The sequence below is a fragment of the Aeromonas sp. sif2433 genome, assembly GCF_019218705.1.
Lineage (GTDB): Bacteria > Pseudomonadota > Gammaproteobacteria > Enterobacterales > Aeromonadaceae > Aeromonas > Aeromonas encheleia.
This window is the reverse complement of sequence record NZ_JAHUXD010000003.1, coordinates 56,592-166,864: the sequence shown is the minus strand read 5'-3', so window position 1 is coordinate 166,864 and position 110,273 is coordinate 56,592. Positions and strand designations below refer to the sequence as shown.

The following is a 110,273-nucleotide window of genomic DNA, read 5'->3' as shown; positions in this document are numbered from 1 at the left end:
TTACCAACTCAGGGTCCTTGGATTTTGACGATTAATCTCCATCTCTATGTAAAACAACAATAAATCATCTTGGCACGGCTCTTGTAATGTCATGGATAGAGATACCCATCCCATGAACGAGGAGCCAGACCATGAGCGTATTTAGCCGCCTGACCGACGTGATCAACGCCAACCTGCACAGCCTGCTCGACAAGAGTGAGGAGCCGGAGAAGATGCTGCGGCTGATGATCGAGGAGATGGAGCAGGTGCAGGTCGAGATGAGAACCCAGGCCGCCCGCGTCATCGCCGAGAAGAAGCAACTGGAGCGCCATCAGCAGGCGCTGCGCCACCAGATCCAGGAGTGGGCGGCCAAGGCCGAGCTCGCCATCCAGAAGGGCCGTGAAGACTTGGCGCGCGCCGCCCTCACCGAGAAGCTGGCGGAGCTCAAGAAATGCGAGCAACTGGAGCAGGACAAGGCCCGGGTGGCCGAGGTGCTGGCCCAGCTGACCGCCGACAGCGAGCGGTTGGCGAGCAAGCTGACCGAGGCGCGGGAGAAGCAGAAGATGCTGACCCTGCGCGAGCAGACGGCGCACAGCCGGATCCGGGCCCGTGCCCAGGTCGACAACCAGCGCATGCATGAGCTGATGGTGCGTTTCGACGGCTTTCAGGGTCGGGTGGATCAGCTGGAAGCCCAGCTGGAGGCGGCAACCCTGGGGCAGAACCCCTCCCTGGAGGCCCAGTTCCGCGAGCTGGAGCTCAATGACGAGATAGAGCGTGAGCTGGCGAAGCTGAAGGGTCAGCAGGTCGGGGTGTGAGCATGAGCCCCTGGCCCAAGGATCTGGCCCATCGCAAGCTGACCGGGGTCTGTGCCGGCCTGGCCAATGGGCTGGGGATCTCGCGGGTGACGGTGCGGGTCCTGGCGTTGCTCAGTCTGATCCTGATGCCGCCCCTGGCCCTGGCCGCCTACCTGCTGGCGGTACTGATCATGCCGCCCCGTCGTGAATTGAAGCGCTGGCTGGATTGATCCCAGGATCAGCCCAGTCGGCAAGACACCCTTGGTGAGGAGCAACCCATGCTGGAATTTATCGTTTTGATGCTGGTGCTGGTGACCATGGCGCTGACCGGATTTACCGTGCTGGCCATGCTGCTGGTGAGCGGGGTCTTCGTGCTGTTTGGCGCCCTGGCTGGCATGTTTGCCCTCATCATCAAGCTGGCGCCCTGGCTGCTGTTACTGCTGGTGGTGTGCTGGTTGCTCAGCAACAGGCGCAAGCAGTCGAACACCTACCGTTAGCCTCCCTGCTGTCGGACCCTGGCCACTGCTCGCAGTGGCCTTTTTTATGGCGCCAGGTGGTTGGTCGTCTTGGGATCGGCGGCGGTGCTTGCCAGCCAGGATTGATGCCAGTCGCTCCACAGTTGAGGCTCGAACAGCAGCCGCTCCTTGAATGCCTTGCTCTGCTGCTTGAGCCGGTATTCGAGGCGCAGCGCGCTCCCCTTGTCCGCGAGCTCTTGCTGCCACACCAGTGCCAGCGGTCCCTTGCCACGCAGGGCGCGCGCGCCCTTGCCGCTCTGGTGCTGGCGCAGGCGCCGCTCGGGATCCGTGCTGATGCCGGTGTAGAGCGCGCCCGCGCCGGTGCGCACCAGATAGATAAACCAGCGTGCCGTCGGCCGATCGACAGTGGTGGGGGCGATCAGGGTTTGTGCCATTCGACTCGGCTCCGCTTGAGCAGATGCAGGGGCAGCAGGCTGATCAGCAGGCCGGCCCAGACGAAGGCGAAGCCCACCGACTTCACCGGATCCGCCGTCTCGCCGAACCAGAAGATGGCGAGCAGGAAGGCGAGGCTCGGCTCTATGTATTGCAGCAGCCCCACTGTGCTCATGCGGGTGCGCGCCACGGCGTAGCAGAACAGGCCCACCGGCAGCAGGGTGGCGGGGGCGCTGCCCATCAGCAGCAGCCTGTCGGCCCAGTCCCCGGCCATAAACTGGCTGGTGCCGTGCAGGCCCAGCCAGCCGATGATCAGCAGGGCGACGGGGAGCTGCACCAGGGACTCGAGATAGAGGCTGACGCCGGCATCATAGTGCACCTTCTTCTTGAGCAGGCCGTAGAAGGCGAAGTTGGCGCCCATGATGAGGGAGAACCAGGGCAACTGGCCGTAGGAGAACAGCATGTAGGCCAACCCCGCCAGGGCCAGGGCGACCGCCAGGTGCTTCTGCGGGCTGAGCCGTTCCCTCAGGAAAATGACGGCAAATACGATGTTGAACAGTGGCGTCATGAAGAAGGCGAGGCTGGTGGCCAGTACCTGGCCGGTGGTCAGGCACCAGGTGAACATGCACCAGCTGACGGACATGACGGGGCCCGCCAGCAGGATGAGGCCGAGCTGGCGCGGCTCGCTGCGCAGCCGTGCCCAGGGCAGCCGATAGCCGAGCAGCAGGAAGAGCCCGCCCAGCAGCACGGCCGACCAGAGCACCCGGTGGGAGAGCAGCTCCCACATGTTGACCTCGGGCATGAACTGGTAATAGAGCGGCAGCATGCCCCACAGCAGGAAGGAGAGGGCCGCACTGCCGGTGCCCATCCAGTTCTTCATCGCTTTCCGTTTATTAAATTAAACAAATGTGGCCGCATGATAAGTAGCTGCCGGCGGTTTCACAAGCAGGATAGAGGGGGAAAGTCTGCTACCATCGGGCCATGAACCGACTCGACATGCTGTTTGAACAGATCCGGGCCTGCCGGCTGTGCGAGGCCCATCTGCCACTGGGGCCGCGGCCGGTGATCCGTGGCGCCGAGAGTGCCCGCCTGCTTATCATCGGTCAGGCGCCGGGCACCCGTGTCCATGCCAGCGGCATCCCCTGGGATGATCCCTCCGGCGATCGGCTGCGCCACTGGCTCGGGGTGGACAAGGCCACCTTCTACGATGAGTCCCGCATTGCCATCATGCCGATGGGGCTCTGCTATCCCGGCAAGGGCAAGTCGGGGGATCTGCCGCCCAGACCCGAGTGTGCGCCGACCTGGCATGACAAGGTGTTGATGCTGCTGCCCCATATAGAGCTGACCCTGCTCATCGGCCAGTACGCCCAGCATTACTATCTGGGTGCGGCGGGCAAGGGCTCGCTCACCGAGACTGTGCACAGCTGGGCCGACTATGGCCCCGCCTGGCTGCCACTGCCGCATCCCTCACCGCGCAATACCTTCTGGCTCAAGAAGAACCCCTGGTTCGAGCAGGAGGTGGTTCCTCAGCTGCGACTCAGGGTCGCCCCCCTGCTGGGGTGACCCTGTAGCCTGCTGCGTCAGACCACCGGCTCGGCCAGGGGTTTTGGCTTGCCGCGGGCCATGGCGACCAGCGGCAGTATGATGCACAGGCAGCCAAGCAGCAGCGGCAGACCCGGCTGCTCGTCAAACAGCCACACCCCGATGGCCACCGCCATCAGCAGGCCGGTGTACTCCGCCGAGGCGATCTTGCTCGCCTCCGCCTTGCGATAGGCCACCACGCAGAGCCCGGCGTAGACCATGATCAGCGCCGACGAGCCGAAGGCGGGCCACCACATCTGCCACTGCCAGGTTCCCCCTTCCCACCAGGCCAGCGCCAGTATGATGGGCATGCTCAGCACGTTGGTGAAGAACAGGGTCTGGGCGATGGGCTGCTTGAGCGGGATCCGCTTGATCAGCAGGTTGTTGACCGCCATGGAGAGCGCCACCCCGAGCGCCGCCAGCGCGGCCCAGTTCACCTCGGTCGGGCGCAGCACGATCAGCACCCCGATGAAGCCCACCAAGGCCGTCAGCACCTTCTGACGCGACAGTGCCTCCCCCGCCAGCCAGACCGCGAGCGGCACCATCAGCAGCGGCGCCGCATAAAACAGGGCATTGGCGGTGGCGAGCGGCAAGCGGGTGAGGGCGACCACCATCAGGCAGACGCCGATCGCCCAGATGTGGGCCCGCAACAGATGCCACTTGAGCGCCACCGGCGGGTTGCGTCGCCAGGACCAGAGCAGCCAGGGGGCCAGCAAGAGGGCGGCGGAGAGTTGGCGAAAGAACACGAACTGGAACACCGGCTGGCTCGGATCCAGTACCTTGACCAGCGCATCGGAAAAGACCGCCACCATGTTGCCCAGCACCAGATAAAGGATGCCGATCCCGACTGCATTCATACCACCTCCCACGTTAGATGAGGGGAGGGTAGCCTGGGGCTAGTTATCCAGTAAAATGATAAAAAATCACCATCTATGAGAATTTTGGATAATGAAGCTGCCCCCCCTGCGCGCCGTCCAGTACTTCGAGGCGGTCGCCCGCTTGCTCAGTTTCTCCCGCGCGGCCCTCGAGCTGAACGTCAGCCAGAGCGCGGTCAGCCACCAGATCCGCCTGCTGGAGGATTTCCTGGGGGAGCGGTTGCTGCTGCGTCAGGGGCGCCTGTTGTCACTGACCACCCAGGGAGAGATCTATTTCGAGGGCATAGCGGCCGGGCTCGGCCAGATATCCCAGAGCAGCGAACAGCTGCGCGGGGGCGGCGAGATGCGGCTGCGGCTCGCGGTCTACAGCTCCTTTGCGGTGAAGTGGCTGATCCCACGCTTGGCCGGGCTGCGTCAGCTCTATCCCGAGCTGGATCTCAGCCTGGAGATGGTGGCGGAAGATCCCGAGCTCTCCGATCGGGTGGCGGACTGCTTCATCACCGTCTCCCCACACGGTCGCGGCTATTGTCACGATCTCATCTATCAGGAGCGGCTGTTCCCGGTCTGCAGCCGCCGCCTGCTGCAGCAGGTCGAGGGTGAGTGGCCACAGGCCATCTGGCAGTTGCCGCTGTTGTCGGTGCAGTCCATCTACAAGGCGCGGGGGGAGGATTGGCAGCGTTGGGCCCAGGCGGGCGGTCTGGTCATACCGGAGCAGGCGCGCATGCACCACTTCAGCCATGTGCTGCTGGCGATGGAGGCGGCGGCCTGGGATCAGGGGGTGGCGTTCGTGAATGACTATATGCTGCGGCCGGATGATCCCCAGCTGGTGGCCTTGCCGGTCCACCAGCTGGTGACGGGGGATGCGTTCTACTTCACCTGCAAGCGCTCACGGGCCCATGAGCCCGCCATCAGCCGGTTGCGCCAATGGCTGATGATGGAGACGCGCCAGAGCATGCCGCTATAGGCCAAGGCGCAGCCCCGACGCGCCGGTGATCAGGCCTTCTTGAACTGGCTCAGGATAAACAGGCTGGTGGCGCAGACTACCACCGAGGGGCCGGCCGGGGTGTCCTGGAACCAGGAGAGGCTGAGCCCCCCCAGCACCGCCAGACAGCCGATCAGCGCCGCAAAGCCGGCCATCTGCTCCGGGGTCTGACTGAAGCGGCGGGCGGTGGCGGCGGGGATGATCAGCAGGGAGGTGATGATCAGCGCGCCGACAAACTTCATGGCCACCGCAATCACCAGCCCGATCAGCAGCATCAGCACGCAGCGCAGCACGTCGACCCGGATCCCTTCCACCCGCGCCAGCTCCTCCGAGATGGTCATGGAGAGCAGGGGATCCCACAGCCGCCACAGGGTGAGCAGCACCAGGGCGCCGCCGCCGTAGATCCAGAGCAGATCCATGGGTTGCACCGAGAGCAGATCGCCGAACAGGTAGGCCATCAGATCCACCCGCACGTTATCCATGAAGCTCAGCGTCACCAGGCCAAGGGACAGGGCGCTGTGGGCCAGGATGCCGAGCAGGGTGTCGGTGGCCACCTGCTGGTTGCGGCTCATGACCACCAGCAGCATGGCCATGGCGAGGCAGCAGACCACCACCGCCAGGGTGAGATCCACCTGCAGCAGTATGCCGAGCGCTATGCCGAACAGGCAGGCGTGGGAGAGGGTGTCGCCGAAGTAGGCCATCTTGCGCCACACCACGAAGCTGCCGAGAGGCCCGGCCAGCAGGGCGATGCCGAGACCTGCCGCGAGGGCATATAACAGAAAGCTGTCCACTTGAATGTCCTTAGCCGTGCTTAACGATTGCGAGAGGGCAGGCGGATGACCGGGGCCTGCGGCTCGTGATGATGGTGTTCACCGTCACAGTGGTGATGGTGGGTATAGACCGCCAGCACCTCCTGCTCCGGGCGCCCGAACAGGCGGGCAAATTCGGGGTGGCGGGCCACGCTTTCCGGCTCGCCGTGGCAGCAGATGTGGCGATTGAGGCAGATCACCTCATGGGTGCTGGCCATTACCAGATGCAGGTCGTGGGAGACCATCAGCACGGCGCAGTTGAGCTCGGCCGCCAGTTGACCGATCAGGGCATAGAGCTCGATCTGGCCGCTGATGTCCACCCCCTGCACCGGCTCGTCCAGCACCAGCAGCTCGGGCTTGACCAGCAGGGCGCGGGCCAGCAGCACCCGTTGCATCTCACCACCGGAGAGTTTCTGCATCCGGTTGTCCAGCAGATCCTGGGCGCCGACCCGATTCAGTGCCTCGTCGATGGAGAGGCGGCCATTCTTGCCAAGCTGCAGGAAGCGGCGCACCGTCAGCGGCAGGGTGGGATCCAGGTAGAGGCGCTGTGGCACATAGCCGACCCGCAGATCGCGGCGCCGGATGATCTTGCCGGAATCCGGGTTGAGCAGGCCCAGCACCAGCTTGCTCAGGGTGCTCTTGCCCGCGCCATTGGGGCCGACCAGGGTGGTGATTTTGCCTTTATTCAGGGTAAAGGAGACCTTGTCGAGCACGGATCGTCCGTCAAACGCGAGACAGACCTCTTTCAGCTCCACCAGTTGGGTCATGACAGCTCCGGGGTTTACAGCCAGTGAGAGTTATAATATAACAATAACGTTGGTTTGTTATATTATCACACACTCACTTCCTGACGAGATCTCTATGCGAATTCTTACCCTGATCACCGCCCTGCTGGCGGTGAGTCTGCCTGTTCGTGCCCTCGAGGTACTGACCACCATCAAACCGCTCGGTTTCATTGCCGCTGCCATCACCGACGGCGTGAGTGAGCCCAAGGTGCTATTGCCGACCGGCGCCTCCCCCCACGACTTCGCCCTGCGCCCTTCCGACATTCGCAGCATCAACGAGGCCGGTCTGGTGGTGTGGGTCGGCCCCGAGCTGGAAGGCTTCATGGCCAAGCCGCTGGCCAAGCATCCCCATGTGCTGACCCTGACCCGGGTCGAGGGCATGCCGCTGTTCGACTACAGCAAGCAGGCCGGGCATGAGGAGCCGGCCGATGAGGAGCATGAAGGCCATGATCATGACGGGCACGAGGGGCACCATCACGAAGGGGTGGATCCCCATATCTGGCTGGGACCAACCCAGGCGCTGGTGATCGCCAGGGCGATGAGCGAGACGCTGAGCGCCCGGGATCCGGGCAATGCGGAGCGCTATCGCGCCAACCTGCTGGCCTTCCAGGCCAAGGTCGATGCCAAGGACAAGGTCATCGCCGGGCAGATGAAGGCGGTGAACCAGAAGGGCTATTTCGTGTTCCACGAAGCCTATGGTTACTGGGAGCGCCACTACGGCATGAGCTCCAAGGGACACTTCACCGTGAGTCCGGAGCGTCGCCCCGGCGCCAAGACCCTGGTGGAGATCCGCAAGGCACTGGAGGAGAAGCAGGCGAGCTGCATCTATGCCGAGCCGCAATTCTCACCGGCGGTGATCGAATCGGTCGCCCGCAACACCGGCGCCAAGGTGTTGCTGCTGGATGAGGTCGGTGAGCAGGTGCCGCTCGGACCGGATGGTTACCCGCAGTTCATGCAGCAGCTGGCCGACGCCTTCGCCCAGTGCCGCTAAAGGTGGCTGCCGCGTCGATGCCCTAGTCAGGCCTGACTATACTGACCTCCAGCGCATGACACGGAGCGTCTCGTATGAAATGGCTCGTCCCCGCCTGCACATTGGCACTGGCATGTGCCCCTGTGCAGGCCTCCCAACTGTCCAATTACGTCGCCAGCCCGGATCTCAAGACCAAGCTGCAGGCGGTCTATGGCGGCAAGGTGTTGCAGCGGGCGGAGGCGTTTTCTCGATTGCTCACCCCCAGGGCCGGCACGACGGATCAGCAGAAGCTGGAGCTGGTGAACAACTACTTCAACAACCTGACCTTCAGCGATGATCCCAGGCTGTGGGGGGAGGAGGATTACTGGGCCAACCCGCTGGAGTTTATCGGGGCCCGGGGTGGGGATTGTGAGGATTACAGCATCTCCAAGTACTATACCCTGATGGAGCTGGGGGTTGACGAGCAGAAGCTGCGGCTGGCCTATGTCAAGGCGGTCCGGTACAACCAGTTTCACATGGTGACGCTCTACTTCTCGACCACCAAGTCCGACCCTCTGGTGCTGGACAACATCAATGGCCGCATCCTGCCCGGTAGCCAGCGCAACGATCTGCAACCCGTCTACAGCTTCGATGCCAAAAGCATCTGGGTCATGAAGTCACGGCGTGAGGGCACCCTGGCGGGGAGCGCCGATCGCCTGACTCAGTGGACCTCGATGCAGAGCCGGTTCTCCAGCGAGCACCTGCGTACCCCCCGCCGCCAGCTATAGCTTGCCGGCCGTTTTCAACTCCTCGAAATACTTTGTCGCCCCCGGATGCTGCTCGATGCTCAGCACCGGGCCTATCTTGTTGCGCGCCTTGTGGAACAGGTTGGCGTAGCCGTAGGTCTGCTCGTTGAAGCTGGTCTGCTGGCTCAGCATGGCCCTGGTCAGGCGATACACGTCGGCATCCGTGGTGCTGGCGTTGGTGACCAGGGTGGCGGCGATGGCGAAAGTGGGGGTGGCCTTCAGGTTGCCAGGATAGATGCGGGCAGGCACCTGGCTACGCTGGTAATACTTCACCCCCTTCAACAGTTGATCCCGCACCGGCCCATCGATGGGCAGAAAGTGGATGGCGCAACGCTTGGCCGTCTCCAGCACGATCCGGTTCGGGTGCCCCATCACCAGCCCATAGGCATCGATCTGCTTGCTGCACAGCGCCTCGGCCAGATTGGCCACGCTCTTCAGATCCAGATCCTGCTCCTTTGCACCCAGAGCAGAAAATAGCGCCAGCGCCGTCTGGCGCGTGCCCGAGTGTTTCAGCCCCATGTCGATGGGGGCCAGCTTGAGCTGGTCCAGCTTGCTGATGTCGCCATCGGCCCGCACCACCAGGGTGAAAGGCTCTGCATGGGTGGCAAACAGAGCCCTCAGTTCAGGCTGGGGGAGTTTGCTGAAGGGGCCGGTGCCGTGGCTGGCCTGATAGAGCCAGTCTGACTGCACTATGGCGTAGGGGATCCCCCCCGCCTGCAACAGGCGAAGATTCTCGATGGAGCCCGAGCTGGCCTGCAGTCTGCATTTCAGATCCGGGTCGCTCTTGCCTGCCAGGCGGCAGAACTCCTTGATGACCTGGTAATAGATGCCTTGTTCCCCCCCGGTCCCTATGGCCACGGTGGTGGCCTGCAAGGAGGGCAGCCACAGCAGGGCGAGTAACGGCAGAGTGGGTCTCATGATGCCTCCTGGCTGGCATAACCATCTATGCCCCAGTTGCGTAGTGTATTGATGTCATTGATTTCGCTGGCTTCTGCTAACAGGGTATAGCCGGACGCATGCAGGCACTGGGAGAGCAGATTCCAGTAGAGCGGGGCCTGGGTCAGCTGACAACTGATGAACACCGGATTGATGGGATCGAGTCTGGTCAGGTTGTCGTTGTTCATGGGCACATTGCTGAACGCCATCTCGATCCCCTGGGCCTGCAGGGCCGTCAGGCGCTCCTCGGCAAGGGGCGGGAAGAGGGCGAGATCCCAACGCCAGTCCAGGGTCTTGCCCTTGCCGCTGGCCAGAGACGAAGAAAACTGTGCCCAGTCAGGATGATTGAGCAGGCTGAGGGGGAGCTGCAGCCCCTCCGCCTTCTGTGCCAGCCAATGGTTGAGCAGGGCCCGGATCTCGTCCGGTGAGCTGTCGACGGTCGGTGGCCGCTGGGGGAGCAGCCGGCTATACAGCCTGATCTCCCCCTGGGTGGAGATGAAGTGTTGCAGATACATGCCGCTTGCTGTCTCTGTCAGGGCCATCAGTTTCTGGCTGATGTGGGGCTCGTGCTGTTTGCCAAGCTGGGTGATCTTGAGCCGCTGCTGGAGCAGATCCCGCTTGCGTTCGGAGACCAGCTGGTTGATCGACACCACGACCTCCTGCAGTTCCTGCAGCCAGGGGGTGGGCAGGTTGCCACTGAAGCGGCGCTGACGAACCTGCATCAGCTGCAGGCTGACCTGTTCGAGGGGGCGCAGCAGGCGGGTGCATACCCACTGGATTATGAGGATCAGGACCACCAGGCCGGACAGCAAGGCCAGCCCGGTGCGGCTGATGGCATTCCACAGGTGTTGGTAGGCATAGCCTTCGTGACCCTCGAGGGTGAGGGTGCCGAGGATGCGCCAGCCATCGGTGAGCTCCTGCTCGATCTTGACCGGCGGCATGTGGACGACGGCCGGCAGCCAGCTGGGAATATTTTGCTGGGCCGTGTGGAAGACTTTCTGGAACAGCAGCTGGCCATCGGGATCCAGCAGCGTGACCGAGCTGACGAAGCCCCCGTCGAACATGGCATTGACTATGGTTTCCGCCAGCACCTTGTCGTCGTTGAGCAGGGTACCTTGCAGCACCAGGCCGAGGGCGGTGATGGCCGTCTCCAGGTTGGCCGACATCTGATCGAGGATGGATTGCCGTACCGTGGTGATCTCCAGCATGAGCAGCAGGATGGCACCCAGGGTGAACAGGATCAGGATGATTACATTTAACAATCTTGCTAATGACATACCCACTCCGTGGCAATTTTTTCGCAACATCTTGTTGCTTAGGGGCAATAACAACCGGGCCCGGGTCTTAAAAATAGAAAAAAATGACTAAAAGCGGCGATGATTTCTGCCCATGACAGGAAGTTATGCATAAAATGTGAGGTTCATGCGTATTGCTATGAACTTTTTGTGAGTAATTAGGTCTAAAACCCAGATATTCGGTTTTCATAAGAAAAAAACATAAAAACAGACCCCTTACTACCACCCTTAGATCTAATGACAGGATAGCGGATGAAACGTCTCCGTCCCTTGGTAGCACAGGCTGCCAACTGGGAACCCCCGGTTCCCCGCAAACATTTTTATGCCATGTTATTGCTCACGGCCATGACGCTGTCAGCGGTAGCGGTATTGCCAGCCCCGGGTGACATCCTGGAGCGGCCATTGCGTCTGGAGTTGCCGATCGCCACTACTGGCACCGCAACCAACGAAGACAACACCGACTTCAACGATATCCCGGATCACGAGCTGGTAGAGGCCGCGACACCGGAGGATGACATTCCGGCCGATGCGACGCCCCAGTGGCAGGATTACCGGGTGCGCAACGGTGAAAACCTGACCACCATCTTCAACAATCTGGGGCTCTCGACCACCACCCTCTACAAGGTGCTGGATGCGGATGCCAAGAACAATCTGGCCCGCCTCAAGCCTGGCCAGACCATAGAGTTGCTGATCGATCAGGACAACATACTGCAGCAGCTGAAGATCCGCTTGAACATCAAGCAGACCCTGGTGCTGGAGCGCACCGACGACAGCTACAGCGCCAACATGCTCAATGAAGAGGTACAGTGGCAGCAGAAGAGCTATGACGGCGTCATCAACGGCAGCTTCTATGTCAGCGCCCGCAATGCGGGGATCCCGGCGAACCATATCCAGAAGATTGCCAACCTGTTCCAGTGGCGGCTGAATTTCGCCAAGGATCTGCAAAAGGGTGACAAGTTCAAGGTGCTGGTCCGTCAGGAGACTGTCGAGGGCAAGAGTACGGGCAACACCCAGCTGCTGGGAGTGGAAGTGTTCAGCCAGGGCAAGGCGGTATCGGCCTGGCTGTCGGAAGATGGCAATTATTATGACGGTCAGGCGAACAGCCTGGAGCGCGGCTTCCGTCGTTATCCGACTCACAGCCGCTACCGGGTCAGCTCCAGCTTCAACCCGAACCGGCGCCACCCGATCACCGGCCAGGTTCGTCCGCATGAGGGCACCGACTTCGCCCTGCCGGTCGGCACGCCCGTCATGGCTACCGGGGATGGCGTGGTGCTCAAGGCGACCCGCCACCCGCTGGCTGGTACCTATGTGGTCATCAAGCACGGTCGCACCCTGATGACGCGCTATCTGCACCTGAGCAAGCTGCTGGTGAAACCCGGTCAGCGGGTGAAGATGGGTGACAAGATCGCGCTCTCCGGCAACACCGGGCGCTCCACCGGTGCTCACCTGCATTATGAGGTGCGGATCAACAACCGCCCGGTCGATGCCATGAAGGTCAAGCTGCCGATGGCAGAACCCCTCAGCGGCAAGGACAAGCGCCAGTTCCTCGCCAAGGTGAAGGGCTATCGCAAGGAGATGGCAGCGGGCTGAGCCCGGTTTCATCCCGGCCATGAAAAAGGCCCCGCCAGTCTGGCGGGGCCTTTTCGTTGGGACCGGCGTCGTACTCAGTAGCCCTTGTCGAAGTCGATCCGTCCATCCAGCTGCTGACCATCGATGAAGCGAATGTAGTTGCGCACGAAGATCTGGGCCACATCCTCCGGGAAGCTGTAGGCGCTGTTGTGCGGGGTGATGATCAGATTGGGCTGGTGCCAGAGCGGGCTGTCGGTGGGCAGGGGTTCCTGCTCGAACACATCCAGTACCGCCATGGCGAGCTTGCCACCGCGCAGCGCCTCCAGCAGATCGCCTTCGTGGATGGCACTGCCCCGGCCGACGTTGAACAGGATGGCGTCCGGCTTGCAGTGCGCGAAGCGGGCCGCGGTGAACAGGTGACGCGTCTCGCGGGTCGAGGGCAGGACGCTGACGATGATGTCGGACTGGGCCAGCATCTTGTTGAGGGCTGGCAGCTGATAAACCTGATCGAAGCCGGCGCGCTCGTGGCCACTGTGGCTGATGCCGAGCACCTTCATGCCGAAGTGCTTGGCGGTGTTGGCGATATGCTGGCCTATGCTGCCGGTGCCCAGGATCAGCATGGTGCGTCCCTTGAGCCCCTGATAGGGATGGCTCTGCCACAGTCGCTGCTGCTGCTGCTCGCGATAGCGCGGCAGCTGGCGCGACAGGCTGAGCAGCTGGCCGAACACGTACTCGCTCATCAGCGGGCCGAAGATGCCGCGCACATTGGTCAGCTGATAGTCGCGGCGGCAGCTGGTGTCCAGCAGTACATCGACCCCGGCATAGGTGGACTGCATCCAGCTCAGCTTGTCGGCCTTGGCCAGCAGCGGCTTGGCCCGCGCCGGTTCGGCCATCAGGATGTGGGCCTCGCCGATCATCTTCTCGGCATCGCTCTGGTTGTCGGCCCGCAGTATGTGCAGATGGGGAAGGCGGGCGGCCTTGAGCAGGCGCTCATAGTGGTTGTTGTCCTGGCTGAGCAGAAGCAGGGTACGTTGGCTCATACTCTTGTTCCTTATCATGTTTACGGCACGGCGGAGGAGGTACTGTCCTCATCTTACCCGAGTTGATCGGGCAAGATAGCCGACCAGGCCGCTTTTTCGTTTTCGCAGGGCCCCTCGTGGGCTACAATCTGCCCCACATTTTGCAAAGGATCCGACTCCAGTGTTTGGTGACAAGTTTTATAAGCGACTGGCCGAGCTACAGCCTTGGCAACAGACCGTCTACACCCTGGCGCTGGCAGAGCGCATGTACCCCAACTATGCGCTGTTCAGCCAGGCCGCCGGTTTCGGTGATGCGAAGGCATTCCGCAACGCGCTGGATCAGATGTGGAACTATCTCACCGTGAAGGGATCCCGCGTCAATCTGGGCGCCATTCTGGAGGCGTTTGAAGTCTATATCCCGGAACCCAGCAAGTTCGAATCCTATGGCGCCTATCCGGCGCTGGATGCCTGTGTGGCACTGGGCTGCGCCTACAACTCGGTGATCTGCCGGGTCGGCGAGGAAGCCGAAGATGCCAGCCATGCCTCGGTGGGCACAGTGGCCGGTTTCATCGAGATGCTGGAAGAGCGCGAGCTGACCGATGAGGAACTCTACGAGCACGAGTACATCGAGGCCGAGCTGGAGTTTCAGGTCGAGCTGCTCAAGCGGGTGGCCCATGAGCGCGACAGCGATCGCATCCTGGCGATCCGCACCTTCGCGGCTCAGGACGGCGTCTCCAACATCGGCATCAGCCTGGAAGAGTGACCCCGCCACGGGTGCTGTAGAAAAAGCCCCATGCAAAAAAGCTCCCGTTCGGGAGCTTTTTTTATGCCTGCTACTCGGTGAGCGGTCTGACGCTTAGCACAGGTGCGGCATCGATCTCGTGGGCATTCATCATCGACGAGATCCGCTGCAGGGAGGAGAGCAGCAGGCTCTGCTCCCAGGTTTCCAGCGCCTGGAAGCGCTGGATGAAACTCTCCTGCAGCGGGGTGGGGGCCTGCGCCAGCAGGGCGCGACCCGCGTCAGTCAGTGTCGCATGCACCTTGCGCTTGTCGGTTTCGCTGCGAATGCGCTGCACCAGCTGGCGGCTCTCGAGCCGATCCATGATGGTGGTCGCGGTGGCCTGACTCATGTTGGTGTGATCGGCCAGTTGGCGCATGGAGATCTGCCCCAGCTCGTTGATCCCCTTGAGCAGCAGGAGCTGCGGCGAGGTCAGCCCGGCTTCCTTGATCAAGCGCTTGGAGTGCATGTCGATGGCACGGATGATCTGGCGCAATGCGACCAGCACTTCATCATGTTTTTCCATGGGGTTTGAGTCATTGCGGAGCAGTTGAGAGGCGCAAAATTCTCCGCCTAATTCGTCACAAGGTCAATATGGTTTTTGGTCTAATGATTTCTGCTCTAATGATTTTTGTGTTAGGTTATCGGGTAATTTCCGAATTATAACCCGATTTTGAGGAACGAAATGATGAGCAACGATCTGGATATCAAGTCGCTGGTTGCCGATCTCCGGGTGGTCAGAGTACGTTATGAACTGCCGGATACCTCGGCTTTCGTGCGTTATCAGCCCGCCTATGATGAAGACCCCAACAACCTGAAAGTGCACCACTATGATGGCGAGCTGCCGCTCTCCTACAGCGACACAGGTGCTTTCAGTCTAAAGGAGTTGGTGAACGAAATACGCTATGCCTATGTGCTGGTGCACCTGTTCCCCGACGAGAGCGCCATGAACTTCTACCTGACCGGCCTCGACACCGGCCTGGCCCAGCTCGAGTTCATCGGTGGCTCCTACGACTTCAACCGGCTCTGGATCACCAGTGGCATCTCCAATCTGGGCGTGCCCATGGCCATCTTCCTCGGCAAACGCCACGCGGTGAACGGCCAGCCTTCGGTCACCCTGGTGGATCACCGTGCCCGGGCGGCGGGCCAGATGGTCTATCGCGCCATCGGTGGTGCGGGCGAGCACGTGGGCGAAGATTTTTTCAACAATGACTAAGGAGGCCCGATGAGAGCAACCAAAGGGCTACTGAAAGGCCTCAACCCCACCATGGCCATGACGGCCCTCACCGTCGTGACCCTGTTTCTGCTGTTTGGCGTGTTCGTTCCCGAGACGGCCGCCGCCTGGTTCGTCGGTGCCAAGGATCAGATCATCGCCGGCTTCAAGTGGTACTACATTCTGGTCGTCGCCCTGTTTCTGTTCTTCGCCGTCTATCTGATGTTCAGCCGTTTCGGCAGCATCCGGCTGGGCGACGACGACCAGGTACCGGAGTTCGGCTACTTCGCCTGGTTCTCCATGCTGTTCAGCGCCGGCATGGGCATAGGTCTGGTGTTCTGGAGCATCGCCGAGCCCATGAATCACCTGCAGGGCAATCCCTTCATCACCGAGGGGATGACGCCGGAGGCGGCCCAGGTCGCGATGCGCCTCACCTTCTTCCACTGGGGTCTGCACCCCTGGGCCATCTATGTGATCGTCGGCCTGTCGCTGGCCTTCTTCAGCTATCGTCGCAAGCTGCCGCTGGCCATCCGTTCGGTGCTCTATCCCATCCTGGGTGAACGGATCTACGGCTTCTGGGGCCATGCCGCCGACGTGCTGGCGGTGTTCGGCACCGTATTCGGGGTGGCGACCTCCCTCGGCCTCGGCGTCTCCCAGATGAACACCGGCCTCAACCAGATGTTCGGCATGGGGGTCTCGCAGAGCAACCAGCTCTGGCTCATCGGCGGCATCAGCCTGATCGCCACCCTGTCGGCGGTCTCCGGGGTGGGGCGCGGGGTCAAGCTGCTCTCCGAGCTCAACATCTGGCTCAGCGTGTTCGTGCTCGCTCTCTTCCTGGTGCTGGGTCCGACCACCTACATCCTCAACGCCTATGTGCAGAACATCGGTGACTACCTGCAGAACATCGTCAAGCTGAGCTTCTGGACCAACACCGAGGCCAACGGCACTTCGGCCTGGCAATCGAGCTGGACCGCCTTCTACTGGGGCTGGTGGATAGCCTGGGCTCCCTTCGTCGGCATGTTCATCGCCCGCATCTCCAAGGGCCGCACCATCCGTGAGTTCGTGCTCGGCGTGCTGCTGGTGCCCTCCCTGCTCGGCATGTTCTGGCTCACCGTGTTTGGCGGTACCGCCATGAACCTGGAGCTGTTCGGTGGCGGCGGCGTGGTGGCGGCGGTCAACCAGGACGTGACCCTGGCGCTCTACCAGACGGTGGAGCTGTTGCACTGGGACACCTTCGGCTGGATCGCCAAGGGGGTGCTGACCCTGCTGATCTGCACCTACTTCATCACCTCCAGTGACTCGGGCACGCTGGTCATCACCACCCTGCTCTCCATCGGCGATCAGGAGCCTCCCGTGCTGCACCGCGCCATCTGGGGGCTGGGTCAGGGGCTGGTAGCCGCCATCCTGCTGGTGTCCGGTGGACTGGCGGCCCTGCAGGCGGCCAGCATCATAGCCGCGCTGCCGTTTTCGTTGATCATGCTGGCCATGTGTTATTCGCTGATGCTGGGCCTCAAGCAGGAGAGCCAGCACCAGTTCGAATACCGGCAGAACCTCAAGCGCCACGACAGCTCCTCCCACATGAGCCTGCTGGATCGCATAGGTCCGGCCTGATGCTCCAGGGCAAGGAGTGCAATGAAAAAGGGGAACCGCGAGGTTCCCCTTTTTTGTCTGTGGCGTCGGCCGGACGGGTTACAGCAGCTGCTTGAGGCGATAGAGCAGATCCAGCGCCTGGCGGGGGCTCAGCTCGTCGGGCCGCACGGCCGCCAGCTCGTCCACCACCGGATGGGGCTGGGTGATCACGGGCATAGGCCGCGCGCCGCTTGAGGCCTGGCTGGCATGGACCGGGGTCGCGCTCTCCAGCTCCGCCAGCTTGTGGCGGGCCTGGCTTATCACCGATTTGGGCACCCCAGCCAGCGCCGCCACCTGCAGGCCGTAGGAGCGGCTGGCCGCCCCCTCCTGCACCGCGTGCATGAAGGCGATGGTATCGCCGTGTTCAACCGCGTCCAGATGGACGTTGGCCAGGCCATCCATCAACTCCGGTAGGCGGGTCAGCTCGAAGTAGTGGGTGGCAAACAGGGTGTAGGCGCCGATCTTGCTCGCCAGCTGTTCGGCGCAGGCCCAGGCCAGCGACAGACCGTCGTAGGTGCTGGTGCCGCGGCCGATCTCGTCCATCAGCACCAGGCTGCGGGCGGTGGCGTTGTTGAGGATGTTGGCGGTCTCGGTCATCTCCACCATGAAGGTGGATCGACCGGAGGCGAGATCATCCGACGCCCCTATGCGGGTGAAGATGCGATCGATGGGGCCGATGCGGGCGCTGTCGGCGGGCACGAAGGCCCCGATATGGGCCAGCAGCACTATGAGGGCGGTCTGGCGCATATAGGTGGACTTACCGCCCATGTTGGGGCCTGTGATGATCAGCATGCGCCGTGCCCGATCGAGCCGGATCGGGTTGGCGATGAAGGGATCGCTCATCACCTGCTCCACCACCGGATGGCGGCCCGCCTCGATCAGGATCTGCTCCTCGTCGATGAGCTGCGGGCAGCGATAGTCCAGGGTCTCGGCCCGCTCCGCCAGGTTGGCGAGCACATCCAGCTCGGCCAGGGCGGCGGCGGATTCCTGCAGATCGCCGAGGTGAGGCAGCAGGTTGTCGAGCAGTTCCTCGTACAGCCGCTTCTCCAGCGCCAGCGCCTGGGCCTGGGCGGTGAGCACCTTGTCCTCGTATTTTTTCAGCTCGTCGATGATGTAGCGTTCGTTGTTCTTCAGGGTCTGGCGACGGATGTAGTGGGCCGGTACCAGCTGGCTGTTGGCGCGGCTCACCTCGATATAGAAGCCGTGTACCCTGTTGTAACCCACCTTGAGGGTGTTGATGCCGGTCAGCAGCCGCTCGCGCTCCTCGATGCGGGCCAGGCTGGCGGTGGCGCCGTTGGCCAGATCCCGCAGCTCGTCCAGCTCCTGGTTGAAGCCGTCGCGGATCACGCCGCCATCGCGGATCAGCACCGGCGGCACCTCCATCACCGACCTTTCCAGCAGATCGAGCAGCTCGGGGAAGGTGCTGGCCCGCTCGGCCAGCTGTTGCACCGCCTCGTGCTGGCTGTCGGCCAGCTGGCGTTGCAGCTCGGGCAATTGCTGGAAGGCCTGGCGCAGACGGGTGAGGTCGCGCGGGCGGGCCGAGCGCAGGGCGAGGCGGGCCAGCACCCGCTCCACGTCGCCGACCTGGCGCAGCAGGCTGCCGAGATCGTCATAGAGGTTCTGTTCGATCAGGCTCTGGATGGTGCTCTGGCGCCCCTTGAGGATCACCCGATCGCGGATCGGCTGGTGGATCCAGCGCTTGAGCAGGCGGCTGCCCATGGGGGTGGCGGTGCGATCCAGCACCTCGGCCAGGGTATTCTCATAGCCTCCCGCCAGGTTCTGGGTCAGCTCCAGGTTGCGGCGGGTGGCGGCATCCATGATGACCGCGTGATCCGGCTGCTCGAGGCGCACGCCGCGAATGTGGGGCAGGGCGGTGCGCTGGGTGTCTTTCACGTACTGCATCAGGCAGCCGGCGGCGCAGAGCGCGGTCTCGCTCTGCTCGACCCCGAAGCCCACCAGATCCTGGGTGCCGAACTGCTGGCACAGCAGCTTGCGGGCGGTGCCGAGCTCGAACTCCCACTCGGGACGACGGCGCAGGCCGCGGCGGCCCTCGACGTGGCGCAGGAACTCGAAGGATTCCGGGTAGAGCAGCTCGGCCGGATTGGTGCGTTGCAGCTCCGCCAGTAACGTCTCTTCCTTGTCGAACTGGTTGATGAAGAAGCGGCCCGAGCCGATGTCCATGGTGCCGTAGCCGAAACGGCGGCCGTCGTGGTAGACGGCGGCGATCAGGTTGTCCTGGCGCTCGGAGAGCAGCGCCTCATCGGAGACGGTGCCCGGGGTAATGATGCGGACGACCCTGCGTTCCACCGGCCCCTTGCTGGTGGCGGGATCCCCCACCTGTTCGCAGATGGCGGCGGACTCGCCGAGCTGCACCAGCTTGGCCAGGTAACCCTCGATGGCGTGATAGGGCACCCCCGCCATGGGGATGGGGCTGCCCGCCGACTGGCCGCGTTTGGTCAGGGAGATGTCGAGCAGTTGGGAGGCCTTGCGGGCATCGTCATAGAAGAGTTCGTAGAAGTCGCCCATCCGGTAGAACAGCAGGATCTCGGGATTCTCGGCCTTGAGGCCAAGGTACTGCTGCATCATGGGAGTATGGGCGCTCAGGTTGGCGCCGGTGGCTTGGTGCTGTGCTGTCATGTTCTATTCCAGAGGGTGCTCTTGCGGGCAAGCGTCTGCCGTAATGGGTCTGAATCTGGCGGCCATTCTACATGCTCAGGGCCGGATGGTGGGGAGTTATCTCTGTCTTTGGGGCGTCTGTGTCGTGCGGGAGGGAGGGGGTAAAGAGGGCTGGAGTTGATGGTGCGGTCCACCGGGAATCAGGGGGCTTGCCTTTATGGGTATCTTGCCGGATCGGCGATTGCGGGTGGAAATGGGGTGGGCAAAATCCCCGCCATCAGCGCGGGGATTGTGGTCAGAGCGTCAGGATGAGCCCTTAGTACATGGCCTCGCCGCCACTCAGCATCTCGTGCAGCTTGGTTTTCTGCTCGGCGGTCAGCACCTTGCTCACTTCGAACAGGTAATGGGCGCGATAGTAGCGGGCTTCGGCCTGCACGCTGCTGATGGTCTGCAGCTGTTTCTTGGCGGCGGCCTCGTCCCACTTGCCGGTCTTGATCATGTTGACGATGACGTCCTGACCGATGGCGTCGAGCTTGACCGAGCTCATGTTCTTGACTGCCTGCTCACGCAGACCCTTGATCTGTTCCACTTGTGCGGAGGAGAGGTTCAGCTCCTGTGCCAGAGTGGTCTCGCTCTGCAGCTCGGGGGCGCTTTCGGCGGCGATGGTATTGGTGGCAAAACAGATCGCCAGGGCAGCCATGGCGACTTTAAATTGATGCTTCATCTATTTTCTCCATTGGAACCGCGCTCATGGCGGTGCTTGCTGATTATAGGAAGCCCCCATGTACTGAAGCTTAAGCGATGACAACTTGTTGATGTGCTAGCCGTTATGCGCAAATCCTGCGACAGCTGCTGTCCCTGGTCTGAACCGGTCGCCACGGGGGAGCTGGTTGGTTGCTCGGGGTCCGGGGCGATCGCATAATGAAGCCGGGTTTGGCCAAAGAGGGCATTGATGATGGGGCTTGAGACAGAGATCGCCCGCTTATCCCGGGAGCTGGGCGAGGCGCTGACGGCGCGGGGCTGGCTGGCCGCCACGGCGGAGTCTTGCACCGGCGGCGGCGTCGCCACCGCCATCACCGACATCGCGGGCAGCTCAGGCTGGTTCGATCGGGGGTTCGTCACCTACACCAATGAGGCCAAGCAGCAGATGCTGGGGGTCAGCATCGACAACCTGCTGCGCCACGGTGCCGTCAGCGAGGCCGTGGTGCTGGAGATGGCCAGGGGCGCGCTGGCGCGCTCCGACGCGGGGATCAGCGTCGCCATCAGCGGCATCGCCGGGCCGGGTGGCGGCAGCGACGACAAGCCGGTTGGCACCATCTGGTTCGCCTGGGCGGACAAGAGCGGGCGTCAGCACTCCTTGCTGGCCCGCTTCGACGGCGACCGGCGCCAGGTTCGCCAGCAGGCGGTCAGGCAGGCATTGTCCGGGCTGTTGGCCCTGCTCAGATAAATTGGGCTTGATACTGTATGAATAGACAGTATACTTAGCCCGACTTCACTTCTTCATCACGATTCCCAGCGGAGATTGGCATGGATCAGAACAAACAGAAGGCACTGGCGGCTGCGCTGGGCCAGATTGAAAAGCAGTTCGGCAAGGGTTCAATCATGCGTCTTGGCGACAGCAAGACCATGGACATCGAAGCCATCTCCACCGGTTCCCTCTCCCTGGACGTGGCGCTGGGCATCGGCGGCCTGCCGTGTGGTCGTATCGTCGAGATCTACGGTCCGGAATCATCTGGTAAGACTACCCTGACTCTGCAGGTGATCGCAGAAGCCCAGAAGAAAGGCAAGGTCTGTGCCTTCATCGATGCGGAACACGCGCTGGATCCCATCTATGCCGCCAAGCTGGGCGTCAACGTCGATGATCTGCTGATCTCCCAGCCGGATACCGGTGAACAGGCGCTGGAGATCTGCGACATGCTGGTGCGCTCCAACGCGGTCGACGTCATCATCGTCGACTCCGTGGCCGCCCTGACGCCGAAGGCGGAAATTGAAGGTGAGATGGGGGATTCCCACGTCGGTCTGCAGGCACGCCTGATGTCCCAGGCGCTGCGCAAGCTGACCGCCAACATCAAGAACGCGAACTGCCTCTGTATCTTCATCAACCAGATCCGGATGAAGATTGGCGTCATGTTCGGCAGCCCCGAGACCACCACGGGTGGTAACGCGCTCAAGTTCTACGCCTCAGTGCGTCTCGACATTCGTCGCATCGGCGCCATCAAGGACGGTGATGAGGTGGTCGGTAACGAGACCCGCGTCAAGGTAGTCAAGAACAAGGTGGCCCCTCCCTTCAAGCAGGCCGAGTTCCAGATCTTCTACGGTGTCGGTATCTCCAAGGAGGGCGAGCTGGTGGATCTGGGCGTCAAGCACAAGCTGATCGACAAGGCCGGTGCCTGGTACAGCTACAACGGCGAGAAGATCGGTCAGGGCAAGGCCAACGTGATGAAGCTCTTCTCCGAGAACAAGGCGATGGCGGCCGAGGTCGAAGCCAGACTGCGTGAGCTGCTGCTCTCCGGTGATGTGCCGGCCGAGAAGCCGGTGGCGGCTGACGCTGACGAGCTCGAAGCCGAAAGCGAACAAGAGTTCGAATAACAGGAAGGCCGGGCTAACCCCCGGCCTTGTCATTTATGGCTGATGAATCGATTCCCGAACCCGTCGAACCCTCGTTTGAGGAGCTGTTCGCCGCGGCCCGTGCCTTTGCCATGCGCAGCCTGGCTCGCCGCGAGAGTGCCGAGTCCGAGCTGGCCGGCCGGCTGCGCAGGCAGGGCTTCAACGAAGAGGTGATAGACGCTGTGCTCGACTATTGCCGCGGCTACCACTGGATCGATGACGAACGCTATGGCGCCATGGCGGTGCGGGCCGGTGCCACCAAGGGGCAGGGCCCCATCAAGATCCGCTTCGATCTGCGCCGCAAGGGGCTCAGCGATGCCCAGATAGAGACCGCATTCGAGCAGCCTGAACTGGACTGGTTCGAATTGGCATCCGAGCTGCTGCAACGTCGGGCCAGGGCGAGCGATCTGGGCGACTTCAAGTTGCGGATGAAGTGGCTAAAGTATCTGCTCGGGCGAGGCTTCAATCAGGGTCAGGCCCGTCATGCCATCTCGGCCATGCAGGAGCAGGGCGAGTAACGACCCGGTTCATACCGGCCACTTATTGCCTGACTGGTCTGAGCGCAATAGGGGCGATCAGTTGGCCGAATGGAGGATGCTCCAAACAAGATCCCCGGCGGTGCCTGCCGATTTAGCCCGGCGCTGGTGGGCCCTAGCGCCACAAACGACACCTTTCCGCCTCTCGTTCTTCTTCCTGCAGAATGTATCCATTCTCCTGCTAATCTGAGAGTCCGTCCGCGATGCGTGCTTTTTCACCCATGGCGGGCCTGCGCGTTTTACTTTACCCCGCAGAAAACTTACATTAATGCGGTTAAAAGTCCGTATTCGAATCAAGCAGGATTTCCCATGTATATGTCCACGTCAGAGTTGCGCTCAGCGTTTCTCGAGTATTTCCGCTCCCAGGGGCACCAGGTTGTCTCCTCCAGCTCGCTGGTGCCGCATAACGACCCGACCCTGCTGTTCACCAACGCAGGTATGAACCAGTTCAAGGATACCTTCCTTGGCGCCGACAAGCGTGCCTATAACCGGGCCACCACGGCCCAGCGTTGCGTGCGGGCCGGCGGTAAGCACAATGACCTGGAAAACGTCGGCTATACCGCTCGTCACCACACCTTCTTCGAGATGCTGGGTAACTTCAGCTTCGGTGACTATTTCAAGCAGGACGCCATCCGTTTTGCCTGGGAATTCCTGACCGGGACCCTCAAGCTGCCCAAAGAGCGCCTGCTGGTCACCGTGTATGAAACGGATGATGAAGCCTTCAACATCTGGGCAAACGAAGTGGGCGTGCCAGTCGAGCGCATCGTACGCATCGGCGACAACAAGGGCGCCCCCTTTGCCTCCGATAACTTCTGGCAGATGGGCGATACCGGTCCGTGCGGCCCCTGCACCGAGATCTTCTATGACCACGGCGATCACCTCTGGGGTGGCCCTCCCGGCTCACCGGAAGAGGACGGCGACCGTTTCATCGAGATCTGGAACGTGGTGTTCATGCAGTTCAACCGTCAGGCCGACGGCACCATGGAACCGCTGCCTCGTCCGTCAGTGGATACCGGCATGGGTCTGGAGCGCATCTCCGCCATCATGCAGGGCGTCCACTCCAACTACGAGATCGACATCTTCCAGGCGCTGATCAAGAAGGCGGCCGAGATCGTCGGCACCACAGATCTGAGCAATCAGTCCCTGCGCGTCATCGCCGACCACATCCGCTCCTGCGCCTTCCTGGTGGCAGACGGTGTCATGCCCTCCAACGAGGGTCGTGGCTATGTGCTGCGCCGTATCATCCGCCGCGCCGTGCGTCACGGCCGCAAGCTGGGTGCCACCGAGGTGTTCTTCTACAAGCTGGCCGCCGAGCTCGCGGTGCAGATGAAGGACGTAGGCCCTGAACTCATCGCCCAGCTGCCGCTGGTCGAGCGCGTGTTGCGCATCGAGGAAGAGCAGTTCGTCCGCACTCTGGATCGCGGCTTGCTGTTGCTGGAGGACGTGCTGGCGAACCTGGGTGATGCCAAGGTCATCCCGGGCGAGGTGGTGTTCAAGTTGTATGACACCTACGGCTTCCCGGCGGACTTGACCGCCGATGTGGTGCGCGAGCGCGAGATCGGCATCGACGAAGAAGGTTTCCGTGTCGAGATGGAGAAGCAGCGCGCCCGTGCGAAAGAGGCCTCCAGCTTCGGTGTGAACTACAACGAGGTGTTGAAACTCGATTTCGAGACCCCATTTACCGGTTACAAGCAGCTGAGCCAAACGACTCAGGTGGTCGGCATCTACAAGGATGCTATTGAAGTGAGCGGCCTGATCGCCGGTGAAGAAGCCGTGATCGTGCTGGCCGAGACCCCCTTCTACGCCGAATCCGGCGGCCAGGTGGGTGACAGCGGCATCCTCAAGGTGGATGACGGCATCTTCGCCGTGACCGACACCCAGAAAGCGGGCAAGGCCATCATTCACAAGGGCTATCTGGAGCTGGGTACCCTGGAGAAGGGGGCCGTGGTGGAAGCCGTGGTCGATGGGGAGCGCCGCCAGGCCGTGGCCCTGAACCACTCGGTCACCCACCTGCTGCACGCAGCCCTGCGCCAGGCGCTGGGTGATCACGTGACCCAGAAGGGCTCGCTGGTCGGGGCCGATCGCATGCGCTTCGACTTCTCCCACTTCGAAGGCCTGACCATGGCGACCATTCGCCGGGTTGAGGAGCTGGTCAACGCCCAGATCCGTGCCAACCACGATGTCGTCACCCAGGTGATGGATCTGGAAGCGGCCAAGTCCGCCGGCGCCATGGCGCTGTTTGGCGAGAAATATGAAGACGATGTGCGGGTCGTGCGCATGGGTGACTACTCCACCGAGCTGTGTGGCGGTACTCACGCCAAGCGTACCGGTGACATCGGCTTCTTCAAGATCATCGCCGAGAGCGGTGTCGCCGCCGGGGTGCGCCGCATCGAGGCGGTGACCGGCAAGGGCGCCATCGACTTCATGCACCAGCTGGCAGAGCAGTTTGAAGAAGCCGCGGCCCTGGTGAAAGGGGATCAGTTCTCCATCGGCAGCAAGGTGCGCCAGCTGCTGGACAAGTCCAGGATGATGGAACGCGAGCTGGAGCAGCTCAAGGCCAAGCTGGCCGCTCAGGCCGGCAGCGACCTGCTGAGCCAGGTGGTCGAGATCAAGGGTCAGAAGGTGCTGATCGCCGCACTGGACGGGGCCGATCCCAAGTCCCTGCGCGGCATGCTGGACGAGCTGAAGAACCGGATGAAGTCCGGTGTCGTGCTGCTGGCGACCAGCAGCGATGACAAGGTCAACCTGATCGCCGGTGTGACCAACGATCTGACCGCCAAGGTGAAGGCCGGCGAGCTGGTCAACCTGGTAGCCCAGCAGGTGGGCGGCAAGGGCGGTGGTCGTCCCGACATGGCCCAGGCGGGGGGAACCCAGCCAGAAGCCGTGCCGGCGGCGCTGCAATCCGTTCACTCCTGGTTGGAAGAGCGCCTGTAAACGGGCGAGGTGATCTGTGGCACTTTATGTACAGAAGTACGGCGGCACCTCGGTCGGCACGCTGGAGCGGATCGAGGCGGTGGCTGAGCGGGTTCAGCTGAGCCGAGCCCAAGGACACGATGTGGTGGTGGTGGTGTCCGCCATGTCGGGCGAAACCAACCGGTTGCTGGGCATGGCCCAGCAACTGGATCCTGATGCCAATCGGCGCGAGATGGATGTGCTGGTCTCCACCGGTGAGCAGGTCACCATAGCGCTGCTGGCAATCGCGTTGAACAAACGGGGTTGTGCTGCGGTCTCAATGACCGGTGATCAGGTGCGTATCCACACCGATTCCGCCTATGGCAAGGCCAGGATCAGCCACATAGATACCGAGCAGGTTCAGTCTGCACTGAGCGCGGGCAAGGTGGTGGTGATCGCCGGTTTCCAGGGCCGCGATGAGCACAACGCCATCACGACCCTGGGGCGTGGCGGTTCGGATACCACGGCGGTGGCGGTCGCGGCGGCCATCAAGGCCGATGAATGCCAGATCTTTACCGATGTGGATGGGGTCTATACCACTGATCCGCGCATCGAGCCCAAGGCCAGGCGCCTTTCCACCATCACCTTCGAGGAGATGCTGGAGATGGCGAGCCTGGGGGCCAAGGTGCTGCAGATCCGTTCGGTGGAGTTCGCGGGCAAGTACCGCGTGCCACTGCGGGTGCTGTCGAGTTTTGTCGACGGAGAGGGAACCTTGATCACATATGGAGATGAGAGGATGGAAGCACCCCTGGTATCCGGCATCGCGTTCAATCGCAATGAGGCCAGCCTGACCATTCTGGGTGTGCCGGACAGGCCCACCGTGGCGGCGCAGATCCTCAATCCGATCAGCGATGCCAACATTGATGTCGACATGATAGTGCAGAACACCCTGGGGGATGGCACCGCCGATTTTACCTTCACGGTGAATCGGGATGACTATCGCCGGGCCCGTGCGCTGCTGGAGGAGACCGCCACCGAGCTGGGGGCCGCCTGCGTGCAGGGCAACGGGGAGATCGCCAAGGTCTCCATCGTTGGGGTCGGCATGTGGAATCACCCCGGCGTCGCTCGCACCATGTTTAAGGTATTGGGCGAGGAGGGGATCAACATGCAGTTGATTTCCACCTCTGAAATCAAGATATCCGTAGTGATTGACGAGAAGTACCTGGAGCTGGCGGTGCGCGCGTTGCACTCCGCTTTCGGGCTGGATAATGAGCCTCATGAGCAGCCCTTGGGGAACAATCCCTGATTGATTTAGTTTCAACCATTTACCATATCGGTATCTTTGTAAGATAATGTCGCATATCGATATAAATACAAAACAGGATACAGGAGCAAGCGAATGCTTATTTTGACTCGTCGTGTAGGGGAAACCCTGATGATTGGTGACGAAGTGACTGTCACCGTACTGGGCGTTAAAGGCAATCAGGTTCGTATCGGTGTGAACGCACCGAAAGAGGTCTCCGTGCACCGCGAAGAGATCTACATGCGGATACAGGCCGAGAAAGTCCCGGGCCAACCGAATTTCTAAGCCGCATCGATAGCTGCTTTTAAGGCGACACTTGCTGTGTCGCCTTTTGTTTTTCTGGCCCGGCAGAATGGGCCCGCAGGGGGCGGAACTACAGGGTAAGTACCGATATTGTTTGAATATTCCACTCTTTGGCCAAATGCTGAGCGAACGCTCTGTTTTCTCCAAAAAAGTGTTTGACTAAAAATCCCTGTGAAGTATTATCAGCCCCGCAAACGGAGAGGTGGCCGAGAGGCTGAAGGCGCTCCCCTGCTAAGGGAGTATGCGGCTTATACCCGCATCGGGGGTTCGAATCCCCCCTTCTCCGCCATTTGCGCCCGTAGCTCAGCTGGATAGAGTACCTGGCTACGAACCAGGTGGTCGGAGGTTCGAATCCTCCCGGGCGCACCATATTACGACTCAAGCAAGAGTCATGTGTTGACCATCAGCAAGTCGACACTTTAGAAAAGGCTTACTGATAAGTAGGCTTTTTTTATCGTTTTAAATCAGGGCGCCCGTAGCTCAGCTGGATAGAGTACCTGGCTACGAACCAGGTGGTCGGAGGTTCGAATCCTCCCGGGCGCACCATTTAAAGTGAAATCAAAGATTTATGAGCGCCCGTAGCTCAGCTGGATAGAGTACCTGGCTACGAACCAGGTGGTCAGAGGTTCGAATCCTCTCGGGCGCACCATTTTGAAAGCAGTGTCAAAAGTTTGTGAGCGCCCGTAGCTCAGCTGGATAGAGTACCTGGCTACGAACCAGGTGGTCGGAGGTTCGAATCCTCCCGGGCGCACCATTTTGAAAGCAGTGTTAACAGTTAATGAGCGCCCGTAGCTCAGCTGGATAGAGTACCTGGCTACGAACCAGGTGGTCGGAGGTTCGAATCCTCCCGGGCGCACCATACAGACAGCCTCGACTTCGGTCGGGGCTGTTTTTTTATGGGCCGCAGCCGGATGACGATATGCCTGCGCCGTGCTCGCACTCGGCGCCGCCTCTGTCAGGGTGCCGGCATGTCCCGTTCTAAGGCCTTATCCCCTGCGCTATCGTCTCATAGCGCCTCCGCCGCCCAGTCATGGTATGGCGTCAGCCAAGTGCCCTGGCTGCGCCCAGAGCGTGCCGGCACGCCTGGCGTCATCGACCCCGTGCCCGTCAGCGGGCAATAAAAAAGGATGCCAAGGCATCCTTTTTTATTTCTGGTGAGGCGATCAGCTCTTGAGCCACTTGCGAATGCGGTTGGCATCCCCGATCGGGGTGCGCTTGCCCACCGAGTTGAGCAGCACTATGGCGAGCTCCTGGCGGTCCGGCTTGGCGCGCATCAGCAGGCAGCGGCCCGCCTCGTCGGTGAAACCGGTCTTGGAGAGGCGTACGTCCCAATCCGGATTCTTCACCAGCGGGTTGGTGTTGTTGAACATCAGGCTGTAGGCCGGGGCCATGAACCGCATCTCCATGTTGCTGTCCTGGGTGAACTGGCGGATCAGCGGCTGGCGATAGGCCGCCGAGATGAGCCTGGCCAGATCCTGGGCGGTGGAGACGTTGCGGGTCGACAGGCCGGTGGAGTCATAGAAGCGGCTGTTGCGCATGCCGAGCTGTTTGGCCTTGTTGTTCATGGCGCGGATGAAGGCCGAGCGGCCACCCGGGTAGTGACGGGCCAGGGCCGAGGCCATGCGGTTCTCTGAGGACATCAGCGCCAGGTGCAGGGCATCGCGGCGGGTCACCTTGGTGCCGAAACGCACCCGGGAATAGGTGTGCTTGATGTTGTCCCTGTCGTTCTGATCGACGGTCAGGGTCTGGCTCAGGCTCTGACGGGCATCCAGCACCACCAGGGCGGTCATCAGCTTGGTGAGGGAGGCGATGGGACGCACCCGGGTGGCATTCTTCTGATAGAGCGTCTTGCCCGTGTTGACGTCCATCACCAGAGCACTGCCCGATTGCAACTTCAGATTGGCCGGGTTGGGCGCCGCCAGGGCCGCAGGCAATCCGAGCAATCCAGCCAACCCACACAGCAGCGCAATTGCGCGAATTCGACACCCCATACAACCGACTCCATCCACAGCGAAAAAAGGCGCTAGATTCACTCATTTTTGCCCTTGCTTTACAAGAGCGGCGGCGAGGAATTCGTCATTATTTCCATAAAAAAGGGCCGCCCCTGGCGACCCTGATGATTTGTCTCAGCCTTTGCCTCAATCCCGGGAGGCGGGGGCCTTGCGTTTGCTCAGCCAGCGCCAGATCAGCGCGATGAGTCCGCCGACCAGCAGCACCAGCGGCAGGCAGAGGATGATGCTGAGGAACTGGGACTCATACTGTGCGGCCAGCTTGGTGTGGCTCAGGTAATAACCCAGCCCGACCAGGGGGCAGATCCACATGATGGAGCTGATCAGGTTGACGATGAGGAAGCGCCCCTGCGGTATCTCGTTGGCGCCGACGATGTAGGGATAGGCGGTGCGCACGAAGGCGATGTAGCGGGCGGTGATGAGGGTGATGATGCCGTACTTGTTGAGCAGGTAGTGCACCTTCTCCTTGTGTTTGTCGTCCAGGTGGGACATCAGCCTGTGGTACATCTGGGTATGGCCGAGAAAGCGCCCCTGCATGTAGCCGCACCAGGTGCCGACGAAGGTAGCCATGATCAGCAGCGGAATGACCGCCAGTGGCAGCACGCCCTGATAGATGAGCACGCCGGTCAGGATCAGCAGGGTGTCGCCGGGCAGGAAGGCGGTCGGGATGAAGCCATTCTCCAACACCAGGAAGGTCAGCAGGACGATATAGACCATGAAGACCATCTTGGGATCGGACAGGGTCGCCAGATCCTGATTAATGAAGGCGTGAGCCAGGTGGTAAAACTGCTCCATACGTGCAAACTCCGCAGATTAGCTGGGTTGGTCGGTCAAGGGCATGGCAAGCACCTTGTCGATGCGCAGGCCGTCCATATCTACAATTTCCAGTTGCCACTGTTCCAGGGTGACCAGGTCTCCGGTCCGGGGAAGGCGACCAAGGAGCAGCATGATAAGCCCTCCAAGGGTGTGATAGTGATGTTTTTCTTCTTCCGGCAAGCGGACCAGCTCCAGACAATCTTTCAGCTCCGGCAGGGGGATGAGGCCATCCAGCAGCCAGCTGCCGTCGGCGCGCTGGAATGCCCAGTTATCCTCACCATCCTCCTGCTGGAAGTCACCGGCCAGGGTCTCCAGCAGATCCTGCTGGGTGACCAGCCCCTGCAGCTCGCCATACTCGTCCACCACCAGCACCATGTGTTCGGAGTGGGCGCGGAAGTGATTGAGCAGCTCGAGGCCGTTGAGGGTCTCCGGCAGCAGGCTGCCATCCTGGGTGAGGGCCGCCAGATCGATGGGCTCCCCCTTGATGTAGGCGTGCAGCACCTTGTTGACGTTGAGGATGCCCACCAGATCCGACAGGCTGCCGTCACAGACCGGGAAGAAGCTGTGGCGATACTCCACCAGTCGCTGCAGGTTGGTCTCCAGTGGCAAGGAGAGATCCAGATAGCGGATGTCGCTGCGTGGCACCATCAGGGAGGCCAGGCTGCGCTCGTCGAGACGAAACACATTCCGTAACATAGTGTGTTCCTGATCCTCGATGATGCCAGCCTCGGAGCCTTCCACCAGCATGGCGTGGATCTCCTCCTGGGTGACGTTGTTGCTGTTGTTCTGATCGACCCGCAGGATGCGCAGGCTGGCATGGGTCGAGGCCGACAGCAACCAGACGAAGGGGCGGGTCAGGGTCGCCAGCCACTGCATGGGGCGGGCCACCAGGCAGGCGATGCGTTCGGCATTGAGCTGGCCGAGGCGCTTGGGGACCAGCTCCCCCACCACTATGGAGAGGTAGGTGACCAGCACCACCACGATGACAGTGGCGAGCAGGCTGCTGCTCTTGGCGGAGAGGCCCCACTCTTGCAGCCATTGTGCGAAGGGTTGTGCCAGCAGGGATTCACCGTAGATACCGTTGAGCAGGCCGATGCTGGTGATGCCTATCTGGACGGCAGAGAGGAAATGGGTCGGATTCTCGCCCAGTTTGAGCGCAATGGCGGCGGAGCGGCTGCCTTCGCTTGCCATCTTGCTGAGGCGGGCCTTGCGCGCGGTGACGATGGCGATTTCCGACATGGCGAAGACGCCATTGAGCAAAATCAATCCGAGCAGGATCAATATTTCCATACTGCGACAGCACTCCAAATAGAAAAGATCGCTGGCAGTGTAATGAATTTACGGGCGATGCGCTTGTGAAAGCGGGTGACTGGGCTCGCTAATTTTTCAATTGCGTGGGGCAGAAAAGCGGCCTTGCCGGGCGCTGGACAACCGAGAGCCGCCATCCTCTGGAGGCTGCGGCCTGGTGGGACCGGCGGTGAGCCAATAAAAAAGCCCCCGATAAACGGGGGCTTGTCGCGAAGCGGGGTCGCTTACAGGGCGGCGATCTCGACCTGCTGGGCTTCCAGCTTGACCAGCTGGAGGCGGTACTCCTCCAGCTTCTCGCGCTCCTTGGCGATGACCGCCTCCGGCGCCTTGGCCACGAAGGCCTCGTTGCCGAGCTTGCCTTCGATACGGGCGCATTCACCGGCCAGCTTGGCCACCTCTTTGGCCAGACGGGCCAGCTCGGCTTCCTTGTCGATGAGGCCGGCCATGGGGATCATCAGCTCGGTGCTGCCGATCAGCTTCTTCACCGACAGCGGGGCGACGTCGCCGTCCGCCAGCACGCGGATGGACTCCAGGCGAGCGAGGGACTTGAGGAAGGCCTCGTTGTCACCGGCGCGCTGGGCATCCTTGGCATCGCACTGGAGCAGCACGTTGAGGCCCACGCTCGGCGCCACGTTCATCTCGGCGCGGATGTTGCGGATGCCGACGATGAACTCCTTCACCCACTCCTGATCCGCCATGGCGGTCTCATCCAGCCTGGCGGCATCGAACTCGGGGAAGGGCTGCAGCATGATGGTGTCGGCATGGACCCCGGTCAGCGGCGCCACCGATTTCCAGATGGTCTCGGTGATGAACGGAATGATGGGGTGCGCCAGGCGCAGCAGGGTTTCCAGCACAGTCACCAGGGTGTGACGGGTGGCACGCTGCTCGGCCTCGGAGCCCTTGCCCAGCACCGGCTTGGTCAGCTCCAGATACCAGTCGCAGAACTGGTTCCAGATAAATTCGTACAGCACGCCGGCGGCCATGTCGAAGCGGTAGGTGTCGAGCGCGGTGCGGAAGTCGCGGATGGCGACCTGCAGCTGGGACTGGATCCAGCGATCCGCCAGGCTGAACTGCATCTCGCCGCCATTCAGACCGCAATCCTGCTGTTCGGTGTTCATCAGCACGTAGCGGGAGGCGTTCCACAGCTTGTTGCAGAAGTTGTTGTAACCGTCCAGGCGCTTCATGTCCCAGTTGATGTCACGACCCGTGCTGGCCAGCGCCGCCAGGGTGAAGCGCAGGGCGTCGGTGCCGTGGGCCTCGATCCCTTCCGGGAACTGCTTGGCGGTGCGCTTGCCGATCTTCTCGGCCATCTGCGGTTGCATCATGTTGCCGGTGCGCTTCTCCAGCAGATTTTCCAGGCTGATACCGTCGATCATGTCGAGCGGGTCCAGCACGTTGCCCTTGGACTTGGACATCTTCTGGCCCTCTTCATCCCGGATCAGGCCGGTGATGTAGACGGTCTTGAAGGGAACCTGCGGGGTGCCATCTTCGTTCTTGATGAAGTGCATGGTCATCATGATCATCCGGGCAATCCAGAAGAAGATGATGTCGAAGCCGCTCATCAGCACGTCGGTCGGGTGGAAGGTCTTGAGCGCGTCTGTGTTGTTCGGCCAGCCCAGGGTGGAGAAGGTCCACAGGGCGGAGCTGAACCAGGTGTCGAGCACGTCTTCGTCCTGACGCAGCACGGTCACGGACGGGATGTTGTGCTTGGCGCGCACCTCGGCCTCGTCGCGACCGACGTAGACCTTGCCGGATTCGTCATACCAGGCCGGGATGCGGTGACCCCACCACAGCTGACGGGAGACGCACCAGTCCTGAATGTCGCGCATCCAGGAGAAGTACATGTTCTCGTACTGTTTGGGCACAAACTGGATGCGACCATCTTCCACCGCCTCGATGGCGGTCTTGGCCATGGGCGCCACGCGCACGTACCACTGGTCGGTCAGCATGGGTTCGATGGGCACGCCGCCGCGATCGCCGTAAGGCTGTTGCAGCACGTGATCCTTGGTTTCGCTCAGCAGGCCCAGCTCGTCCAGCCTGGCCAGGATGGCCTTGCGGGCGGCGAAGCGCTCCATGCCGGCGAATTCGGCCGGCAGGGCGGCGTCGTAGGCGGTGCAGGGGTTGCCGTTGGTGTCGACTACTTCGGCCTCGGCGCGCACGTGGGCGTCCAGGGTGAAGATGTTGATCATCGGCAGGTTGTGGCGCTTGCCCACTTCGTTATCGTTGAAGTCGTGGGCCGGGGTGATCTTCACGCAGCCGGTGCCCTTCTCCATGTCGGCGTGTTCGTCGGCGACGATGGGGATCAGGCGGTTCACCAGCGGCAGCAGTATGTGCTGGCCGATCAACGCCTTGTAACGCGGGTCTTCCGGGTTCACGGCGACGGCGGTATCACCCAGCATGGTCTCGGGACGGGTGGTGGCGACGATCAGGTGATCCTGGCCTTCGGCGGTCTTGGCGCCGTTCGCCAGCGGATAACGCAGGTGCCACATGTGGCCTTTGATCTCGCGGTTTTCCACTTCCAGATCGGAGATGGCGGTGTTGAGCTTGGGATCCCAGTTCACCAGGCGTTTGCCACGGTACATCAGGCCATCTTCGTAGAGACGCACGAACACTTCCTGTACGGCTTCGGAGAGGCCCTCGTCCATGGTGAAGCGCTCGCGCTCCCAGTCCACTGAGTCACCGAGGCGACGCATCTGACGGGTGATGGTGCCGCCGGACTCTTCCTTCCACTGCCAGATCTTGTCGATGAAGGCATCACGGCCGTAGTCGTGACGGGTCTTGCCCTCTTCGGCGGCGATCTTGCGCTCCACCACCATCTGGGTGGCGATACCGGCGTGGTCACAGCCCGCCTGCCACAGGGTGTTCTTGCCCTGCATGCGGTTGTAGCGGATCAGGGTGTCCATCAGTGTCTGCTGGAAGGCATGACCCATGTGCAGGCTGCCGGTGACGTTCGGCGGCGGGATCATGATGCAGAAGGAGTCTTTGCTGGTGTCACCGTGGGGCTTGAAGTAACCCTGGGATTCCCAGTGCTGGTAGAGCGCCTGTTCGATGGCGTTGTGATTAAAAGTCTTTTCCATGGTCTCGCCGTATTCTGGATGAATTCTGGTGTTGATGGGGTCTGGATCGCGGGGGCGGCAGTCAGGGCTGCGCCGGATCCGGTGCGGCAAGGACGGGCTGATCCCTCATCTCGAGGGCATGGCCTGCCTGGCGATAGTGCTTGTAGCGCTCGCGGGCTTGCTGCTTTTGCGTTTCGTCAGTGGGGACAAAATCTACCACTTGAGCGAAGTGTCCTGCAAACAAAGGTGTCTGTTCGGCCAGATTGATGAGGCAGGCATAGCGCCGCTTCGGTGGCTGGCAGCCGATCTCGACCGGGGCCTGACCGGTCTCGCCCTGCAACTGATGCGGTACGAAGCGATCCGGCGGCAGCTGCCACAGCAGCTCGTCCAGGCGCTCGGCCTGAGCCTGATCCACACAATGCAGATAGAGATGGCCCGCGCCCCAGGCATCGGCCGCCAGCTGGCAGGCGAGCCGCTCGACGGCGGAAGCCTGCGCGTCATCCGGCTCACTCATCAGGTAAAAGGTCACTTGGCTCATCAGGTTGGGTCCCGTTTGGCTGTGACGGACAGCGATTGGCCGTCGGTGGGGTGCCATGCCGGGCATGGTTCCCCCAGTTCTCTCAATGAAACAAGGAAGAGGCGGGCCTCTTCCTTGTGATACGGGTTAACACCTCCCCGCCGCGCACAGGGTGCGGCGGGCGTGAGGAATCACTCCTTGTCTTCGACATCCGCCACGCCGGCCCGGTTCAGCAGGAACTGGGTCAGCAGGGGCACCGGACGACCGGTGGAGCCCTTGTCCTTGCCACTCTTCCAGGCGGTACCTGCGATGTCCAGGTGGGCCCAGTTGTACTTCTTGGTGAAGCGTGACAGGAAGGCGGCGGCAGTGATGGTACCGGCCGGGCGGCCGCCGATGTTGGCCATGTCGGCGAACGGGCTCTCCAGCTGTTCTTGGTACTCATCGAACAGCGGCAGGCGCCAGGCGCGATCACCGGCCTGCTCTGAGGCGTTCAGCAGCTCGTGGGCCAGCGGGTTATGGTTGGCCAGCAGACCCGAGGTGTGGTGGCCCAAGGCGATGATGCAGGCCCCGGTCAGGGTCGCCACATCGATGACGGTCTCGGGATCGTAGCGATCGACATAGGTGAGGGCATCGCACAGCACCAGGCGACCTTCGGCGTCGGTGTTGAGCACCTCGACGGTCTGGCCGGACATGGTGGTGAGGATGTCACCTGGCCGGTAGGCGTTGCCACCCGGCATGTTTTCGCAACCGGCCAGCACGCCTATGACGTTGATGGGCAGCTGCAACTGGGCCAGGGCGTGCATGGTGCCGAGCACGGAGGCGGCGCCACCCATGTCGTACTTCATCTCGTCCATGCCCTCGGCCGGCTTGATGGAGATGCCGCCGGAGTCGAAGGTCAGTCCCTTGCCGACCAGCACGACGGGCTTGGCGTCGCCGTTGCCCTTGTACTCGATGATGGCCATCATGGCTTCGTTGTCGGAGCCACGGGCCACCGCCAGGTAGGAGTTCATGCCGAGTTCGGCCATCTCCTGCTCGCCGATCACCTTGGTAGTGATGTTGTCATAGGCATCGGCCAGACGACGGGCCTGGGAGGCCAGGTAAGCCGGGTTGCAGATGTTGGGCGGCATGTTCGCCACGTCGCGACAGACCCGCACCCCTTTCGCCACGGCCAGGCCGTGGGCGATGGCGCGCTCGCCTATGGTCAGTTCCCGACGCGTCGGCACGTTGAACACCAGCTTGCGCAGCGGACGGCGCGGTTCGGCCTTGTTGGTCTTGAACTGATCGAAGCTGTAGAGGCCCGCCTTGGTGGTTTCCACCGCCTGACGCACCTTCCAGTAAGTATCCCGTCCCTTGACGTGCAGCTCGGTCAGGAAGCAGACGGCTTCCATGGACCCGGTCTCGTTGAGGGTGGTGATGGTCTTGTTGATGATCTGCTTGTACTGGCGTTCGTCGAGTTCCCGCTCCTTGCCGCAACCGACCAGCAGTACGCGCTCGCTGAGCACGCCCGGTACTTGATGCAGCAACAGCATCTGGCCTGGTTTGCCTTCCAGATCGCCGCGGCGCAGCAGCGAGCTGATGTAGCCGTCGCTGATCTTGTCCAGCTGTTCGGCGACCGGAGAGAGGCGACGGGGCTCAAACACGCCAACCACGACGCAGGCACTGCGTTGCTTCTCAGGACTGCCACTCTTTACACTGAACTCCATGGAATCTCCTACATCCTAAAGACAAAAGGCACCTTTTATTGAATAATGCGGTGCTTGTTGGGGTATCAGAGGCGGAGCGAACAGCCACAGGCTCCGCAGTTCAAACTGGTAAAAATCCAATATAGGGCCCTATTTTTCAGGCATTCGACTAAAAACACAAGTTTACTTGGGAATGACTGTGATCGTTTTCCGATATTTGTTCAGGGAGACCCTGAAAACCCAGCTGGCGGTGTTATTCGTACTGCTGCTTATCTTCGTCAGCCAGCAATTTATCCAGATCATCGGCGACGCCGCCGATGGCGAGGTGCCGACGCGCCTGGTTTCCACCCTGCTGCTGCTCAACCTGCCCAATATGGCGCTGTTGATGCTGCCTATCAGTCTGTTCCTTGCCATTTTGTTTGCTCATGGTCGTTTGTATGCCGAAAGCGAGATGACGGTGATGCATGCCGTGGGTTTCAGCCACCGCTTCGTGATGCGCAGCGCCATGCTGCTGGCCTTGCTGACGGCGGCGGTAGCGGCGTTCAACACCGGCTGGATCGCGCCCCAGGCCAAGGAGCGCGAGTATCAGGTGATCGACGAATTCAAGGCCGATCCGGGCATCTCCTTCCTGCAGGCCGGCCGCTTCATGGAGCTCGACAAGGGACGGCTGGTTGCCTACATCCAGGACTTGAACGACAAGGGCTCGGAGCTGCAGAAGATCTTCGTGCTGCAGCGCGCCGAAGGCACCTCGCCGCCCTCCGTCGTGGTGGCCAGCGAGGGTCATGTGACCGCAGACAGCAACGGCCTGCAGTGGTTGACCCTGAAGGATGGCTCCCGCTACGAGGGCCAGTTCACCGGCAAGCAGTTCCAGATCTCCAGCTTCGACGAGTACAGCCTGGTGATCCGTCAGCAGGAGATGGAGCGCTCCAACCGCAAGGCGGCGGCCAAGCCGACCGTGGCGTTGCTCGGCACCCAGGACAATCAGCTGATGGCCGAGTTGCAGTGGCGCCTGTCGCTGCCCGTCTCCATCCTGGTGCTCACCTTCCTGGTGGTGCCGCTGGCCAGGGTCAACCCTCGTCAGGGTCGCTACGCCAAGTTGCTGCCCGCCATTTTGCTCTATCTCTCCTATTTCCTGTTGCTCAGTGCCGCCCGCTCGGCCATCGACAGCGGGCGTCTGCCCCACTGGCCCGGCATGTTCCTGGTGCCTATGGTCTATCTGCTGGCAATCGGCCTGCCGCTCAACCTGCATGGCACGACCTGGTGGAACGGGGTGAAGAGCCACTTCTTCAAAATGAAATCGGCATGATGCTGCAACATAGGGATCTCTGCTGATGTTTGACGTTCTTGACAGGCATAACAAGCGGGTCGCCGTCGTGTCGATCCATGTTCCGTGCACCGTATTTCAAGGGAAAATCGGCATGATGCTGCAACCTGGGAGTCTCGGCTGATGTTTGGCATTCTCGATAGATATATCGGCCGGGTCATTTTCATGTCGATCCTGTTGTGTGAACTGACCCTGGTCGGGCTGGCTGCGCTCATCAAGTATGTGGAGCAGCTCAAGGCGGTGGGGGAAGGCAACTACGACATGCTCAACGCGCTCTATTTCGTGCTGCTCTCCATGCCGAAGGAGGCGGTGCTGTTCTTCCCGCTGGCGGCCCTGCTGGGGGGGCTCATCGGGCTCGGTCAGCTGGCGACCACCTCGGAATTGGTGGTGATGCAGGCATCGGGCCGCTCCAAGATCAGCATAGTGATGGCGGCGCTCAAGACCGCGATCCCCCTGATGTTGCTGGTAGGGCTGATGGGGGAATATGTGGCCCCCGCCGCGAAGCGGATGGCGGATGACATCAAGGCGGGCGCCATGTCGGAAGGACGGCTGACCGTCTCGGCCTATGGTGTCTGGGCCCGGGATGGCAACAACTTCGTCAATATCAACGGGGTACGCAACGACGGTGCCCTGACCGGCATCACCCTGTACCGTTTCACTCCGTCCCGTACTCTGATCGACGTCGTACAGGCACAGGAGGGGGTGTTCGAACAGCATCACTGGCTGCTCAAGCGGGTGCATATCACTCGCTTCGACGATCCCAAGCAGATCCAGGACGAGAAGCATGAACAGATGGCGTGGAGCTCGGAGCTGACCCCCAAACAGCTGGGGGTGGTCAGCATAGATCCCGAGAACCTGCCGATCTCCGGCCTGCGCGACTATATCGGCTATCTGGATGCCAACAAGCAGGATGCGGGGCGCTACAAGCTGGAGATGTGGCGCAAGCTGCTGTCGCCGCTCTCTGTGGTGGCCATGATTTTGCTGGCCTCTTCCTTCATCTTCGGCCCGCTGCGTTCGGTGAGCATGGGGGCGCGGATGCTGATGGGGATCATGACCGGCTTTGCGGTCTATGTGAGCGATCGGGTGTTCGGCCCCGTCAGCCTGGTGTATGCGATGCCGCCCATCCTGGCCGCCATCGCCCCCAGCCTGCTGTTCGGCGGTATTTCCTTCTATATCCTGAGTCGCAGGCGATAGCCGGATGGCGAAACGAAAAGGGCCCTCATGGGCCCTTTTTCATGCTGTCCACGGCGATACGAGCCATGGAGACAGGCGGCGAGAAGGGCACCCCGGGGTGCCCTTCTCGTCATTCAAGCGGCCTTATTTGTTCAGCTGCTCCAGATTCTCCTGCTTGCTCAGCACCACCACCTCGCACTCGGACCAGATGTCCTGGAAGGCGCGTGGCCGCTGGCGGTTCATCACGCACAGCAGGTTGCCGAGTCCGAAGGCGGCAGTCCCGAGCCGGATCAGGGCCTGGGTGATGCGGATGTTGCTGCCATCCACATTCTGGATGCGCAGACGCCAGGCGCGCATGCCGATGGTCTGGCCGGCACGGGTCCAGAACCAGGTGTAGAAGCCGCAGATTACCAGGGCCAGCCAGGCGCTGTAGAGCGGGCTGGTCAGCAGCCAGGAGGCATCCTTGCCCTCGGGCACGCTCGCCATGCCGGTGGCCAGCAGTAACTGGGCAACCCCCATGCCGATGAAGCCGGCGATGATCAACAGGGCGATGACCACCAGATAGTCATAGAGCAGGGCGCCCAGGCGGCGCAGCAGACCGGCGGAAGGATATTGATGCTGAGGGGGAGGGGTCGGGGAGGAGACTGTCTTGCGCTTGGCCATGATGCTATTCCATTAATATGATGCGGGCATTCTATGTAACTGACCCCACATCGGCAAGGCGTTGAATAAATGAGCAAACGGGATCCGACGCGAGAAAAACACCTTGCATGCCCAAGCGCCATTCGTATAATCCCTCGCAGTTGCCCGGGTGGCGAAATCGGTAGACGCAGCGGATTCAAAATCCGCCGTTGAAAGACGTGTCGGTTCGAGTCCGACCCCGGGCACCATTTAGAATTCAATGACAAAAGGCCATCCTCACGGATGGCCTTTTGTTTTTCTGCTGCTTGGCGGCCGCCAGCCCATGCTCTGTGCCTCCACCCACTGTCACGCCCAGGATTCTCACTTGCTGCAAGTGGGGGCTCTCCCTTCTCCTCTGCTCACCTCTGCTGGCCGTCTTGGCAAAGGCAGTACCCGCATTCTTCCTGACCCCTGTCACATCTTGGTGCGCCCTCCCGGCTCTGCACAGCGGGAGTGCGATTTCGTTCCTGTTTGTGAACCAGGTGCGCCAACATGGTGCAACCCTTCTTCGGATATCACACAAGATATTGAATATTATGTAATTTATTTTTTGGCCTGCTTTATGCTTTAACACAATCATGTCGCCATGATGATCCCTGCGGGGTCATGCCTAGGGTCGTGACAGGGCAATACCGATTTACCGATGTGGGTTTGAGTGAATAGCCAAGTTAGACATTCATATCAGGAAATGGACCCGGCCAGGTGCCGGGATGACAGGGAAGGAGAGGGCTGTATGTTCAAGAGACTCGTAATGACTGGCCTGCTGGTGCTGACCGCCACCATGGCCGCCCCGGGTTGGGCCGAAGAGGTGGCTGCACAGGCTGATGTGGTGCAGACAGCGGCGACCGTGACCATCAACAAGGGAGACAATACCTGGCTGATGCTGGCGGCCATCCTGGTGATCCTGATGTCCGTCCCGGGCCTGGCCCTGTTCTACGGTGGCCTGGTGCGTGCCAAGAATATGCTGAGCGTGCTGATGCAGGTGTTCACCCTGTTCTGCCTCATCACCGTGCTCTGGGTGGTCTACGGCTATTCGCTGGCCTTCACCGAAGGGGGAGCCTTCTACGGCTCATTCGACAAGGTGCTGCTGGTCGGGGTCACCCCCGAGTCGATCGCCGCCACCTTCAGCAAAGGGGTGGGGATCAGCGAGCTCATCTATGTGGTGTTCCAGGGCGCCTTCGCGGCCATCACCTGCGGGCTCATCGTCGGTGGCTTTGCCGAGCGGATGAAGTTCTCGGCGGTGCTGCTGTTCGCCGTGATCTGGTTCACCTTCGCCTACATTCCGATGGCGCACATGGTGTGGTACTGGGCCGGTCCTGATGCCTACACCTCGGCCGACACGGCGGCCGCGGCGACGGCCACCGCCGGTTACCTGTTCCAGCATGGCGCGCTCGATTTCGCCGGTGGCACAGTGGTGCACATCAACGCGGCGGTTGCCGGTCTGGTCGGCGCCTACATGACCGGCAAGCGAGTGGGTTACGGTCGTGACCCCATGGCACCGCACAGCCTGACCATGACCATGATAGGGGCCGCCCTGCTCTGGTTCGGCTGGTTCGGCTTCAACGCCGGTTCCGCGCTGGAAGCGAACGGCACAGCCGCACTGGCACTGATCAACACCTGGCTGGCTCCGGCTGCGGCCGCCCTCTCCTGGACCTTTGCCGAATGGCTGATGAAGGGACGTCCCTCTTTGCTGGGTGCGGTCTCGGGTGCGGTTGCCGGCCTGGTTGCCATCACTCCTGCTGCCGGTTTCGTCGGTGTCGGTGGAGCCCTCATCATCGGGATCCTGAGCGGGGTGGCCGGGCTGTGGGGTGTGCATGGTCTCAAGCGCCTGCTGAGGGCCGATGACAGCCTGGACGTATTCGGTCTGCACGGAGTGTGCGGGATCCTGGGGGCCGTACTGACCGGGGTCTTCGCCAGCCCGGATCTGGGCGGTACCGGGGTGTGGGATTATGTGACCAACCAGGTCGCCGAGGGCTATTCCATCCTGGCGCAGGTGAAGATCCAGATCATCGGCGTGCTGGTGACGGTGGCATGGACCGCCGTGGTCTCCGCCGTGGCATACAAGGCGGTGGATCTGTTGATCGGCCTGCGGGTGAAGGAAGATGCGGAGCGGGAAGGGCTGGATGTCACCAGTCATGGTGAGAAGGCCTACAGCCTGTAACCGCATCGGGTTCCCGTTAACAAGCTTGCCGCCGGCCCTGTCCGGCGGTTTTTTTATGGCTGCCATGGGTAGCCGGATCGCCATTCAATCCTGCTGGCCTGTTTCAGGCGGAGATTGATGCCTGCAACCTGCAACCGGATCGCCATTCAATCCTGCCGGCCTGTTTTAGGCGGTGATTTATGCCTGCAATTTGGACGGATCTCCGCTAAACTCTGCCACCCTTTATTTGGGGTAGCCGGGTTAGCCCGCTTCCATCCTTTTATCTATGCCTTCGGAGCCGCTCATGCCGTTAGTGGGACACCAACATCAGATCGATATTCTGGAACTGACCGACAAAGGGGACGGCAAGGGTCGCCTGTTCGATCGCCCTCTGTTTGTCGAGGGTCTGCTGCCCGGTGAGCAGGCGCTGGTCGAGCTGACCGAAGTCAAACCGAACTATCTGCACGGCAAGCTGGTCGAGCTGACTCAGGCCTCCGCCGATCGGGTCGCCGATTTCTGCCCGAACACCGAGTGCGGTGGCTGCCAGGTCAGGCCGCTGGCCTATCCGGCCCAGCTCAAGCTGAAGCAGACGCTGGTGCAGAGCGCGTTGGATCAGGCCGGGCTGGCTACCCAGGTCAACCCCATACTCGGCATGGATAGCCCCTTCGCCTATCGCAACAAGGCGCAGTATGCGGTGCGTGGCTGCGAGGCCGGTGCCGAGATCGGTTTCTATCGCAAACACTCCCACGATCTCATCACCGCCGACGACTGCGCGGTGCAGGACTCCCTGCACGTGGAGCTCAATGCCCGGGTACGCAACTGGATGCGCACGCACGAGATCGCGGCCTATGACGAGGTCAACCACAGCGGTTGTGTCCGTAACCTGATGACCCGCAAGGGCTTCAAGAGCGGCGAGCTGATGGTGGTACTGGTGACCCTGGGTGAAGCGCTGCCATTCGAAGCCGAGCTGCTGGCGGCGCTGGCGGGTCTGCCCATCACCACCCTGGTACAGAACGTCAATGACGAGCGCACCAACCGCATCCTGGGCGCGAGCAACCGGGTGCTGCTGGGGGAAGGCGTCATCCGCGACAAGATCCACGAACTCGAATTCGAGATCTCCCCGCTCTCCTTCTTCCAGAACAACCCGAGCCAGACCGATGTGCTCTACTCCAAGGCGCTCGAATACAGCGAGCTGACCGGCAACGAGACTGTGTTCGACATCTACTGCGGCATCGGCACCATCTCCCTGTTCCTGGCGGCCAAGGCTGCCAAGGTGGTTGGCATCGAGTCGGTGGAGAGCGCGATCTCGGATGCCCGCCGCAACGCGGCCCTCAATGGCATAGAGCACACCGAATTCCACGTGGGCAAGGCCGAGCAGTTGATGCCCGAGCTGCACGCCCAGGGCGTGAGCGCCGATGTGGTGGTGATGGATCCCCCCCGCAAGGGTTGTGACAAGGCGGTGCTGCAGACTCTGGTCGCCATGGCACCGCGTCGCCTGGTCTATGTCTCCTGCAACCCGCAGACCCTGGCCCGGGATCTGGCCTACCTGGTCAAGCAGGGCTTCGTGCTGGACGAGGTGCAGCCGGTGGACATGTTCCCCCACTCCATGCACGTTGAAGCCGTTGCCCGTCTGAGCCTGCCAGCCAAGGGCTGATCGGCGAGAGGTTGATAGCCCATCGGTGGACATGTTCCACCCATGCGCCATGCACGTGGAAGCCGTCGCCCGCCTGAGCCTGTCAGACAATGGCTGATCGGCGAGAGGTTGATTGATGTCCTGCCGGGCGCCTCCGTGCCGGGCATGTCCCTCAGGAATAGATGGAATTAGCCAGATGGCTCTGATAAAAACGACTCCAAATGGAGTCGTTTTTTTATGGCCGCCAAGGGGTAGCTGACTGGCAGGGAGCCTGATATGAGCATTCGTTTGGCCGGGGCGGAGGACGTCGCGGCGCTGGATCACTTCTTTCAACAGCTGGATCGGGAGACGCGTTTCATGCTGTTCGAGGCGGGGGAGCGCCCATCCGATCTCGAGGGGCAGCGCCAGCGTCTGGCCGCCATGCAGGCCAGTGTCAATCAGCGCATGTGGCTGTTGACCCTGGCCGATGAGGTGCAGGGGTTCGCGCTGATGATGGGTGGTGGCTTGCGGCGCAACCGCCACTGCGCCCTGATCGTGATGGGGCTGCGCCAGGGCGCACGGGGTCAGGGCTGGGGTGAGCGGTTACTACGCACGCTGATCGCCGCCGCGCCGGGTTGTGGCATCAGCCGGCTGGAGTTGGGAGTGATGGCTCATAACGAGGCGGCTCATGGGCTCTATCGCAAGTGCGGCTTTATCGACGAAGGCATCCGGCGCAACGCCTATCGACTGGATGATCGCGATGTCGACGAGATCGGCATGGGCCTGCTGTTGCCGCAGGGGAAATCATGAGGTGGCGGGCCGCTGATGCCGGGTGACCAGTGTTACCGGTGCTGGCGATGATAAGGCCCTTATCGGAACAAGGAGCGGATCATGAGAGGTGTGTTGCTGCGTTGGCTGGCTCGCTACGATGCCTGGTGTCAGGAGTGGGGGCTGGTGCCTGAGAACCGGCGCTGCTGCGCGCCGGTGCGTCATGATGAGCGGGAACCCGAGGTACCGGAGGAGGACCCCTCGTCGCTCAATCGAAGTTGCGGGCCACGGCCCCGCTGACGCTGTTGTACTCAAATCCCAACCCGTCCGGATAAGCGGGGAAGCGGCCGATGGAGTCGCGCAGGGTGTAGCGGCAGTTGTCGTGGCGCAGCTGCCCGTCGGTCTGTGCATCGGCCGGAACGAGCTGCGAGATGTAGTCGCTGTCGGCGTCGGTATGCAGCTCATCGGCCGCGGTCTGATCGGTATCGAGCAGGCCACCGAACAGGCTCTCGCAATCGTCCCGGCTGCTGACGGAGATCTGATCGCTGTCACCGCCAGGGAAGATGGTGTCGGGACCCTGGCCGCCCTGATCCTCCTTGGTGCCAACCGGCCAGCCATGGGAGTTGATGTCGAGATCCTGCTGCCCCATGCCGCTAAAGTTATAGAGTGCCAGCGGCTCTCCCTTCACCTTGACGGCCCAGCCCGCATGGGCAAGCTGGACGGCGCTGGCAAAGCCACCGGCGGTCGCGGAGACGCTGCTCTTGAGCGCATCGTCCTGGATGTTGATGAAGCGGGGCATGGCGGTCACCGCCAGGACGGCCAGCACTATGATGACCAGCACCAGTTCTATCAGGGTAAAGCCGTGGGAAGCGCGTTTTAGCATTGAATAGACCCATCAGATACGACAAGCAGGTAAGAGTGATATGCAACTGATCGACACCCACTGCCATCTCGACTTTCCGATCTTCGATCCCGATCGGGAGGTACTGCTGGCCCAGTGGCGTCAGCTGGGGGTTGGGGAGTATATCATCCCCGCCGTGGGAGAAGAAAACTGGACTCGGGTGATGGCGCTGGCCGACCGCCACCCAGGCATCCGCTATGGTCTTGGCATCCATCCCTGGTATGTGGGATCCCAGACCGAGGGCGTGCTGGCACGGCTGGAGTGTCTGCTGGCGAGCCGGCCCAAGGGGCTGGTGGCCATCGGCGAGTGCGGGCTGGACTTGCGCAGCCATGTGCCGCAGGAGGGGCAGCTCGAGCTGTTCGAGGCGCAGATCAGGCTGGCCATGAGCTATGAGTTGCCGCTCATAGTCCACTCGGTGCGGGCCAACGACACCGTCGCCAAGACGTTGCGGCGCCTCAAGCCCGCAAGGGGCGGGGTGATCCACGCCTTCGGTGGCTCGCTGCAGCAGGCCAACGCCTTCTGGCAGCTGGGTTTCAGGCTGGGGATCGGGGGCGTCATCAGCTATGAGCGAGCCAACAAGACCCGGGAGGCGATCCGCGATATGCCGCTGGAGGCGTTGCTGCTGGAGACGGACTCCCCCGACATGCCACTGCAGGGACAGGAGGGGCCCAATACCCCCGCCAGCCTGCCGCTGATTGCGCAACTCCTGGCCGAGCTGCGAGGAGAGTCGTTAGAGGATGTTATTTCGGTGTTACATGAATCCTCTTTGCAGACATTCCCATTCACCCCGAACGAATTTAACGCTTAGTTAACTATTGATATCGCTGTGATAAAAAATAGGGCGCATAAAAATCGTTTGCGGTCTAATTAAACGACGTCTAACGCGTTTCACACTTATAAAATGTGACCAGCATTCTACTTTGTCGCACCGTAATTAGTATAATGCGCACCCTTGATTAACGGCTTTAAGATACAAAACGTTAACAAGCTGGAAGGTGCTACTAAAGAGGAAGTGTTAATAATGAATCTAATAATGGGTCTGGTAGGGATGGCGACGCTCATCCTTATCGCGGTGCTGTTTTCCAGCAATCGCAAGGCAATCAAAATCCGCACCGTGGGTGGTGCCTTTGCAATTCAAGCCGGTCTGGGTGCATTCGTGCTGTACGTCCCAGTGGGCCGGGACATTCTGGTAGGTGTATCCGATGCCGTTTCCAGCGTCATCGGCTATGGCCAAAACGGTATCGAATTCCTGTTCGGTGGTCTGGTCAGCAACAAGATGTTTGAAGTGTTCGGCGGCGGCGGCTTTATCTTTGCCTTCCGCGTCCTGCCCGTCATCATCTTCTTCTCTTCCCTGATCGCGGTTCTTTATTACCTCGGCATCATGCAGTGGGTGATCAAGCTGCTGGGTGGTGGCCTGCAAAAAGTACTGGGTACTTCCCGTACCGAATCCCTGTCTGCGACCGCCAACATCTTCGTCGGTCAGACTGAAGCCCCGCTGGTGGTGCGTCCCTTCATCTCCAAGATGACAGATTCCGAGTTGTTCGCCGTCATGTGTGGTGGTCTGGCCTCCGTTGCCGGCTCCGTGCTGGCCGGTTATGCCTCCATGGGCGTCAAGATGGAATACCTGATCGCCGCCTCCTTCATGGCTGCCCCGGGTGGTCTGCTGTTCGCCAAGCTGCTGGTTCCGGAAACCGAGACCCCCAGCTATGACGAGAACTCCGCCGACGGCGATCTGGACGACAAGCCTGCCAACGTGATCGACGCTGCCGCCGCCGGTGCCTCCGCCGGTCTGCAACTGGCCCTGAACGTGGGTGCCATGCTGCTGGCGTTTATCGGCCTCATCGCCATGATCAACGGCATCTTCGCCGGTGTGGGTGGCTGGTTCGGTTACCCGCAACTGTCTCTGGAACTGCTGCTGGGCTGGTTGTTCTCCCCGCTGGCCTTCCTCATCGGTGTGCCCTGGAGCGAAGCCGTGGTGGCCGGTTCCTTCATCGGTCAGAAGCTGGTGGTGAACGAGTTCGTGGCTTACCTGAACTTCGCCCCCTACCTGAAAGATGAAGTGCTGATCAACGGTGTGGCCATGTCAGCTCACACCAAGGCCATCATCTCCTTCGCCCTGTGCGGCTTCGCCAACCTGTCCTCCGTTGCCATCCTGCTGGGTGGTCTGGGCTCCATGGCACCGAACCGTCGCGGCACCATAGCGCGCTTCGGTCTGAAGGCCGTACTGGCCGGCTCTCTGTCCAACCTGATGTCTGCCACCATCGCAGGCTTCTTCCTGGCACTGACAGCCATGTAATATTTGCCTGACACTCAGGTAAAGACGAACGCCACAGCGAAAAGCTGTGGCGTTCGCGTTTGGAGCGGTGACAACCGTTTTCCTTTCTAAACTAATAATAAAATTGAGTCGAATCGGAGGTTATATGAATGAAGTGCTACTGGCGATTGCAGCCGGCTTTATCGTTGGCTTGTTGTTTTCTTTCCTCAAATTGCCGATCCCGGCACCTCCCGTCTTGTCCGGGGTGATGGGGATCGTCGGGGTCTATCTGGGGGGGATTGCCTACTCCTGGATCCTGACCCGTTTCTTCTCTTAAGCGCTTTCCAGTACCGGATTTGTCAGATGTGAGGTACCTCTGAAATTGGCAAATCCGGCTTGCAAACACGGGGTATCTCGGCTGAAATAGGCGATGCCAGCAGGGTGCTGGCATTGACTAATACTCGGACAAGCTGGGTGTTGGCGGTCAAATGGAATTGATTGGGAAGTCGGGTCAGCAGTTGTCGGCCTTTCTCAAGTCTTCATGGAACCAAGTCCGCACTTTTGTAAGAAAGTGACAGGGCTCTTGCCTTATTTGCAGCCGTATTGCCTGTGCATTTGCGCTGTAATTCCATCTCCCGTTTACCCGGGCTCTCTTGCCGATCTCATCTCGAACGGCGAGTGCCAGACTCGGGTATTCAGGACTTATCGAGACTTTGGAGACATAGCATGACTGATCTGAAACTGGCCGCCCAACGCGCCCTGAACCTGATGGACCTGACCACCCTGAACGATGACGACACCGATCAGAAGGTGATCGATCTGTGCCGCAAGGCCAAGTCCCCGGCCGGCCTGACCGCCGCCGTCTGCATCTATCCCCGCTTCATCCCCATCGCGCGCAAGACCCTGCGTGAGATCGGTGCCGCCGATGTGCGCATCGCGACCGTGACCAATTTCCCCCATGGCAACGACGACATCGCGATCGCCGTGGCCGAGACCCGTGCCGCCGTCGCCTATGGTGCCGACGAGGTGGACGTGGTGTTCCCCTACCGTGCCTTCATGGCGGGCAATGAACAGGTCGGCTTCGATCTGGTCAAAGCTTGTAAGGAAGCCTGTGGCGCTGACGTACTGCTGAAGGTGATCATCGAGACCGGCGAGCTGAAGGATGCCGCGCTGATCCGCCGTGCCTCCGAGATCTGCATCGATGCCGGTGCCGACTTCATCAAGACCTCCACCGGCAAGGTGCCGGTCAATGCGACTCCGGAAGCGGCGCGCATCATGATGGAAGTGATCAAGGCCAAGAACCCGAAAGTCGGCTTCAAGCCGGCGGGTGGCGTGAAGGACGCGGCCGTGGCCGGTCAGTACCTCGCCATGGCCGAAGAGATCCTGGGCAAAGACTGGGTTTCCCCGCGCACCTTCCGCTTCGGCGCCTCCAGCCTGCTGGCCAGCCTGCTGGCGACCCTGGGCCACGGCGACAAGCCGGCCAATACCAGCGGTTACTAAGCGGTGTCAGGGGGCGGCGAGCCGTCCCCTTTCAAGGAATCCTGTTCGGCCTGTATGCGTGCATGACGCGCGGAGGGAATGAAAGATGTTTTTGCCTCAAGAAATTATTCGCAAGAAGCGCAACGGTGAAGCGCTCAGTACCCAAGAGATTCAATTCTTCGTCCAGGGCATTACCAACAACAGCATCGGTGAAGGCCAGATCGCGGCACTCGCCATGGCGGTCTACTTCAAAGACATGACCATGGATGAGCGGGTGGCCCTGACCTGTGCCATGCGCGACTCCGGCATGGTGCTGAACTGGGACCACCTCAACCTGGGTGGCCCCATCGTCGACAAGCACTCCACCGGTGGGGTGGGTGATGTCGTCTCCCTGATGCTCGGCCCCATGGTCGCCGCCTGCGGTGGCTTCGTGCCGATGATCTCCGGTCGTGGCCTGGGTCACACCGGCGGCACCCTGGACAAGCTGGACGCCATCCCCGGCTACCAGACCTCGGTCGACAACGATCGCTTCCTGAAAGTGGTGAAGGAAGCCGGCGTGGCCATCATCGGTCAGACCGGCGATCTGGCCCCGGCTGACAAGCGCATCTACGCGGTGCGTGACATCACCGCCACCGTCGAATCCATCGCCATGATCACCGGCTCCATCCTCTCCAAGAAGCTCGCCTCCGGGCTGGAAGCCTTGGTGATGGACGTCAAGGTGGGTTCAGGCGCCTTCATGCCGACGTTTGAGGCATCTGAGGAGCTGGCAAAAAGCATAGTGGCGGTGGCCAACGGTGCCGGTTGCCGCACCTCGGCGCTCCTGACCGACATGAACCAGGTGCTGGCCTCCAGCGCCGGCAATGGGCTGGAAGTACGTGAGGCGGTGCGCTACCTGACCGGTGAGTACCGCAACCCGCGCATCCACGAAGTGACCATGGCGCTCTGTGCCGAGATGCTGATCTCCGCCAACCTGGCTAGCGATGAACAGGACGCCCGTGCCAAGCTGCAGGCGGTGCTGGACAACGGCAAGGCCGCCGAGATCTTCGGTCGCATGGTCACCGGCCTCGGTGGCCCTGCGGACTTCATGGAGCGTTACGACAGCTACCTGCCCAAGGCCGGCATAGTGCGCCCCGTGTATGCGGCGCAGACCGGTTTCGTGACCGCCATGGATACCCGTGAACTGGGCCTGGCCGTGGTCGCCATGGGCGGTGGTCGCCGTGCCGCCGGGGACAAGCTCGATTATGCGGTCGGTCTGACCGACTTTATCCGCCTGGGGCAGAGCGTCGAGGCTGACAAGCCGCTCGCGCTGATCCACGCTCAGACAGAAGCTCAATTTGCCGAGGCCGCCCGCATGGTGCAGGCAGCCGTCAAGATCGGTGACACCCGACCAGAGGCACTGCCCGAGGTTTACCGTCGCATCGGTCTGGCCGATTTGTAACAAGGGGAAGACCCATGAAACGTACCTTTATTCTGATGATGGACTCCTTCGGTATTGGCGCCGCCGCCGATGCCGAGAAGTTCGGAGATGTGGGCGCCAACACCCTTGGCCATATCGCCAAGGCCTGCGCCGCCGGTGAGATCGAAGGCCGTGGCGCCCTCCATCTGCCGAACCTCAACAAGCTGGGTCTGGGCCACGCAGGGGAGCAGGCTTCCGGCTACTTCCCGGCCGGCTTGAAGAAAGATATCGAGGTGGTCGGTGCCTACGGCTTCGCCCAGGAGCTCTCCTCCGGCAAGGACACTCCGTCCGGCCACTGGGAGATCGCCGGCGTACCCGTGCTGTTCGAGTGGGGTTACTTCCACGATCACCACAACAGCTTCCCGCAGGAGCTGTTGGACGCCATCGTCGAGAAGGCGGGCCTGCCGGGCTACCTGGGCAACTGCCACGCCTCCGGCACCCAGGTGCTGGACGATCTGGGCGAGGAGCACATGCGCACCGGCAAGCCGATCCTCTACACCTCTGCCGACTCCGTGTTCCAGATCGCCTGCCACGAAGAGACCTATGGCCTCGAGAAGCTGTACGAGCTGTGCCACATAGTGCGTGAGCTGCTGGAGCCCTACAACATAGGCCGCGTCATCGCCCGTCCGTTCGTGGGCAGCGGCAAGGGCAACTTCAAGCGCACCGGCAACCGTCACGACTACTCGGTACTGCCGCCGGCGCCGACCGTGCTGGACTACATGAAAGAGGCGGGTGGCCAGGTGGTCTCCATCGGCAAGATCGCCGACATCTATGCCAACCAGGGCATCACCAAGCAGGTGAAAGGCACCGGCCTGACCGAGCTGTGGGACAGAACTCTGGAAGAGGTGAAGGCCGCCGGTGACAACACCATCGTCTTCACCAACTTCGTCGACTTCGACTCCTCCTACGGCCACCGTCGTGACGTCAAGGGCTACGCCGATGCGCTGGAGTATTTCGACTCCCGCCTGCCGGAGCTGTTCGAGATACTGCAGGATGGCGACGTTGTGGTGCTGACCGCCGACCACGGCTGTGACCCGACCTGGAACGGTACCGATCACACCCGTGAGTACATTCCGGTGCTGTTCTACGGCAAGCCGGTCAAGGCGGGCAGTGTCGGTCGTCGCGAGACCTTTGCCGACATCGGTCAGAGCATCGCGGCCTACCACGGTCTGCCCAAGTTGCAGTACGGCACCAGCTTCCTGTGATGCCGACCCTGGGCAGCGCATCGTGGATGCAGGGCCTGCCCAGGTTGCACAGCGGTACTCGCTTCTTGTAATTTACCCGCCCGTCGCCAAGGCGACGGGCAACCCAATAAAGACAATAAAACTCAACCTAGTGTGAAGGAATTAAGAGAATGGCAACTCCTCATATCAATGCAAAAGATGGCGCCTTTGCTGACACAGTGCTGATGCCGGGCGACCCCCTGCGTGCCAAGTACATCGCCGAAACCTTCCTGGAGAACGTCGAGCAGGTGTGTGACGTGCGCAGCATGCTCGGCTTCACCGGCACCTACAAGGGTCGTCGCATCTCCGTCATGGGCCACGGCATGGGCATCCCGTCCTGCTCCATCTATGCCAAAGAGCTGATCACCGACTACGGCGTGAAGACCCTGATCCGTGTGGGCTCCTGCGGTGCCGTGCGTGAAGACGTGAAACTGCGTGACGTGGTGATCGGCATGGGTGCCTGCACCGATTCCAAGGTCAACCGTCTGCGCTTCAAGGATCACGACTTCGCCGCCATCGCCGACTTCGACCTGGTTGCCAACGCCGTGCAAGCCGCCAAGAACAAGGGCGTCGCCGTGCGAGTGGGCAACATCTTCTCCGCCGACCTGTTCTACACCCCGGATCCCTCCATGTTCGACGTCATGGAAAAATACGGCATCCTGGGTGTCGAGATGGAAGCCGCCGGCATCTACGGCGTGGCCGCAGAGTACGGTGCCAAGGCACTGACCATCTGCACCGTCTCCGACCATATCCGTACCGGTGAGCAGACTACCTCCGAAGAGCGTCAGCTGACCTTCAACGACATGATCGAAATCGCGCTGGACTCCGTGCTGCTGGGTGACTGATCTCGCAGCTTCGGCTCCAGACAAAACGGCGACCTCGGGTCGCCGTTTTTTTATGGCCGATGGTCGGCCGTTTCCCCGGTTTTTGTCCCCGGCGGGGGCGTTGGCGAGACGATGATCATGTTGATCGACGATGGGAAGAGGAGCGCCAGATCGCCACCTATGCTCTCACCTAACCCCATATAGAGGTTCAGGTTACAAAAAGAGTGAATCTCCTCATTAAGGCAATACTTTCCCTCGTGCTGGCCGTGCTGGCCGTGCTGGCCGTGCTGATGGCCTGGCAGGAGCTGTTGGCGGCGGATGGCAGGAGGGCGCCGCAACAAACAGCATCACAACCTGGGGGTTGTCGTCATAAGATGACAGCCCATAACGGTGCGCAACTAAGCTGCACAATTGCCACAAATGAGGCCGCGTTCTTCGCATACCTCGTGGCAATGCCTCGCCATTGCTTCAGGTGCAGAAAGACATTTTCCACTCTATGCCTTGCCTTATAAACCTCCCTGTCGTGCTCCCGCTGTTCCTTACGATTACGCTTGGACGGGATCACCACCACCATTCTCCGAGACGCTGCCTGCGCTATCAGGGCATTGGTGTCATCACCCCGGTCAGCCAGTAAATACGCGGCTTTCAGACCCTCAATCAAGGCCGACGCCTGGGTGCAATCTGCTGTCGTTCCAGAGGTGACGATGCATCTTGGCATTCCATGCGCATCAGCTGCCAAATGGATCTTGCTGTTCAGCCCCCTTTTTACCCGGCCAAGCAGAGTCCATGCATGGTCGGAGATATAGTGGCGGCGATGAGCAGGAATAGTCATCTGATAGTTGGATGCAGCTGCTAAGAGGGTGGGGTTGTACGCAATTCAACCAGCTAATGACGACAGCCCCTAAGGTGTTCAGGCGTAGCTTGAGACAGAAGCAAATGAATTTTTCACGCCTTTTCAGCCGGTTTTGGGTGTGATCTCGATTAGTGGTTTATGTTTTCGGTATGAGACGCCCGCATTGAATGCAATGAGATACAACATTTGTGGAAATCATCAGGCAAGAGGTGCATCAGCCACTCCAGCAAAAGGAAGCAAGATCATGAAGCAACCCCTATTTCGCCGTAGCGCGTTGGCGGCAGTGCTCGCCCTCAGCACGGTATTGGCTGCCTGCAAAGAGGAGCCGCCTGCCGTCACGCAAAATGTTCAGCCCAGCGTAGCCTCTGCTGCCAGCACAACCAGCGCTGCCAGCCCTGCGGTCGCACCGCAAGCGCAGCCCGTTAACGCACCAGCCTCGAAATATACCCCGGAGGCTCTCGAGACCCTGCTTGCACCCGTAGCGCTTTACCCTGATGCGGTATTGGCTCAGGTGTTGGCCAGCGCCACCAATCCGCAAGAGGTGCTCGATGCCGGCAACTGGCTAGTCGCCCACCCCAATCTCAAAGGGAAAGAGCTGACCGCCGCCATTGCGCCGCTGGGCTTTACGCCGCCAACCATGTCGCTGATGCACTTCCCGACCGTCATGGACATGATGTGCTTGAAGATGGAGTGGACGACCGAGCTGGGCAGTGCCTTCCTGGCCGATGAACCGGGCGTACTGGCAGCCGTTCAGCGCCTGCGCCAACAGGCGATGGAGGTGGGCAACCTGAAAGACTCAGAGCAGATGAAAGTGGCCAAGGATGAACAGAACAATCAGCAGATCGTCACCATTGCACCGGCCAACCCTGACGTCGTTTACGTCCCGCAATACGACCCAACCGCCGTCTATAGCGCGCCAGCTGCCGGGCCAGCCCCAGCAGCGGTGACCACAGGAACCACGACAACGACCGCGCCTGCGACAACGACAGTGGTAGAAAATGATGATAACGACAACGATAACGAGGATGAATACGACCGCGATGATATGGTCTTGACGGGCTTGCTCGCCTTTGGTGCGGGCATGTTGGTCAACGAGGTCTTCAACGACGATGATGATGAGGGCGATTATTATTACCCGCGGTGGGGATCTGATTATCCCGGCGGTTACGCTCCCTATCGTTATAACCCCAACTATGGCAATGGTTTTCGTCCCGCCAATGGGTACAACCGTCCGGCCAACTATCAGCGGGGCTCTAACAACAATATCTATATCAACGCCAAGGGGGATGATTACTTCAATAAGTTTGAGCGCGGCCCCAATAACTACATGCGCCAAGCCGACAGCCCCATCACGGCGGCTCGCCCCCAGCGTGCTGAGCTGGCTAACTTGGAACAACGCTCGCTGAATAACGAGGCAGGGGGGCGCCAACGAGATGCCACACCGAAAGGGAGTTATGCGGGGGCCAATCGCCAACCTAACAGCGAATACGCCGGTGCACCACGCGCTGTCAATGAGGTGAACAGGGAGGCTCGCGCAACCACGCCGAAGGGGAGCTATGCGGGAGCCAACCGCCAACCCAAAAGCGGCAACACCAACGCGACACGCGACGCGAGACAGGTGAGTAGGGAGGCGAATGTGGCCCAACGCACGCCGCGCCAGGGCAACTACGCAGGGGACAAGGTCAAGCGGCAGCAAATCACGCCACAGACCGCTGGAACGCGTGATCGCGGCTATGTCCAACCACGCGCCACTCACAGCAAGAGCGCAGCACAGACTGCAACACGCAGAGCACCTGCTGCCTCAAAGAGTGCCTTCCAAGGGGTACAGAATACGGGCAGAACCGAGCGCGCCGCCAGCCAACGTGGGCGCGAAAGTGTGGCTAGTAGCGCGCGTACCGGGCGCACAACTCAACCCAGACGGAGTACGCGATAATGAAGCGTTTGTTGAAATGGAGTTGGGCCCCCTCATGGGGTTTGGCCCTGCTAGCCCTGACCTGCGCCAGCGACGCAAGCGCCATGGCACAGCGCACCTTCGCCACCCCGGATGAGGCGGTGCAGGCCCTGATCACGGTCTTGGAGCGAAACGATGTCACCGCACTGACGCTGTTACTCGGCGAAAATAGTGAGGAGGCCATCACCTCGGGGGATGAGGTGGCCGATGCCAATGATCGCGCCGCCTTCGTCGCGAGCTTCAAGAGCAAGCACCAACTGGTGGCCGAAGGTAAGGATAAAATGATACTGGTCGTGGGGGAGTCGGATTGGCCACTGCCAATCCCCCTCGTGGCCGCAAATGGCAAGTGGTATCTCGATGGCGCCACAGGTGCCAAAGAGATCGTCTATCGCCGCATCGGTCGGAATGAGTTGGGGGCGATTGCGGTGTGCCGTGGCTTTATCGACGCGCAGATAGAGTACGCCGCCGTGGGGCATGATGGCCAAACAGCGGGACTCTTTGCGGCAAAACTGCGTAGTGATGCAGGACAACAAAATGGACTCTATTGGCCTGTGGGCAAGGGTGAACCAGCAAGCCCGGCCGGAGAGGAGGTCGTCAGTGCCGCGGCAGAGGGCTACAAGGCCGTGGTCGATCAACGCACACCCTATCATGGCTACTACTACCGTATCTTGTATGCCCAAGGAGCCGCTGCCAATGGGGGGAGGAAAGAGTACTTTGTCGAAGGGGAATTAAGAGACGGTGTCGCCCTGATCGCTTGGCCAGCCGATTATGCCAACAGTGGGGTGATGACCTTCATGGTGAATCACGAGGGGCGGGTTTATCAAAAGGATCTAGGGGCCGACACGGCAACTGTCGTTGAGGCGATCCAGCTGTTCGATCCCGATAAGAGCTGGTCGCTGGTGGTTAGCAAAGAGGGTGATTAGGGCTCTTTACCTACCATAGAATCTTGGCAAATAGCATGGGCCGAGAGCGGCGTTATTGAGATCACATGAGGTGATGCGGGGCCGGTCGGCCCCGCGTTGCGCTCTGGCGTTTAGGCCAGCCGGTCCCGTCGTCGGCCAACAGAAAAGTGTCGTGGTCAAGCAACAATGGCCGTTACTGCCGTGAGTTCCAGCAGACCGTTACGGTGAACGGCAAGAAAGGGGATGCGTACGGTGCTGTGTGTCGAGGCTGGGATGGATCCTGTGAAGTCGTCTCGGACTGACGCTATTCGATCCCGGGCGGCGGGGCGTGCTCGTTGGGCGCCGCCGTCTGGGCGCTCTTCTTCTTGTGCTTGCGCACCCGCATGTAGTTGCGGCGCACCCCATAAGAGATGAGCAGACCCGCCAGCAGCATCACCAGCAGCATCAGGCGCTGTTTCTCCTGGCTTATCTTGAGGCGGATATCCTGCTGGGCCAGGAGTTTCTGCTCCTCCAGCGTGATGCGCAGGTAGCCGAGGGTCAGGTTGTCATCCTGGATCTCCTGCACGAACTGGATGCGGCCCTTGCCCTGCTCCGGCAGTGACTTGTTGTCGGCCCCGATGGGCAACAGGCTCTCCAGTGGCACGGCCTGATCCGACTGGGCGAGGGGAATGCCGCGCGCATCATAGAGGGTGACATCGAGGATCTCGGGCTCGGCGGCCAGATCCTGAGCCAGTCGCTCCAGCTCGCTCTCCTTGTCCTCCTTGATCCAGCGTCTCATGTCGCGGGCGGCGTAGGCCACCAGGGCCTGGGCCCGATCGCGGGCCTCGCTGTGCAGCGCAGCTTGGCTCTCCCCCTGCATGTGAATAAGCAGGCCCAGCACCCAGAGGCCGAGCAGGCTCCCGGCCGCTAGGCTGATAACACGTTTGATGGGGAGATGACGCAAAGCGCTGAGCCTCGTGGTGATGAGCAGTGGCCGGATCTTGGCGCTTGCCTGTACAAAAAGCAATACGCTACTCTGGGCCAGCACCCTAAACCCCCTGCTCTCCAAGGAAGGCGTCACCCCTATGTTGTTGTCCCAGCTTCCCCCCGCCCTGTCCGATTGGCCCGCCGCCCTCTGTGGCGCCCCATGCTGGCAGCTGACCGCCGAAGCCCTGCTGCCCGCGACCCGGTCCCATGATGGTGCCTGGATAGTCCTGTTTGGCCAGGATCTCGGGCCCCGCCATCTGAGCCGTCTGGCGACCTTGCTGGCGAACAAGGGGATCGAGACTAGCCTCTACCCCGCCGGGGAACAGGCCGGCATCCCCTTGCTGCTGCTCGGTACGGACCGTTTCTCCCCCGAGCTGGTGCAGGCCCTCAAGGCGCAGGAGTGGGACATCGATCTCTGCCATCTGCCCGCGTTGCCCACCCTGAGCGAGCCGGGTCTGCTAGTGATGGACATGGACTCCACCGCCATCCGGATCGAGTGCATCGACGAGATCGCCCGCCTGGCCGGGGTGGGAGAGCAGGTCTCCGCCGTGACCGCGGCGGCCATGCAGGGCAAGCTGGAGTTTGCCGACAGCCTGCGCAGCCGGGTCGCCCTGCTGGAGGGCGCCCCGGTCGCCATTCTCGATGAGGTGGCCGCGGTTATGCCCTGGATGCCGGGCCTGCAGCTGATGGTCGATACCCTCAAGCAGGCGGGCTGGAAGGTGGCGATCGCCTCCGGTGGTTTCACCCGCTTCGCCGGCGAATTGCAGCAGGCACTGGGACTGGATGCCATCTTCGCCAACGAGCTGGCCACCGAGGACGATCGTCTGACCGGGCGAGTGAGTGGTCGCATAGTGGACGCCGCCGTCAAGGCCGAGGTGCTGCAACGGCTGGCGACAGATCATGGCATCCGGCCGGCCCAGACGGTGGCCGTCGGCGACGGGGCCAACGATCTCAAGATGATGGCCGTCGCCGGACTCGGCATCGCCATCCACGCCAAGCCGCTGGTGCGGGCCCAGGCGGCCGCCACCCTCAATCATCATGATCTGGAAGGGGTGCTCTGCCTGCTCGGGGCCATCGCCTGTCGCGAGCGCCGCTGGAATTGAACCAGGGTCAAGGAGGACCTGACAACAAGATGAAACTGTTACAACAATCCCTGTTTATCCCCTGCGGCGAGCATCGGCTGCATGTGCGCCACATCCGACCGGGTGTGGCGGTGCATGCCGAGCCCATCCTGATGGTGCACGGCGCCATCGAGAACGGCCGCATCTTCTACACCGAATCTGGCAAGGGGCTGGCCTGTTTCCTGGCCCGGCACGGCTATCAGGTCTATGTGGCCGATCTGCGCGGCCGGGGCCTGAGTACCCCGGCCATCGCCGAGCAGGCAGGGCATGGCCAGCATGAATTGATCACCGAGGATCTGCCCGCGCTGCAGCACTGGGTGGCGGCCCGTCATGCCGGTGCCAGGGTGCACTGGATGGCGCACTCCTGGGGCGGGGTCCTCATGGCCTCGACCCTGGCGCGTTTCCCGGCGCTGGCCGATCAGATCGCCAGCCTGGTGTTCTTTGGCACCAAGCGGGGCGTGTCGGTGCAGAACCCGGAGCGCTGGCTGAAGGTGGATCTGATCTGGAACAGGCTGGCTCCCTGGCTGGCGCGTAACACCGGCTTCCTGGCGGCGCGCAAGCTGAAGATGGGGGCGGATGACGAGCCCCTGCGCTACCTGCAGGAGACTATCCCCTGGGTGAAGTGCGGGCCCTGGCAGGATCCCCACGATGGCTTCGCCTATGACGAGGCGGCGAGCCGGGTGCAGTGGCCACCGCTCTGGATGATCTCGGCCCGGGCCGACAAGGTGTTGGGTCACCCGATAGATGTGCGCCGTTTCAGCACCGAGATGGGCTCGGCTACCCGTCACACCCGGCTTGGCCTGGACAATGGCAACCGGCTCGATTATGACCACATCAACATGCTGACGGCCCCCCAGGCACAGGAGGATCACTTCCCGCAGATCCTCGCCTGGCTGAGCAACCCGCAGGCGGCCTGAGATGGGACAGGAACAAAAAGGGCGGCCCTCTGGGGCCGCCCTCTTCTCATCCCGCCGGCGGCGTGATGCCAAGCCGGAACAGGGTGGCCTGACTGGTATCGGTCAGCTCGCCCACCCCCATCACGCTCCACAGCTCCTCTTCCAGCTTCTTGGCCTTGTGAATGGCGAACTTGGCGATGTAGTCCAGTTCGTTGGCGATGAAGCTGGTGTCCGGGCGGCCGGTGCGGGAGATGCCGACCAGCACCGAATAGAACTCCCCCTGCTGCAGCGCCAGCTCGACGAAGCGGCGCTTCTCCTCCGCCGACGGGAAGCTGCTGGCCAGCCGGCTACGAAACAGGGGGGCGCCCCCCTGCGAGCGCAGGCAGGCGATGTAGACTTCCGCCTCCTTTGGCTTGTCTTCCCGCTCGATGGTGCGCAACGGCTCGAGCAGCAGGGTCTTGAGCAGCCCCCCCTGAAACAGGGGATAGAGGTTGGCCTGCTCGTCTTGCTCGGCGCAGGCGTGCAACAGCCTGGACAGGCTGCGTGGCCGGGGTGCCAGGCCCACCGCGGCCGGCCTGGGCGCCCCCTTGAGCTTATTGATATAGACCGGCGTGTCGAAGATGTGGTGGGTGAAGATATTGCGCAGCGCCCGCGCCATGCCGCGGTAGCGCCTGTGCTCCCTGGTGGTCTTGAGTTTGTTCTGGTTGCTCTCGATAAGCAGGCTGAAGAAGTGATGGCCAATGTGGCGCGCCGGCTCCCCTTCGATGCACAGGTGCAGCACGGTGCGGCTCAAATTGAGGCTGACCAGCCGGTAGGGGAGGCGTTGCAGATCCATGCTCTTGGCCAGATCCTGCAGCCGCGGCAGGGCGACCTGGATGATATCCCCCTTCTCCCCGACGAAGGGCGCCTCCAGCTCGACTTGCATGCCATGGGCCGAGATGTCGCGGGTCCAGCCAATCCAGGCACGCTCCTGGTGGCGGATCACGATCGCCGTCTTGTGGACGTAGCGTGCCTCCTTGCGCAGCTGTACGTAGTGCAGCGTCTCTATCTCGAAGGGGGCGGCGCTGACGTCGTGACCGAAGCGCTGCAGATCGTTGGCGTTGTGGGATTGGCTGGCGTCGTAGCGAAACTCTTCGCGCTGCTGGTCGAGCCCGATCTCCTGCAGCAGGCCAACATGGCCGATTTGCTGGAGCCGCTCGCGCAGCAGCAGATCTTGTAACTGATGCGGCTCCCCGGCCTGCTGGTTGTCGAGATCGGCCTCATGCAGGGCGCACGCCTCCAGGCTGAACTTGTAGACGCGCCAGCTCGGGCGACGCGCCCCGACCTGGAAGAACAGGGCGGTCAGGCCGCTTTGCTGCAGCTCCTCCCGGGTGGCCGAGAAGAAGTAGAGGTGGCTGCGGACCGAATGGGTGAAGCTGTAGATCAGGGTCTCGCGCAGTCCCCCTTTGGCCGGCAACAGCGCCTGCATGCGGGTCGCGCCGAACAGGCTGGCGAGCATGTCGCGGTTCTTGGCATCCCGCCAGTACTCCAGCACGTGCTGGTTGTTCTCGGTGCGCAGGGCTATCTCCAGGGCGGGGCTCTGTCCCGTGCCAAAGAAGAGCGGCATGCCGGTCATGCGTGGCAGGTAGAACTGCTCATACCCCTTGATGACGGCTGCCGACAGCAGGTAGTCGACGCTGACCCGGTAACGGCTGCGGTTATGCTCGATGAACTCGCCGAGGAAGCGGTCAAAGGCGGGGTGTTCGCCGCTCTTCACCAGTCGCAGCCAGAACTTGCCCTCCTTGCGCTCCTCCCCCAGGATCTGGTAGCTGATGGGCTGGCGCAGCATGGGGTTGGCATGCTCACGCTCCAGGCCGGTGAAGAGGACCTCGATCTGTTCGCCGGTCTGGTAGCTGGGCAGATAGGGCACCGAGACCCGGATCCCGCCGAGTGAGATATCCGAGCTCTTGGCGAGCAGCTTCTCTCCGTCGGCCAACCTGAGCTGCATGGGGGAGCTGAAATGCATCCGCTCCTCCTGTCGGCCGTAGTGGCTGGCAAAGGGGATGGCGCTGACATCGAAGGGACTGAACGGGCTGGCGGGCAGGGCGAGGCTCTCGCCCTTGCCCTGATGATGCTTGTACCAGTCGTGCAGTGTCTCGTAGACCCCCAGGGTATAGCTGTCGCGGTAGAGGTAGCACTGGGACTGAAACAGCTCGATGGCCTCGGCAGGCATGAAGTGGGTGACCCCCTCGAACTCGTACACCACACAGAGTTCGCTCAGCTCATTGCGCATGTCGATCACCCGCCGGCAGGGGGTGCACTTGCGCTTGATCTCCATCTTGAGCAGGAAACGGCTGTTGGTGTTTTCGTTCTGGGTCAGGCGTGTGAAGAGCTCATCGAAATCCTTTTCTCTGAGCAGGGGGACGAGTTGTTCTATCAGGTGTAGTGGTTGTTCTGAATCCATGTATTCCTGCCGCGGAAAGTCACTTTTCCGATTCTGGGTTTGATCTGTCGGTCGCAAACAAGTATATCAAGCAGGAATTCATCCTGTCCCCGAGTTATCCATGGCCAAAAACAAAACTGCCTATGTTTGTACCGAATGTGGAGCCGACTTCTCTCGCTGGCAAGGTCAGTGTGGCGAGTGCAAGGAGTGGAACACCATCACCGAGGTCCGGCTGGGCGTCACTACCCCTGGCAAGAGTGCCCGCTACACCGGCTATGCCGGCGCCATCGGCAGCCAGGTACAGACCCTGGCCGAGGTCGCGACCACCGAGATCCCCCGCTTCGGTTCGGGCTTCAAGGAGCTGGATCGGGTGCTGGGCGGCGGTGTGGTGCCCGGTTCGGCCATCCTCATCGGCGGCAACCCGGGGGCAGGCAAATCGACGCTGCTGCTGCAGACCATGTGTGGCCTGGCCGAGCGGATGAAGACCCTGTATGTGACCGGGGAGGAATCCCTGCAACAGGTGGCGATGCGTGCCAGCCGGCTGGGGCTGCCCACCGACAAGCTGCGTATGTTGTCCGAGACCAGCGTGGAGCAGATCTGCATCATCGCCCAGCAGGAGCAGCCGCAGATCATGGTCATCGACTCCATCCAGGTGATGCATGTGGCGGATGTGCCGTCATCCCCCGGCTCCGTCTCCCAGGTGCGGGAGTCGGCGGCCCTGCTCACCCGCTATGCCAAGCAGAATCACGTCGCCATCTTCATGGTGGGTCATGTCACCAAGGACGGTACCCTGGCCGGTCCCAAGGTGCTGGAGCACTGCGTCGACTGCTCTGTGCTGCTGGACGGTGCCCACGACTCGCGCTTTCGGACCCTGCGCTCCCACAAGAACCGGTTCGGCGCGGTCAACGAGCTCGGCGTGTTCGCCATGACGGGGCAGGGGATGAAGGAGGTGAGCAACCCCTCCGCCATCTTCCTGAGCCGCGGTGACGAGCAGGCCCCGGGCTCCATCGTGATGGTGATCTGGGAGGGCACCCGCCCGCTGCTGGTGGAGTTGCAGGCGCTGGTGGACTACTCCCAGGTTTCCAACCCGCGGAGGGTGGCGGTGGGGATGGATCACAACCGCCTCGCCATGCTGCTGGCGGTCCTGCACCGTCACGGCGGCCTGCAGATGGCGGATCAGGACGTCTTCATCAACGTGGTCGGCGGGGTCAAGGTCGAGGAGACCAGTGCGGATCTGGCGTTGCTGCTGGCCATGGTCTCCAGTTTCCGGGATCAGGCCCTGCCCAAGGATCTGGTGGTGTTCGGCGAGGTGGGGCTGTCTGGCGAGATCCGGCCGGTACCGTCCGGTCAGGAGCGGCTGCAAGAGGCTGCCAAGCATGGCTTCCGCCGTGCCATAGTCCCCTATGCCAACGCCCCCAAGCATCCCATCGAAGGGATGGAAGTGGTGCCGGTGAAGAAGCTGGCGGATGCGCTGGAAGCCCTCTAAAGAGAGTGCGATCCATAGAATGGCAAGCAGACAACAAAAAGGAGCGCATCGGCGCTCCTTTTTCGTGGCTTATCCTAGGCTAGGGCTGAGCGTGCTCCTGGTGCTCTTCCAGCAGTTGTTCCAGCTCGCGATACAGCAACTGCTCCTCCCCCACGTTCAGCTCGATCATCCGCTTCAGGTGGCTGGCGCTGTCGATGTCGATGTGGTGGCAGTAGAATCCCAGCTTCTTGCTGGCCTCGTGGGTCAGCTCTACCTGCATCCTGATCACTATGTCACTGCCGCTCAGCACGAAGCTGAGCTCATACTCCTTGTCGTCGCTGCCAGACCAGGCTTCGGGTCTGAGCAGCAGGGCGCCTTGCAGGGACACGTCGATCAGCTGGGTCGGCCATTGGCGCTGGCCCTGCACCAGGCTGGCCGCGGTCAAATAGAAGATCCTGGTAAAGTGGCGGCGCTCGGGCATGCTCATCTCCGGTCTGCGTTTGGACGCAGTGCTAACAAATCATGCTCCAAAGTGTAATGCAGCTTGTTCATCAGGACCTTGAGGTGGCTCCGGTATTGAGCATCAGGGTTGCGGGTGGCTGAGGGACTCGACCACTTGCAATGCCTTGACCAGCCGGTCTTCCTGCTTGAACCTGTCCTCCAGCACGGGGCCCAACTGGTTCAGATCCTCATCGAGCAGCAGTAACTGGGCCTCGTCGGCGTTGCTGTATTTATCGTTGAATTCCAGGGCGAACTCGGTGCAGGCCCGGATGTGGGGATAGATGCGCTTGGCCAGTTCCAGTTTGTCGCCGCTGGCCTGCTCGAAGGCGGTGACCACGTGGTTGTAGATCTCGAAGTGACCGGCGCTGACATAGTCGACCAGTTGCTCGCAGAAGCGCTGCAAGTCGACGTGACCGGGGAGGGATCGCTGCTTGGATCTGGCGGGCATGAGCCCGGCCAATCGCATGTACTCGACCAGCAACGCCTGCCTGGCATCCAGCCAGTCATCGATCGCCCTGTGCTTGCCTGCCAACGCGCGCTTGGTTTGTTCCAGTTCAGTTAACATAGTCCCTCCATGGGCATGGACATGCGGCGCTATGGCTGCATGCCTCCGGTCATTCTCATCGACTGACGACACCCCCTATAACTAGGGAAAATACGGTTGACCGTCAATAGGAGTGTGGGGATATTGTTACATCAGATGGGGCTTCGGGTACAAGCCCTCATCACTTGCTCGCCGCTTTCTGGTCATGAATGATGATGAGAGGGCGAGATATGTGACTATTTCCGCAGATCTTGATGAAAACCCCAGCATTCAAGCCAATCCGGCTGATAAAGCCTTTGCCTGAGTGTTTTTTTTTGAATAGAGTGGCCCGGTGCTAAATGCCCGATCATAAAGGAAATGTTATGAACAAAGCTCAACTTGTCGATGCAATTGCCGCCAAAGCAGACCTGAGCAAAGCTCAGGCCAAAGTGGCTCTGGAAGAGATCATCAATGGTATTACCCAGAGTCTGAAAGAGGGCGATGCCGTTCAGTTGGTGGGTTTTGGTACCTTCAAGGTAAACCATCGCGCAGGCCGCACCGGCCGCAACCCGCAAACTGGTAAAGAGATCCAGATTGCAGCCGCCAATGTGCCGTCCTTTGTGGCAGGCAAGGCGCTGAAAGACGCCGTAAAGTAAGGGCGTAAAGTTATCGAATGAAACCCGGCTCCCGCCGGGTTTTTTCTTGCCATCGTCAGCCTAATTTGTTTCGGATACACTCAGAATATGGCATGCGCTGTAGTGAGGTGGATGATGGAACAGAAGAATGCCATTCGGCAGGTGGCCGTGCCTTGGGCACCGTCCCGCCAGCTTCCCCCCGGCCTGGTCGTGGCCGAGCTGCATCAGGATATCTGGAGTGACACCCTGACCGTCATGCTGGGCCGCGCGCGCAGTATCGACCTGCCACCGCAGCCGCTCTGCCGGGTCAGTTTCCGCCACATCTTCGCCGTGCGGGTGATGGAGGATTGCGACCTGGCGGAAGGCCGGGACAGTCATACCATCGAGGAGCAAATCCAGCTGATCATCCCGTCCCGCTTCGCCAGCTGGTTCCATCAGGAGTCCGATGGCCTGCATCTGGACGAGGATCTGCAGCACTATCGCATCTCGACCTGGGACTACTGCGCCGACGTGCTGACCTCGTCGCCCCCCGAGCTGCAGTTTGTGGATCTGAGCGAGTAATCAGGGCGCCGCGATCCCTATAAAATCGATATAAAAAAGCCGGAACATCTCCTGTTCCGGCTTTTTCATGGCTCATCGGCATGAGTGTGGTGGCTGCTAGCCCAGCAGCTGATCCTTGTGCAGTCCCAGCACGAGCACCAGCCCGAGCAGGTAGAAGGCGGTGAGCTTGATGCCGAGGATGGCAAGCAGGCCGGCGCAGAGGCGCACCAGCGCCTTGTGCAGCCAGGAGCCGGTGAAGCGATACATGGCTTACTCCACCGTCAGCGGGCTGGCGAACTCGGGTACCTTGGCCATGGCATCCAGCACCACCTGGATATCAGCGCCCGGTTTGCAGGCGTTCTCGCTCAGGTGGCGACGCCAGGCGCGGGCGCCCTGCATGTTCTGGAACAGGCCGAGCATGTGACGGGTCATGTGGGAGAGGTAGTTGCCCTTGGCCAGCTCCGACTCCATGTAGGGCAGCATCATCCGTACCACCTCGTGGCGGCTCGGCAGCTCACCGCCCAGGCCGAATACCTGGCTGTCCACTTGGGCCAGCAGATAGGGATTCTGATAGGCCTCACGCCCCATCATGACCCCGTCCACATGCTGCAGGTGCTCCAGGGTCTGCTCCAGGCTGGTCACACCCCCGTTGAGGGCTATGGTCAGGTCGGCATAATCCTGCTTGACCCGATAGACACGCGGGTAGTCGAGTGGCGGGATCTCGCGGTTCTCACGCGGGCTCAGGCCGCTCAGCCAGGCCTTGCGGGCGTGGACGATGAAGGTCTCGCAGCCGGCGTCGCGCACCTGCTCGATGAAGGCTTGCAAGAATTCGTAGGAATCCTGCTCGTCGATGCCGATCCGGGTCTTGACCGTCACCGGAATGCTCACCACATCGCGCATCGCCTTGACGCAATCGGCGACCAGGGTCGGTTCACCCATCAGGCAGGCGCCGAAGCGGCCGTTCTGGACCCGATCGGACGGGCAGCCCACGTTGAGGTTGATCTCGTCATAACCGCGCTCCTCCGCCAGCTTGGCGCAGCGGGCCAGATCGGCCGGGTTGCTGCCCCCGAGCTGCAGGGCGATGGGGTGCTCCTGCTCGCTGTAACCCAGATAATCGCCCTTGCCATGGATGATGGCGCCCGTGGTCACCATCTCGGTGTAGAGCAGTGTCTGGCGGGTCATCAGACGGTGGAAATAACGGCAATGCCGATCGGTCCAGTCCAGCATGGGGGCGATGGAAAAGCGCTGCGCCTGCATAAAAATCATCCGGGTTGGCAAAACAAGGGGCCGGATTCTACCACAACGTGAGACGGCCCCAGAAAATGAATTTTGTCGCCGCGCCACCTGGGGCCCTGTGATAGTATCCGGCTAATTGACAGGGTGACTGTGTGATCATGAATCAAGACCAACTTTTACAACGAGCGGAACGCCTCTGCGAGCAACGCGGGATCCGGTTTACCCCGACCCGGCGCCAGGTTTTGCGGCTGCTTGCCGCCCACGGCAACGCCATCAGCGCCTACGATCTGCTGGCCCAGCTGCAGCAGACCGAGGCCCATGCCAAGCCCCCGACCGTCTACCGGGCGCTCGACTTTCTGCTCGAGCAGGGTTTCGCCCACAAGGTCGAGTCCCTCAACGCCTTCATCTTCTGCTGCCATTTCGACCATGCCCATCCCATGCAGTTGCTGATCTGCGATCGCTGCGGGGAGGTGGTCGAGCTGCATGATCCGGCCATCGACGGCGCCTTTTCCGAGCAGGCTCACCTGCATGGTTTTACTATTACCAACAAGACCATAGAGGCTCATGGTCAATGCGCTCGCTGTTCGTCCACCGTAGGAAGTCAAGATGAAGGCTGATTTTGTAAACCCGTTCCTGCTCTCCCTGCTCAACGTGCTCTCCACCATGGCACAGCTGGAACTCAAGCCGGGCGCCCCCAAGCGCAAGACGGATGAGCTGGCACGAGGGGATGTCTCCGGTCTCATCGGCATGGTGGGCCCGCAGACCAGGGGTTCGCTCTCCATCAGCTTCGAGAAGGGGCTGGCGCTCGAGATCATGCGCCGCATGCTGGGGGAGGCACCGGCCACCCTCAATGAGGAGGTGACCGACATGGTGGGCGAGATCACCAACATGGTGACCGGCGGCGCCAAGCGCATGCTGGGGGAGAAGGGCTACGAGTTTGACATGGCGACCCCGATCATCGTCTCGGGTCCCAACCACACCATCACCCACAGGGCAGATGGTGCCAAGATCATGATGCCGTTCGATTCTGACTACGGCCGTGCCACCATCGAAATCTGCTTCGAGTAACCATCATGTGGAAAGCGCTGAAATGGAGTTTCATCGGTGGCGTCCTGCTGCTGATCCTGTCCGATATCCAGATCAACACCTCGATCTACAAGTATGAAGACAACAGCGTGCTGATCAGCTTTCCGCGCTGGCAGGCAGACCGGCCCTGGGGCACCTTCCAGTGGCATGCCGGTCGGGTGGAGCAGCATTGGTATGGACTGGAGGGCAGACCCAAGCCGGCATCCGTGCTCTAGCTCCATGTCCCGTACCAGGGCAGCGCCCCGGTAATCACACAAAAACAGAGAGGCCAGCAGATGCTGGCCTCTCTTGTATCGGTATGACGGACGATCAGGCGGCTTCGGCGGCCAGCTTGTCGCCGGTGCGGACCAGCACGCCGAGGCCACAGGCCAGCAGGGTCGGCAGCAACCAGGCCAGGCCCTTGTCAAACAGCGGCAGGAAGGCGAACGCATCCATCTTCATGCCGGCAGCGCCGAGGCCATCCAGGCAGCCGAACAGGAAAGCGACCAGCAACACGGAGCGGAACACCAGGCGGGGACGACCGAAGTAGCCCTTCAGGAAAGTGACCAGCACCAGCGCCACGGCGACCGGATAGATGGCAACCAGCACCGGAATGGAGAGGCTGATGAGCTGGCTCAGGCCCACGTTGGCGACCACGGCACAGATGCTCCCCAGCAGTACGACCAGCTTCTGGTAGCTGATGCCGGTGAGATTGTGGAAGAAGTCGGAGCAGGCGGAGATCAGGCCCACGGCGGTAGTGAAGCAGGCCAGGGTGATGATGCCCGCCAGGATGAACTGGCCCGGCTGACCGAACAGGCTCAGCACATAGGCGTTCACGATGGCGCCGCCATTGCTGACGTCTGAGGCCACGCCGGCGGCGGTGTTACCCAGCTGGAACAGGGAGACATAGACCACGGACAGACCGATGGCGGAGATGACGCCCGCGATGGCCAGGTACTTGAACTGGCTCTGGTAGTCGTTGATGCCTTTCTTGCGCAGCAGATCGACGATCAGGGCGCCAAACATCAGGGACGCCAGGGTGTCCATGGTGTTGTAGCCTTCCAGGATCCCTTTCACCAGGGGGCTGTGCTGATAGTCGCCGGACGCGGCGGGCATGGTGCCCTGAGGCGCGACGAAGACGCCGACGGCCAGGGTCAGCAGCAGGATCATCAGCACCGGGGTCAGGTACTTGCCGATGGCATCCATCAGCTTGCCCTGGTTGAGGGAGACCAGCATGGCGACCCCGAAGAAGAACAGGGTGTAGACGACCAGACCGGCCTGTCCCATGTCACCGATGAAGGGCTTGAGGCCCATCTCGTAGGCTACCAGGCCGGTACGGGGGGCGGCAAAGGCCGGGCCTATGATGATGTAGATGGCGACGGCCAGGGTGGTGGCCACACCGGCGGGCAGCAGCTTGGTCATGCCGGCCCAGCCGTTGCCGGCCTTGGCGACGGCGAGGATGGTGATGAGCGGCAGGCCCACCGCGGTAACCAGGAAGCCCAGCATGGCCAGGGGAAGGTTCTCGCCTGCCATGTAACCGGCCAGCGGCGGGAAGATGATGTTACCGGCGCCCAAATAGAAGGCAAAGGTCATGAAGCCCAATCCGAGTACGTCGGATAATGTGAGTGATTTCGTCAAGTTCAACCTCGTCTGTCTTGTAAACTATTGCTTGTTATAGTTTTTTATTGGTCGATGACCGGTGTTGTTCAGGGGTAAAAAAAAGGAGCCCCGCTGCTTTTTTCATCGCGACCAGTGGTTTGAGCTGGTCTTGAGCGGGTGCTCGTTTGCCAGTCAGCATAATGATGTGAAAAAATAGTTCAAGGCGAAATTTACATCTTCAAATAGAAGGGGTGGGTTAGTTGGATGTATCTGTCGGAATAGCCTCCAGCAGTAGAATGGATCACAATCTCACCCCTCTCACACCTGCTTAATCCTCTGCCAAGTAGCAATAAAACGCGATTTGCCGCTTTACCTGCTCTGGTGATAACAGCTGTATAACAAAAGCCGTACAAATCATAATCTGCCGAGATGCATAAAATTTCATCCGCCATGGCGGTCGGCAGCACCAGCGCCACCCGCCCGTCGGCGGCCAGCAAACGAGCGCACGCCGCCAGCAGATCCCGGCTGCCGAGGGCGCCGGTGTGGCGGGCCAGCGCCCTGGCCGGATCGCTAAACGACTGACCCGCCACGAAATAGGGGGGGTTGGAGACGATGAGATCGTAGGGCGCTGCCTGATAGTCCTGAATCGCACTCTCGATGATGCCGGCCCGGGTGGGCCAGGGGGAGGCCGCCACGTTCGCTCTGGCCTGGGCGACTGCATCCTTATCCAGCTCCACCCCGTCGATGTGACAGTCGGCATGGCTGCGCTGGGCCAGCATCAGCGCGATGAGGCCGCTGCCGGTGCCTATGTCCAGCACCCGACGCGCCGCGGCGATGGGCGCCCAGGCTCCCAGCAGTATGCCGTCGGTGCCGACTTTCATAGCGCAGCGATCGTGATCGATGTGAAATTGTTTGAAGGTAAAACCGCTGTTTCGTCCCATCTGACCCCCGCCATCTCTCTGCCATACCCAAAATGGTCGGCGATTATAGCGGCTAAGCCATAGTCGCCATAGGAGCCGGCGGCATAATCGCCTATAATCTGCCGTTTCCTTAATGACCGAGTATTGCCATGAGCCAGTCCTTTGATGATTTCGACCTGAATCCAGCCCTCAACCGGGCCCTGGCCGAGATGGGATTCACCCGCCCCACTACCATTCAGCAGATGGTGCTGGAGCCAGCCCTGGACGGCCGCGATATTCTGGCATCCGCTCCGACCGGTACCGGCAAGACGGCCGCCTTCCTGCTGCCCGCCATGCAACACCTGCTGGATTTCCCGCGCCGCAAGCCGGGCCCGTGCCGCATGCTGATCCTGACCCCGACCCGCGAGCTGGCGCTGCAGGTCAGTGCCCACGCCAAGGCGCTGGCGGTGCACACCCACCTCAGCATCGAGACCATCATCGGCGGTGTCAGCCACGAAGAGCAGCTGCCGGCCTTGACCAAGACCACCGACATCGTGGTGGCGACCCCGGGCCGCTTGCTGGAATACATCGACAAAGAAGAGTTCGAGAGCCACGACATCGAGGTACTGGTGTTGGATGAAGCCGACCGCATGCTGGACATGGGCTTCGTCAAGGACGTGAACCGCATCGTGGCCGAGGCGCGTTACCGCAAGCACACCATGCTGTTCTCCGCGACCCTGGAAGGGGCCGGGCTGGAGAAGTTCGCCAACGAGATCCTCAAGGAGCCGGTCGAGCTGCACGCCGAGCCCCCCCGCAGCGAGCGTCGCCCTATCACCCAGTGGGTGCACCTGGCCGATGATGCCGCCCACAAGCTGGCGCTGCTGATCCACATCCTGAAGGATCCGGAAACCCAGAAGGCCATCGTCTTCGTCAAGACCCGTGAGCGGCTGGCTGAGCTCTCCGGCCAGTTGCAGGCGGCCGGTGTCTCCTGCGCCTGGATCCGTGGCGAGATGGAGCAGAGCAAGCGCATCGAGTCGATCCGCAAGTTCCACGCCGGTGAAGTGCCCTTCCTCATCGCCACCGACGTGGCCGCCCGTGGCATCGACTTGCCCAACGTCAGCCATGTCATCAACTACGACATGCCCTACGGCACCGACGTCTATGTGCACCGCATCGGCCGCACCGGTCGAGCCGGCAACCGTGGCTGCGCCATCAGCCTGGTGGAGGCCCACGATATGGCCATGGTCTCCAAGATCGAGCGTTACACCGAAGAGCGCCTCAAGCGCCGGGTGATCGACGTGCTGCGTCCCAAGCATAAAGAAGCGCGGGTGCCGGTGAAGAAGAAGAAACCTAAGGATGGCAAGAAGAAGTCGGCCAAGAAAAAGAAGTAATACCCGATGCAAAACGGCCATCCTCGGATGGCCGTTTTGTTTGCTGCCACCGGCGCCCTGCCGGCGGGTGGAAAGACGCGCAGAAAAAAGCCGACGCATAAACGTCGGCTAACAAAAAGTGCTTACAACAGAGGATTCACGTATTCAGACCCGGGGATCCTCTGTTGGTTCCTTTTTTTCGTAATTAATTTTCAGCACGCTTGAACATCAGGGTGTGCGCATCAGACTCTTCTGGCACGAAATAGTAGCCACCGGCATTGAAACCGATCAGCTGCTCCACCTCGGTCAACCTGTGCTTGATGATGTGGCGCGCCATCATGCCGCGAGCCTTCTTGGCGTAGAAGCTGATGATCTTGAACTGACCGTTCTTCTCGTCCTTGAACACAGGCGTCACTATCCGGCCCTTCAGTACCCGCGGGCGTACCGACTTGAAGTATTCGTCGGACGCCAGATTGACCAGTACCTCGCTCCCCTGTGCGGCCAGCGCCTGGTTGAGGTGTTCGGTGATGATGTCGCCCCAGAACTGATACAGATCCTTGCCGCGCTCGTTGTCGAGACGGATCCCCATCTCCAGCCGGTAGGGCATCATCAGGTCGAGCGGGCGCAGCACGCCATAGAGGCCGGACAGCATGCGCAGGTGTGCCTGGGCAAAGTCGAGGTCCGCCTCGCTGAAATCTTCCACGGCAAGGCCCGTGTAGACATCGCCCTTGAAGGCCAGCAGCGCCTGGCGGGCGTTGCTCGGGGTGAAGTCCGGTTGCCACTGCGCGAAGCGTGCCGCGTTCAGTCCCGCCAGCTTGTCGCTGATCTTCATCAGGCTGGCGATCTGATCAGGGGCCAGTTGTCGGGCCCGGGTGATCAGCCGGGCGGAGTGATCCAGCAACGCGGGCAGGGTGAAACGGGAAGTCACCAGCGGCGACTCGTAGTCCAGCGTCTTGGCCGGGGAAACCACAATCAGCATAACTATCCTTTCTAGCGGTGACGCACGCCCCTCATTCGTCCAGGGTGACGTTGTCCAATGAACCTGCGCCCAGCTGCTCACGACCGGACAGCTTGATCAGCAGCCGCAGGTCGTTGGCGGAGTCAGCGTGGGCAAGGGCCTCACTGTAGCCAATTTGGCCGGCGCAGAACAGGGCGAACAGCGCCTGATCGAAGGTCTGCATGCCGAGCTCGCTGGATTTGGTCATCACCTCCTTGAGCCGATGCATCTCGCCCTTGCGGATGATGTCGGTGATGAGCGGGGTGTTGAGCAGGATCTCGAAGGCGGCGACCCGGCGGCTGCCATCGGTGCAGGGCAGCAACTGCTGCGCGACGATGGCGCGCAGGTTGAAGGAGAGATCGAACAGGAACTGGCGGTGTTTCGCCTCTGGCACCAGATGGAGGATGCGATCCAGCGCCTGGTTGGCGTTGTTGGCGTGCAGGGTGGCGAGACAGAGGTGGCCCGTCTCGGCAAACTGGATGGCCAGCTCCATGGTCTCCTGGTTGCGGATCTCGCCGATGAGGATGACATCCGGCGCCTGGCGCATGGAGTTCTTGAGCGCCACATCGAAGGATTCGGTATCGATCCCCACCTCCCGCTGGGTGATCAGGCAGCGGCCGTGCTGATGCACGAACTCCACCGGATCTTCCACCGTCAGGATGTGACCGTCCCCGTGCTGGTTGCGATAACCAATCATGGCCGCCTGGGTGGTGGACTTGCCGGCGCCGGTGGCGCCGACGAACAGCACCAGCCCGCGCTTGGCCATGGCCACCTCTTGCAAGATGGGGGGCAGCACCAGCTCGCCGAAGCTGGGGATATGGGTCTCGATGCGGCGCAGCACCATGCCCGGCATATCCTGCTGCCAGAAGGCGCTGACCCGGAACCGTCCCAGCGCCTCGCGATGGATGGCGTAGTTTGCCTCCCGGCTATGCAGGTAGCGCTCGAAGTGCTCAGCGTCCAGGCTCTCCCTGACCAGGGCCAGCGCAGCCGGCCTGTCCAGCGGTTTATCGCCGAGCGATACCAGGCGCCCATTGACCTTGAGGGTGGGCGGGGCATCGACCGTGATGAACAGATCCGAGCCCTTTTGGGCAACCAGTTCAGCCAGCAGAACATCCATGTTCATAGTGTCTCCTTGGAGTGAGCTTGTCCTAGATACTGTTGGGATCGGCCGCCTTGGCCTTGGCGTCGAGGGCGGCGACTATGCCCCGGTTGACCAACTGCTTGAGGCTCTGATCCATGGTTTGCATGCCGTGGGTCATCCCGGTCTGGATGACGGAGTAGAGCTGGGCAATCTTGTCTTCCCGGATGAGGTTTCGCACCGCGGGGATGCCCATCATGATCTCGTGGGCCGCCACCCGGCCCCCGCCGATCCGCTTGAGCAGGGTCTGGGAGATGACGGCGCGCAGGGACTCGGACAGCATGGAGCGCACCATGTCCTTCTCCGAGCCGGGGAAGACGTCGATGATCCTGTCTATGGTCTTGGCGGCCGAGGAGGTGTGCAGGGTGCCAAACACCAGATGGCCGGTCTCGGCGGCGGTCATGGCGAGACGTATGGTCTCCAGATCGCGCATCTCCCCCACCAGTATGATGTCCGGATCCTCCCGCAGCGCCGAGCGCAGGGCGTTGGCGAAACTCCTGGTGTCGCGGTGCACCTCGCGCTGGTTGACCAGGCAGCGCTTGTTTTCGTGCACGAATTCGATGGGATCCTCGATGGTGAGGATGTGGTGGTGGAAGTTGTCATTGATGTAATCGACCATGGCCGCCAGGGTGGTGGACTTGCCCGAGCCGGTCGGGCCGGTGACCAGCACCAGGCCGCGGGGGAATTCGGCGATCTTGCGAAACATCTCCGGGGCCCCCAGATCCTCCAGGCTCAGCACTGTGCTGGGGATGGTGCGGAACACTGCGCCCGAGCCGCGCGCCTGCTGGAAGGCGTTGACCCGGAAGCGGGCCAGATTGGGCACCTCGAAGGAGAAATCCACCTCGAAGTTCTCTTCCAGCTCCTTGCGCTGGTGGTCGTTCATGATGTCGTAGATGAGGGCGTGCACTTCCCGGTGTTCCAGGGCGGGCAAATTGATCTTGCGAACCTCCCCATCAACCCTGATCATCGGGGGAACCCCAGCCGAGAGGTGTAGATCCGAGGCCTTATGCTTTACACTGAAAGCCAATAACTCTGTGATATCCATAGACTTGTTATTCTCCCATCACAAGATCACGAACGAAATATGAACCAGATTGCCCAGCACCTGCTTCAGGTAAAGGAACGTATTGTACAGGCTGCCCGGCGGGTTGGCCGCGGAGCCGAACATATCCAGCTGCTCGCGGTCAGCAAGACCAAGCCGCTGGAAGACATCCAGGCCGCCTATGCCGCGGGTCAGCGCCGATTCGGCGAATCCTATGCCCAGGAGGCGGCGGCCAAGATCGACACCCTGCGCGCCCAGGCCGACTGCGCAGACATAGAGTGGCACTTTATCGGCCCGCTGCAATCAAACAAATCCAGACTGGTGGCGGAGCGATTCGACTGGGTACAAAGTGTCGATCGTGACAAGCTGATCGAGCGCCTCAACAGCCAGCGTCCGGCCGGGCTGACTCCGCTAAATGTCTGTCTGCAAATCAATATTAGCGGAGAGAGCAGCAAATCCGGTACGTCGGAGCAAGAGATTTTCCGTCTGGCCGCGCTGGTCGCCCGGAGTGAACGGCTGGTGCTGCGTGGCCTGATGGCCATTCCCGAGCATACCAGTGACGAGGCGGTATTGGCCGCACAGATGCGGCGTATGCAGGCTCTGTTCACCGAGCTTGCGCAACAATACCCGAGTGTCGATACCCTCTCGATGGGCATGACCGAGGATCTCGAGCCGGCGATCGCCCATGGCAGCACCATGGTACGAGTCGGAACAGCCATCTTCGGTGCCCGCGATTATTCATAAACAGCAGCACGGGGTGCCGCCTGTCCCCGCCTTCGTCGGCGCAGGCGAACCGCCGTGTTGGCAGCCAATAACAGGAGTGTTTGATGCAACATAGAACCCTCGCCTTCATCGGGGCGGGCACGCAGGGCTCCGCAGTCATTTCATCAGCAGGAGTGCAAGATGCAGCATAAGATCCTCGCCTTCATCGGGGCGGGCAACATGAGCCGCAGCATCATTGCCGGCCTGATCCAGGCGGGTTATCCGGCCGAGCGCATCATCGCCGCCAACCCCAGCCGTCCCAAACTGGATGCGCTGGCGAGCGACTATGGCATTCGCATCACCCAGGACAACGCCGAGGCGGCCCGGGCGGCCGAGGTCATAGTGCTGGCGGTCAAGCCGCAGCTGATGGCCGCCATGCTGGGCGCACTGGTCGCCGAGCTGGGGTCGCTGACCGGCAAGCTGCTCGTCTCCATCGCCGCCGGTATCAAGGTGGCGCGCCTTGGCGAGATGGCGGGGGGTCACACTCGCATCATCCGCACCATGCCCAATACTCCCTCCCTGCTGGGACTGGGGATGACGGGTCTCTATGCCCCGGCGGGCATTGAGCAGGGGGATCGCGACTTTGCCGAACAGATGATGCAGGCCGTGGGCAAGACCCTCTGGGTGGAGCAGGAGAGCGGCATCAACGGCGTCATCGCGGCGGCGGGCAGTGCGCCTGCCTACTTCTTCCTGTTTATGCAGGCGATCGCCGAGCAGGCGGAGGCGATGGGCTTCTCGCCCGAGCAGGCCCGCCTACTGGTGCAGCAGACCGCCCTCGGCGCCGCCGCCATGGTGGAGCAGAATCCTCAGCTCTCCTTGCAGACCCTGCGCGAGCAGGTGACCAGCAAGGGCGGCACCACGGCCGAGGCCGTCAAGACATTCCAGGAGCAGGGGCTGATGCCGCTGACCGCTCACGCCATGCAGGCGGCCGTCACCCGGGCCGCCGAGATGGAAACCCTTTTCTGATCACGCTTACGGCTTAACAAGGAGCCCGGATGAACACGGCTTACTTTCTGATTAATACGGTTTTTGATATTTACCTCATGGTGGTGTTGCTGCGCGTCTGGTTGCAGTGGGCCCGCGCCGACTTCTACAACCCCATGAGCCAGACGGTGGTCAAGCTGACCAACCCGCTGGTGGTGCCGCTGCGTCGCATTATCCCCGGCTTTGGCGGCCTGGACATGGCCTCGGTGCTGCTGGCCCTGATCATCGCCTTCGCCAAGCTGGCGCTGCTCAAGAGCATGAACGTGCTGCTGACCGACTGGCTCACCCTCAGCCTGTTCGCCGCCCTCACCGTGCTGAAGAAGGCGGGCGCCATGATCTTCTGGGTGCTGCTGATCCGCGCCATCCTGAGCTGGGTCAGCCAGGGTCGCAACCCTATCGAATACGTGATGCACCAGCTGACCGAACCCTTCCTGGCACCGATCCGCCGCATCCTGCCGGCACTGGGTGGTCTGGATCTCTCGGTGTTGGTCGCCTTTATCGGCTTGCAGGCCATAAACTATCTGTTGGGGGATCTGTTCGGCCAACTGTGGTTGATGATCTGATGCCGGCCGTCCTGCGAGAAGGGGACGGGCTGATACTGCATCTGGTGATCCAGCCCAAGGCGAGCCGGGATCAGATCGTCGGGTTGCACGGCGAGGAGTTGAAAGTGGCCATCACGGCGCCGCCGGTGGATGGCCAGGCCAATGGCCATCTGATCAAGTACCTGGCCAAGCAGTTCAAGGTGGCCAAGGGGCAGGTCCGTATAGTGCGGGGGGAGCTGGGACGACACAAGACGGTCGCCATCGAGGCGCCAAGGCAGATCCCCGCCGAGATCAGTGCCCTGCTGGAGTCGTAAACACGAGAAGGATGACATCATGAAAACAGCCTGGATTAGCTGCCTGCTGGCACTGTTGATGACGCTGCCACTGCGGGCCGAACAGATGAAGGAGCTGGGTCCCTGGCAGGTGCATTACAACGCCTTCAACTCCAGCTTCCTCACCCCCGAGGTGGCCAAGGCCTATGGTCTGGAGCGCAGCCGCTACAACGGCATCGTCAACATAGCGGTGCAAAACAAGCAGGGGGTGGCTCAGGCGGTGGGCATCAGCGGGGAGGCCAAGAACCTCACCGGCACCATCCGTACCTTGACCTTCCAGGAGGTGAAGGAGGGAGACTCCATCTACTATCTGGCGGTGCTGCCCTACCGCAACGAGGATACCTATCAGTTCACCCTGAAGATCATGGGCGAGGGGCAGCAGCAGACGCTGACCTTCCAGCAGACCTTCTACGTCGACTGAGCCGGGTCGATGAAAAATGCCCCGAACCTGTGTTCGGGGCATTTTTTTGCCCGTCGTTCGCTCAAGAGGAGATGCCAGTGGGGCCTCAGCGGCTGGCCAGCGGGTAGGTGAACAGGGCCAGGTGGGCGAAGTTGAACAAAAAATGCAACAGGATGGCGACGCTCAGCCGTCCGCTGAGCTGGAACGCCAGCCCGTAGCAGGCCCCCGCCAGGGCGGCAAACAGCATCAGCAGCGGGCCACCGGCCAGATGCGCCGCCCCGAACAGCAGGCTGGCGACCAGGAGACCGAACCAGGGCTTGCTTCGGTTCGCCACCCCTTGCTGGATCAGGCCCCGAAACAGCGCCTCCTCCGCCACACAGGTGAACAGCAGGTTGTTGAGGGCAAACAGCCACCACCAGTGGGGCAGCCCCGGCTCGGGCCTGAGGGCGCCGAGCTGCCAGGCCGCCAGCAACAGGGCCGCCAGCGGCAGGATGAGCAGGGCCAGTGGTCGCCAGCGGATGGGACCTCCCTGGCCGAGCAGGGTGGGCCAGGCCAGCAGCAGGCCGAAGAAGATCAGCGGCTTGTCCAGATTGAGATACAGGCTGAAGGGCACGCTGGCGGGGCCGGCCTGCACCCGATCCAGTACCCTGAGGTTGTCAAAGCCCGGCACCTGATGCAGCGTCAGGGCGATGGCCCACAGCAGCACCAGCGTCAGTGCGATGCCACGCCAGGGTTGGGGCAGGCTGGGGGTTTGCCAGGCCAGCAACAGGCCGGCGAGGCTGACCAGCGCAGCGAAGGGGCTGAGGCGCCCCAGCCAGAGGGCGGTCAGCAGGGCGATCCCCAGCAGGATCAGGCCGGGTCTCGGCTGGCGGGCCAGGCAGAGCAGCACGGCCAGCGCCAGCACTCCCCAGATCAAGGCATCGGGTAGCGGTAACATTGAGTCTCCTTGCGAGTTAGAAGGGGCGCACCTTAACGATCCCTTCCCCCTGGCACAAGGCTCGATAGACTGGTCGGATCCCTGCCGCGGTCTGTTGTGCCGCCTGTCGGCCTCTGTCAGACCAATAAAAAAGCCGGAGCAGAGGCTCCGGCTTTGGTGAGAGGTTGTGGCGCGCATTCACGCGCCCAAGTCGTATTAACGGCCGGATTCGGCAATCACGCGGGCGATGATATCGGCACGCTTGGTCGCTTCCAGCTCGCCCAGGGCGATCAGGCCGGCCTTGAAGATGACGTTCTTCGGCAGGCTGACGTCGTCCAGGGTGGTGATGGCTTCCACGTGCAGGCCGTTCAGGCGGCTGGCATCGCGCGGGCTCAGGTTGACCTGAGTGTTCATCACCTGCTTGCCCTTCTTCTTGGCGGGCACGGCGGCTTTCTGGCTGGATTCCTGTTCTTCGTCTTCCGGCAGTTCGTCATCAAAATCGTAAATAGACATAGTCAATCCTGTTGGGTTGCAGCGGGCATGCTTGCCCGATAAATAGAGGGTGATCAGCCCATATCCTCATTGCGGATAAAGGCGCGCCAGGAGCCGAGCACCTGGGCAAAGTCTTCCAGTCCGCACATGGCCAGCTGCTCATCATCGTAGTAGGCGAGATCGTCGAGATCCTCATCCTGCTCGATATTGAGGACGTTGGCCTTCACCTCCGCCTCCTCATGGGTGAGCAGCAGCGAATAGTCGCCGCCGAGCAGACGGTATTCGACACGGCTGCGGTTGGACAGCTGGTCGATGATGGAGAACAGCTCGTCGAGCTTCTCCTCATCCTTTCCCACCTCGTCGATCAGCCATTGACCTATGGCTTCATGGCCCATGGAGAACCGGGCGCGATAGCCACCGAACGGGTCGCGGCGAAATTCATAGTCCATAACGGGATCCATATCGAAAGGACGGGGCCATCACCAGGGGACTGGCCTGCGCCAAATCCGTGATCCATGGTGGGCACACCTGGGGTAAAGTGGCCTATTCTAGCGATCCCCCCCTCGCTTGTCTTGATGATGTGGCATCTTTGCGCGGCCACCTCAGCTTTTTGCCCGGAGAGACCATGCAGTTAAATGACCCCCTGGCCCGGCAGATCGTCAGCCGGGCGATGAAGATCCTCTCGTTTTCGGTCAACCTGATGGACGAAGGCGCCGTCTCAGCATCGCCTGCGGCCACCTCAGCTTTTACCCGGAGAGCCCATGCAGCTAAATGATACCCTGGCCCGGCAGATCGTCAGCCGGGCGATGAAGATCCTCTCGTTCTCGGTCAACGTGATGGATGAACGCGGCCTCATCATCGCCTCAGGCAATCCGGAGCGGCTGCACCAGCGCCACGAGGGGGCCGTGCTGGCGCTGACCGAGAACCGGGTGGTGGAGATCAGCGAGGCCACCGCCCAGCAGCTCAAAGGGGTGCGGCCCGGCATCAACCTGCCTATCGCCTATCAGGGGGAGCTGCTCGGGGTCATCGGCATCTCGGGGGATCCGGAGGAAGTGCGCGCTTACGCCGAGCTGGTGCGGATGACCGCCGAGCTGATCCTCGAGCAGGCGGCGCTGACCGAGCAGCTGCAGTGGGACAAGCGCCACAAGGAGGAGCTGGTGCTGCAGCTCATCCGCGGCGAGGGGCGGGTCGATCAGCTGCAGCAGGCGGCCCGCTTCCTCGAGCTGGATCTGGCCCAGCCTCGGGTGGTGGCCGTGCTGACGCTGGAGGAGGCCGATCCCGCCCGGTTGCGGGAGCTGGTGCATCTGCTGGAGTACCCGGAGCGGGACAACCTGGTGGCCATCAACGGCCTGGACGAGATAGTGGTGCTCAAACCGGCCCAGCTCAGCGACGGCGTCTGGCAATCGGCGCAGGAGCGCAGCCGCATCAAGCAGCTGTTGGCCCGCATTCCCCATTTCAAGGTGCGCATCGGGGTGGGTGATTACTTCGCCGGGATCGACGGCCTGGCCCGCTCCTACCAGACCGCCCGCGACACCCTGCGCCGTGGCATGCGCCAGGCACCGCGCAAACAGGTCTACTTCTTCGAGGATTACCGGCTACCGGTGCTGCTCGGCAGTCTGGCGGACTCCTGGCAGGCTGATCAGCTGCGGGCTCCCCTGCTCAGGCTGGCGCAAGAGGATGCAAAGGGAACGCTGCAAAAGACGCTGCGCCAATATTTCTTGCAGGATTGTGATCTGCATCCCTGTGCCGATGCCTTGTTCATTCATCCCAATACCCTGCGTTACCGGCTGACCCGGATAGAGCAGATAACAGGGTTAAATTTCAACAAGTTAGATGACAAGTTCCTGCTCTATCTCGGGCTCAATCTCGACGGTTGATTTGTTCATATGAACAAAAAGTGACGATATGAAAACGAAAGCTTTGGCTTTTCGGCCAAAGCTTTCCGACCCGGGATCACCATAATGGCCACCACTTACTCCCACTCAAGGTGCCCGTCATGATCCCTGTATCCGCGCTCGGTGCTCTCGCTGCGCTCTCCATCGCCATCTTCCTCATCCTGAAGAAGGTGCCGCCCGCTTACGGCATGATCGTCGGTGCCCTGGCCGGTGGCCTGATCGGCGGAGCCGACCTGACCCAGACCGTCGCCCTGATGATCGGCGGCGCCCAGGGGATCACCACCGCCGTGATGCGGATCCTGGCGGCCGGCGTGCTGGCCGGCGTGCTGATCGAATCCGGTGCGGCCACCACCATCGCCGAGACCATCGTCAAGAAGCTCGGTGAGACCCGCGCCCTGCTGGCGCTGGCGCTGGCCACCCTGATCCTGACCGCGGTCGGCGTGTTCGTGGACGTGGCCGTCATCACTGTCGCCCCCATCGCCCTGGCCATCGCTCGCCGTGCCGACCTCTCCAAGGCCGCCATCCTGCTGGCCATGATAGGTGGCGGCAAGGCGGGCAACGTCATGTCCCCCAACCCGAACGCCATCGCCGCGTCCGACGCCTTCCACCTGCCGCTCACCTCGGTGATGGCGGCCGGCATCATCCCTGGCCTGTTCGGTCTGGTGATGGCCTACTGGCTGGCCAAGCGCCTCAACAACAAGGGCAGCAAGGTCGCCGCCGACGAGGTGGTGAGCTTTGACGGTGCCCAGCTGCCCGGCTTCTTGGCCGCCATCAGCGCGCCCCTGGTCGCCATCCTGCTGCTGGCCCTGCGCCCGCTGGCCGGTATAGTCGTGGATCCGCTCATCGCCCTGCCGCTCGGCGGCCTGGTCGGCGCCCTGATGATGGGCAAGTTCAGCAAGGTGAACCAGTTTGCGGTCTCCGGTCTGGCCCGCATGGCGCCGGTGGCCATCATGCTGCTGGGTACCGGTACCCTGGCGGGCATCATCGCCAACTCCGGTCTGAAGGATGTGCTGATCAGCGGCCTGACCGCCTCCGGTCTGCCCTCCTACCTGCTGGCCCCCATCTCCGGCGCCCTGATGTCGCTGGCGACCGCCTCGACCACAGCCGGGACCGTGGTGGCCTCCAACGTGTTCAGCTCCACCCTGATCGAACTCGGCATCACCAGCCTGGCCGGCGCCGCCATGATCCACGCCGGTGCCACCGTATTTGACCACATGCCGCACGGCTCCTTCTTCCATGCCACCGGGGGCAGCGTCCACATGGGCGTGAGCGAGCGTCTGAAGCTCATCCCCTACGAAACTGCCGTCGGTCTGACCATTGCAGCCGTCTCTACCCTGATGTTTGGCGTGTTTGGTCTCGCCTAAGGAACTGATATGAAAATTGTTATCGCACCAGATTCATTCAAGGAGAGCCTGAGCGCCATGGCGGTGGCAGATGCCATCGAGGCCGGTTTCAAGCAGATATTGCCCGACGCCACCTACATCAAGCTGCCCATGGCCGATGGCGGTGAGGGCACGGTACAGTCGCTGATCGACGCCACTGGCGGTCGCATTCTGCCGGTCGAAGTGACGGCACCGCTCGGCAACAAGGTACAGGGCTTCGTCGGCCTGCTGGGGGATGGCGAGCGGGCCATCATCGAGATGGCGGCGGCCTCCGGCCTGCACCTGGTGGCACCGGAGCGGCGCAACCCGCTGCTCACCTCCAGCTGGGGCACGGGTGAGCTGATCCTGGCGGCGCTGGAGATGGGGGTGACCCACCTCATCCTCGGCATCGGTGGCAGCGCCACCAATGACGGCGGTGCCGGCATGATCCAGGCGCTCGGTGGCCAGCTGCTCAAGGCCGATGGCAGCCCCATCGCCCTGGGCGGCGGGGCCTTGAGTGAGTTGGCGCGCATCGATCTGAGCGGGCTGGATCCTCGCCTGACCGGGCTCACCATAGAGGTGGCTTGTGACGTGGACAACCCGTTGTGCGGCCCGAAAGGCGCCTCCGCCGTGTTCGGCCCACAGAAGGGGGCGACCCCGGAGATGGTGGCCCAGCTGGACGCCAATCTGGCGCACTACGCGGACTGCATCGAGCAGGCCCTCGGCAAACAGGTGAAGGCCATTCCGGGGGCGGGCGCCGCCGGTGGCATGGGCGCCGCCCTGGTGGGGCTGCTGGGCGCCGAGCTCAAGCCCGGCATCCAGATCGTCATCGAGGCGTTGAAGCTGGCCGAGGCGGTGGCCGATGCGGATCTCGTCATCACCGGCGAGGGGCGGATCGACAGCCAGACCATCCACGGCAAGACCCCCATCGGGGTGGCGCGTTGCGCCAAGCAGTTCGGCAAGCCGGTGATCGGCATCTCCGGCTGTATCACCGACGATTACGGCGTGGTGCATGAGCACGGCCTGGACGCGGTGTTTGCCGTGGTCAACCGCGCCATGTCCCTGCCGGAGGCGCTGGCGACCGCCACCACCAACCTGCAGCTCACGGCCCGCAACGTCGCGGCCCTCTATATGCTGCGCAACTAGTCCCTCTTCTGGCCGGTGCAGGGCACCGGCCACCCTCTGCCCCGTGTAGCGGATGTGGTTGCTTGCCTGCTGGCAGACCCTCTGACGCACCTTGCCGATCCCTGGATCGGCTTTTTTCATTTTCATTATCTCGCTGTCTTTTATATGGTTTTTGTATTCTGCCCGTCTGCTTTGCGGCATAGTGATCCCCCCCATACTGAGGGGCAACGTGCGAGGAGCAACCCATGATCTTGCTGACCCTGGGGGTAGTGCTATTTACCCTGATCCACCTCTATCCCTGCTTCGCCGTGACCCACCGTGCCCGCCTGCGCGACCGGCTGGGAGTGCAGCGCTACAAGGGACTCTTCTCGCTGCTGGTGTTCGTCGCCATCGCCTGCATCCTCGCCGGCTGGCGCAGCGCCAGCCCCATGCCACTCTATTTTCTGCCCACCTGGGGCCCGGCCCTGGCGATGGGGCTGATGCCCGTCGCGCTGATCCTGCTCTGTGCCGGGCAGGGGGCCAACCACTTCCGGCGCTGGCTGGTGCACCCCCAGCTCATCGGTGCCCTGCTGTGGGCGGGGGCTCATTTGACTGTGAACAGCGAGGCGCGCTCCCTGGTGCTGTTCGGAGGCCTGGGAATATGGGCCCTGGTCAGCATCGTCTGGATTTCGGTGCGGGACTGGCAGCAGAAACCGCGCCCGGCGGCGAGCTGGCAGGGCACGGGGATCTGCGTGGGGGCGGGGCTGGCGCTCACGGCGCTGCTCATCTTCTGGGGCCATGGCTGGCTGACGGGCATAGCGCTGCACTGAGCATGAAATGAACCGGAGCCGCGGCGGATACGTATGCTATTCATCTGTTCAAAAGGAGTTGCCCGATGAAATGGTTCACTCTGTTGTTATTGTTCGGCGCAGGCCAGGCGCTGGCCGCCTGCCCCGACTACTTCAATGTGGAGCAACGGGAGCTCAACAGCACCCGGCGCCATAACCTCTGCCAACTGACCGAGGGCAAGGTGGTGCTGGTGGTCAACACCGCCTCCTACTGCGGCTATCGCGGCCAGTTCCGGGAGCTGGAATCGCTCTACCAGAGCTACAAGGATAAGGGGCTGATCGTCCTGGGTTTTCCGTCCAATGACTTCTGGCAGGAGGCGGGGGATGAGGGCAAGACCGCCACCGTCTGCCGCCGTGACTACGGCGTGACCTTTCCCATGTTCAACCGGATCGCCGTGCGCGGATCCGATGCCAGCCCCCTGTATAAGGGGCTTGCGGCCGCCGCCGGTGGCGACGCTCCCGGCTGGAACTTCCACAAGTACCTGATCGGGCGTGATGGCAAGCTGATCGCGAGCTATGGCGCCAGCCAGAATCCGGGTGCGGATCCCCTGCTGGCCGCGGTGAAGCAGGCGCTCGGCCGCTAGGCCTCACCGGACTACTCTGGAATAATGGCGGCAGGCTCCTCTATCTGGTAACCCCGTGCTGCAACGCCTCCCTCAAATGCTGATCTTCGATGCCCTGGTCCGTGAACAGGGCATCTCCGCCGCCGCGCGCCGGCTCGGCGTTTCCAAGTCCCACATCAGCAAGCAACTGGCGCTGCTGGAGGCCGCGCTCGGTGCCCAGCTGGTGCAGCGCACCACCCGCCGCTTCTCCCTGACCGAACTCGGCCAGGAGTATGCCCGCCACTGCCGCGCCCTGGTGGCGGTGGCGCAGGAGGCGGATTCCATGGTGGCGGAGCGGCGTGGCAAGGTGAGTGGCGTCCTGCACCTGGGGGTCGGTCAGTCCTTTGGCCGGCTGCACGTGATACCGCGCCTCAAGGCGTTCCAGGATCGCTACCCCGAGCTGGAGCTGGAGGTCTCCCTATTCGATCACCGCACCAACCTGGTGGATGAGGGGCTGGATCTCTGGATCACCACCTACGAGGACAAGCCGGAGGCGCTGGTGGGGCAGCGGCTGGCAGACATCGGCTTCGTGCTGGTGGCCTCGCCGGACTATCTGCTGAGCCACGGCACCCCGCTGCACCCGAAGGATCTGGCCCAGCACAACTGCATCACCTACCAGAGCCGGGAGCGGCGCTACCACGAATGGTCGTTCCGCCAGGGCAAGGAGCGCCAGACGGTGCAGGTGGCGGGCAACTACCGGGTGGATCTGGCGGAGGCGGTGCGGGATGCGGCCCTGGCCGGGCTTGGCATCGCCTATGTCGCCAACTACCTGCTGGACAAGGAGTTGCAGTCCGGCCAGCTCATCCCCCTGCTGCCCCAATGGCGGCCGAACCAGAAGATGGCGGTGCACGCCGTCTATGTCAGGCGCGAGCATCTGGATCCGAAGATCCGGCTGTTCATCGACTTTCTCAAGGAGAGCTTCGGCCCAGACCCCTATTGGGAGCAGCGGCTTGCTCCCTGGCTCGGCGGTAAATTGTCCGGCACAGGGGAATGATCGTTTCTGTATAAAAACACTGGCTTTCCGCTGATACTAAAATCTAGCCAAATCAGCCAGTTGCCGCAACCGGTGTCGTGCAAACGTTTTTGCTAACAGGATCGTAACCAAGTGGGCTTGCAGTGACGGGGCAGGGAGCGCAGAATCCGCGCCCATCTTCTGCCTCACCTGATGGAATCCCCATGATCGCCCTGCTCGGCATCCTCTGTATCCTGGCTCTGGCCGCACTCTGTTCTGATAATCGTCGTCGTATCCCGTTGCGAACAGTGGGTTTCGCCCTCTGCCTGCAAGTGCTCTTCGCCGGCCTGGTACTCTGGTTGCCCGCCGGCCAGCATGTGCTGAACGGGGTCAGCGAGAGCGTCAGCAGCGTGATCGGCTACGGTCAGGAGGGGATCGCCTTCCTGTTCGGCGATCTGGCCAAGTTCAAGCTGGGCTTCATCTTCGCCTTCAACGTGCTGCCGGTCATCATCTTCTTCTCCGCCCTCATCGCCATCCTTTACCACATCGGCCTGATGCCGAGGGTCATCGCCCTGCTCGGTGGCGGCCTGCAGAAGCTGCTGGGCACCGGCCGGGCCGAGAGCCTCTCCGCCACCGCCAACATCTTCGTCGGCATGGTGGAGGCGCCGCTGGTGGTCAAACCCTACCTCTCCAAGATGTCTGACTCCCAGTTCTTCGCGGTGATGAGCTGTGGCCTCGCCTCGGTGGCCGGTGGCACCCTGGTGGGTTATGCCAGCATCGGGGTCGAGCTGAAATACCTGATCGCGGCGGCCTTCATGTCGGCCCCCGCCGGTCTGGCCATGGCCAAGATCCTGGTACCGCCTGCCGCAGATGAGGTGGACAACCATCAGGACGTGGAGATCCCGCGCGCGACCAACGTCATCGAGGCGGCGGCCGACGGTGCCATGGCGGGGCTGAACATTGCTGTGGCCGTCGGCGCCACCCTGCTGGCCTTCGTCGGGGTGATCGCCCTGCTCAACGGTCTGCTGGGCTGGGTGGGTGATCTGGCCGGACTGGAGCTGAGCTTCCAGATAATCCTGGGCTGGCTGTTCGCCCCCGTCTCCTGGCTGATCGGGGTACCCTGGGATCAGGCCCAGGCCGCCGGTGCCCTGATCGGGACCAAGATCGTCATCAACGAGTTCGTCGCCTTCATCGCCCTGGTGCAGGATCAGACCCTGAACGAGTCGAGCAAGGCCATAGTCACCTTCGCCCTGTGCGGTTTCGCCAACATCTCCTCAATGGCGATCCTCATCGGTGGCCTGGGCTCCATGGTGCCGGAGCGCAAGGCTTTCATCGCCCGTTACGGCATGCGTGCCATCCTGGCGGGGGTGCTGGCGAACCTGATGAGCGCCTCGCTGGCGGGCCTATTCCTCGCCCTCTGATGAGCCCCGAGTCAGCCACTTTCGGTCAAGGCCCGCTTCGGCGGGCCTTTTCGTGGCCGTTTTCGGGCACAAAAAAAGCGCCTCAGAGGAGGCGCGGGGAAAAGACAGATTGGAAGCGTCACATGGGTGCCACTTGAATGAGGGATGAGCCATACCATCCAAGTGTCAGGTCATCATGCCAGCCCCTGTCTGAAGCCCTTCTGAGGCGATTCTTCATACTATGTTCATTTTGCTAAACGCCGGGCGGGGTCAGTTCAAAGCCGCTGCCCTCCTGCTCCAGCGCCAAGAGCCAGCGCTTGATGGGAATGCCGCCACCGTAGCCGGTCAGCTCGCCGTTGCGGCCTATGACCCTGTGGCAGGGCACTATGATGCTCAAGGGGTTCTGGCCGTTGGCGGCCCCCACCGCGCGCACCGCCTTGGGATTGCCGATGGCCCGGGCGATGTCGAGGTAGCTGACGGTCTCGCCATAGGGGATGTCGCACAGGGCGTGCCACACAGATTGCTGGAAGGGGGTGCCCCTGGCGGCGAGCGGCAGCGTGAAGCGCCGCAAGCGGCCGGCGAAGTAGGCCTCGAATTGTTCGACGAAGGGGGCGAGCGCGACATCGTCCCGCAGCCACTCGGGGGCCGGCATCACGGGCCGCTCACCCCGCACAAACTCCACATAACGCAGTCCGTCCTTGTCGATGGCGACGAGCAGGGGACCCTGGGCGCTGTCGCAGAAGCTGTATCTCATCTGTGTTGATTCCTTGGCGTGGGCAGTCGAGGTCATTCCAGCACGGGTTTGCCGCGGGCCGACTTGATGTCCCCCTTGCGCTTCTTGGCGTCGACCCGCTTGCGCTGGGAGCTGCGGGTCGGCTTGGTGGCGTGGCGGGCCTTGGGGCGCCACGCGGCCTTCTTCAGCAGCTCGGTCAGCCGGCTCATGGCCTCCTTGCGGTTCATGTCCTGGCTGCGATGGGTCTCGACCCTGATCTGGATGAAGCCGTCATGGACCCGGCTGTCGCTCAGCTTCTCCAGCCCCTCCTTGTAGAGGTCCGGCAGGCTGGGGGAGTCGCGGTAATCGAAGCGCAACCAGACGGCGGAGTCCGTCTTGTTGACATGCTGACCGCCGGCGCCCTGGGCGCGCATGGTCTGGAACTGCAGCTCGTGCCAGGGAATGATCACGCTGTTGGAGATGACTAACATGGGGTGATGCTCTCATTTGGTGCATCAAGGGAGTCTGGTGCAGCTTGGTGCCTCATTATGGGGCGAGATGCGCTTCCTTGGTGATCTTGGGTCTTAGCAGCCCAAGGGTTAAAGCCTATCTTTATGAAAATAAACAATAAAAATACTTGGCACAAGAATTGATGACCAATCCATGACATACCATGGATTGGGAGCAACCAGATGAAGCTGATTACTGCGATTATCAAACCCTTCAAGTTGGACGACGTGCGCGAGGCCATCGCCAACCTGGGGGTCGAAGGCCTGACCGTGTCCGAGGTCAAGGGATTTGGCCGCCAGAAGGGGCACACCGAATTATACCGGGGAGCCGAGTATCAGGTCGACTTCCTGCCCAAGGTGAAGCTGGAAATCGCCACCGCCGACGACAACGTGGAGGGGGTGATAGAGGCTATCTGCAAGGCGGCCTACACCGGCAAGATCGGCGACGGCAAGATCTTCGTCTATGACCTGCTGCAGGCGGTGCGGATCCGCACCGGCGAGAGCGACGACGAGGCGCTCTAATCCCGCATCCTCTTCCCGGAGCAGGCATGGGCCCAGGCCGGACATCAGCCAAGGCAGGCTGACGCCATGCCTTGATGGCCAATCAGACCGTGACTCTAAGTCATCGAGAGGCTGGGTGGGATTCCATCCGGTCTTTTTCTTCGGTCAACGGTTAAATATGTGATCCTACCTCTGTAAACCACCTTGATCCCGCTGTCGTGCCTCATGCAGAATGCAAACGCAAATTGTTATCACTCGATGCACAACTCAAGGAACGGATGATGAAAATGAAGATGCTGGCACTGGCTTTCTCTACCCTGGCTGCCCAGTCGGCATTTGCCGCCGCTGAAGTAAACGTCTACTCCAACCGGCAGGATGAGCTGATCAAGCCCATCATCCAGCAGTTCGAGAAAGAATCCGGGATCAAGGTCAACGTGGTGTTCGCCAAAGAGGGGCTGAACGAGCGTCTGGAGCGGGAAGGCAAGCTCTCCCCGGCCGATCTGATGCTGACCGTCGACATCAGCCGCCTGACCGATCTGGTGGACAAGGATCTGGTGCAGTCGGTGGACAGCAAGATACTGCAGGAGAACATCCCGTCCATCTATCGGGATCCGGACAACAAGTGGTTCGCCCTGACCACCCGGGTACGCGCCATCTACTCCAGCAAGGATCGTCTCGGCAAGCTCGACACCATCCGCTACGAAGATCTGGTCAAGCCTGAATACAAAGGGAAAATTTGTACCCGCAGCGGCAAGCATGAGTACAATGTGGCGCTGGTCTCCTCCATGATCGCCCATCACGGCATGGCGGACGCCAAGACCTGGCTGGAAGGGGTCAAGGCCAACCTGGCGCGCAAGCCGCAGGGCAACGATCGGGATCAAGTCAAGGCCATCAAGGACGGCATCTGCGATCTGTCGCTGGGTAACAGCTACTACCTGGGCGCCATGCTCAAGGATCCCGCCCAGAAGTCCTGGGCCGATGCGGTCTACATCAACTTCCCGAATCAGGCCGACCGCGGTGCCCACGTCAACGTGAGTGGCGTGGCCATGACCAAGTATGCCAAGAACAAGGAAGCCGCCCAGAAGCTGATGGAGTTCCTCTCTGGCGACACCGCCCAGCACCTCTATGCGGATGTGAATGCCGAGTATCCGGTCAAGGCCGGGGTCGAGCCTTCCGCCATGGTCAAGTCCTGGGGCAGTTTCAAGTCTGACGCCATGCCGGTCAGCGAATACGCCAAGTACCGCAAGGATGCCTTGCAGTTGCTGGATGAAGTGAAGTTCGACTTGTAATCAGATGGGGCCAAAGGCCCCATCAATCACTGTGGTCCCATGAAAAATTTTGGTTGGATTGCCGGCAGCTGGGCCACCGCCCTGCTGCTGGGTTTGCCCGTTATCGCCCTGATCTTCTCTGCCCTGTCGGCGGACGGGGAGCTGTTTCGCCACCTCGCCGATACTGTGCTGCTCGACTACATCGCCAACACCTCGGCCCTGGTGCTGGGGGTGGTGCTGCTCAGCCTGCTGTTCGGGGTCCCCACCGCCTGGCTGGTGGCCATGTGCCAGGTGCCGGGGCGCCGTGCCCTGCAGTGGGCGCTGATGCTGCCCATGGCCATGCCCTCCTACATAGTGGCCTACGTCTATACCGACCTGCTGGATTACTCGGGTCCGTTGCAGGCGGGGCTGCGCACCCTGTTTGACTGGAACACCCCCACCGATTACTGGTTCCCGGCCATCCGCTCCCTCGGCGGGGCCGCCTGGGTGCTGGCGCTGGTGCTGTTCCCCTATGTCTACCTGCTGGCCCGTGCTTCGTTTTTGGAGCAGTCGGTCAGCCTCATTCACTCCAGCCGATTGCTCGGCTGCACTCCCTGGCAGAGTTTTCGCCGCCTCAGCCTGCCGCTGGCCCGCCCCGCCATCATGGTGGCGGTCTCCCTGGTGGCGATGGAGACCCTGGCGGACTTCGCCACCGTCCACTTCTTCGCCATCAACACGCTCACGACCGCGATTTACGACACCTGGCTCGGTTACGGCAGCCTGGCCACCGCCGCCCGCCTCTCCTGCCTGATGTTGCTGGCGGTGGTGCTGCTGATCGCCGTCGAGCGCCGCTCCCGCCAGCGCCAGCAGGTGTTCCAGAAGTCCATGGGCCATGAGCCGCCGCTGCGCTATCCGCTCAGAGGGCTACCTCGCTTGCTGGCCGGGCTCTGGTGCTGGGGGCTGGTGGTGGCGGGCTTCGCGCTGCCGTTCGCCATCCTGCTCGATTACGGGGTACGCTACTTCGAGCTCTCCTGGACCCCGGAGTTCGTCCGCTTCGCCGGCAACAGCCTGACCATCTCGACGCTGACCGCCCTGCTCGCCATGGGGATAGCCCTGCTGCTCGGCTTCTTCCGGCGCCTCGATGGCGGCATCCGCAGCCTGCTGCCGCTGCGCATCGCCGCCATGGGCTATGCCATGCCGGGCACTGTGCTCGCTATCGGGGTGCTGGTGCCGCTGACGGCGCTCGATTTTGGCATCAACGATCTGGCCGAGTGGCTCGGGATGCAGGGTCCGGGCCTGCTGTTGACCGGCACCCTCACCGCCATCGTGTTCGGCTATCTGGTGCGCTTCGTGGCCATCGCCATCGGCTCGGTGGAGAGCAGCATGGGCAAGATCTCCCCCAGCCTCGACATGGCGGCCCGCTCCCTGGGGCAGGGCTCTGGCGGCATGCTGCGCCGGGTTCATCTGCCACTGGTGCGGCGCGGCCTGTTCGCCGGCGCCATGCTGGTATTCATCGAATCCATGAAGGAGCTGCCCGCCGCCCTGCTGCTGCGGCCGTTCAACTTCGATACCCTGGCGACCCACGTCTATCAGTTCGTCTCGGACGAGATGCTGGAGCGGGGGGCGCTCGGCGCCATCGTCATAGTGCTGGTGGGGCTGCTGCCGCTGATCTGGGTCAACCGCAGCCTGGACAGCCCGGGCCACTAGGCCCGTCACTACAGAATATGAACGCGCCCCGGCCATCGGCGGGGGAGGCCACGAAACGAGAGGAACTGAGTCTTGTCTTGCTTGCAAGTAGAGAAGGTAAGCTGCCGTTATAACGGCCAGAACGTGCTGGAGCAGCTCTCCCTGCAGGTGGCCGACAACGAGATCGTCTGCCTGCTGGGGGCCAGTGGCTGCGGCAAGACCACGCTGCTCAAGGCCATCGCCGGCCTGCTGCCGCTGGCCGAGGGCCGCATCCGGCTCGGCGACAACCTGCTGGACGAACCCGGCCTGAGCGTGCCGCCCGAGGCGCGTAATATCGGCATGATCTTCCAGGATTACGCCCTGTTCCCGCACCTGATGGTGGCCGAGAACGTCGGCTTCGGGCTGGCGAACCAGCGCCGCACGGCGCGCCAGCAGCAGGTGGACGAGGCGCTGGCGCTGGTCAATCTGCAGGGGCTGGGGGATCGCTACCCCCATCAGCTCTCCGGTGGTCAGCAGCAGCGGGTCGCCATCGCCCGCGCCCTGGTGTGCAAGCCGCGGCTGATGCTGCTGGACGAGCCCTTCTCCAACATAGATACCCAGGTGCGGATGAAGCTGATCCTCGAGATCCGCACCCTGCTCAAGCAACAGGGGATAGGGGCCATCTTCGTCAGCCACAGCAAGGAGGAGGCGTTCGCCTTCGCCGATCGGCTGGCGCTGTTTCGCGCCGGCCACATCGAACAGGTCGGTCAGCCGGAGCAGCTCTATCGCCGCCCGCAGAACCGCTTCGTGGCGGAGTTTCTCGGCGGGGTGAACTACCTGGACGCCGAAGTGGTGGACAGCCACTGCGTGCGGACCGCGCTGGGGCTGGTGCGTGGCAGCGAACCCCACGGCCACACCGTGGGCGAGCGGCTGCAGCTGATGCTCAGGCCCCAGCAACTGGTGCTGGCGGCGGTCGAGGATGGCGAGCTGAGGGTGCGGGAGCAGCAGTTCCTCGGCCATCACTGCCGGGTGCAGGTCGAGTGTGCGGGCCAGGTGCTGGAGGCCAGCATAGGCGAGCCCCTCGAGGGCGCGCGGGCGCGGGTCGAGGTCGCGCCCCATGCGCTGGTGCTGTTCTCGTCCTGATAGCGATGTGAAATCAAGGAATTGGACTCGCTCTGGTTTATAATCGCGCCACGCCTTTACCCATGCCTTTGGAGAGAGAAATGAAAGCCCAAGCCGGGATCTGTGCAGAGCCGAATCTGCATGCCCTCTATCTGATGTTCAATCGCACCGGCGATGCAACCGAGCTGGCCGCCCGCCTGGCCAAGCTGCCCACCCTGTGGGATGCGGTGAGTGCCGATTTTCCCGCCGCCGGTTTCTCCGGTCTGGTCGCCGTGGGTGCCGATGGCTGGGATGCGCTCTATCCGGTCGCCCGGCCGCCCCAGTTCCGCGGCTTCATGGCGCAGTCGGCAAACGGCCAGGAGGCGCCCAATACCCCGTTTGATCTGTTCGTGCAGCTGCGCGCCGACCGGGTCGATGTGCTGCACCATGCCGGGCAGCGCGTGATGGCGCTGCTAGCCGGTCTGGTGGAGCTGGCCGAGGAGGTCAATGGCTTCCGCAACCAGGATTGCCGGGATCTGACCGGCTTCGTCGATGGCACCGAGAACCCCCAGGGTGAGCACAGGGCCGAGGTGGCGCTGCTCGAGGGCGGCGAGTTCGCCGGCGGTTCCTACATCCACGTGCAGCGCTGGGTCCATGCCCTGAGCGACTGGGAGAAGCTGGCGCTGAAGGAGCAGGAAGACATCATAGGCCGCACCAAGCTCGACAACATCGAGTACGAGTCGGCCGACAAGCCGCTGACCTCCCACATCAAGCGGGTCAACCTCAAGACCCCCAAGGGCGAGTCCATGGAGATACTGCGCCAGAGCATGCCCTGGGGCACCATGCGCGAGCAGGGGCTCTACTTCATCTCCTGCTGCCGCACCCCGCAGCACTTCAATGCCATGCTGGCCAGCATGTACAAGGGGGAGGGCAGCCACTTCGATCACCTGCTGCGCTTTACCAGGGCGGTGACCGGGGCGGCCTTCTTCGCACCCTCGATAGACTTTCTGGTCGCGCAGGGCAAATAAGCCTGTTGCTACGCCCATAGCAAAAATCCCGGCCTAGGCCGGGATTTTTCGTTCAGGTGGCGCCGCCAGAGGGGGACGGCATTCCTGATTAAGGGGTCTGCTCGAACAGCTCGAGCGCCGAGAGGTAAAGTTCTTCGATGTCGGTATCGCTGGTCGGGGTGATGAAGATGGTATCGTCACCGGCGATGGTGCCGAGGATGCCTTCGGCCTTGCCGAGGGAATCGAGCAGGCGGGCGATCAGCTGGGCCGCCCCCGGGCTGGTGTGGATCACCACCAGGGCGCCGTTGTGGTCGACATCCAGTACCAGGTTCTTGAGCGGGCTGGAGGTGGTGGGGACACCCAGTTCCACCGGCAGGCAGTAGACCATTTCCATCTTGGCGTTGCGGGTGCGAACGGCGCCGAAGCGGCTCAGCATGCGCGAGACCTTGGATTGGTTGATGTTCTCGAAGCCCATCTCTTGCAGGGCAGTGACTATCTCTGCCTGGGAGCCGAATCGCTCTTCTTTCAGCAAGGCTTTAAAGGCCTTGGCCAGTTTTTCTTGCTTGTCGTTATGTTTCATCTTGGACTCACGAATGAGGGGTGTGACCGCCTGTCACGCTCAGGCGGCAGATACGAACAGCGCTGCTATTTTGCATTCATATGCCTATTTTGGCAAGGAAGCGGCGCTTGTTCTGCATATCGATTCAAATTTAGCTTGCATCCACCCATGTTGCAGCTAAAATCGGGACGAAATTTTGAAAACTTATTCAATTAGGTCGTATGGGTATTGAATTAATCGGCATCGAAAAATCCTGGCACAAGGTGCCGGTACTGCAACAGGTCAGCTTTCGGACCGCACCCGGCGAAACCTTGGTATTGCTGGGCCCGAGCGGTGCGGGCAAGAGTTCGCTGCTGCGCATGATGAACCTGCTGGACACCCCGGATGCCGGTGTTCTGCGCATTGGCGACAGTGAATTTTCTTTCCCGTCCTCCCTGTCGACCGCGGAATTCAACCGTCAGGCGCAGGCGCTGCGCCGCAAGGTGGGCATGGTGTTCCAGCAGTACAATCTCTGGCCCCATCTGACCGTGATGGAGAACCTGATCGAGGCCCCCGTCAAGGTGCTCGGCATGAGCCGTGAGGCCGCCATCGAGAAGGGCGCCTACCTGCTGGCCCAGCTGCAGCTGGCCGACAAACGGGACGCCTGGCCCGCCCGGCTCTCCGGTGGTCAGCAGCAGCGGGTCGCCATCGCGCGTACCCTGATGATGGATCCGCAGGTGTTGCTGTTTGACGAGCCGACGGCGGCGCTCGATCCTGAAATAACTAAGGAGGTGGCGGAGATCATCCGTACCCTCAGCCAGACCGGCATCACCCAGGTGGTGGTCACCCACGAGGTGGAGTTTGCCCGCAAGGTCGCCAGTCAGGTCATTTATCTGGAAAAGGGGCGGATCATCGAATCCGGTAGTGCCGCCATCTTCCAGGCCCCGCAAACCAGCCGGTTTGCCGAATTCTTGATGCATTGATACTGAATCGATAAGGAAGCTGTCATGAAAAAGAGTCTGTTGTTGGTTGCGGCCATGGGCCTGCTGAGCACCACGGTGCTGGCCAAAGAGATCAAGTTCGCTACCGAGGCCACCTATGCGCCGTTCGAATACCTGGATGACAAGAACGAGTTCCAGGGCTTCGACATCGATCTGGCCCGCGCCATCTGTACCCAGGTCAAGCTGGAGTGCAGCTTCCACAATCAGGCCTTCGACAGCCTGATCCCGAGCCTCAAGTTCCGTCGCTATGATGCCGCCATCGCCGCCATGGACGTGACCCCGGAGCGGGCCGCCCAGGTTGACTTCTCCGATATCTACTATGTGAACTCCGCGGTGTTCGTGACCAAGAAGGATGCCTTCAAGGGTCCGGAAGAGCTGGTCGATAAGACCGTCGGCGTGCAGAACGGCAGTTCGCACCAGTCCTATCTGGTGGACAAGTGGATCAGTAAGGGCCTGCTCACCGTGCCTTACGCCAGCTACCAGAGCGCCTTCCTCGACATGATGAACGGCCGTACCGACGGGGTGTTCGCCGATACCGCCGTCGCCGCCGACTGGCTCAAGCAGCACAAGGATTATGCCGTCATCGGTACCCCTGTGACCGACGCCAAGTACTTCGGTACCGGCTTTGGCATCGCCGTGGCCAAGGGCAATCAGGAGTTGCTGACCCAGCTGAACAAGGGCCTGGCCGAGATCAAGGCCAACGGTACCTATCAGAAAATCTTCGACAAATACTTCGCGCAGTAAGCCATGTTGAGCCTGTTGTTGGATGCAGCCTGGATGACCCTGGGGCTGGCCTTGGCATCACTGGTCGGGGGCATGGCGCTTGCTCTGGGATTCAGCGCGGCCGAGCTCAGCAAGCGCAGTTGGTTGGTGTGGCCGGTGGCCACGCTGACCACGTTGATCCGTGGCCTGCCCGAGCTGCTGGTGGTGCTGTTCATCTACTTCGGCTCGACCCAGGTGCTGTTCCTCATCACCGGTGAGTACGTGGAGTTCAGCCCCTTCGCCTGCGGCGTGCTGGCGCTCTCCCTGCTGTTTGCCAGCTATGCCACCCAGACCCTGCGGGCGGCGCTCAATGCGGTGCCCGCCGGGCAGCGTCTGGCGGCGCTGGCGCTCGGTCTTGGCAAGGCCCACATCTTCTTTCGCATCGTGCTGCCGCAGGCCTGGCGTTACGCCCTGCCGGGTCTCGGCAACCAGTGGCTGGTGCTGCTCAAGGACACGGCGCTGGTCTCCCTCATCGGGGTGAACGAGATGATGCGTCAGGCCCAGATGGCTTCGGCCAGCACCTATGAACCCTTCACCTGGTATGCCGCCGCGGCCCTCATCTATCTGGCGATCAGCCTGGTGAGCGAGCTCGGGCTCAAGCAGGCTGCCCGTTATACCCGCCGGTACGGAGGCTGATCATGCAGGACTATCTCATGACCCTGTTGGGTGGTCTGGCCATCACCCTGCAGCTCACGGCACTTAGTTTGCTGCTCGGGGTGTTGCTGGCGGCCGCCATGACCTGGGTGCTGGAGCGACGCCTGCCGGTGGCGACCCAGCTGGTACAGCTGTGGGTGTTGCTCTTCACCGGTACCCCGCTGCTCATTCAGATCTTCCTCATCTACTACGGGCCGGGTCAGTTCGAGTGGCTCAAGTCCGGGCCGCTCTGGCCGCTGTTCAAGCAGCCCTGGTTCTGTGCCGTGCTGGCGCTGGGCTTCAACACGGCGGCCTATTCCACCCGACTGTTCAAGGGGGCGCTCGACGCCATCCCCGCCGGTGAGGTGGAAGCCTGTCGGGCGCTTGGTTTCTCGGCCGGGCAGACCCTGTGGATGAAGGTGCGCCATGCCGCCCGCCGGCTGGTCCCCGCCTACTCCAACGAGGTGATCCTGGTGCTCAAGGGCAGTTCCCTCGCCAGCACCATCACCATCATGGATATCATGGGTCTGGCCCAGCGTCTCAACGCCCAGACCTATGACACCCTGGCGGTGTTCACCGTGGCCGGTGCGCTCTATCTGACCATGAATGGATTGTTAACTATTGGTTTCCGCTGGTGTGAGCGCAGAGCACTGGCATTCCAGTCCTGAAGCAGTCGTAATTACCCCTTAATGGAAGGGAAAGCACAGGAAATCTGTGCTTTCCGTCCCATTTATCGCATATTCCTCTCCGTTTTCGTCACCGCTTGCTCCCTGGCTCACAGAACCCGTGATTACAACTGTTATCAGATTGTTTTTTATCGGGGGATCCTTTAAGGTGAGGCGCACAATAAGAAACAGCTTTGACCCCCAACAAGAAACAACCTTAAACCTACGCTTGAACATGGAGTTGATCATGAAAGTTGCCGTTCTGGGTGCCGCCGGTGGCATCGGCCAAGCCCTCGCTCTGCTGTTGAAAAATCGCCTTCCTGCTGGTTCCGAGCTGAGCCTGTATGACATTGCCCCGGTCACTCCGGGTGTCGCGGCCGATCTGAGCCACATCCCGACTGACGTGAAAGTAAAAGGTTTCTGCGGTGAAGATCCGAGCCCGGCTCTGGTCGGCGCCGATGTCGTACTGATCTCCGCTGGTGTGGCGCGCAAGCCCGGCATGGATCGTTCTGACCTGTTCAACATCAACGCCGGTATCGTCAAGAACCTGGTAGAGAAGTGCGCGGCCAGCTGCCCGAAGGCGCTGATCGGCATCATCACCAACCCGGTCAACACCACGGTCGCCATCGCCGCCGAAGTGTTGAAGAAGGCCGGCGTCTATGACAAGCGTCGCCTGTTCGGCGTCACCACCCTGGACGTGATCCGCGGTGAGACCTTCGTGTCCGCTGCCAAAGGCCTGAACATCGACAAGATCCGTGTCAACGTGATCGGCGGCCACAGTGGCGTGACCATTCTGCCGCTGCTGTCCCAGATCGAAGGCGCCAGCTTCACCGCCGAGGAAGCGGCTGCCATGACCAAGCGCATCCAGAACGCCGGTACCGAAGTGGTGGAAGCCAAGGCCGGTGGCGGATCTGCCACCCTCTCCATGGGCCAGGCTGCCTGCCGCTTCGGTCTGTCGCTGATCAAGGGTCTGCAGGGCGAAGCCAACGTGATCGAGTGCGCCTATGTGGAAGGCAATGGCGAGCACGCCACCTTCTTCGCGCAGCCCATCCTGCTCGGCAAGAACGGCGTCGAAGCCGTGCTGGACTACGGCAAGCTGAGTGCCTTCGAGCAAGAGGCGATGGACAGCATGCTGGCCACCCTGAAGGCCGACATCCAGCTGGGCGTCGACTTCGTCAAATAAGCGCCAGCGCGTGCATGAGGGGAGCTTCGGCTCCCCTTTGTCGTTATGGCGATCCGCCGCGGCGGGCTAAGGGGTTGGGGTTTGCTGCCGATAACAGAGGGCAGCAGGAGATCCTCATGATGAAACCCAGTACCCTAATCGGCCTTATCTGTCTCGTCAGCCTCCCCTCGCAGGGGGCCGAGCCGGTCTCGGCCGCCCCAACCCAGACCCCGGCAGCGACCGCTCCGGCGCCTTCTGCCACCCTGTCATCGGCAGCCTCCAGCGCAGCGGGGGCGCCTGCTGTGACCACCGCCTCTATCGCTGCCGCAGCCACCCCGTTACCCTCCACGGCCGCACTGGCTGTACCGCCAGCCGCACCTGTTGTTCCTGTGCCGGCTGCCCCGCTGCCGACGGCGCCCGTCGCGGCGCCCTTGCCCAAGGCGGCCACGCCGGCGCCCCTGACCACGGGGGATCTGCAGGCGGTGCCACTCTATCGACAGGACGAGCTGCTCAACTGGATAGAGCAGGGGCGCCATCTGACCCAGGTGAAGCAGGACAGATGCCAGCTGACCCAGGACATAGAGGCGCGCGCCTCTGTGATGAAGATCCCCGCCTACCAGTTCCTGTGGGGGGACATGCTGGCCTGGGGGGTCTGCATCAAGCCCGACGCCCAGATCGGGGTGCAATACATGTGGGAGGCGGCCAATCAGGGGCTGGCACCGGCGCTGGAGCAGCTGGGGCGCTACTACTGGAAGGGGATCCTGGTCCAGAAGGATCTGGTGCGGGCCGAGACCCTGATGCGGGAGGCCGCCAGCCTGGGGTTCCAGCGGGCACAGATGGAATGGGTCGAGATGCTGCTGCAGGGCATGGGCAGTCCGCTGGATTACGAGGAGGCCTATCACTGGCTGCACGGCGCCGTCATCGGTGACAAGGCCCGCCATCAGAAGGCCGCCAGCCTGCTGAGCCGGCTCGGCAATCGCATGCCCGCCAATGCGATCGCCCGCGCCAAGGCTATGCGCTAAGCCCGACTCGCTGCGACCCCTGCTATGACAAGGCCCACGAACCTGCGTTCGTGGGCCTTGTTGCATCGCATCATGAGCGAGAGTGAGGGCTCACAGATCCTGATGGGGGCCGAAGACCTCGTAGTGCAGCCTCTCTTCGGCGACGCCGAAGGCCAGCAGCTGCCGTTTCACCGCCTGCATGAAGCCGAGGGGGCCGCAGAAGTAGTAATGGGCGTTGGCCGGGATGAGCGCCGCGACCTGCTCCAACTCCATGGTGCCGTCGAAGTCGTAGTCTTCTCCCTGTACGTCCTGCTCGGCGGGTGCGCGATACCAGACCCGGCTCTGCAATCTGGCGTGCTGCCGGCTCTTCTCCCGGATCTCCTCCTTGAAGGCGTGCAAGGCACCCTGTTCGCAGGCGTGCAACCAGCGGATGTCGGCGTCGTGCCCGTTGGCCAGCAGCTGGTTCAGCATGCTCAGCATGGGGGTGAGACCGACCCCGGCGGAGAGCAGCACCACGGGCGTGCCGGCGTCGGCTTGCAGGAAGAAGTTGCCGGTCGGTGGCATCAGCGCCACCTCATCACCGACCCGCAGCTGGTCGTGCAGCAGGTTGGATACCTGGCCATCCGCCTCGCGCTTGACGCTGATGCGGTAGTCACGGCCGTTGGGTGCATCGGAGAGGGAGTACTGGCGGATCTCTTGATATTCCAGCTGCGGGTGGTTGAGCTGGATGCTGAGGTATTGACCCGGCTTGAAGTGCAGCACGGGCTGGCCATCGCTGGGGGCCAGCACGAAGGAGGTGATGAGTTCGCTCTCCACCCGCTTCTCCTTGATGAGGAAGGGGCGAGGGCCTTGCCAGCCACCGGCCTGCGATGCCTTCTCCTGATAGATCTCGCTCTCGCGGCCGATGAAGATGTTGGCCAGCACCCCGTAGGCCTTGCCCCAGGCATCCAGCACCTCGTCGGTGACCGCACTACCGCCCAATTCTTTGAGCGTGGCCAAGAGATGACTACCTACAATGTGATATTGTTCCGGCTGGATCATGAAGCCCGTATGCTTGTGGGCGATGCGCTCCACCGCGCCGGCCAGGGCACCCAGATTGTCGATGTTCTTGGCGTACGCCGCGACGGCGTTGAACAGGGCCAGCGGTTGGCCACCACTGCGCTGGTGCGCCAGGTTGAAGATATCCTTCAGCTCGGGGTTGTGGCTGAACATGCGCTGATAGAAATGCTGGGTGAGGGCAGGCCCCGCCGATTCGAGCAAGGGAATGGTACTTTTGATGACGGCGATGGTGGCTTGATCTAACATAAGAGGTCCTTACTAATTGAGCATTTAAAATGTCACTTAATAAGTTGCATCCTAGATGTTTAATTGATCTGAATCAACAAACAATTTTGCGCTATGCGCCATAGGCACTATGAGACTAACGAGTTATACCGATTTTGGATTGAGAGCCCTGCTCTATCTGGCGACCCTGCCGGAGGGGGAGCTGTCGAGCGTGGCCAAGGTGTCCGCCCTGTACGGCGTGTCCCGCAATCACATGGTGAAGGTGGTGAATCAGCTGGTGAAGCTGGGCTATCTGCAGTCCCAGCGTGGCAAGAATGGCGGGATCCGCATGGCCTGCGCGCCGGACACCGTCAACATCGGCCAGGTGATCCGGGCGCTGGAAGGCAACCTGGACGGGATCGACTGCAACTCCCCCGCCTGCCACATCGTCTCGGTCTGTCTGCTGAAGAATGCCTTGAAGGAGGCGATGAACGCCTTCCTGGCGGTGATGGACAGCTACACGCTGCAAGACTTGCTGGCCAATCGCGACGAGCTGCAGAAGGTGTTTGGTGACTTGATCCCGACCCTGGTGCTGGAGCCGGACGAAGAGAGCGAGTGAGACGAAAAGGCTGCCATCGGCAGCCTTTTTTCAATCCTCGTAACCCGACTCGTCACGGTATAGATGCGGTATGATCCGCGCCATTTTCACCATGTTGTTCTCCACTTCGAGGATCTCGATCGGATAGCCTGCCAGCCTGACGCTGATGTTGGGCTGGGGGATCTCCTCCAGGTACTCCAGGATCACCCCGTTGAGGGTGCGGGGGCCGTCGATGGGCAGGTGCCAGTTCATCTCCTTGTTCAGCTCGCGGATGCTGGCGGAGCCTTCCACCAGGAAAGAGCCGTCCGGCTGGGGGTGGACCTCGTCACTCGGCGTCGGTGTCATGGAGGTGGTGAAGTCGCCGACTATCTCCTCCAGTATGTCGTCCAGGGTGATCAGCCCCTGAATATCGCCGTATTCGTCGACGATCAGTCCAATCCGCTCCTTGTTGCGCTGGAACTTGGCCAGCTGCACGTTGAGTGGCGTCCCCTCCGGAATGAAATAGATGGGATCGACCTCCCGCAGCAGGCTGGACTTGCTGAACTGATCTCTGGCAACCAGCCTGAGGGCGTCACGTGCGTGTAAAAATCCGACAACGTCGTCGATATTGTCGCGATAGAGCAGGATCTTGGTGTGAGCACAGTGAGCCAGCTGGCGCAGTATGGTTTTCCAGTCGTCGTTGATGTCGATGGCGGCGATCTCGCTGCGCGGCACCATGATGTTTTCCACCGTCATCTTGTCCAGATCCAGAATGCTGAGCAGCATCTCCTGGTGGTGCTGGGGGATGAGGCTGCCCGCCTCGTTGACTATGGTGCGCAGCTCCTCGGGGTTGAGGGAGTGCGCATCCTTGGTGTGGTTCAACCGCATCAGCTTGAGCAGCAGCGTGGTGATGCCGTTGATGAGCCAGACGAAGGGGTAGAGCGGCACCATCAACCCCTTGAGCACCCAGGAGGCCGGGTAGGCGATCTTCTCGGGGTACATGGCCGCCAGGGTCTTGGGGGTAACCTCCCCGAACACCAGCACCACCAGGGTCAGGCCGAAGGTGGCGATGGCGACCCCGAGATCCCCGAACAGCCGGATGCAGACGATGGTGGCGATGGCGGACGCCAGTATGTTGACCAGGTTGTTGCCGATGAGGATCAGTCCCAGCAGGCGATCCGGGCGAGCCAGCAGTTTTTCTACCCGACGGGCAGCCTTGTGCTTGGTCTGGGCCAGATGCCGCAACTTGTAGCGGTTGAGGGACATCAGGCCGGTTTCGGAACTTGAGAAGAAAGCAGACAAGAGGATCAAGATAACGAGAACAATCAGTAATGTGCTCGTTGAGATACTGTCCAAGAAGGGGCTCCTGTTGGATGTGTGGGTGAGGGTTGAGCAATCAGCTCAGCAAGACTTCCTTGACGAAACGGCTGCCAAAGTAGGCCAGGGTCAGGATGACGCTGCCGATGAGGCTCAGGGTGATGACCTTGCGACCGCGCCAGCCACGGGTGTGGTGACCCCACAGCAGCAGCACATAGATGCACCAGGCCAGGATCGAGAGGACCGCCTTGTGGGACTTGCCTTGGGCGAACATGTCCTCCAGAAAGAACAGGCCGGAGGCGATGGAGAGCGTCAGCAGGAACAGGCCAGCCGAGATCAGCTGGAACAGCCGCTTCTCCACCGTCATCAGCGGAGGCATGGCTGGCAAGTTGCTAATTTTTCTGGATTTAAGCTGTCTGTCCAGGTAGGCGAGCTGCAGCGCGAACAGGCAGGCGATCATCAGCACCGAGTAGGCCATCAGGGCGAGCCCTATGTGCAGCAGCAGCTGGGGGTGAGCCTCCAGGTGGGTGATGTAGCGACCGGGAATGAGGGCGCTGGCGGCGAGCAGCAAGGCCGAGAAGCTGTAGACCACGGGCAGCAGGATCCAGCCGTTGAAGCGGCGGGTGACGCAGGTCATGAAGCAGCTGATGATGAGGCTGACCAGGGAGGCGACATTCAACATGCTGAGATTCTGGCCGGAGTGAGTGGCCAGCACTTCGCTTCCCACCGCGATGCCATGGGCGGTCAGGGCCAGGCCGACACAGGCGAACAGCGACACTTGCCCGACGGGCTTGGCACTGAGCAGCAGGTGCAGCGAGGCGATGATGGCCAGCAGGTAAAACGCCAGGGCCAGAACAGAGATCACGATCATAACCAGGTCGTTGTTAAGCAAGCTTTATGGATAAGAGGGGCAGTATACCTTGCACAAGATATGCTCGCCAGTTGTGCCAGGGGCTAACTGCCCATATATAAGTAGCAGGTGGTCACCCCGTGCGGCGAATAATCGTCCTCTGGCGTTGACTGGGGTATAATGCCCCCCATTTATTTCACCTGTCCATTCGATGGCAGCTAGCCACCGCAAGCGGTGAGTAATCGTCCTCATAGTGCTGACTGGGGTATAATGCCTCATTTGTTACGCCAAGAACCGGAATGCGTCATGTTTGAGAATTTGACTGAACGACTCTCGCGCACCCTGCGCAATGTCAGTGGCCGTGGTCGGCTGACCGAAGAGAACATCAAGGATACCTTGCGTGAAGTGCGCATGGCGCTGCTCGAGGCGGACGTCGCCCTGCCGGTCGTGCGTGACTTCGTGGCGCGGGTCAAGGAGCGGGCCGTCGGCCAGGAAGTGGCCAAGTCCCTGAGCCCGGGCCAGGCGTTCATCAAGATAGTGCATGGCGAGCTGGTCTCCGTCATGGGCGAGGCGAACGAGCAGCTCAACCTGGCCGCCCAGCCGCCGGCCATCATACTGATGGCGGGTCTGCAAGGTGCCGGTAAGACCACGACAGTGGCCAAGCTGGCCAAGTTGCTGAAGGAGCGCCACAAGAAGAAGGTGCTGGTGGTCAGTGCCGACGTCTATCGCCCGGCGGCGATCAAGCAGCTCGAGACCCTGGCCAGCGACATCGCGGTCGACTTCTTCCCCAGCGACGTGACCCAGAAGCCGGTGGCGATCGCCACCGCCGCCATCGATCAGGCGCGCAAGAAGTTCTATGACGTGGTGATCGTCGATACCGCCGGTCGTCTGCACGTCGACAGCGAGATGATGGCGGAGATCCAGGATCTGCACGCCACCATCAAGCCGGTCGAGACCCTGTTCGTGGTCGATGCCATGACGGGTCAGGATGCGGCCAACACCGCCAAGGCCTTCAACGAGGCGCTGCCGCTCACCGGTGTCATCCTCACCAAGGCGGACGGTGACGCTCGTGGTGGTGCGGCCCTGTCCGTGCGCCACATCACCGGCAAGCCGGTCAAGTTCATCGGGATGGGCGAGAAGACCGAGGCGTTGGAGCCGTTCCACCCGGACCGACTCGCGTCCCGCATCCTCGGCATGGGCGACGTGCTGTCGCTGATCGAGGAAGTGGAGCGCACCGTCGACAAGGAGAAAGCCGCCAAGCTGGCCGACAAGGTCAAGAGTGGCAAGGGCTTCGACCTGGAAGATTTCCGCGAGCAGCTGGCCCAGATGCGCAACATGGGCGGCATGATGGGAATGCTCGACAAGTTGCCCGGCATGTCCGGCCTGCCGGATAACGTGAAAGATCAGATGGATGACAAGCTCACCGTGCGGATGGAGGCCATCATCAGCTCCATGACGCCCAAGGAGCGTGCCCATCCCGATCTGATCAAGGGCTCCCGCAAGCGCCGCATCGCCGCGGGCTCCGGCATGCAGGTGCAGGACGTGAACAAGCTGCTCAAGCAGTTCACCGAGATGCAGCGCATGATGAAGAAGATGTCCGGCAAGGGCGGCATGCGCAAGATGATGGGCCAGATGAAGAACATGCTGCCGCCCGGATTCGGAGGGGGCCGCGGCCCGTTCTGATTTTTCTGCCCACCGGCAAGAAAGGCTCACCGGGGTGAGCCTTTTTCATGAGAATCCCTGTGCAAAAAATGGCTGGCTTGGTTGCAATTATTACGAATCCAAGTAGAATTACGCGGCTTATTTTAAGCTAGGGTCCGCGTATTTGCGGGCCTTGTTCATTAGATGTTTATGAGGACGATATGGTAACCATTCGTTTACAACGTGGTGGCGCGAAAAAGCGTCCGTTTTACCAGGTAGTAGTTTCCGACAGCCGTTGCGCCCGTGATGGTCGTTTCATCGAGCGTGTTGGTTTCTTCAACCCGGTTGCTACCGGCAACGCTGAAAAGCTGAAGCTGGACCTGGCTCGTATCGAGCATTGGGTTGCTACTGGTGCCGCTGTTTCTGACCGCGTTGCCAAGCTGATCAAAGACGCTGCCAAAGCTGCTTAATCAGCCAAACGGTAAGGAGTTAAGGTGGAAAAACCTATAGTTCTGGGCACCCTGGGTACCGTATACGGCATCAAGGGTTGGCTTAAAGTGAACTCCTTCACCGATGTTGCCGAAGCGATTTTCGATTACAACCCCTGGCTGATCAATCAGAACGGGGTATGGAGTGAGCTCAAGGTTTCGGCCTGGAAGCGTCACAACAAGGGTCTGATTTGCAAGATCGATGGTATCGATCTGCGTGAAGATGCCCTGGCATTGACCAATGTCGAGATTGGCGTCCCCGCCGATCTGTTGCCTGCGTTGCCTGAAGGTGAGTTCTACTGGCGTGACCTGATTGGTTGCTCGGTATCGACCACCAAGGGATACGACCTGGGCAAGGTGACCGAATTGATGGAAACCGGCTCCAACGATGTGTTGGTGGTTGAGGCCAATGTAAAAGATGCCTTCGGTGCGAAGGAGCGGTTGATTCCGTTCCTGGAAGAGCAGGTGATCAAGAATATTGATCTGACTGCTCGCACAATCGAAGTTGATTGGGATCCTGGTTTCTAGTTTCCCGCGCTAACACGGGTGCCGGAGGTTTCTTATGTGGATTGGGGTGATTAGCCTCTTCCCGGAAATGTTCCGAGCCATTACCGAGCACGGGGTAACGGGTCGGGCCGTCAAGAGTGGCCTGCTGCAGATTGAGTGCTGGAACCCTCGGGATTTCACCCACGACAAACACCGTACGGTCGATGATCGTCCTTATGGTGGTGGGCCTGGAATGCTGATGATGGTGCAGCCGCTGCGTGATGCAATTCATGCGGCCAAGCAAGCGGCGGGAGACGGGGCGAAAGTCATCTATCTCTCTCCTCAGGGGCGCAAGCTGACTCAAGCGGGCGTAACCGAGTTGGCGACGAGTCAGAAACTGATTCTGGTCGCCGGTCGATACGAAGGTATCGATGAACGCGTGATCCAAACCGAAGTCGACGAAGAGTGGTCTATCGGTGATTACGTGTTAAGTGGTGGCGAGTTGCCTGCCATGACCCTGATCGATGCGGTTTCGCGTCTGGTCCCCGGGGTCTTGGGTGATCAGGCCAGTGCCGAGCAGGACTCCTTTACGGATGGCCTGCTGGATCATCCCCACTACACTCGGCCGGAGTTGTTGGATGGATTGGCGGTGCCCGAGGCGCTGACAAGCGGCAATCACGAAGTGATTCGACGCTGGCGTCTCAAGCAGTCGCTCGGACGAACCTGGCAGAGAAGGCCGGAACTTATTAACAACCTAGCTCTGACTGACGAGCAAGAATCACTTCTTGCCGAGTATGTCCGCGAAGTGCGTGACAGCGTTAAGTAGAGTTTTCAGTTTATCCTAGGTAAGGAAAGACAATGAGCAAGATTATTCAGCAGCTTGAACAAGAGCAACTGCGTACCGACATCCCGGCATTTGCCCAGGGCGACACCGTACGTGTTCAAGTTCGTGTTAAAGAAGGTGGTAAAGAGCGTCTGCAGGCTTTCGAAGGCATCGTCATTGCCAAGCGTAACCGCGGTCTGCACTCTGCTTTCACCGTTCGCAAGATTTCCAACGGCGAAGGTGTTGAGCGTGTATTCCAGACTCACTCTCCGCTGATCCACAGTGTAGAACTGAAGCGTCGTGGTGATGTTCGCCGCGCCAAACTGTACTACCTGCGCAACCTGTCCGGCAAAGCTGCTCGTATCAAAGAGAAGCTCAACTAATTCGATTCGAATTGGTGTCGAAATATCGACAGGTAGTGAAAAGGCTCGCCAATGGCGAGCCTTTTTTGTATCCGGTGCCGGGCGTGCCGGCGCGACTCAGCCTGGCTGGCTGACCCGGATCACCGAGTTGTCCCGTCCGAAGGGGCCGGGCACATAGTCATCGGCCGCCCAGTCATTGTCGTAGTGGCTCTCCCCATCCGGCTGCACCAGCTGGTAACAGTACTCGAAATGGCTGGGGCCATCGGTGGGCAGGTTGAGGGTTGCCCTGAACTCCCCACTCTTCATCCGTTTAAGTTCAATGGGTTGCCACTGGCTGAACTCCCCCAGCAGCAAGACCTGTTCGGCCTCGCCCGCGGCCTCTTTTTCCACTGCAAAGGTCACCTTGACCTCGGGACGCGACTTGAGAAACTGCTTGTTTATCGGCATGAAGCCTCCTTGTCATTAGCTGCGAAGAAAGTGTGTCTGGTTATTTTTATACCACTTTATGGCAAGGATGTTTATAAGCGAGATCAAAGGGGCAGGGCGAAGTGGCGCCGCAGCAGCTGATGGGTGAAATCGATCTTGAGGTAGAAGCCTCGCGGCAGGGTCTGGATCGGCTGGCCGTTGCGGCCGATGGCGCGGGTCAGCGCCTTGCTGTTGGCCGCCTTGGGGCGCAGTTGCATGACCTGGCCGTGGCGGGCGCTGATCTGCTCCACTTCCCCCAGCACTATCATGTCCATCAGTTCCTCCCAATCCTGACGCAGCAGCCGATCTTCTTCCTCGCTCGGGCTCCACAGCAGCGGCATGCCGACCCGGCGTTCGCCGACGGGAATGTCGCGGCTTCCCTCCACCGGGATCCAGAGCACCCGCGACAGCTTGTTGCGCACGTTCGATTCTTCCCAGCGCTGGCCGCTGATCCCGATGAGCGGTGCGACGCAGACGAAGGTGGTCTCCAGCGGTTTACCCTGAGGATCGACCGGGATCGTCTTGAGCTCTATGCCCAGATCCGGGAAGTCCTGCTCCGGCCTGCTGCCCGCACTGGCCCCCAGCTGCCATTCGATCAACTGGCCGATCCAGCCCTTGTCTCGCCTAAGATCGTGCGGCACCGGGATCCCGGCGGTCGCGGCGAGCTGGGCCAGGGTGAGGCCCGCCATGGCGTAGGCGCGAGCCAGCAATTCCTGCTCTGACTGGGGTTTGGCGGGCATGGAGGACTCCTGTTAGAGGGGATGAGTCTAGCAAGTCTGATCCTCGCGGAGGATCGCTGTTTTTATAACCGATCCTTGCTCGGCTGTGCACAGGGTGGACAAGATTGTGGATCATCATCTATGGCAATGATTTTAAAGGAATTTGACTTCTTTCTCCAGTCGTCACGAGCGCAGGATCCCGGTTGCAATAAGTTGTCCAAGGGTTTGGCCTGGCTGTTGCACATAGTTATCCACAGAAATCTTGGATAACTGGCATAAAGTGGTGATGAAGGGCCAGCTATCAGAAATAAATGTGAGAGTGCACCGATTTTTCTCGCCATATCGGTGCAGATAATGCGCCATCCTTGTGGATAAACTAGCCTTGGTGGATCTTTGAGCAGTCGAACTTGTTCACAATTGACAGCCAGGATCCTCGGTGGCAAAAGACATGGATCTTGATCCAGCACTAAAATATTAACTCTATGTATTTAAATGAATATTTTGTTTTTTAACGAATCGGGTATGATACGGCATGACTGGATGTCTTAGTATAAAACTACTGTATATACCCGCTTGATCACAGGCTTATGCACAGTCTGGGTGGGCAACTCGCAGAGCTTGATCTTCAGATTTGTTTATAACTTGGCTTGAAATGCTAAGTTATTCATGAGTGGCCGACTGCAGTCCCTGTTTGCTGCCACGGAGTGAATGTGGAACAATCTCTTTATAGATTCAGCCTTTATAAGGTGATCACGTGATAGATGGTGACGGATTTCGTCCCAATGTCGGGATCGTGATCTGTAACCGTGACGGACAAGTATTGTGGGCTAAGCGCTATGGGCAGCACTCCTGGCAGTTTCCGCAGGGGGGAGTTGATGATGGTGAAACGCCGGAACAGGCCATGTATCGTGAGCTGTACGAGGAGATAGGCCTCAGGCAAGACGATGTGACCATACTGGCGACCAGTCGCAACTGGCTGAAGTACCGCTTACCCAAACGACTCGTTCGCTGGGACAGTTCACCGGTCTGTATTGGCCAAAAGCAGAAATGGTTTTTGTTGCAGCTCGATCCGGGCAAAGAGTCCAGGATCCAATTCGGCTGTCATGGTCACCCGGAATTTGATGATTGGCGTTGGGTCAGCTTCTGGTACCCGGTCCGTCAGGTCGTCTCCTTCAAGCGGGAAGTCTACCGCCGGGTGATGAAGGAGTTTGCCCCGCTGGCCATGCCGGTACCCGTGGTGCAAGTTAATCGAAAGGATGGGCGGCGCAACCGCTCTCGCTAAGGAGCACAGCTAGTTGCTGACGGAACTCAGACGCATCGTCGAGAGCATGGCCGAGGCCAACACCCTCGAGCAGGCCTTGCAGGCATTGGTGAGCCAGACCCGGCTCGCCATGACGGTGGACTGCTGCTCCGTCTACGTCGCCGAACCGGACATGCGCCGTTATCGTCTGGCGGCGACCGATGGTCTGGCCGAGTCGGCGGTGGGCAAGGCCACGCTGCCGTTCGAGCAGGGCATCGTCGGCCTGGTGGGTCAGCGGGAAGAGCTGATCAACCTGGCCGATGCCCCTTCCCACCCCAGTTTCAAGTTCCTGCCCGATGTCGCCGAAGAGGCGTTTCGCTCCTTCCTCGGTGCCCCCATCATGCATCAGCGCCAGGTGGTGGGCATCCTGGTGGTGCAAC

At 61.5% G+C, this 110,273-nt stretch carries 114 protein-coding genes, 7 tRNA genes and 1 pseudogene (1 of these 122 only partly in view); 80 read left to right on the top strand and 42 right to left on the bottom strand.

Features of this window, described 5'->3' with window-relative positions; translation table 11 throughout:
• Positions 1-131 precede the first annotated feature (131 nt).
• The 3 genes from pspA to pspG are packed head-to-tail and all read left to right on the top strand — an operon-like array spanning position 132 to position 1,270.
• A complete protein-coding gene (gene pspA, locus KW825_RS06190) occupies positions 132-794 on the top strand; it encodes a phage shock protein PspA (protein WP_218328640.1) in 663 nt (220 codons plus the stop codon).
• A gap of 2 nt (positions 795-796) precedes the next feature.
• Positions 797-1,003: a PspC domain-containing protein gene (locus tag KW825_RS06185; protein ID WP_218328639.1), complete on the top strand. Its 207-nt coding sequence runs from the start codon at positions 797-799 to the stop codon at positions 1,001-1,003.
• A gap of 48 nt (positions 1,004-1,051) precedes the next feature.
• On the top strand, positions 1,052-1,270 hold the full coding sequence (pspG, locus tag KW825_RS06180; RefSeq protein ID WP_218291113.1) for an envelope stress response protein PspG: 219 nt from the start codon (positions 1,052-1,054) through the stop codon (positions 1,268-1,270).
• A gap of 44 nt (positions 1,271-1,314) precedes the next feature.
• Here the strand turns inward: pspG and KW825_RS06175 are convergent, their stop codons facing one another.
• Together KW825_RS06175 and rarD are read right to left on the bottom strand one after the other, a co-directional pair.
• Positions 1,315-1,683: a GIY-YIG nuclease family protein gene (locus KW825_RS06175; RefSeq protein WP_218291114.1), complete on the bottom strand. Its 369-nt coding sequence runs from the start codon at positions 1,681-1,683 to the stop codon at positions 1,315-1,317.
• Positions 1,668-2,561 (bottom strand): EamA family transporter RarD, encoded by an 894-nt coding sequence (rarD, locus tag KW825_RS06170; RefSeq protein ID WP_218291115.1) that lies wholly within the window; start codon positions 2,559-2,561, stop codon positions 1,668-1,670. Before rarD ends, KW825_RS06175 begins: the two co-directional genes overlap by 16 nt.
• A 101-nt stretch (positions 2,562-2,662) precedes the next feature.
• Between rarD and KW825_RS06165 the strand changes: the two genes are divergently transcribed.
• Positions 2,663-3,244 (top strand): uracil-DNA glycosylase family protein, encoded by a 582-nt coding sequence (locus KW825_RS06165; protein WP_218328638.1) that lies wholly within the window; start codon positions 2,663-2,665, stop codon positions 3,242-3,244.
• Between the two features lie 17 nt (positions 3,245-3,261).
• Here KW825_RS06165 and KW825_RS06160 read toward each other — a convergent pair whose 3' ends face one another.
• Positions 3,262-4,119: a DMT family transporter gene (locus tag KW825_RS06160; RefSeq protein WP_042652032.1), complete on the bottom strand. Its 858-nt coding sequence runs from the start codon at positions 4,117-4,119 to the stop codon at positions 3,262-3,264.
• A gap of 91 nt (positions 4,120-4,210) precedes the next feature.
• On the opposite strand from KW825_RS06160, the gene KW825_RS06155 reads away from it, so the two are divergent.
• On the top strand, positions 4,211-5,101 hold the full coding sequence (locus KW825_RS06155) for a LysR substrate-binding domain-containing protein (RefSeq protein WP_218291116.1): 891 nt from the start codon (positions 4,211-4,213) through the stop codon (positions 5,099-5,101).
• A gap of 29 nt (positions 5,102-5,130) precedes the next feature.
• Here the strand turns inward: KW825_RS06155 and znuB are convergent, their stop codons facing one another.
• Positions 5,131-5,910, bottom strand: a complete 780-nt coding sequence (gene znuB / locus KW825_RS06150; RefSeq protein WP_218291117.1) for a zinc ABC transporter permease subunit ZnuB — start codon at positions 5,908-5,910, stop codon at positions 5,131-5,133.
• Between the two features lie 20 nt (positions 5,911-5,930).
• Entirely contained in the window at positions 5,931-6,695 is a 765-nt protein-coding gene (gene znuC / locus KW825_RS06145; RefSeq protein ID WP_042652035.1) for a zinc ABC transporter ATP-binding protein ZnuC, read from the bottom strand.
• Between the two features lie 94 nt (positions 6,696-6,789).
• Here znuC and znuA point away from each other — a divergent pair, with 94 nt between their 5' ends.
• Positions 6,790-7,704, top strand: a complete 915-nt coding sequence (gene znuA, locus KW825_RS06140; protein ID WP_218328637.1) for a zinc ABC transporter substrate-binding protein ZnuA — start codon at positions 6,790-6,792, stop codon at positions 7,702-7,704.
• A 74-nt stretch (positions 7,705-7,778) separates the two neighbouring features.
• A complete protein-coding gene (locus KW825_RS06135) occupies positions 7,779-8,450 on the top strand; it encodes a transglutaminase-like cysteine peptidase (protein WP_042652037.1) in 672 nt (223 codons plus the stop codon).
• Here KW825_RS06135 and KW825_RS06130 read toward each other — a convergent pair.
• Both KW825_RS06130 and KW825_RS06125 read right to left on the bottom strand, forming a co-directional pair.
• Complete coding sequence (locus KW825_RS06130; protein WP_218328636.1) at positions 8,445-9,386, bottom strand: TAXI family TRAP transporter solute-binding subunit; 942 nt, start codon at positions 9,384-9,386, stop codon at positions 8,445-8,447. The genes KW825_RS06135 and KW825_RS06130 overlap by 6 nt on opposite strands.
• The gene (locus KW825_RS06125; RefSeq protein WP_218328635.1) at positions 9,383-10,681 is read right to left on the bottom strand and encodes a LapD/MoxY N-terminal periplasmic domain-containing protein; all 1,299 of its coding nucleotides are present in this window, start codon (positions 10,679-10,681) and stop codon (positions 9,383-9,385) included. The genes KW825_RS06130 and KW825_RS06125 overlap by 4 nt, the downstream gene beginning before the upstream one ends.
• Before the next feature lie 270 nt (positions 10,682-10,951).
• On the opposite strand from KW825_RS06125, the gene mepM reads away from it, so the two are divergent.
• Positions 10,952-12,289 (top strand): murein DD-endopeptidase MepM, encoded by a 1,338-nt coding sequence (mepM, locus tag KW825_RS06120; RefSeq protein WP_218328634.1) that lies wholly within the window; start codon positions 10,952-10,954, stop codon positions 12,287-12,289.
• A 74-nt stretch (positions 12,290-12,363) separates the two neighbouring features.
• Here mepM and KW825_RS06115 read toward each other — a convergent pair whose 3' ends face one another.
• Entirely contained in the window at positions 12,364-13,308 is a 945-nt protein-coding gene (locus KW825_RS06115; protein ID WP_218328633.1) for a D-2-hydroxyacid dehydrogenase, read from the bottom strand.
• 160 nt (positions 13,309-13,468) lie between these two features.
• On the opposite strand from KW825_RS06115, the gene KW825_RS06110 reads away from it, so the two are divergent.
• Complete coding sequence (locus KW825_RS06110) at positions 13,469-14,050, top strand: YjaG family protein (RefSeq protein ID WP_042652042.1); 582 nt, start codon at positions 13,469-13,471, stop codon at positions 14,048-14,050.
• 70 nt (positions 14,051-14,120) lie between these two features.
• On the opposite strand, the gene KW825_RS06105 is transcribed toward KW825_RS06110, so the two are convergent.
• Positions 14,121-14,591 carry a MarR family winged helix-turn-helix transcriptional regulator gene (locus tag KW825_RS06105; RefSeq protein ID WP_042652043.1) on the bottom strand — a complete coding sequence of 157 codons (471 nt, stop codon included), beginning with the start codon at positions 14,589-14,591 and terminating at the stop codon, positions 14,121-14,123.
• Positions 14,592-14,753: 162 nt separating this feature from the next.
• On the opposite strand from KW825_RS06105, the gene KW825_RS06100 reads away from it, so the two are divergent.
• Both KW825_RS06100 and KW825_RS06095 read left to right on the top strand, forming a co-directional pair.
• On the top strand, positions 14,754-15,281 hold the full coding sequence (locus KW825_RS06100; protein WP_218328632.1) for a hypothetical protein: 528 nt from the start codon (positions 14,754-14,756) through the stop codon (positions 15,279-15,281).
• A gap of 9 nt (positions 15,282-15,290) precedes the next feature.
• Positions 15,291-16,889, top strand: coding sequence for a BCCT family transporter (locus tag KW825_RS06095; RefSeq protein WP_042652044.1), 1,599 nt, complete (start codon positions 15,291-15,293; stop codon positions 16,887-16,889).
• A gap of 78 nt (positions 16,890-16,967) precedes the next feature.
• Here the strand turns inward: KW825_RS06095 and mutS are convergent, their stop codons facing one another.
• Entirely contained in the window at positions 16,968-19,544 is a 2,577-nt protein-coding gene (gene mutS / locus KW825_RS06090) for a DNA mismatch repair protein MutS (protein ID WP_218328631.1), read from the bottom strand.
• 295 nt (positions 19,545-19,839) lie between these two features.
• A complete protein-coding gene (locus KW825_RS06085; protein WP_232018896.1) occupies positions 19,840-20,247 on the bottom strand; it encodes a Spy/CpxP family protein refolding chaperone in 408 nt (135 codons plus the stop codon).
• A 231-nt stretch (positions 20,248-20,478) separates the two neighbouring features.
• Between KW825_RS06085 and pncC the strand changes: the two genes are divergently transcribed.
• From pncC to KW825_RS06025, 12 genes are all read left to right on the top strand, one after another.
• Positions 20,479-20,970, top strand: a complete 492-nt coding sequence (pncC, locus tag KW825_RS06080) for a nicotinamide-nucleotide amidase (RefSeq protein ID WP_042652195.1) — start codon at positions 20,479-20,481, stop codon at positions 20,968-20,970.
• An 80-nt stretch (positions 20,971-21,050) separates the two neighbouring features.
• Positions 21,051-22,112, top strand: coding sequence for a recombinase RecA (recA, locus tag KW825_RS06075; protein ID WP_042652046.1), 1,062 nt, complete (start codon positions 21,051-21,053; stop codon positions 22,110-22,112).
• A 35-nt stretch (positions 22,113-22,147) separates the two neighbouring features.
• Positions 22,148-22,648 (top strand): regulatory protein RecX, encoded by a 501-nt coding sequence (locus KW825_RS06070; RefSeq protein WP_218328630.1) that lies wholly within the window; start codon positions 22,148-22,150, stop codon positions 22,646-22,648.
• Between the two features lie 327 nt (positions 22,649-22,975).
• Complete coding sequence (alaS, locus tag KW825_RS06065; protein ID WP_042652048.1) at positions 22,976-25,600, top strand: alanine--tRNA ligase; 2,625 nt, start codon at positions 22,976-22,978, stop codon at positions 25,598-25,600.
• A gap of 16 nt (positions 25,601-25,616) precedes the next feature.
• Entirely contained in the window at positions 25,617-26,864 is a 1,248-nt protein-coding gene (locus KW825_RS06060) for an aspartate kinase (protein WP_042652049.1), read from the top strand.
• Positions 26,865-26,957: 93 nt separating this feature from the next.
• Entirely contained in the window at positions 26,958-27,146 is a 189-nt protein-coding gene (csrA, locus tag KW825_RS06055; protein ID WP_005315760.1) for a carbon storage regulator CsrA, read from the top strand.
• Between the two features lie 214 nt (positions 27,147-27,360).
• A tRNA-Ser gene (locus tag KW825_RS06050) sits at positions 27,361-27,453 on the top strand.
• Between the two features lie 3 nt (positions 27,454-27,456).
• Positions 27,457-27,533 (top strand) — tRNA-Arg (locus tag KW825_RS06045).
• A gap of 100 nt (positions 27,534-27,633) precedes the next feature.
• Positions 27,634-27,710: transfer RNA gene (locus tag KW825_RS06040), tRNA-Arg, on the top strand.
• 26 nt (positions 27,711-27,736) lie between these two features.
• Positions 27,737-27,813 (top strand) — tRNA-Arg (locus tag KW825_RS06035).
• A 28-nt stretch (positions 27,814-27,841) separates the two neighbouring features.
• Positions 27,842-27,918, top strand: a tRNA-Arg gene (locus KW825_RS06030).
• A 28-nt stretch (positions 27,919-27,946) separates the two neighbouring features.
• Positions 27,947-28,023, top strand: a tRNA-Arg gene (locus KW825_RS06025).
• A 304-nt stretch (positions 28,024-28,327) separates the two neighbouring features.
• On the opposite strand, the gene pbpG is transcribed toward KW825_RS06025, so the two are convergent.
• From pbpG to pepA, 6 genes are all read right to left on the bottom strand, one after another.
• Entirely contained in the window at positions 28,328-29,155 is an 828-nt protein-coding gene (gene pbpG / locus KW825_RS06020) for a D-alanyl-D-alanine endopeptidase (RefSeq protein WP_218328629.1), read from the bottom strand.
• Between the two features lie 147 nt (positions 29,156-29,302).
• Complete coding sequence (locus KW825_RS06015; protein ID WP_042652051.1) at positions 29,303-29,968, bottom strand: DedA family protein; 666 nt, start codon at positions 29,966-29,968, stop codon at positions 29,303-29,305.
• 18 nt (positions 29,969-29,986) lie between these two features.
• Positions 29,987-31,279: a hemolysin family protein gene (locus KW825_RS06010; RefSeq protein ID WP_042652052.1), complete on the bottom strand. Its 1,293-nt coding sequence runs from the start codon at positions 31,277-31,279 to the stop codon at positions 29,987-29,989.
• Between the two features lie 242 nt (positions 31,280-31,521).
• Complete coding sequence (locus KW825_RS06005) at positions 31,522-34,374, bottom strand: valine--tRNA ligase (RefSeq protein ID WP_218328628.1); 2,853 nt, start codon at positions 34,372-34,374, stop codon at positions 31,522-31,524.
• Positions 34,375-34,435: 61 nt separating this feature from the next.
• A complete protein-coding gene (locus tag KW825_RS06000) occupies positions 34,436-34,891 on the bottom strand; it encodes a DNA polymerase III subunit chi (protein WP_168236363.1) in 456 nt (151 codons plus the stop codon).
• Between the two features lie 170 nt (positions 34,892-35,061).
• Positions 35,062-36,573, bottom strand: coding sequence for a leucyl aminopeptidase (pepA, locus tag KW825_RS05995; protein WP_218291128.1), 1,512 nt, complete (start codon positions 36,571-36,573; stop codon positions 35,062-35,064).
• 172 nt (positions 36,574-36,745) lie between these two features.
• On the opposite strand from pepA, the gene lptF reads away from it, so the two are divergent.
• Together lptF and lptG are read left to right on the top strand one after the other, a co-directional pair.
• Entirely contained in the window at positions 36,746-37,858 is a 1,113-nt protein-coding gene (lptF, locus tag KW825_RS05990) for an LPS export ABC transporter permease LptF (protein ID WP_218328627.1), read from the top strand.
• Positions 37,859-37,999: 141 nt separating this feature from the next.
• On the top strand, positions 38,000-39,070 hold the full coding sequence (gene lptG / locus KW825_RS05985; RefSeq protein ID WP_218328626.1) for an LPS export ABC transporter permease LptG: 1,071 nt from the start codon (positions 38,000-38,002) through the stop codon (positions 39,068-39,070).
• A 123-nt stretch (positions 39,071-39,193) separates the two neighbouring features.
• Here lptG and KW825_RS05980 read toward each other — a convergent pair whose 3' ends face one another.
• Positions 39,194-39,712 carry an RDD family protein gene (locus tag KW825_RS05980; protein ID WP_218328625.1) on the bottom strand — a complete coding sequence of 173 codons (519 nt, stop codon included), beginning with the start codon at positions 39,710-39,712 and terminating at the stop codon, positions 39,194-39,196.
• A gap of 142 nt (positions 39,713-39,854) precedes the next feature.
• On the opposite strand from KW825_RS05980, the gene KW825_RS05975 reads away from it, so the two are divergent.
• From KW825_RS05975 to KW825_RS05955, 5 genes are all read left to right on the top strand, one after another.
• Positions 39,855-39,939: transfer RNA gene (locus KW825_RS05975), tRNA-Leu, on the top strand.
• Between the two features lie 524 nt (positions 39,940-40,463).
• Entirely contained in the window at positions 40,464-41,891 is a 1,428-nt protein-coding gene (amt, locus tag KW825_RS05970; protein ID WP_218328624.1) for an ammonium transporter, read from the top strand.
• Between the two features lie 283 nt (positions 41,892-42,174).
• A complete protein-coding gene (gene rlmD / locus KW825_RS05965; RefSeq protein ID WP_218328623.1) occupies positions 42,175-43,524 on the top strand; it encodes a 23S rRNA (uracil(1939)-C(5))-methyltransferase RlmD in 1,350 nt (449 codons plus the stop codon).
• Between the two features lie 255 nt (positions 43,525-43,779).
• Positions 43,780-44,292 (top strand): GNAT family N-acetyltransferase, encoded by a 513-nt coding sequence (locus KW825_RS05960; RefSeq protein WP_218328622.1) that lies wholly within the window; start codon positions 43,780-43,782, stop codon positions 44,290-44,292.
• Positions 44,293-44,373: 81 nt separating this feature from the next.
• The gene (locus KW825_RS05955) at positions 44,374-44,550 is read left to right on the top strand and encodes a fructose-bisphosphate aldolase (protein WP_218328621.1); all 177 of its coding nucleotides are present in this window, start codon (positions 44,374-44,376) and stop codon (positions 44,548-44,550) included.
• Here the strand turns inward: KW825_RS05955 and tppF are convergent.
• Positions 44,519-45,133, bottom strand: coding sequence for a type IVa pilus pseudopilin TppF (gene tppF, locus KW825_RS05950; protein WP_218328620.1), 615 nt, complete (start codon positions 45,131-45,133; stop codon positions 44,519-44,521). The two genes, KW825_RS05955 and tppF, sit on opposite strands and share 32 nt — an antisense overlap.
• A 40-nt stretch (positions 45,134-45,173) precedes the next feature.
• Here tppF and KW825_RS05945 point away from each other — a divergent pair, with 40 nt between their 5' ends.
• The 7 genes from KW825_RS05945 to deoD all read left to right on the top strand — a co-directional run bounded on the left by KW825_RS05945 (position 45,174) and on the right by deoD (position 52,408).
• Positions 45,174-45,959 carry a TatD family hydrolase gene (locus KW825_RS05945; protein WP_218328619.1) on the top strand — a complete coding sequence of 262 codons (786 nt, stop codon included), beginning with the start codon at positions 45,174-45,176 and terminating at the stop codon, positions 45,957-45,959.
• A 213-nt stretch (positions 45,960-46,172) separates the two neighbouring features.
• Positions 46,173-47,447 (top strand): NupC/NupG family nucleoside CNT transporter, encoded by a 1,275-nt coding sequence (locus KW825_RS05940; protein ID WP_042652064.1) that lies wholly within the window; start codon positions 46,173-46,175, stop codon positions 47,445-47,447.
• 124 nt (positions 47,448-47,571) lie between these two features.
• Entirely contained in the window at positions 47,572-47,742 is a 171-nt protein-coding gene (locus tag KW825_RS05935; protein WP_042652065.1) for a XapX domain-containing protein, read from the top strand.
• Positions 47,743-48,131: 389 nt separating this feature from the next.
• Positions 48,132-48,905 carry a deoxyribose-phosphate aldolase gene (gene deoC, locus KW825_RS05930; protein WP_218328618.1) on the top strand — a complete coding sequence of 258 codons (774 nt, stop codon included), beginning with the start codon at positions 48,132-48,134 and terminating at the stop codon, positions 48,903-48,905.
• A gap of 85 nt (positions 48,906-48,990) precedes the next feature.
• Complete coding sequence (deoA, locus tag KW825_RS05925) at positions 48,991-50,322, top strand: thymidine phosphorylase (protein WP_218328617.1); 1,332 nt, start codon at positions 48,991-48,993, stop codon at positions 50,320-50,322.
• Positions 50,323-50,336: 14 nt separating this feature from the next.
• On the top strand, positions 50,337-51,545 hold the full coding sequence (locus tag KW825_RS05920) for a phosphopentomutase (protein ID WP_218328616.1): 1,209 nt from the start codon (positions 50,337-50,339) through the stop codon (positions 51,543-51,545).
• A gap of 149 nt (positions 51,546-51,694) precedes the next feature.
• Positions 51,695-52,408 carry a purine-nucleoside phosphorylase gene (gene deoD / locus KW825_RS05915; protein ID WP_042652069.1) on the top strand — a complete coding sequence of 238 codons (714 nt, stop codon included), beginning with the start codon at positions 51,695-51,697 and terminating at the stop codon, positions 52,406-52,408.
• Between the two features lie 346 nt (positions 52,409-52,754).
• Here deoD and KW825_RS05910 read toward each other — a convergent pair.
• Positions 52,755-53,165, bottom strand: a pseudogene (locus KW825_RS05910) (IS5 family transposase); the annotation flags it as partial.
• A 319-nt stretch (positions 53,166-53,484) separates the two neighbouring features.
• Between KW825_RS05910 and KW825_RS05905 the strand changes: the two are divergent.
• Together KW825_RS05905 and KW825_RS05900 are read left to right on the top strand one after the other, a co-directional pair.
• The gene (locus tag KW825_RS05905; protein WP_218328614.1) at positions 53,485-55,173 is read left to right on the top strand and encodes a DUF3300 domain-containing protein; all 1,689 of its coding nucleotides are present in this window, start codon (positions 53,485-53,487) and stop codon (positions 55,171-55,173) included.
• Positions 55,173-56,114 (top strand): DUF2950 domain-containing protein, encoded by a 942-nt coding sequence (locus tag KW825_RS05900; RefSeq protein WP_218328613.1) that lies wholly within the window; start codon positions 55,173-55,175, stop codon positions 56,112-56,114. The genes KW825_RS05905 and KW825_RS05900 overlap by 1 nt, the downstream gene beginning before the upstream one ends.
• Before the next feature lie 283 nt (positions 56,115-56,397).
• On the opposite strand, the gene KW825_RS05895 is transcribed toward KW825_RS05900, so the two are convergent.
• The gene (locus KW825_RS05895; RefSeq protein ID WP_218328776.1) at positions 56,398-57,036 is read right to left on the bottom strand and encodes an AhpA/YtjB family protein; all 639 of its coding nucleotides are present in this window, start codon (positions 57,034-57,036) and stop codon (positions 56,398-56,400) included.
• Positions 57,037-57,157: 121 nt separating this feature from the next.
• On the opposite strand from KW825_RS05895, the gene serB reads away from it, so the two are divergent.
• Both serB and KW825_RS05885 read left to right on the top strand, forming a co-directional pair.
• Complete coding sequence (serB, locus tag KW825_RS05890) at positions 57,158-58,162, top strand: phosphoserine phosphatase SerB (RefSeq protein WP_218328612.1); 1,005 nt, start codon at positions 57,158-57,160, stop codon at positions 58,160-58,162.
• A 29-nt stretch (positions 58,163-58,191) separates the two neighbouring features.
• Complete coding sequence (locus KW825_RS05885) at positions 58,192-59,097, top strand: alpha/beta fold hydrolase (protein WP_218328611.1); 906 nt, start codon at positions 58,192-58,194, stop codon at positions 59,095-59,097.
• Between the two features lie 46 nt (positions 59,098-59,143).
• On the opposite strand, the gene KW825_RS05880 is transcribed toward KW825_RS05885, so the two are convergent.
• Positions 59,144-61,519 (bottom strand): PilZ domain-containing protein, encoded by a 2,376-nt coding sequence (locus KW825_RS05880; protein ID WP_218328610.1) that lies wholly within the window; start codon positions 61,517-61,519, stop codon positions 59,144-59,146.
• Positions 61,520-61,619: 100 nt separating this feature from the next.
• Between KW825_RS05880 and radA the strand changes: the two genes are divergently transcribed.
• Entirely contained in the window at positions 61,620-62,984 is a 1,365-nt protein-coding gene (gene radA, locus KW825_RS05875) for a DNA repair protein RadA (protein ID WP_218328609.1), read from the top strand.
• 79 nt (positions 62,985-63,063) lie between these two features.
• Here radA and KW825_RS05870 read toward each other — a convergent pair whose 3' ends face one another.
• Both KW825_RS05870 and KW825_RS05865 read right to left on the bottom strand, forming a co-directional pair.
• Positions 63,064-63,444, bottom strand: a complete 381-nt coding sequence (locus KW825_RS05870; RefSeq protein WP_042652198.1) for a PilZ domain-containing protein — start codon at positions 63,442-63,444, stop codon at positions 63,064-63,066.
• 102 nt (positions 63,445-63,546) lie between these two features.
• Positions 63,547-64,029 (bottom strand): Rsd/AlgQ family anti-sigma factor, encoded by a 483-nt coding sequence (locus tag KW825_RS05865; protein ID WP_042652077.1) that lies wholly within the window; start codon positions 64,027-64,029, stop codon positions 63,547-63,549.
• 341 nt (positions 64,030-64,370) lie between these two features.
• On the opposite strand from KW825_RS05865, the gene hupA reads away from it, so the two are divergent.
• Positions 64,371-64,643, top strand: a complete 273-nt coding sequence (gene hupA / locus KW825_RS05860) for a nucleoid-associated protein HU-alpha (protein WP_005305063.1) — start codon at positions 64,371-64,373, stop codon at positions 64,641-64,643.
• A 114-nt stretch (positions 64,644-64,757) separates the two neighbouring features.
• Positions 64,758-65,183 carry a hypothetical protein gene (locus tag KW825_RS05855; RefSeq protein WP_042652078.1) on the top strand — a complete coding sequence of 142 codons (426 nt, stop codon included), beginning with the start codon at positions 64,758-64,760 and terminating at the stop codon, positions 65,181-65,183.
• A 96-nt stretch (positions 65,184-65,279) separates the two neighbouring features.
• Here the strand turns inward: KW825_RS05855 and KW825_RS05850 are convergent, their stop codons facing one another.
• Positions 65,280-65,429, bottom strand: a complete 150-nt coding sequence (locus KW825_RS05850; RefSeq protein WP_218328608.1) for a hypothetical protein — start codon at positions 65,427-65,429, stop codon at positions 65,280-65,282.
• Between the two features lie 3 nt (positions 65,430-65,432).
• Positions 65,433-66,419 carry a tRNA dihydrouridine(20/20a) synthase DusA gene (gene dusA, locus KW825_RS05845; RefSeq protein ID WP_218291163.1) on the bottom strand — a complete coding sequence of 329 codons (987 nt, stop codon included), beginning with the start codon at positions 66,417-66,419 and terminating at the stop codon, positions 65,433-65,435.
• Positions 66,420-66,556: 137 nt separating this feature from the next.
• On the opposite strand from dusA, the gene zur reads away from it, so the two are divergent.
• The 3 genes from zur to KW825_RS05830 are packed head-to-tail and all read left to right on the top strand — an operon-like array spanning position 66,557 to position 67,699.
• Complete coding sequence (gene zur / locus KW825_RS05840) at positions 66,557-67,015, top strand: zinc uptake transcriptional repressor Zur (RefSeq protein WP_042652080.1); 459 nt, start codon at positions 66,557-66,559, stop codon at positions 67,013-67,015.
• Entirely contained in the window at positions 67,005-67,466 is a 462-nt protein-coding gene (locus tag KW825_RS05835) for a chemotaxis protein CheX (RefSeq protein WP_042652081.1), read from the top strand. The genes zur and KW825_RS05835 overlap by 11 nt, the downstream gene beginning before the upstream one ends.
• A gap of 5 nt (positions 67,467-67,471) precedes the next feature.
• A complete protein-coding gene (locus KW825_RS05830) occupies positions 67,472-67,699 on the top strand; it encodes a hypothetical protein (protein WP_042652082.1) in 228 nt (75 codons plus the stop codon).
• A 94-nt stretch (positions 67,700-67,793) separates the two neighbouring features.
• Here the strand turns inward: KW825_RS05830 and brnQ are convergent, their stop codons facing one another.
• On the bottom strand, positions 67,794-69,056 hold the full coding sequence (gene brnQ, locus KW825_RS05825) for a branched-chain amino acid transport system II carrier protein (protein ID WP_242380592.1): 1,263 nt from the start codon (positions 69,054-69,056) through the stop codon (positions 67,794-67,796).
• A gap of 236 nt (positions 69,057-69,292) precedes the next feature.
• Complete coding sequence (locus KW825_RS05820) at positions 69,293-70,003, bottom strand: tRNA1(Val) (adenine(37)-N6)-methyltransferase (protein ID WP_218328607.1); 711 nt, start codon at positions 70,001-70,003, stop codon at positions 69,293-69,295.
• A gap of 128 nt (positions 70,004-70,131) precedes the next feature.
• Here KW825_RS05820 and srmB point away from each other — a divergent pair, with 128 nt between their 5' ends.
• Positions 70,132-71,352, top strand: a complete 1,221-nt coding sequence (gene srmB / locus KW825_RS05815) for an ATP-dependent RNA helicase SrmB (protein ID WP_042652084.1) — start codon at positions 70,132-70,134, stop codon at positions 71,350-71,352.
• A gap of 184 nt (positions 71,353-71,536) precedes the next feature.
• On the opposite strand, the gene yaaA is transcribed toward srmB, so the two are convergent.
• The 3 genes from yaaA to tapT are packed head-to-tail and all read right to left on the bottom strand — an operon-like array spanning position 71,537 to position 74,511.
• Positions 71,537-72,310, bottom strand: a complete 774-nt coding sequence (gene yaaA / locus KW825_RS05810) for a peroxide stress protein YaaA (protein ID WP_218328606.1) — start codon at positions 72,308-72,310, stop codon at positions 71,537-71,539.
• Positions 72,311-72,341: 31 nt separating this feature from the next.
• Entirely contained in the window at positions 72,342-73,451 is a 1,110-nt protein-coding gene (locus KW825_RS05805; RefSeq protein ID WP_042652086.1) for a PilT/PilU family type 4a pilus ATPase, read from the bottom strand.
• A 25-nt stretch (positions 73,452-73,476) separates the two neighbouring features.
• The gene (gene tapT / locus KW825_RS05800; protein ID WP_042652087.1) at positions 73,477-74,511 is read right to left on the bottom strand and encodes a type IVa pilus ATPase TapT; all 1,035 of its coding nucleotides are present in this window, start codon (positions 74,509-74,511) and stop codon (positions 73,477-73,479) included.
• A 39-nt stretch (positions 74,512-74,550) separates the two neighbouring features.
• Between tapT and KW825_RS05795 the strand changes: the two genes are divergently transcribed.
• The 5 genes from KW825_RS05795 (at position 74,551) to KW825_RS05775 (ending at position 77,549) form a co-directional block, all read left to right on the top strand.
• The gene (locus KW825_RS05795) at positions 74,551-75,252 is read left to right on the top strand and encodes a YggS family pyridoxal phosphate-dependent enzyme (RefSeq protein WP_218328605.1); all 702 of its coding nucleotides are present in this window, start codon (positions 74,551-74,553) and stop codon (positions 75,250-75,252) included.
• Between the two features lie 159 nt (positions 75,253-75,411).
• On the top strand, positions 75,412-76,236 hold the full coding sequence (proC, locus tag KW825_RS05790) for a pyrroline-5-carboxylate reductase (protein WP_218328604.1): 825 nt from the start codon (positions 75,412-75,414) through the stop codon (positions 76,234-76,236).
• A 29-nt stretch (positions 76,237-76,265) separates the two neighbouring features.
• Complete coding sequence (locus tag KW825_RS05785; RefSeq protein WP_042652090.1) at positions 76,266-76,817, top strand: YggT family protein; 552 nt, start codon at positions 76,266-76,268, stop codon at positions 76,815-76,817.
• On the top strand, positions 76,817-77,110 hold the full coding sequence (gene yggU / locus KW825_RS05780) for a DUF167 family protein YggU (protein WP_218291168.1): 294 nt from the start codon (positions 76,817-76,819) through the stop codon (positions 77,108-77,110). The genes KW825_RS05785 and yggU overlap by 1 nt, the downstream gene beginning before the upstream one ends.
• 19 nt (positions 77,111-77,129) lie before the next feature.
• The gene (locus tag KW825_RS05775) at positions 77,130-77,549 is read left to right on the top strand and encodes a DUF4426 domain-containing protein (RefSeq protein WP_042652092.1); all 420 of its coding nucleotides are present in this window, start codon (positions 77,130-77,132) and stop codon (positions 77,547-77,549) included.
• Between the two features lie 85 nt (positions 77,550-77,634).
• Here the strand turns inward: KW825_RS05775 and KW825_RS05770 are convergent, their stop codons facing one another.
• The 3 genes from KW825_RS05770 to KW825_RS05760 all read right to left on the bottom strand — a co-directional run bounded on the left by KW825_RS05770 (position 77,635) and on the right by KW825_RS05760 (position 79,385).
• Positions 77,635-78,465 (bottom strand): CPBP family intramembrane glutamic endopeptidase, encoded by an 831-nt coding sequence (locus tag KW825_RS05770; RefSeq protein ID WP_218328603.1) that lies wholly within the window; start codon positions 78,463-78,465, stop codon positions 77,635-77,637.
• A 195-nt stretch (positions 78,466-78,660) separates the two neighbouring features.
• On the bottom strand, positions 78,661-78,957 hold the full coding sequence (locus KW825_RS05765) for a hypothetical protein (RefSeq protein WP_005332293.1): 297 nt from the start codon (positions 78,955-78,957) through the stop codon (positions 78,661-78,663).
• Positions 78,958-79,010: 53 nt separating this feature from the next.
• Positions 79,011-79,385: a YacL family protein gene (locus KW825_RS05760; RefSeq protein WP_042652094.1), complete on the bottom strand. Its 375-nt coding sequence runs from the start codon at positions 79,383-79,385 to the stop codon at positions 79,011-79,013.
• A 176-nt stretch (positions 79,386-79,561) separates the two neighbouring features.
• Between KW825_RS05760 and KW825_RS05755 the strand changes: the two genes are divergently transcribed.
• The 8 genes from KW825_RS05755 to KW825_RS05720 all read left to right on the top strand — a co-directional run bounded on the left by KW825_RS05755 (position 79,562) and on the right by KW825_RS05720 (position 87,119).
• Positions 79,562-79,711, top strand: coding sequence for a hypothetical protein (locus KW825_RS05755; protein WP_218328602.1), 150 nt, complete (start codon positions 79,562-79,564; stop codon positions 79,709-79,711).
• Entirely contained in the window at positions 79,698-80,813 is a 1,116-nt protein-coding gene (locus KW825_RS05750; RefSeq protein ID WP_042652096.1) for a sugar diacid recognition domain-containing protein, read from the top strand. The genes KW825_RS05755 and KW825_RS05750 overlap by 14 nt, the downstream gene beginning before the upstream one ends.
• Before the next feature lie 119 nt (positions 80,814-80,932).
• Complete coding sequence (locus KW825_RS05745; RefSeq protein ID WP_033129222.1) at positions 80,933-82,195, top strand: GntP family permease; 1,263 nt, start codon at positions 80,933-80,935, stop codon at positions 82,193-82,195.
• A gap of 9 nt (positions 82,196-82,204) precedes the next feature.
• Entirely contained in the window at positions 82,205-83,338 is a 1,134-nt protein-coding gene (locus tag KW825_RS05740) for a glycerate kinase (RefSeq protein WP_218328601.1), read from the top strand.
• A 224-nt stretch (positions 83,339-83,562) separates the two neighbouring features.
• The gene (locus KW825_RS05735; RefSeq protein ID WP_218328600.1) at positions 83,563-84,126 is read left to right on the top strand and encodes an NnrU family protein; all 564 of its coding nucleotides are present in this window, start codon (positions 83,563-83,565) and stop codon (positions 84,124-84,126) included.
• 65 nt (positions 84,127-84,191) lie between these two features.
• Entirely contained in the window at positions 84,192-84,728 is a 537-nt protein-coding gene (locus tag KW825_RS05730) for a glutathione peroxidase (protein ID WP_218328599.1), read from the top strand.
• 76 nt (positions 84,729-84,804) lie between these two features.
• On the top strand, positions 84,805-85,740 hold the full coding sequence (locus KW825_RS05725) for a LysR family transcriptional regulator (RefSeq protein WP_218328598.1): 936 nt from the start codon (positions 84,805-84,807) through the stop codon (positions 85,738-85,740).
• 182 nt (positions 85,741-85,922) lie between these two features.
• Positions 85,923-87,119, top strand: coding sequence for a NupC/NupG family nucleoside CNT transporter (locus tag KW825_RS05720; protein ID WP_218291175.1), 1,197 nt, complete (start codon positions 85,923-85,925; stop codon positions 87,117-87,119).
• A gap of 232 nt (positions 87,120-87,351) precedes the next feature.
• Here the strand turns inward: KW825_RS05720 and KW825_RS05715 are convergent, their stop codons facing one another.
• Positions 87,352-87,852 (bottom strand): methylated-DNA--[protein]-cysteine S-methyltransferase, encoded by a 501-nt coding sequence (locus tag KW825_RS05715; RefSeq protein WP_218328597.1) that lies wholly within the window; start codon positions 87,850-87,852, stop codon positions 87,352-87,354.
• Between the two features lie 32 nt (positions 87,853-87,884).
• Entirely contained in the window at positions 87,885-88,301 is a 417-nt protein-coding gene (arfB, locus tag KW825_RS05710; protein ID WP_042652102.1) for an alternative ribosome rescue aminoacyl-tRNA hydrolase ArfB, read from the bottom strand.
• A 201-nt stretch (positions 88,302-88,502) separates the two neighbouring features.
• Here arfB and glnK point away from each other — a divergent pair, with 201 nt between their 5' ends.
• From glnK to KW825_RS05685, 5 genes are all read left to right on the top strand, one after another.
• Complete coding sequence (gene glnK / locus KW825_RS05705; RefSeq protein WP_011704615.1) at positions 88,503-88,841, top strand: P-II family nitrogen regulator; 339 nt, start codon at positions 88,503-88,505, stop codon at positions 88,839-88,841.
• 260 nt (positions 88,842-89,101) lie between these two features.
• Complete coding sequence (locus KW825_RS05700) at positions 89,102-90,109, top strand: Fe(3+) ABC transporter substrate-binding protein (protein WP_218328596.1); 1,008 nt, start codon at positions 89,102-89,104, stop codon at positions 90,107-90,109.
• Positions 90,110-90,148: 39 nt separating this feature from the next.
• The gene (locus tag KW825_RS05695; protein ID WP_218328595.1) at positions 90,149-91,774 is read left to right on the top strand and encodes an iron ABC transporter permease; all 1,626 of its coding nucleotides are present in this window, start codon (positions 90,149-90,151) and stop codon (positions 91,772-91,774) included.
• Positions 91,775-91,846: 72 nt separating this feature from the next.
• Positions 91,847-92,875 (top strand): ABC transporter ATP-binding protein, encoded by a 1,029-nt coding sequence (locus tag KW825_RS05690; protein WP_218328594.1) that lies wholly within the window; start codon positions 91,847-91,849, stop codon positions 92,873-92,875.
• A gap of 80 nt (positions 92,876-92,955) precedes the next feature.
• Positions 92,956-93,861, top strand: a complete 906-nt coding sequence (locus KW825_RS05685; RefSeq protein ID WP_218328593.1) for a Dyp-type peroxidase — start codon at positions 92,956-92,958, stop codon at positions 93,859-93,861.
• A gap of 88 nt (positions 93,862-93,949) precedes the next feature.
• On the opposite strand, the gene argR is transcribed toward KW825_RS05685, so the two are convergent.
• Complete coding sequence (argR, locus tag KW825_RS05680) at positions 93,950-94,420, bottom strand: transcriptional regulator ArgR (protein ID WP_005308670.1); 471 nt, start codon at positions 94,418-94,420, stop codon at positions 93,950-93,952.
• Between the two features lie 200 nt (positions 94,421-94,620).
• Between argR and KW825_RS05675 the strand changes: the two genes are divergently transcribed.
• The 6 genes from KW825_RS05675 to KW825_RS20525 all read left to right on the top strand — a co-directional run bounded on the left by KW825_RS05675 (position 94,621) and on the right by KW825_RS20525 (position 99,623).
• Positions 94,621-95,361, top strand: a complete 741-nt coding sequence (locus tag KW825_RS05675) for an ATP-binding cassette domain-containing protein (RefSeq protein ID WP_042652107.1) — start codon at positions 94,621-94,623, stop codon at positions 95,359-95,361.
• Between the two features lie 24 nt (positions 95,362-95,385).
• Positions 95,386-96,123 carry a transporter substrate-binding domain-containing protein gene (locus tag KW825_RS05670; protein ID WP_218291181.1) on the top strand — a complete coding sequence of 246 codons (738 nt, stop codon included), beginning with the start codon at positions 95,386-95,388 and terminating at the stop codon, positions 96,121-96,123.
• A 3-nt stretch (positions 96,124-96,126) separates the two neighbouring features.
• The gene (gene artQ / locus KW825_RS05665) at positions 96,127-96,777 is read left to right on the top strand and encodes an arginine ABC transporter permease ArtQ (RefSeq protein ID WP_042652109.1); all 651 of its coding nucleotides are present in this window, start codon (positions 96,127-96,129) and stop codon (positions 96,775-96,777) included.
• A gap of 2 nt (positions 96,778-96,779) precedes the next feature.
• Positions 96,780-97,442: an arginine ABC transporter permease ArtM gene (gene artM / locus KW825_RS05660; protein WP_218328592.1), complete on the top strand. Its 663-nt coding sequence runs from the start codon at positions 96,780-96,782 to the stop codon at positions 97,440-97,442.
• Positions 97,443-97,686: 244 nt separating this feature from the next.
• The gene (mdh, locus tag KW825_RS05655) at positions 97,687-98,622 is read left to right on the top strand and encodes a malate dehydrogenase (RefSeq protein WP_042652201.1); all 936 of its coding nucleotides are present in this window, start codon (positions 97,687-97,689) and stop codon (positions 98,620-98,622) included.
• 410 nt (positions 98,623-99,032) lie between these two features.
• A complete protein-coding gene (locus KW825_RS20525) occupies positions 99,033-99,623 on the top strand; it encodes a tetratricopeptide repeat protein (RefSeq protein ID WP_170176024.1) in 591 nt (196 codons plus the stop codon).
• 90 nt (positions 99,624-99,713) lie between these two features.
• Here the strand turns inward: KW825_RS20525 and hmpA are convergent, their stop codons facing one another.
• Positions 99,714-100,907, bottom strand: coding sequence for an NO-inducible flavohemoprotein (gene hmpA / locus KW825_RS05645; RefSeq protein ID WP_218328591.1), 1,194 nt, complete (start codon positions 100,905-100,907; stop codon positions 99,714-99,716).
• Positions 100,908-101,016: 109 nt separating this feature from the next.
• Between hmpA and KW825_RS05640 the strand changes: the two genes are divergently transcribed.
• Positions 101,017-101,484 (top strand): Rrf2 family transcriptional regulator, encoded by a 468-nt coding sequence (locus KW825_RS05640; RefSeq protein ID WP_042652113.1) that lies wholly within the window; start codon positions 101,017-101,019, stop codon positions 101,482-101,484.
• A gap of 30 nt (positions 101,485-101,514) precedes the next feature.
• On the opposite strand, the gene KW825_RS05635 is transcribed toward KW825_RS05640, so the two are convergent.
• Entirely contained in the window at positions 101,515-102,798 is a 1,284-nt protein-coding gene (locus tag KW825_RS05635) for an HlyC/CorC family transporter (RefSeq protein WP_042652114.1), read from the bottom strand.
• 40 nt (positions 102,799-102,838) lie between these two features.
• Positions 102,839-103,630 (bottom strand): inner membrane protein YpjD, encoded by a 792-nt coding sequence (locus KW825_RS05630; protein ID WP_042652115.1) that lies wholly within the window; start codon positions 103,628-103,630, stop codon positions 102,839-102,841.
• A gap of 285 nt (positions 103,631-103,915) precedes the next feature.
• Here KW825_RS05630 and ffh point away from each other — a divergent pair, with 285 nt between their 5' ends.
• The 5 genes from ffh to rplS all read left to right on the top strand — a co-directional run bounded on the left by ffh (position 103,916) and on the right by rplS (position 107,430).
• Positions 103,916-105,292: a signal recognition particle protein gene (gene ffh, locus KW825_RS05625; protein WP_218291184.1), complete on the top strand. Its 1,377-nt coding sequence runs from the start codon at positions 103,916-103,918 to the stop codon at positions 105,290-105,292.
• Between the two features lie 179 nt (positions 105,293-105,471).
• Complete coding sequence (gene rpsP / locus KW825_RS05620; protein ID WP_050717510.1) at positions 105,472-105,720, top strand: 30S ribosomal protein S16; 249 nt, start codon at positions 105,472-105,474, stop codon at positions 105,718-105,720.
• A gap of 24 nt (positions 105,721-105,744) precedes the next feature.
• Entirely contained in the window at positions 105,745-106,266 is a 522-nt protein-coding gene (rimM, locus tag KW825_RS05615) for a ribosome maturation factor RimM (RefSeq protein ID WP_042652117.1), read from the top strand.
• A gap of 34 nt (positions 106,267-106,300) precedes the next feature.
• Positions 106,301-107,050 (top strand): tRNA (guanosine(37)-N1)-methyltransferase TrmD, encoded by a 750-nt coding sequence (gene trmD / locus KW825_RS05610; RefSeq protein ID WP_042652118.1) that lies wholly within the window; start codon positions 106,301-106,303, stop codon positions 107,048-107,050.
• A 32-nt stretch (positions 107,051-107,082) separates the two neighbouring features.
• Positions 107,083-107,430, top strand: coding sequence for a 50S ribosomal protein L19 (gene rplS / locus KW825_RS05605; protein ID WP_005313505.1), 348 nt, complete (start codon positions 107,083-107,085; stop codon positions 107,428-107,430).
• 96 nt (positions 107,431-107,526) lie between these two features.
• Here the strand turns inward: rplS and KW825_RS05600 are convergent, their stop codons facing one another.
• Both KW825_RS05600 and mutH read right to left on the bottom strand, forming a co-directional pair.
• Positions 107,527-107,856 (bottom strand): isoamylase early set domain-containing protein, encoded by a 330-nt coding sequence (locus KW825_RS05600; protein ID WP_042652119.1) that lies wholly within the window; start codon positions 107,854-107,856, stop codon positions 107,527-107,529.
• A gap of 83 nt (positions 107,857-107,939) precedes the next feature.
• Positions 107,940-108,614, bottom strand: coding sequence for a DNA mismatch repair endonuclease MutH (gene mutH, locus KW825_RS05595; protein ID WP_218328590.1), 675 nt, complete (start codon positions 108,612-108,614; stop codon positions 107,940-107,942).
• A gap of 733 nt (positions 108,615-109,347) precedes the next feature.
• On the opposite strand from mutH, the gene rppH reads away from it, so the two are divergent.
• Both rppH and ptsP read left to right on the top strand, forming a co-directional pair.
• Positions 109,348-109,875 (top strand): RNA pyrophosphohydrolase, encoded by a 528-nt coding sequence (gene rppH, locus KW825_RS05590; RefSeq protein WP_218291186.1) that lies wholly within the window; start codon positions 109,348-109,350, stop codon positions 109,873-109,875.
• Between the two features lie 13 nt (positions 109,876-109,888).
• A protein-coding gene (ptsP, locus tag KW825_RS05585) for a phosphoenolpyruvate--protein phosphotransferase (protein ID WP_042652122.1) crosses the window boundary here: on the top strand, positions 109,889-110,273 show its beginning. 1,895 nt of this gene lie beyond the right edge of the window; 385 of the gene's 2,280 nt are visible here — the first part of the coding sequence; the start codon lies at positions 109,889-109,891; the stop codon falls past the right edge of the window.

Excerpts from the sequence above, each read along its gene's own strand:
- KW825_RS05695 (WP_218328595.1), top strand. The coding sequence starts at position 90,149 with ATGAAAAATTTTGGTTGGATTGCCGGCAGCTGGGCCACCGCCCTGCTG.
- KW825_RS05980 (WP_218328625.1), bottom strand. The coding sequence starts at position 39,712 with ATGGCCAAGCGCAAGACAGTCTCCTCCCCGACCCCTCCCCCTCAGCAT.
- pbpG (WP_218328629.1), bottom strand. The coding sequence starts at position 29,155 with ATGGGGTGTCGAATTCGCGCAATTGCGCTGCTGTGTGGGTTGGCTGGA.
- brnQ (WP_242380592.1), bottom strand. The coding sequence starts at position 69,056 with ATGACCTTTGCCTTCTATTTGGGCGCCGGTAACATCATCTTCCCGCCG.
- mdh (WP_042652201.1), top strand. The coding sequence starts at position 97,687 with ATGAAAGTTGCCGTTCTGGGTGCCGCCGGTGGCATCGGCCAAGCCCTC.
- pspA (WP_218328640.1), top strand. The coding sequence starts at position 132 with ATGAGCGTATTTAGCCGCCTGACCGACGTGATCAACGCCAACCTGCAC.
- KW825_RS06095 (WP_042652044.1), top strand. The coding sequence starts at position 15,291 with ATGAGAGCAACCAAAGGGCTACTGAAAGGCCTCAACCCCACCATGGCC.
- mutS (WP_218328631.1), bottom strand. The coding sequence starts at position 19,544 with ATGACAGCACAGCACCAAGCCACCGGCGCCAACCTGAGCGCCCATACT.
- KW825_RS05630 (WP_042652115.1), bottom strand. The coding sequence starts at position 103,630 with ATGATCGTGATCTCTGTTCTGGCCCTGGCGTTTTACCTGCTGGCCATC.
- rlmD (WP_218328623.1), top strand. The coding sequence starts at position 42,175 with ATGCCGTTAGTGGGACACCAACATCAGATCGATATTCTGGAACTGACC.
- KW825_RS05795 (WP_218328605.1), top strand. The coding sequence starts at position 74,551 with ATGAACCAGATTGCCCAGCACCTGCTTCAGGTAAAGGAACGTATTGTA.
- KW825_RS05900 (WP_218328613.1), top strand. The coding sequence starts at position 55,173 with ATGAAGCGTTTGTTGAAATGGAGTTGGGCCCCCTCATGGGGTTTGGCC.
- yaaA (WP_218328606.1), bottom strand. The coding sequence starts at position 72,310 with ATGCTGATTGTGGTTTCCCCGGCCAAGACGCTGGACTACGAGTCGCCG.
- KW825_RS05750 (WP_042652096.1), top strand. The coding sequence starts at position 79,698 with ATGCAGCTAAATGATACCCTGGCCCGGCAGATCGTCAGCCGGGCGATG.
- mepM (WP_218328634.1), top strand. The coding sequence starts at position 10,952 with ATGAAACGTCTCCGTCCCTTGGTAGCACAGGCTGCCAACTGGGAACCC.
- csrA (WP_005315760.1), top strand. The coding sequence starts at position 26,958 with ATGCTTATTTTGACTCGTCGTGTAGGGGAAACCCTGATGATTGGTGAC.
- recA (WP_042652046.1), top strand. The coding sequence starts at position 21,051 with ATGGATCAGAACAAACAGAAGGCACTGGCGGCTGCGCTGGGCCAGATT.
- KW825_RS06160 (WP_042652032.1), bottom strand. The coding sequence starts at position 4,119 with ATGAATGCAGTCGGGATCGGCATCCTTTATCTGGTGCTGGGCAACATG.
- KW825_RS06135 (WP_042652037.1), top strand. The coding sequence starts at position 7,779 with ATGAAATGGCTCGTCCCCGCCTGCACATTGGCACTGGCATGTGCCCCT.
- amt (WP_218328624.1), top strand. The coding sequence starts at position 40,464 with ATGTTCAAGAGACTCGTAATGACTGGCCTGCTGGTGCTGACCGCCACC.
- ffh (WP_218291184.1), top strand. The coding sequence starts at position 103,916 with ATGTTTGAGAATTTGACTGAACGACTCTCGCGCACCCTGCGCAATGTC.
- KW825_RS05935 (WP_042652065.1), top strand. The coding sequence starts at position 47,572 with ATGAATGAAGTGCTACTGGCGATTGCAGCCGGCTTTATCGTTGGCTTG.
- alaS (WP_042652048.1), top strand. The coding sequence starts at position 22,976 with ATGTATATGTCCACGTCAGAGTTGCGCTCAGCGTTTCTCGAGTATTTC.
- rplS (WP_005313505.1), top strand. The coding sequence starts at position 107,083 with ATGAGCAAGATTATTCAGCAGCTTGAACAAGAGCAACTGCGTACCGAC.
- pspG (WP_218291113.1), top strand. The coding sequence starts at position 1,052 with ATGCTGGAATTTATCGTTTTGATGCTGGTGCTGGTGACCATGGCGCTG.
- KW825_RS05640 (WP_042652113.1), top strand. The coding sequence starts at position 101,017 with ATGAGACTAACGAGTTATACCGATTTTGGATTGAGAGCCCTGCTCTAT.
- KW825_RS05920 (WP_218328616.1), top strand. The coding sequence starts at position 50,337 with ATGAAACGTACCTTTATTCTGATGATGGACTCCTTCGGTATTGGCGCC.
- znuC (WP_042652035.1), bottom strand. The coding sequence starts at position 6,695 with ATGACCCAACTGGTGGAGCTGAAAGAGGTCTGTCTCGCGTTTGACGGA.
- mutH (WP_218328590.1), bottom strand. The coding sequence starts at position 108,614 with ATGCCCGCCAAACCCCAGTCAGAGCAGGAATTGCTGGCTCGCGCCTAC.
- srmB (WP_042652084.1), top strand. The coding sequence starts at position 70,132 with ATGAGCCAGTCCTTTGATGATTTCGACCTGAATCCAGCCCTCAACCGG.
- KW825_RS06070 (WP_218328630.1), top strand. The coding sequence starts at position 22,148 with ATGGCTGATGAATCGATTCCCGAACCCGTCGAACCCTCGTTTGAGGAG.
- KW825_RS05955 (WP_218328621.1), top strand. The coding sequence starts at position 44,374 with ATGAGAGGTGTGTTGCTGCGTTGGCTGGCTCGCTACGATGCCTGGTGT.
- KW825_RS05670 (WP_218291181.1), top strand. The coding sequence starts at position 95,386 with ATGAAAAAGAGTCTGTTGTTGGTTGCGGCCATGGGCCTGCTGAGCACC.
- KW825_RS05865 (WP_042652077.1), bottom strand. The coding sequence starts at position 64,029 with ATGTTAACTGAACTGGAACAAACCAAGCGCGCGTTGGCAGGCAAGCAC.
- hupA (WP_005305063.1), top strand. The coding sequence starts at position 64,371 with ATGAACAAAGCTCAACTTGTCGATGCAATTGCCGCCAAAGCAGACCTG.
- znuA (WP_218328637.1), top strand. The coding sequence starts at position 6,790 with ATGCGAATTCTTACCCTGATCACCGCCCTGCTGGCGGTGAGTCTGCCT.
- KW825_RS05855 (WP_042652078.1), top strand. The coding sequence starts at position 64,758 with ATGGAACAGAAGAATGCCATTCGGCAGGTGGCCGTGCCTTGGGCACCG.
- KW825_RS06130 (WP_218328636.1), bottom strand. The coding sequence starts at position 9,386 with ATGAGACCCACTCTGCCGTTACTCGCCCTGCTGTGGCTGCCCTCCTTG.
- KW825_RS05685 (WP_218328593.1), top strand. The coding sequence starts at position 92,956 with ATGAAAGCCCAAGCCGGGATCTGTGCAGAGCCGAATCTGCATGCCCTC.
- pepA (WP_218291128.1), bottom strand. The coding sequence starts at position 36,573 with ATGGAGTTCAGTGTAAAGAGTGGCAGTCCTGAGAAGCAACGCAGTGCC.
- KW825_RS06010 (WP_042652052.1), bottom strand. The coding sequence starts at position 31,279 with ATGGAAATATTGATCCTGCTCGGATTGATTTTGCTCAATGGCGTCTTC.
- KW825_RS05730 (WP_218328599.1), top strand. The coding sequence starts at position 84,192 with ATGAAATGGTTCACTCTGTTGTTATTGTTCGGCGCAGGCCAGGCGCTG.
- KW825_RS05675 (WP_042652107.1), top strand. The coding sequence starts at position 94,621 with ATGGGTATTGAATTAATCGGCATCGAAAAATCCTGGCACAAGGTGCCG.
- glnK (WP_011704615.1), top strand. The coding sequence starts at position 88,503 with ATGAAGCTGATTACTGCGATTATCAAACCCTTCAAGTTGGACGACGTG.
- proC (WP_218328604.1), top strand. The coding sequence starts at position 75,412 with ATGCAGCATAAGATCCTCGCCTTCATCGGGGCGGGCAACATGAGCCGC.
- KW825_RS05945 (WP_218328619.1), top strand. The coding sequence starts at position 45,174 with ATGCAACTGATCGACACCCACTGCCATCTCGACTTTCCGATCTTCGAT.
- KW825_RS05885 (WP_218328611.1), top strand. The coding sequence starts at position 58,192 with ATGAAACTGTTACAACAATCCCTGTTTATCCCCTGCGGCGAGCATCGG.
- KW825_RS06085 (WP_232018896.1), bottom strand. The coding sequence starts at position 20,247 with ATGAAGCATCAATTTAAAGTCGCCATGGCTGCCCTGGCGATCTGTTTT.
- KW825_RS06000 (WP_168236363.1), bottom strand. The coding sequence starts at position 34,891 with ATGAGCCAAGTGACCTTTTACCTGATGAGTGAGCCGGATGACGCGCAG.
- KW825_RS05850 (WP_218328608.1), bottom strand. The coding sequence starts at position 65,429 with ATGTATCGCTTCACCGGCTCCTGGCTGCACAAGGCGCTGGTGCGCCTC.
- KW825_RS05700 (WP_218328596.1), top strand. The coding sequence starts at position 89,102 with ATGAAAATGAAGATGCTGGCACTGGCTTTCTCTACCCTGGCTGCCCAG.
- KW825_RS06015 (WP_042652051.1), bottom strand. The coding sequence starts at position 29,968 with ATGGAGCAGTTTTACCACCTGGCTCACGCCTTCATTAATCAGGATCTG.
- radA (WP_218328609.1), top strand. The coding sequence starts at position 61,620 with ATGGCCAAAAACAAAACTGCCTATGTTTGTACCGAATGTGGAGCCGAC.
- zur (WP_042652080.1), top strand. The coding sequence starts at position 66,557 with ATGAATCAAGACCAACTTTTACAACGAGCGGAACGCCTCTGCGAGCAA.
- pncC (WP_042652195.1), top strand. The coding sequence starts at position 20,479 with ATGGGGCTTGAGACAGAGATCGCCCGCTTATCCCGGGAGCTGGGCGAG.
- deoD (WP_042652069.1), top strand. The coding sequence starts at position 51,695 with ATGGCAACTCCTCATATCAATGCAAAAGATGGCGCCTTTGCTGACACA.
- tapT (WP_042652087.1), bottom strand. The coding sequence starts at position 74,511 with ATGGATATCACAGAGTTATTGGCTTTCAGTGTAAAGCATAAGGCCTCG.
- KW825_RS06165 (WP_218328638.1), top strand. The coding sequence starts at position 2,663 with ATGAACCGACTCGACATGCTGTTTGAACAGATCCGGGCCTGCCGGCTG.
- tppF (WP_218328620.1), bottom strand. The coding sequence starts at position 45,133 with ATGCTAAAACGCGCTTCCCACGGCTTTACCCTGATAGAACTGGTGCTG.
- KW825_RS06100 (WP_218328632.1), top strand. The coding sequence starts at position 14,754 with ATGAGCAACGATCTGGATATCAAGTCGCTGGTTGCCGATCTCCGGGTG.
- dusA (WP_218291163.1), bottom strand. The coding sequence starts at position 66,419 with ATGCAGGCGCAGCGCTTTTCCATCGCCCCCATGCTGGACTGGACCGAT.
- KW825_RS06185 (WP_218328639.1), top strand. The coding sequence starts at position 797 with ATGAGCCCCTGGCCCAAGGATCTGGCCCATCGCAAGCTGACCGGGGTC.
- KW825_RS05820 (WP_218328607.1), bottom strand. The coding sequence starts at position 70,003 with ATGGGACGAAACAGCGGTTTTACCTTCAAACAATTTCACATCGATCAC.
- artM (WP_218328592.1), top strand. The coding sequence starts at position 96,780 with ATGCAGGACTATCTCATGACCCTGTTGGGTGGTCTGGCCATCACCCTG.
- deoC (WP_218328618.1), top strand. The coding sequence starts at position 48,132 with ATGACTGATCTGAAACTGGCCGCCCAACGCGCCCTGAACCTGATGGAC.
- KW825_RS05745 (WP_033129222.1), top strand. The coding sequence starts at position 80,933 with ATGATCCCTGTATCCGCGCTCGGTGCTCTCGCTGCGCTCTCCATCGCC.
- KW825_RS06155 (WP_218291116.1), top strand. The coding sequence starts at position 4,211 with ATGAAGCTGCCCCCCCTGCGCGCCGTCCAGTACTTCGAGGCGGTCGCC.
- KW825_RS06005 (WP_218328628.1), bottom strand. The coding sequence starts at position 34,374 with ATGGAAAAGACTTTTAATCACAACGCCATCGAACAGGCGCTCTACCAG.
- deoA (WP_218328617.1), top strand. The coding sequence starts at position 48,991 with ATGTTTTTGCCTCAAGAAATTATTCGCAAGAAGCGCAACGGTGAAGCG.
- KW825_RS05720 (WP_218291175.1), top strand. The coding sequence starts at position 85,923 with ATGATCGCCCTGCTCGGCATCCTCTGTATCCTGGCTCTGGCCGCACTC.
- KW825_RS05770 (WP_218328603.1), bottom strand. The coding sequence starts at position 78,465 with ATGTTACCGCTACCCGATGCCTTGATCTGGGGAGTGCTGGCGCTGGCC.
- KW825_RS06105 (WP_042652043.1), bottom strand. The coding sequence starts at position 14,591 with ATGGAAAAACATGATGAAGTGCTGGTCGCATTGCGCCAGATCATCCGT.
- artQ (WP_042652109.1), top strand. The coding sequence starts at position 96,127 with ATGTTGAGCCTGTTGTTGGATGCAGCCTGGATGACCCTGGGGCTGGCC.
- KW825_RS05805 (WP_042652086.1), bottom strand. The coding sequence starts at position 73,451 with ATGAACATGGATGTTCTGCTGGCTGAACTGGTTGCCCAAAAGGGCTCG.
- KW825_RS05870 (WP_042652198.1), bottom strand. The coding sequence starts at position 63,444 with ATGCCCGAGCGCCGCCACTTTACCAGGATCTTCTATTTGACCGCGGCC.
- KW825_RS05725 (WP_218328598.1), top strand. The coding sequence starts at position 84,805 with ATGCTGATCTTCGATGCCCTGGTCCGTGAACAGGGCATCTCCGCCGCC.
- KW825_RS05830 (WP_042652082.1), top strand. The coding sequence starts at position 67,472 with ATGTGGAAAGCGCTGAAATGGAGTTTCATCGGTGGCGTCCTGCTGCTG.
- KW825_RS06125 (WP_218328635.1), bottom strand. The coding sequence starts at position 10,681 with ATGTCATTAGCAAGATTGTTAAATGTAATCATCCTGATCCTGTTCACC.
- KW825_RS05715 (WP_218328597.1), bottom strand. The coding sequence starts at position 87,852 with ATGAGATACAGCTTCTGCGACAGCGCCCAGGGTCCCCTGCTCGTCGCC.
- KW825_RS05765 (WP_005332293.1), bottom strand. The coding sequence starts at position 78,957 with ATGTCTATTTACGATTTTGATGACGAACTGCCGGAAGACGAAGAACAG.
- arfB (WP_042652102.1), bottom strand. The coding sequence starts at position 88,301 with ATGTTAGTCATCTCCAACAGCGTGATCATTCCCTGGCACGAGCTGCAG.
- KW825_RS05785 (WP_042652090.1), top strand. The coding sequence starts at position 76,266 with ATGAACACGGCTTACTTTCTGATTAATACGGTTTTTGATATTTACCTC.
- KW825_RS05760 (WP_042652094.1), bottom strand. The coding sequence starts at position 79,385 with ATGGACTATGAATTTCGCCGCGACCCGTTCGGTGGCTATCGCGCCCGG.
- KW825_RS05940 (WP_042652064.1), top strand. The coding sequence starts at position 46,173 with ATGAATCTAATAATGGGTCTGGTAGGGATGGCGACGCTCATCCTTATC.
- yggU (WP_218291168.1), top strand. The coding sequence starts at position 76,817 with ATGCCGGCCGTCCTGCGAGAAGGGGACGGGCTGATACTGCATCTGGTG.
- KW825_RS05740 (WP_218328601.1), top strand. The coding sequence starts at position 82,205 with ATGAAAATTGTTATCGCACCAGATTCATTCAAGGAGAGCCTGAGCGCC.
- rarD (WP_218291115.1), bottom strand. The coding sequence starts at position 2,561 with ATGAAGAACTGGATGGGCACCGGCAGTGCGGCCCTCTCCTTCCTGCTG.
- KW825_RS05880 (WP_218328610.1), bottom strand. The coding sequence starts at position 61,519 with ATGGATTCAGAACAACCACTACACCTGATAGAACAACTCGTCCCCCTG.
- lptF (WP_218328627.1), top strand. The coding sequence starts at position 36,746 with ATGACTGTGATCGTTTTCCGATATTTGTTCAGGGAGACCCTGAAAACC.
- lptG (WP_218328626.1), top strand. The coding sequence starts at position 38,000 with ATGTTTGGCATTCTCGATAGATATATCGGCCGGGTCATTTTCATGTCG.
- argR (WP_005308670.1), bottom strand. The coding sequence starts at position 94,420 with ATGAAACATAACGACAAGCAAGAAAAACTGGCCAAGGCCTTTAAAGCC.
- KW825_RS05755 (WP_218328602.1), top strand. The coding sequence starts at position 79,562 with ATGCAGTTAAATGACCCCCTGGCCCGGCAGATCGTCAGCCGGGCGATG.
- serB (WP_218328612.1), top strand. The coding sequence starts at position 57,158 with ATGTTGTTGTCCCAGCTTCCCCCCGCCCTGTCCGATTGGCCCGCCGCC.
- KW825_RS06115 (WP_218328633.1), bottom strand. The coding sequence starts at position 13,308 with ATGAGCCAACGTACCCTGCTTCTGCTCAGCCAGGACAACAACCACTAT.
- KW825_RS05835 (WP_042652081.1), top strand. The coding sequence starts at position 67,005 with ATGAAGGCTGATTTTGTAAACCCGTTCCTGCTCTCCCTGCTCAACGTG.
- KW825_RS06175 (WP_218291114.1), bottom strand. The coding sequence starts at position 1,683 with ATGGCACAAACCCTGATCGCCCCCACCACTGTCGATCGGCCGACGGCA.
- KW825_RS05600 (WP_042652119.1), bottom strand. The coding sequence starts at position 107,856 with ATGCCGATAAACAAGCAGTTTCTCAAGTCGCGTCCCGAGGTCAAGGTG.
- KW825_RS05905 (WP_218328614.1), top strand. The coding sequence starts at position 53,485 with ATGAAGCAACCCCTATTTCGCCGTAGCGCGTTGGCGGCAGTGCTCGCC.
- KW825_RS05775 (WP_042652092.1), top strand. The coding sequence starts at position 77,130 with ATGAAAACAGCCTGGATTAGCTGCCTGCTGGCACTGTTGATGACGCTG.
- hmpA (WP_218328591.1), bottom strand. The coding sequence starts at position 100,907 with ATGTTAGATCAAGCCACCATCGCCGTCATCAAAAGTACCATTCCCTTG.
- KW825_RS05735 (WP_218328600.1), top strand. The coding sequence starts at position 83,563 with ATGATCTTGCTGACCCTGGGGGTAGTGCTATTTACCCTGATCCACCTC.
- KW825_RS05960 (WP_218328622.1), top strand. The coding sequence starts at position 43,780 with ATGAGCATTCGTTTGGCCGGGGCGGAGGACGTCGCGGCGCTGGATCAC.
- trmD (WP_042652118.1), top strand. The coding sequence starts at position 106,301 with ATGTGGATTGGGGTGATTAGCCTCTTCCCGGAAATGTTCCGAGCCATT.
- rpsP (WP_050717510.1), top strand. The coding sequence starts at position 105,472 with ATGGTAACCATTCGTTTACAACGTGGTGGCGCGAAAAAGCGTCCGTTT.